Origin of the sequence: Rhizobium sp. AP16, assembly GCF_000281735.1 — a bacterium.
In the GTDB taxonomy this organism is placed as follows: Bacteria; Pseudomonadota; Alphaproteobacteria; order Rhizobiales; family Rhizobiaceae; genus Rhizobium; species Rhizobium rhizogenes.
Window position 1 is genome coordinate 57672 of sequence record NZ_AJVM01000069.1, and the last position, 115343, is coordinate 173014.

Annotated in this window: 106 protein-coding genes, 3 tRNA genes and 1 pseudogene (2 of these 110 cut by a window edge); 42 read left to right on the forward strand and 68 right to left on the reverse strand. The window is 58.5% G+C overall.

The features are described 5' to 3' along the window. From gyrB to PMI03_RS22665, 5 genes are all read right to left on the reverse strand, one after another. Window positions 1-47, reverse strand: the 5' portion of a protein-coding gene (gyrB, locus tag PMI03_RS22645) for a DNA topoisomerase (ATP-hydrolyzing) subunit B (RefSeq protein WP_007698645.1). 2389 nt of this gene lie to the left of the window's left edge; 47 of the gene's 2436 nt are visible here — the first part of the coding sequence; it begins with the start codon at window positions 45-47; the stop codon falls past the left edge of the window. Between the two features lie 148 nt (window positions 48-195). Beyond that, a complete protein-coding gene (locus PMI03_RS22650) occupies window positions 196-561 on the reverse strand; it encodes a helix-turn-helix domain-containing protein (protein ID WP_007698647.1) in 366 nt (121 codons plus the stop codon). Next, window positions 558-1157 carry a Smr/MutS family protein gene (locus tag PMI03_RS22655; protein ID WP_007698650.1) on the reverse strand — a complete coding sequence of 200 codons (600 nt, stop codon included), beginning with the start codon at window positions 1155-1157 and terminating at the stop codon, window positions 558-560. The genes PMI03_RS22650 and PMI03_RS22655 overlap by 4 nt, the downstream gene beginning before the upstream one ends. Next, window positions 1157-2275 (reverse strand): murein transglycosylase A, encoded by a 1119-nt coding sequence (locus PMI03_RS22660; protein WP_007698653.1) that lies wholly within the window; start codon window positions 2273-2275, stop codon window positions 1157-1159. Before PMI03_RS22660 ends, PMI03_RS22655 begins: the two co-directional genes overlap by 1 nt. Further along, window positions 2272-2973, reverse strand: coding sequence for a Tim44/TimA family putative adaptor protein (locus PMI03_RS22665; protein WP_007698656.1), 702 nt, complete (start codon window positions 2971-2973; stop codon window positions 2272-2274). The genes PMI03_RS22660 and PMI03_RS22665 overlap by 4 nt, the downstream gene beginning before the upstream one ends. A 196-nt stretch (window positions 2974-3169) precedes the next feature. On the opposite strand from PMI03_RS22665, the gene PMI03_RS22670 reads away from it, so the two are divergent. From PMI03_RS22670 to PMI03_RS22680, 3 genes are all read left to right on the forward strand, one after another. Continuing rightward, window positions 3170-3706, forward strand: a complete 537-nt coding sequence (locus PMI03_RS22670; protein ID WP_007698660.1) for an FxsA family protein — start codon at window positions 3170-3172, stop codon at window positions 3704-3706. 95 nt (window positions 3707-3801) lie between these two features. Next, window positions 3802-4281: a protein-export chaperone SecB gene (secB, locus tag PMI03_RS22675; protein WP_007698663.1), complete on the forward strand. Its 480-nt coding sequence runs from the start codon at window positions 3802-3804 to the stop codon at window positions 4279-4281. A gap of 145 nt (window positions 4282-4426) precedes the next feature. Then, entirely contained in the window at window positions 4427-5059 is a 633-nt protein-coding gene (locus tag PMI03_RS22680) for a LysE family translocator (RefSeq protein WP_007698666.1), read from the forward strand. Window positions 5060-5085: 26 nt separating this feature from the next. Here PMI03_RS22680 and dnaQ read toward each other — a convergent pair whose 3' ends face one another. The 5 genes from dnaQ to PMI03_RS22705 are packed head-to-tail and all read right to left on the reverse strand — an operon-like array spanning window position 5086 to window position 8724. Then, entirely contained in the window at window positions 5086-5796 is a 711-nt protein-coding gene (gene dnaQ / locus PMI03_RS22685) for a DNA polymerase III subunit epsilon (RefSeq protein ID WP_007698670.1), read from the reverse strand. A gap of 1 nt (window position 5797) precedes the next feature. After that, window positions 5798-6415: a dephospho-CoA kinase gene (coaE, locus tag PMI03_RS22690; RefSeq protein WP_007698673.1), complete on the reverse strand. Its 618-nt coding sequence runs from the start codon at window positions 6413-6415 to the stop codon at window positions 5798-5800. Next, window positions 6412-7272: a shikimate dehydrogenase gene (locus PMI03_RS22695; protein ID WP_007698676.1), complete on the reverse strand. Its 861-nt coding sequence runs from the start codon at window positions 7270-7272 to the stop codon at window positions 6412-6414. The genes coaE and PMI03_RS22695 overlap by 4 nt, the downstream gene beginning before the upstream one ends. Beyond that, window positions 7265-7864, reverse strand: a complete 600-nt coding sequence (locus tag PMI03_RS22700; RefSeq protein WP_007698679.1) for a Maf-like protein — start codon at window positions 7862-7864, stop codon at window positions 7265-7267. Before PMI03_RS22700 ends, PMI03_RS22695 begins: the two co-directional genes overlap by 8 nt. A 38-nt stretch (window positions 7865-7902) precedes the next feature. Next, window positions 7903-8724 (reverse strand): pyruvate, water dikinase regulatory protein, encoded by an 822-nt coding sequence (locus PMI03_RS22705; RefSeq protein ID WP_007698683.1) that lies wholly within the window; start codon window positions 8722-8724, stop codon window positions 7903-7905. A 394-nt stretch (window positions 8725-9118) separates the two neighbouring features. Between PMI03_RS22705 and hemE the strand changes: the two genes are divergently transcribed. From hemE to PMI03_RS22745, 8 genes are all read left to right on the forward strand, one after another. Continuing rightward, on the forward strand, window positions 9119-10159 hold the full coding sequence (gene hemE / locus PMI03_RS22710; protein WP_409033806.1) for a uroporphyrinogen decarboxylase: 1041 nt from the start codon (window positions 9119-9121) through the stop codon (window positions 10157-10159). A gap of 4 nt (window positions 10160-10163) precedes the next feature. Then, window positions 10164-10718, forward strand: a complete 555-nt coding sequence (gene hemJ / locus PMI03_RS22715) for a protoporphyrinogen oxidase HemJ (RefSeq protein WP_007698689.1) — start codon at window positions 10164-10166, stop codon at window positions 10716-10718. A 197-nt stretch (window positions 10719-10915) separates the two neighbouring features. Next, window positions 10916-12181: a transcription termination factor Rho gene (rho, locus tag PMI03_RS22720; RefSeq protein ID WP_007698693.1), complete on the forward strand. Its 1266-nt coding sequence runs from the start codon at window positions 10916-10918 to the stop codon at window positions 12179-12181. Window positions 12182-12471: 290 nt separating this feature from the next. Further along, window positions 12472-13806, forward strand: a complete 1335-nt coding sequence (gene mnmE / locus PMI03_RS22725; protein ID WP_007698695.1) for a tRNA uridine-5-carboxymethylaminomethyl(34) synthesis GTPase MnmE — start codon at window positions 12472-12474, stop codon at window positions 13804-13806. Window positions 13807-13916: 110 nt separating this feature from the next. After that, window positions 13917-15797 (forward strand): tRNA uridine-5-carboxymethylaminomethyl(34) synthesis enzyme MnmG, encoded by a 1881-nt coding sequence (mnmG, locus tag PMI03_RS22730; RefSeq protein WP_007698697.1) that lies wholly within the window; start codon window positions 13917-13919, stop codon window positions 15795-15797. A 33-nt stretch (window positions 15798-15830) separates the two neighbouring features. Then, window positions 15831-16448 (forward strand): 16S rRNA (guanine(527)-N(7))-methyltransferase RsmG, encoded by a 618-nt coding sequence (rsmG, locus tag PMI03_RS22735; protein ID WP_007698700.1) that lies wholly within the window; start codon window positions 15831-15833, stop codon window positions 16446-16448. Window positions 16449-16468: 20 nt separating this feature from the next. Next, complete coding sequence (locus PMI03_RS22740; protein ID WP_007698702.1) at window positions 16469-17266, forward strand: ParA family protein; 798 nt, start codon at window positions 16469-16471, stop codon at window positions 17264-17266. A gap of 30 nt (window positions 17267-17296) precedes the next feature. After that, window positions 17297-18181, forward strand: coding sequence for a ParB/RepB/Spo0J family partition protein (locus PMI03_RS22745; RefSeq protein WP_007698704.1), 885 nt, complete (start codon window positions 17297-17299; stop codon window positions 18179-18181). A 122-nt stretch (window positions 18182-18303) separates the two neighbouring features. Here PMI03_RS22745 and holA read toward each other — a convergent pair whose 3' ends face one another. The 3 genes from holA to leuS are packed head-to-tail and all read right to left on the reverse strand — an operon-like array spanning window position 18304 to window position 22497. Further along, window positions 18304-19341 carry a DNA polymerase III subunit delta gene (holA, locus tag PMI03_RS22750; RefSeq protein ID WP_007698705.1) on the reverse strand — a complete coding sequence of 346 codons (1038 nt, stop codon included), beginning with the start codon at window positions 19339-19341 and terminating at the stop codon, window positions 18304-18306. Window positions 19342-19355: 14 nt separating this feature from the next. Further along, window positions 19356-19877, reverse strand: a complete 522-nt coding sequence (lptE, locus tag PMI03_RS22755) for an LPS assembly lipoprotein LptE (protein ID WP_007698707.1) — start codon at window positions 19875-19877, stop codon at window positions 19356-19358. Further along, window positions 19867-22497: a leucine--tRNA ligase gene (leuS, locus tag PMI03_RS22760; RefSeq protein ID WP_007698709.1), complete on the reverse strand. Its 2631-nt coding sequence runs from the start codon at window positions 22495-22497 to the stop codon at window positions 19867-19869. The genes lptE and leuS overlap by 11 nt, the downstream gene beginning before the upstream one ends. A gap of 200 nt (window positions 22498-22697) precedes the next feature. Here leuS and PMI03_RS22765 point away from each other — a divergent pair, with 200 nt between their 5' ends. Then, the gene (locus tag PMI03_RS22765; protein WP_007698712.1) at window positions 22698-23357 is read left to right on the forward strand and encodes a YggS family pyridoxal phosphate-dependent enzyme; all 660 of its coding nucleotides are present in this window, start codon (window positions 22698-22700) and stop codon (window positions 23355-23357) included. A gap of 72 nt (window positions 23358-23429) precedes the next feature. On the opposite strand, the gene PMI03_RS22770 is transcribed toward PMI03_RS22765, so the two are convergent. Beyond that, the gene (locus PMI03_RS22770; RefSeq protein WP_007698715.1) at window positions 23430-24134 is read right to left on the reverse strand and encodes a DUF1013 domain-containing protein; all 705 of its coding nucleotides are present in this window, start codon (window positions 24132-24134) and stop codon (window positions 23430-23432) included. Between the two features lie 222 nt (window positions 24135-24356). On the opposite strand from PMI03_RS22770, the gene acs reads away from it, so the two are divergent. Beyond that, window positions 24357-26315, forward strand: coding sequence for an acetate--CoA ligase (gene acs, locus PMI03_RS22775; protein WP_007698718.1), 1959 nt, complete (start codon window positions 24357-24359; stop codon window positions 26313-26315). A 97-nt stretch (window positions 26316-26412) separates the two neighbouring features. On the opposite strand, the gene PMI03_RS22780 is transcribed toward acs, so the two are convergent. Continuing rightward, window positions 26413-26631 (reverse strand): DUF1674 domain-containing protein, encoded by a 219-nt coding sequence (locus PMI03_RS22780; RefSeq protein WP_007698721.1) that lies wholly within the window; start codon window positions 26629-26631, stop codon window positions 26413-26415. A 109-nt stretch (window positions 26632-26740) separates the two neighbouring features. On the opposite strand from PMI03_RS22780, the gene htpX reads away from it, so the two are divergent. From htpX to purH, 4 genes are all read left to right on the forward strand, one after another. Further along, complete coding sequence (gene htpX, locus PMI03_RS22785; RefSeq protein ID WP_007698724.1) at window positions 26741-27727, forward strand: zinc metalloprotease HtpX; 987 nt, start codon at window positions 26741-26743, stop codon at window positions 27725-27727. Further along, window positions 27718-29133 carry an RsmB/NOP family class I SAM-dependent RNA methyltransferase gene (locus PMI03_RS22790; protein WP_409033807.1) on the forward strand — a complete coding sequence of 472 codons (1416 nt, stop codon included), beginning with the start codon at window positions 27718-27720 and terminating at the stop codon, window positions 29131-29133. Before htpX ends, PMI03_RS22790 begins: the two co-directional genes overlap by 10 nt. 151 nt (window positions 29134-29284) lie before the next feature. After that, window positions 29285-30931 (forward strand): heparinase II/III family protein, encoded by a 1647-nt coding sequence (locus tag PMI03_RS22795; protein ID WP_039974543.1) that lies wholly within the window; start codon window positions 29285-29287, stop codon window positions 30929-30931. 95 nt (window positions 30932-31026) lie between these two features. Continuing rightward, window positions 31027-32643, forward strand: coding sequence for a bifunctional phosphoribosylaminoimidazolecarboxamide formyltransferase/IMP cyclohydrolase (gene purH / locus PMI03_RS22800; protein ID WP_007698732.1), 1617 nt, complete (start codon window positions 31027-31029; stop codon window positions 32641-32643). Window positions 32644-32710: 67 nt separating this feature from the next. On the opposite strand, the gene PMI03_RS22805 is transcribed toward purH, so the two are convergent. Together PMI03_RS22805 and PMI03_RS22810 are read right to left on the reverse strand one after the other, a co-directional pair. Further along, complete coding sequence (locus PMI03_RS22805) at window positions 32711-34099, reverse strand: MFS transporter (RefSeq protein ID WP_007698733.1); 1389 nt, start codon at window positions 34097-34099, stop codon at window positions 32711-32713. 49 nt (window positions 34100-34148) lie between these two features. After that, window positions 34149-38939 (reverse strand): NAD-glutamate dehydrogenase, encoded by a 4791-nt coding sequence (locus tag PMI03_RS22810; RefSeq protein ID WP_007698736.1) that lies wholly within the window; start codon window positions 38937-38939, stop codon window positions 34149-34151. Between the two features lie 292 nt (window positions 38940-39231). Between PMI03_RS22810 and pdxY the strand changes: the two genes are divergently transcribed. Both pdxY and PMI03_RS22820 read left to right on the forward strand, forming a co-directional pair. Beyond that, window positions 39232-40104 (forward strand): pyridoxal kinase PdxY, encoded by an 873-nt coding sequence (gene pdxY / locus PMI03_RS22815; RefSeq protein WP_007698737.1) that lies wholly within the window; start codon window positions 39232-39234, stop codon window positions 40102-40104. A gap of 73 nt (window positions 40105-40177) precedes the next feature. Beyond that, complete coding sequence (locus tag PMI03_RS22820) at window positions 40178-40819, forward strand: carbonic anhydrase (RefSeq protein WP_007698738.1); 642 nt, start codon at window positions 40178-40180, stop codon at window positions 40817-40819. A 137-nt stretch (window positions 40820-40956) separates the two neighbouring features. Here PMI03_RS22820 and PMI03_RS22825 read toward each other — a convergent pair whose 3' ends face one another. The 10 genes from PMI03_RS22825 to PMI03_RS22870 form a co-directional block, all read right to left on the reverse strand. After that, on the reverse strand, window positions 40957-41778 hold the full coding sequence (locus PMI03_RS22825; protein ID WP_007698739.1) for a lytic transglycosylase domain-containing protein: 822 nt from the start codon (window positions 41776-41778) through the stop codon (window positions 40957-40959). Between the two features lie 293 nt (window positions 41779-42071). Beyond that, on the reverse strand, window positions 42072-43106 hold the full coding sequence (locus PMI03_RS22830) for an aspartate-semialdehyde dehydrogenase (RefSeq protein ID WP_007698740.1): 1035 nt from the start codon (window positions 43104-43106) through the stop codon (window positions 42072-42074). Window positions 43107-43434: 328 nt separating this feature from the next. Further along, window positions 43435-43944, reverse strand: a complete 510-nt coding sequence (locus tag PMI03_RS22835; RefSeq protein WP_007698742.1) for a Dps family protein — start codon at window positions 43942-43944, stop codon at window positions 43435-43437. 287 nt (window positions 43945-44231) lie between these two features. After that, complete coding sequence (locus tag PMI03_RS22840; RefSeq protein ID WP_007698743.1) at window positions 44232-44981, reverse strand: glucose 1-dehydrogenase; 750 nt, start codon at window positions 44979-44981, stop codon at window positions 44232-44234. 156 nt (window positions 44982-45137) lie between these two features. Next, window positions 45138-45431 carry a helix-turn-helix domain-containing protein gene (locus PMI03_RS22845; protein WP_012652991.1) on the reverse strand — a complete coding sequence of 98 codons (294 nt, stop codon included), beginning with the start codon at window positions 45429-45431 and terminating at the stop codon, window positions 45138-45140. A 311-nt stretch (window positions 45432-45742) separates the two neighbouring features. Beyond that, window positions 45743-46486, reverse strand: a complete 744-nt coding sequence (gene lpxE, locus PMI03_RS22850; RefSeq protein WP_007698755.1) for a lipid A 1-phosphatase LpxE — start codon at window positions 46484-46486, stop codon at window positions 45743-45745. 202 nt (window positions 46487-46688) lie between these two features. After that, entirely contained in the window at window positions 46689-47801 is a 1113-nt protein-coding gene (gene leuB, locus PMI03_RS22855; RefSeq protein ID WP_007698762.1) for a 3-isopropylmalate dehydrogenase, read from the reverse strand. A 252-nt stretch (window positions 47802-48053) separates the two neighbouring features. Further along, entirely contained in the window at window positions 48054-48872 is an 819-nt protein-coding gene (locus tag PMI03_RS22860; protein WP_007698763.1) for a sugar phosphate isomerase/epimerase, read from the reverse strand. A gap of 191 nt (window positions 48873-49063) precedes the next feature. Beyond that, the gene (leuD, locus tag PMI03_RS22865) at window positions 49064-49672 is read right to left on the reverse strand and encodes a 3-isopropylmalate dehydratase small subunit (protein ID WP_007698764.1); all 609 of its coding nucleotides are present in this window, start codon (window positions 49670-49672) and stop codon (window positions 49064-49066) included. A gap of 179 nt (window positions 49673-49851) precedes the next feature. Further along, window positions 49852-50085: a hypothetical protein gene (locus PMI03_RS22870; RefSeq protein ID WP_037219472.1), complete on the reverse strand. Its 234-nt coding sequence runs from the start codon at window positions 50083-50085 to the stop codon at window positions 49852-49854. A gap of 125 nt (window positions 50086-50210) precedes the next feature. On the opposite strand from PMI03_RS22870, the gene PMI03_RS22875 reads away from it, so the two are divergent. Beyond that, on the forward strand, window positions 50211-51125 hold the full coding sequence (locus PMI03_RS22875; RefSeq protein ID WP_007698766.1) for a CoA ester lyase: 915 nt from the start codon (window positions 50211-50213) through the stop codon (window positions 51123-51125). Between the two features lie 33 nt (window positions 51126-51158). Further along, complete coding sequence (locus PMI03_RS22880; protein ID WP_007698767.1) at window positions 51159-51365, forward strand: DUF1737 domain-containing protein; 207 nt, start codon at window positions 51159-51161, stop codon at window positions 51363-51365. 24 nt (window positions 51366-51389) lie between these two features. Here the strand turns inward: PMI03_RS22880 and PMI03_RS22885 are convergent, their stop codons facing one another. After that, window positions 51390-51827, reverse strand: coding sequence for a metallopeptidase family protein (locus PMI03_RS22885; RefSeq protein WP_007698770.1), 438 nt, complete (start codon window positions 51825-51827; stop codon window positions 51390-51392). Window positions 51828-51990: 163 nt separating this feature from the next. On the opposite strand from PMI03_RS22885, the gene PMI03_RS31370 reads away from it, so the two are divergent. The 5 genes from PMI03_RS31370 to bfr all read left to right on the forward strand — a co-directional run bounded on the left by PMI03_RS31370 (window position 51991) and on the right by bfr (window position 58718). Then, window positions 51991-52941 (forward strand): ImuA family protein, encoded by a 951-nt coding sequence (locus PMI03_RS31370; protein ID WP_007698773.1) that lies wholly within the window; start codon window positions 51991-51993, stop codon window positions 52939-52941. Between the two features lie 40 nt (window positions 52942-52981). Then, complete coding sequence (locus PMI03_RS22895; RefSeq protein ID WP_007698775.1) at window positions 52982-54409, forward strand: DNA polymerase Y family protein; 1428 nt, start codon at window positions 52982-52984, stop codon at window positions 54407-54409. Next, on the forward strand, window positions 54406-57804 hold the full coding sequence (locus PMI03_RS22900) for an error-prone DNA polymerase (RefSeq protein ID WP_007698778.1): 3399 nt from the start codon (window positions 54406-54408) through the stop codon (window positions 57802-57804). Before PMI03_RS22895 ends, PMI03_RS22900 begins: the two co-directional genes overlap by 4 nt. 151 nt (window positions 57805-57955) lie before the next feature. Beyond that, entirely contained in the window at window positions 57956-58267 is a 312-nt protein-coding gene (locus tag PMI03_RS31175; RefSeq protein ID WP_007698781.1) for a bacterioferritin-associated ferredoxin, read from the forward strand. Further along, window positions 58233-58718: a bacterioferritin gene (gene bfr, locus PMI03_RS22910; RefSeq protein WP_007698784.1), complete on the forward strand. Its 486-nt coding sequence runs from the start codon at window positions 58233-58235 to the stop codon at window positions 58716-58718. The genes PMI03_RS31175 and bfr overlap by 35 nt, the downstream gene beginning before the upstream one ends. 49 nt (window positions 58719-58767) lie before the next feature. On the opposite strand, the gene PMI03_RS22915 is transcribed toward bfr, so the two are convergent. From PMI03_RS22915 to rsfS, 6 genes and pseudogenes are all read right to left on the reverse strand, one after another. Continuing rightward, window positions 58768-59307, reverse strand: coding sequence for an RNA pyrophosphohydrolase (locus PMI03_RS22915; RefSeq protein WP_007698787.1), 540 nt, complete (start codon window positions 59305-59307; stop codon window positions 58768-58770). 82 nt (window positions 59308-59389) lie between these two features. Then, window positions 59390-60592 carry a divergent polysaccharide deacetylase family protein gene (locus PMI03_RS22920; protein ID WP_007698790.1) on the reverse strand — a complete coding sequence of 401 codons (1203 nt, stop codon included), beginning with the start codon at window positions 60590-60592 and terminating at the stop codon, window positions 59390-59392. A 177-nt stretch (window positions 60593-60769) separates the two neighbouring features. Continuing rightward, on the reverse strand, window positions 60770-62095 hold the full coding sequence (locus PMI03_RS22925) for a S41 family peptidase (protein WP_007698794.1): 1326 nt from the start codon (window positions 62093-62095) through the stop codon (window positions 60770-60772). After that, window positions 62085-63545: a murein hydrolase activator EnvC gene (locus tag PMI03_RS22930; protein WP_007698802.1), complete on the reverse strand. Its 1461-nt coding sequence runs from the start codon at window positions 63543-63545 to the stop codon at window positions 62085-62087. Before PMI03_RS22930 ends, PMI03_RS22925 begins: the two co-directional genes overlap by 11 nt. Before the next feature lie 182 nt (window positions 63546-63727). Then, a complete protein-coding gene (rlmH, locus tag PMI03_RS22935; protein ID WP_007698806.1) occupies window positions 63728-64210 on the reverse strand; it encodes a 23S rRNA (pseudouridine(1915)-N(3))-methyltransferase RlmH in 483 nt (160 codons plus the stop codon). A gap of 116 nt (window positions 64211-64326) precedes the next feature. Then, window positions 64327-64769, reverse strand: a pseudogene (rsfS, locus tag PMI03_RS22940) (ribosome silencing factor). A gap of 260 nt (window positions 64770-65029) precedes the next feature. Here rsfS and PMI03_RS22945 point away from each other — a divergent pair. Continuing rightward, window positions 65030-65422 (forward strand): winged helix-turn-helix domain-containing protein, encoded by a 393-nt coding sequence (locus PMI03_RS22945; RefSeq protein ID WP_007698813.1) that lies wholly within the window; start codon window positions 65030-65032, stop codon window positions 65420-65422. A gap of 6 nt (window positions 65423-65428) precedes the next feature. On the opposite strand, the gene modC is transcribed toward PMI03_RS22945, so the two are convergent. The 3 genes from modC to modA form a co-directional block, all read right to left on the reverse strand. Beyond that, window positions 65429-66502: a molybdenum ABC transporter ATP-binding protein gene (gene modC, locus PMI03_RS22950; protein ID WP_007698817.1), complete on the reverse strand. Its 1074-nt coding sequence runs from the start codon at window positions 66500-66502 to the stop codon at window positions 65429-65431. Beyond that, window positions 66499-67200: a molybdate ABC transporter permease subunit gene (gene modB, locus PMI03_RS22955; RefSeq protein ID WP_007698821.1), complete on the reverse strand. Its 702-nt coding sequence runs from the start codon at window positions 67198-67200 to the stop codon at window positions 66499-66501. The genes modC and modB overlap by 4 nt, the downstream gene beginning before the upstream one ends. 86 nt (window positions 67201-67286) lie before the next feature. Further along, window positions 67287-68084, reverse strand: coding sequence for a molybdate ABC transporter substrate-binding protein (gene modA / locus PMI03_RS22960; protein WP_007698824.1), 798 nt, complete (start codon window positions 68082-68084; stop codon window positions 67287-67289). 172 nt (window positions 68085-68256) lie between these two features. On the opposite strand from modA, the gene PMI03_RS31865 reads away from it, so the two are divergent. Further along, the gene (locus PMI03_RS31865) at window positions 68257-68493 is read left to right on the forward strand and encodes a hypothetical protein (RefSeq protein ID WP_309574474.1); all 237 of its coding nucleotides are present in this window, start codon (window positions 68257-68259) and stop codon (window positions 68491-68493) included. Between the two features lie 169 nt (window positions 68494-68662). Here PMI03_RS31865 and PMI03_RS22970 read toward each other — a convergent pair whose 3' ends face one another. The 8 genes from PMI03_RS22970 to rplU form a co-directional block, all read right to left on the reverse strand. Continuing rightward, window positions 68663-69244: a nicotinate-nucleotide adenylyltransferase gene (locus PMI03_RS22970; protein ID WP_012652975.1), complete on the reverse strand. Its 582-nt coding sequence runs from the start codon at window positions 69242-69244 to the stop codon at window positions 68663-68665. Window positions 69245-69281: 37 nt separating this feature from the next. After that, a complete protein-coding gene (locus PMI03_RS22975) occupies window positions 69282-70565 on the reverse strand; it encodes a glutamate-5-semialdehyde dehydrogenase (protein ID WP_007698830.1) in 1284 nt (427 codons plus the stop codon). Further along, window positions 70558-71727: a glutamate 5-kinase gene (gene proB, locus PMI03_RS22980; RefSeq protein WP_007698833.1), complete on the reverse strand. Its 1170-nt coding sequence runs from the start codon at window positions 71725-71727 to the stop codon at window positions 70558-70560. Before proB ends, PMI03_RS22975 begins: the two co-directional genes overlap by 8 nt. After that, window positions 71724-72839: a GTPase ObgE gene (gene obgE, locus PMI03_RS22985; protein WP_007698842.1), complete on the reverse strand. Its 1116-nt coding sequence runs from the start codon at window positions 72837-72839 to the stop codon at window positions 71724-71726. The genes proB and obgE overlap by 4 nt, the downstream gene beginning before the upstream one ends. A gap of 318 nt (window positions 72840-73157) precedes the next feature. Then, window positions 73158-73745, reverse strand: a complete 588-nt coding sequence (locus PMI03_RS22990; protein ID WP_007698845.1) for a GNAT family N-acetyltransferase — start codon at window positions 73743-73745, stop codon at window positions 73158-73160. After that, the gene (locus PMI03_RS22995) at window positions 73742-74377 is read right to left on the reverse strand and encodes a GNAT family N-acetyltransferase (protein ID WP_007698850.1); all 636 of its coding nucleotides are present in this window, start codon (window positions 74375-74377) and stop codon (window positions 73742-73744) included. The genes PMI03_RS22990 and PMI03_RS22995 overlap by 4 nt, the downstream gene beginning before the upstream one ends. A gap of 121 nt (window positions 74378-74498) precedes the next feature. After that, on the reverse strand, window positions 74499-74768 hold the full coding sequence (gene rpmA / locus PMI03_RS23000; protein ID WP_007698853.1) for a 50S ribosomal protein L27: 270 nt from the start codon (window positions 74766-74768) through the stop codon (window positions 74499-74501). A gap of 32 nt (window positions 74769-74800) precedes the next feature. Continuing rightward, window positions 74801-75118 carry a 50S ribosomal protein L21 gene (rplU, locus tag PMI03_RS23005; protein ID WP_007698856.1) on the reverse strand — a complete coding sequence of 106 codons (318 nt, stop codon included), beginning with the start codon at window positions 75116-75118 and terminating at the stop codon, window positions 74801-74803. A 305-nt stretch (window positions 75119-75423) separates the two neighbouring features. On the opposite strand from rplU, the gene PMI03_RS23010 reads away from it, so the two are divergent. Beyond that, window positions 75424-75513 (forward strand) — tRNA-Ser (locus tag PMI03_RS23010). A 213-nt stretch (window positions 75514-75726) separates the two neighbouring features. On the opposite strand, the gene PMI03_RS23015 is transcribed toward PMI03_RS23010, so the two are convergent. Continuing rightward, on the reverse strand, window positions 75727-78183 hold the full coding sequence (locus tag PMI03_RS23015) for an SIR2 family protein (RefSeq protein WP_007698860.1): 2457 nt from the start codon (window positions 78181-78183) through the stop codon (window positions 75727-75729). Between the two features lie 329 nt (window positions 78184-78512). Here PMI03_RS23015 and PMI03_RS23020 point away from each other — a divergent pair, with 329 nt between their 5' ends. The 3 genes from PMI03_RS23020 to PMI03_RS23030 all read left to right on the forward strand — a co-directional run bounded on the left by PMI03_RS23020 (window position 78513) and on the right by PMI03_RS23030 (window position 81986). Continuing rightward, window positions 78513-79505 (forward strand): site-specific integrase, encoded by a 993-nt coding sequence (locus PMI03_RS23020; protein WP_007698864.1) that lies wholly within the window; start codon window positions 78513-78515, stop codon window positions 79503-79505. 952 nt (window positions 79506-80457) lie between these two features. Continuing rightward, window positions 80458-81456 (forward strand): hypothetical protein, encoded by a 999-nt coding sequence (locus PMI03_RS23025; protein WP_309574475.1) that lies wholly within the window; start codon window positions 80458-80460, stop codon window positions 81454-81456. A gap of 185 nt (window positions 81457-81641) precedes the next feature. After that, window positions 81642-81986 carry a hypothetical protein gene (locus tag PMI03_RS23030; RefSeq protein WP_007698870.1) on the forward strand — a complete coding sequence of 115 codons (345 nt, stop codon included), beginning with the start codon at window positions 81642-81644 and terminating at the stop codon, window positions 81984-81986. On the opposite strand, the gene PMI03_RS23035 is transcribed toward PMI03_RS23030, so the two are convergent. Continuing rightward, window positions 81978-82559: a recombinase family protein gene (locus tag PMI03_RS23035; protein WP_007698873.1), complete on the reverse strand. Its 582-nt coding sequence runs from the start codon at window positions 82557-82559 to the stop codon at window positions 81978-81980. The two genes, PMI03_RS23030 and PMI03_RS23035, sit on opposite strands and share 9 nt — an antisense overlap. A 232-nt stretch (window positions 82560-82791) precedes the next feature. On the opposite strand from PMI03_RS23035, the gene PMI03_RS23040 reads away from it, so the two are divergent. Beyond that, a complete protein-coding gene (locus PMI03_RS23040) occupies window positions 82792-83361 on the forward strand; it encodes a hypothetical protein (protein WP_007698875.1) in 570 nt (189 codons plus the stop codon). 212 nt (window positions 83362-83573) lie between these two features. Here the strand turns inward: PMI03_RS23040 and PMI03_RS23045 are convergent, their stop codons facing one another. Next, on the reverse strand, window positions 83574-85898 hold the full coding sequence (locus PMI03_RS23045; RefSeq protein WP_007698884.1) for a hypothetical protein: 2325 nt from the start codon (window positions 85896-85898) through the stop codon (window positions 83574-83576). 5 nt (window positions 85899-85903) lie between these two features. Continuing rightward, complete coding sequence (locus PMI03_RS23050; RefSeq protein ID WP_007698887.1) at window positions 85904-87850, reverse strand: site-specific DNA-methyltransferase; 1947 nt, start codon at window positions 87848-87850, stop codon at window positions 85904-85906. A gap of 271 nt (window positions 87851-88121) precedes the next feature. Here PMI03_RS23050 and PMI03_RS23055 point away from each other — a divergent pair, with 271 nt between their 5' ends. Both PMI03_RS23055 and PMI03_RS23060 read left to right on the forward strand, forming a co-directional pair. Next, the gene (locus PMI03_RS23055) at window positions 88122-89075 is read left to right on the forward strand and encodes a DUF4357 domain-containing protein (protein ID WP_007698890.1); all 954 of its coding nucleotides are present in this window, start codon (window positions 88122-88124) and stop codon (window positions 89073-89075) included. A 94-nt stretch (window positions 89076-89169) separates the two neighbouring features. Beyond that, a tRNA-Ser gene (locus PMI03_RS23060) sits at window positions 89170-89259 on the forward strand. A gap of 106 nt (window positions 89260-89365) precedes the next feature. Here the strand turns inward: PMI03_RS23060 and PMI03_RS23065 are convergent. Continuing rightward, window positions 89366-89764, reverse strand: a complete 399-nt coding sequence (locus PMI03_RS23065) for a cupin domain-containing protein (protein WP_007698893.1) — start codon at window positions 89762-89764, stop codon at window positions 89366-89368. 86 nt (window positions 89765-89850) lie between these two features. After that, entirely contained in the window at window positions 89851-90771 is a 921-nt protein-coding gene (locus PMI03_RS23070) for a DUF1003 domain-containing protein (RefSeq protein WP_007698896.1), read from the reverse strand. Between the two features lie 497 nt (window positions 90772-91268). On the opposite strand from PMI03_RS23070, the gene PMI03_RS23075 reads away from it, so the two are divergent. Then, a complete protein-coding gene (locus PMI03_RS23075; protein WP_007698900.1) occupies window positions 91269-92225 on the forward strand; it encodes a hypothetical protein in 957 nt (318 codons plus the stop codon). Between the two features lie 71 nt (window positions 92226-92296). Here PMI03_RS23075 and PMI03_RS23080 read toward each other — a convergent pair whose 3' ends face one another. The 5 genes from PMI03_RS23080 to PMI03_RS23100 form a co-directional block, all read right to left on the reverse strand. Then, complete coding sequence (locus PMI03_RS23080; protein WP_007698903.1) at window positions 92297-92782, reverse strand: DoxX family protein; 486 nt, start codon at window positions 92780-92782, stop codon at window positions 92297-92299. A 20-nt stretch (window positions 92783-92802) separates the two neighbouring features. Then, window positions 92803-93558 (reverse strand): DNA-binding domain-containing protein, encoded by a 756-nt coding sequence (locus tag PMI03_RS23085; protein ID WP_007698905.1) that lies wholly within the window; start codon window positions 93556-93558, stop codon window positions 92803-92805. A gap of 9 nt (window positions 93559-93567) precedes the next feature. Then, window positions 93568-94422 (reverse strand): DUF692 domain-containing protein, encoded by an 855-nt coding sequence (locus tag PMI03_RS23090; RefSeq protein ID WP_007698915.1) that lies wholly within the window; start codon window positions 94420-94422, stop codon window positions 93568-93570. A 70-nt stretch (window positions 94423-94492) separates the two neighbouring features. Then, window positions 94493-94777, reverse strand: coding sequence for a DUF2282 domain-containing protein (locus tag PMI03_RS23095; protein WP_007698917.1), 285 nt, complete (start codon window positions 94775-94777; stop codon window positions 94493-94495). Between the two features lie 48 nt (window positions 94778-94825). Beyond that, window positions 94826-95101, reverse strand: coding sequence for a DUF2282 domain-containing protein (locus PMI03_RS23100; protein ID WP_007698920.1), 276 nt, complete (start codon window positions 95099-95101; stop codon window positions 94826-94828). A 340-nt stretch (window positions 95102-95441) separates the two neighbouring features. Here PMI03_RS23100 and PMI03_RS23105 point away from each other — a divergent pair, with 340 nt between their 5' ends. The 3 genes from PMI03_RS23105 to PMI03_RS23115 all read left to right on the forward strand — a co-directional run bounded on the left by PMI03_RS23105 (window position 95442) and on the right by PMI03_RS23115 (window position 96864). Further along, window positions 95442-96008 (forward strand): sigma-70 family RNA polymerase sigma factor, encoded by a 567-nt coding sequence (locus PMI03_RS23105; protein WP_007698924.1) that lies wholly within the window; start codon window positions 95442-95444, stop codon window positions 96006-96008. Further along, window positions 95995-96630, forward strand: coding sequence for an NrsF family protein (locus PMI03_RS23110; RefSeq protein ID WP_007698927.1), 636 nt, complete (start codon window positions 95995-95997; stop codon window positions 96628-96630). Before PMI03_RS23105 ends, PMI03_RS23110 begins: the two co-directional genes overlap by 14 nt. Before the next feature lie 160 nt (window positions 96631-96790). After that, a tRNA-Gln gene (locus PMI03_RS23115) sits at window positions 96791-96864 on the forward strand. 1880 nt (window positions 96865-98744) lie between these two features. Here PMI03_RS23115 and PMI03_RS23125 read toward each other — a convergent pair. From PMI03_RS23125 to rfbB, 10 genes are all read right to left on the reverse strand, one after another. After that, entirely contained in the window at window positions 98745-99917 is a 1173-nt protein-coding gene (locus PMI03_RS23125) for a glycosyltransferase (protein ID WP_007698931.1), read from the reverse strand. Continuing rightward, window positions 99914-101050 (reverse strand): non-hydrolyzing UDP-N-acetylglucosamine 2-epimerase, encoded by a 1137-nt coding sequence (gene wecB, locus PMI03_RS23130; RefSeq protein ID WP_007698932.1) that lies wholly within the window; start codon window positions 101048-101050, stop codon window positions 99914-99916. The genes PMI03_RS23125 and wecB overlap by 4 nt, the downstream gene beginning before the upstream one ends. Next, a complete protein-coding gene (locus tag PMI03_RS23135; protein WP_007698934.1) occupies window positions 101043-102632 on the reverse strand; it encodes a hypothetical protein in 1590 nt (529 codons plus the stop codon). The genes wecB and PMI03_RS23135 overlap by 8 nt, the downstream gene beginning before the upstream one ends. Then, window positions 102629-104005, reverse strand: a complete 1377-nt coding sequence (locus tag PMI03_RS23140; RefSeq protein WP_007698937.1) for a phenylacetate--CoA ligase family protein — start codon at window positions 104003-104005, stop codon at window positions 102629-102631. Before PMI03_RS23140 ends, PMI03_RS23135 begins: the two co-directional genes overlap by 4 nt. A 63-nt stretch (window positions 104006-104068) precedes the next feature. Then, a complete protein-coding gene (locus tag PMI03_RS23145) occupies window positions 104069-105046 on the reverse strand; it encodes a glycosyltransferase (protein ID WP_007698940.1) in 978 nt (325 codons plus the stop codon). After that, complete coding sequence (locus PMI03_RS23150) at window positions 105046-106122, reverse strand: glycosyltransferase (protein WP_234943620.1); 1077 nt, start codon at window positions 106120-106122, stop codon at window positions 105046-105048. The genes PMI03_RS23145 and PMI03_RS23150 overlap by 1 nt, the downstream gene beginning before the upstream one ends. Window positions 106123-106154: 32 nt before the next feature. Continuing rightward, on the reverse strand, window positions 106155-106901 hold the full coding sequence (locus PMI03_RS23155) for an ABC transporter ATP-binding protein (protein WP_007698946.1): 747 nt from the start codon (window positions 106899-106901) through the stop codon (window positions 106155-106157). Between the two features lie 3 nt (window positions 106902-106904). Further along, on the reverse strand, window positions 106905-107741 hold the full coding sequence (locus PMI03_RS23160) for an ABC transporter permease (RefSeq protein ID WP_007698950.1): 837 nt from the start codon (window positions 107739-107741) through the stop codon (window positions 106905-106907). Between the two features lie 117 nt (window positions 107742-107858). Continuing rightward, window positions 107859-108746 (reverse strand): dTDP-4-dehydrorhamnose reductase, encoded by an 888-nt coding sequence (gene rfbD / locus PMI03_RS23165; RefSeq protein WP_007698954.1) that lies wholly within the window; start codon window positions 108744-108746, stop codon window positions 107859-107861. Next, window positions 108743-109801 (reverse strand): dTDP-glucose 4,6-dehydratase, encoded by a 1059-nt coding sequence (gene rfbB / locus PMI03_RS23170; RefSeq protein WP_007698957.1) that lies wholly within the window; start codon window positions 109799-109801, stop codon window positions 108743-108745. The genes rfbD and rfbB overlap by 4 nt, the downstream gene beginning before the upstream one ends. A 104-nt stretch (window positions 109802-109905) precedes the next feature. Here rfbB and rfbC point away from each other — a divergent pair, with 104 nt between their 5' ends. After that, window positions 109906-110457 (forward strand): dTDP-4-dehydrorhamnose 3,5-epimerase, encoded by a 552-nt coding sequence (gene rfbC / locus PMI03_RS23175; protein ID WP_007698959.1) that lies wholly within the window; start codon window positions 109906-109908, stop codon window positions 110455-110457. 34 nt (window positions 110458-110491) lie between these two features. Here rfbC and rfbA read toward each other — a convergent pair whose 3' ends face one another. Next, complete coding sequence (gene rfbA / locus PMI03_RS23180; protein WP_039974563.1) at window positions 110492-111376, reverse strand: glucose-1-phosphate thymidylyltransferase RfbA; 885 nt, start codon at window positions 111374-111376, stop codon at window positions 110492-110494. A 189-nt stretch (window positions 111377-111565) separates the two neighbouring features. On the opposite strand from rfbA, the gene PMI03_RS23185 reads away from it, so the two are divergent. Then, window positions 111566-112486 carry a hypothetical protein gene (locus PMI03_RS23185; protein ID WP_007698964.1) on the forward strand — a complete coding sequence of 307 codons (921 nt, stop codon included), beginning with the start codon at window positions 111566-111568 and terminating at the stop codon, window positions 112484-112486. On the opposite strand, the gene PMI03_RS23190 is transcribed toward PMI03_RS23185, so the two are convergent. Next, window positions 112487-114628, reverse strand: coding sequence for a glycoside hydrolase family 99-like domain-containing protein (locus PMI03_RS23190; RefSeq protein WP_052034303.1), 2142 nt, complete (start codon window positions 114626-114628; stop codon window positions 112487-112489). Between the two features lie 193 nt (window positions 114629-114821). Between PMI03_RS23190 and PMI03_RS23195 the strand changes: the two genes are divergently transcribed. After that, on the forward strand, window positions 114822-115343 hold the 5' portion of the coding sequence (locus PMI03_RS23195; protein WP_007698969.1) for a glycosyltransferase. It continues 435 nt past the right edge of the window; 522 of the gene's 957 nt are visible here — the first part of the coding sequence; it begins with the start codon at window positions 114822-114824; its stop codon lies off the right edge, out of view.

The window sequence follows — 115343 nt, forward strand, 5'->3', positions numbered from 1 at the left end:
CCATACTCGGCATTGCCGTCGTTTTCGGTTACGGATATGTCGGTCATTTATTGAAGTCTTTCCAGTGTTTTAGAGAACACCGCCGATCGTTAACGAATCAGCAGTTTTTCTTTCCCTGAATATAGGATGTTTCGCCCGTAACTTCCAAACGGAAGGCCCCTATATGGGGTATAAAACAGGGGATTAAGGCGGTTTTCAGCCCCTTTTTCCGGCATTTTCCAGAACCAGGGACAGTTCCCTGATGGTGGTCGCGTCGAGATTGCGAATCCGGTCCGCCAGGCGGTTGACAAAGGCCGTATATTCCGGTGCCAGACCTGACGTATCGACCACGACGCGCGGGTCGGAGAAGCGCGCCAGAAGGAACAATTCCTCGGCCTCGTCCCAGATAATGTTGAAATATCCGGCGATGCGCTGCAGTAGATCGAAGGTCGGCGTGCCGCGTTTTCCGTGTTCCAGGGCGGATAGATAAGCCGGGGTCACATTCAGTGCCGCCGCCATTTCCTTCTGGGAGACGCCCTTGCGCGCCCTGAGTTTCCTGACCGCTTCGCCGAAAGGGGTCACGGCCTGTCCCCCTTCGGCCGCGACAGACGGATATAGAGGGCGCCGTCGCCGCCATGGTGCTGCGCCGCGGTCTCATAGGAGGAAATCAGGAAGCGGAATTCCGGCTTGGAGAACCACAGCGGCACGGCACGCTTCAAGGCGCCGTCGCTGCCCATGGAGCTGCCCTTGCCGGTGATGACAAGCACATGGCGAAGACCACGCTCATGCGCCCGGAACAGGAAATCCAGAAGCATCACATGCGCCTCGCTCTGGATCAGCCCATGAAGGTCGATCCGCGCCTCCAGCGCCAGCCGCCCCTTGGCGATCTTGCGCTTGACCGGGCGCTCCAGCGGATGATGGGCGCCGGAGGGCTGTTTTGCCGGCGCCGGCGAAATTTGCGGATCGGCGGGTGCCGGAGCGACCCTCGCCTTTTCGGCGCGCGCAGTCTCTTCCGCCTTGGCCTCTCCCGCCAGAACCTCGTCGAAAGATTCCATGTCGGCCTGTCGCCCGGGCATGGGCCGGGTGCTTTTCGCCACTTTGCCCCAGAGGACACGCTCATCCGTGCTGAGCTTCCGTTCTTTACTTTTGCCTTCTGGGTTTCTGCGTTCTGGGGCCATCAGCCAAACCTCTGAGCTGCCGCCTTCGGAACCAGTATATAAAAATCCGCGTCGTTGCGCACGGTACCGGCAAGTTCCCCGGCATCGTAGCCGTAACCGGTGAAGATATCGCCACGCGCCGGGCCGACGATCGCCGAACCGGTATCGAGCGCCAGCATCAGCCGCCCGAAGGGCTGGCCGGCATCAAGATGGGTCAGGCTTTCCGACTGGATGAAGAAGGGAAAACCGAAAGTGTGGATCAACCGGTCGACCGCCAGCGAACGGCCGGCAACCAGCGGCACCTTCGCTGCCGCAATCGGCCCGAGCGCGGGATCGCTGACATCGGCCTCACGGAAAAAGATATAGGACCGGTTATGCCACAGGACCTCGTCGACTTCCTGCGGATGGGCGTAGAGCCAGTCGCGGATCGTCTGCATGGAGATTGTGGCACGGTCGAGCAGGCCACGCTCGATGAGCAGACGGCCAACGGCCGAGAAAGGGTGACCGGCCTTGGCGGCATAGGTGATACGGCCCATGCGCCCATCGGGATAGCGCAGCCGTGCAGCGCCCTGCACATGTACGAAGAAGACATCGACCTTGGACTTCGCCCAGGCGATCTCCAGACCCCTGCCCTCCAGATAACCGCGATCGATCTCGCCCCGGTCCGGATAGGCGGAAATCGCCCCATCCTTTAGCTTGCCGAACATGTAGGATGGATCGAGCCCGGATGGCCTGTTGGCGTCATCGAGATCGACCAGATCATCCGGCCGGCGATAGAAGGGATAGCGATAGATCTCGTCCGGCGTCGCGGAAACGGTGATTTCCGGCTCGAAAAAGGCGGTGACGAACCCCCTGCCGCCATCGCCACGTCGGATGAAAAAGGGCTGACAGCGCTCCTCGAAGAAGGCGCGGGCCTCAGCCGCGTCGCGCGGCTCGTAACCTTCGGCATCGTCGAGCAGGGTCAGGAGATCATCGGCAGTCAAGCCAGCGGCGCCGGTGCGATAGGGCTTTACGTCCCTGACATGGGTCCGACAGTCCCGCATGGCACGAAAAAGGCTGGAGGGATCATCATCCCCCCAGCCCTTCAGATCGGCGAAGGTTGCCGGCTCCAGCCTGAAATCCTTCGATGCGGTCGTCATTGTTCGGATTCGGTCGCCACGAGTTTCCAGTTGGGGTCGCGCGAACGGCTGTCGCGGGCAAAGGTCCAGACATCACTGATTTCGGCTACCGTCTCGGCATCGCCATCGATCAGTGTGCCGGCCTTATCGTAGGTCGCCGAAATCATCTGGCTGACGATACGCATCGTCACCGTGGCTTCCGTATCCTTCATCTCGGCGCTGACGATATCGGCCTTGTCGATGCCGACGAAGGTGGACTTCACCTTTTCGCCCTTGGTCTCGCGATCGGTGATGGCGGCATCGAAGCCTTCATAGACCTCGCGCGACAACAGACCCTTCAACGCGTTGCGGTCACCATCAGCAAAAGCCATGACGATCATCTCGTAGGCCATGCGGGCGCCGTTGACGAATTCCTTCGGGCTGAAGCTCGGATCCGCCTTGTTCAATTCGCGCAGCGAATCATTGAGCTGCGTGCCGGCCGGCGTGAAGGCATCGATGGCGGCGAAGCGGTCCTCATCCTCGGTCGCATCACGGCGCGGCAAGGTTACCACCTTGCCGGCATCCGGCGCATTCGGGCCAGTGGCCTGATCGGGCGAACCATAGAGATCGCGCGGCGGCTTCTCATTCCCCGTGCGGCGGCCAAGGACGCTGCGCAGCTGAAAGAAAATCAGCACCGCCGCCACCAGGAAAAAGATCGTCACAAAGTCGTTTGCACCCATCTCGTGTCGGAACCACCATTAAAATTAAGAGTTTCAATCCCCATATAGTCTGCATCCACCTATCATTCAAATAGCGGACCGGTATCTTTATTATATGCGATGAACTAACGCTTTGGCATCATCGCCTAAAGTATGACGCGGTTTTCGAGCCAAATCATGCTAAGCAGAGATACGCCCGCTTTCAGGACACCGTAACATGCGCCTATCCCTTGTTCCTATCTTCGTCTTTCTGATGCCGCTTGCCGAAATCGCAGGATTCATCGTCGTCGGCAAAATGCTTGGGGTATGGGCAACATTGGCGCTGGTCATCCTCAGCGCCGTTCTCGGTGCGGCGCTTCTCAGAATCCAGGGCATCGGCATTCTGCAACGCATTTCGGCCGAAAGCCGCAATGGCGGCGATCCCGGCCGCGAAATGGTGCATGGCGCAATGATCGTCATTGCTGCCTTCTTCCTGATGCTGCCCGGCTTCATTTCCGACATCATCGGCCTGCTGCTCTTCATTCCAGCCGTGCGCGAACTCGCCTGGAAGGTTCTGCGCAAACGCATCGTCGTTCTGGGCAGCACCCGCGCCTTCAGGCGTGGCCCTGGGCAAGGCTCCGGCCCGAATACAGCGCCTGGCCCGCAGCCCCGCCCGTCCGGATCAGGACGGGTCGTCGATCTCGACGAGACCGATTTTCATCGCGAACCCGATCGCAATTCGCCCTGGTCGGACCGCAAACGCCTGGAAGAATAGGGCAAAGGACCTAGGGATCGCCCAAGGCCTCGAGGGTTGTAAGCCCTTATTCGAAATGCTAGATGGCGACACCTATTGACGTCAGAGGAAACCCCATGGCCAACGAAACCAGCAACGGCGCAGCCAGCCCGAGCCTTACTATTCTTGCTCAATACACCAAGGATCTTTCCTTCGAAAATCCAGGTGCTCCGCGCTCGCTGCAGGCCCGGGAAAACGCTCCCGATATCAACATCAATGTCAACGTCAACGCCAATCCGCTGTCGGATTCCGATTTCGACGTCGTGCTGACGCTGAATGCCGACGCCAAGGACGGCGACCGGGTTCTCTTCCATACCGAGCTGGTCTATGGCGGCGTCTTCCGCGTCACCGGCTTCCCGCAGGAACATATGCTGCCGCTGCTCTTCATCGAGTGCCCGCGCCTGCTGTTCCCCTTCGCCCGTCAGATCATTGCCGACATCACCCGCAATGGCGGTTTCCCGCCGCTGATGATCGATCCGATCGATTTCGCGCAGATGTTCACGCAGCGCATGGCCGAAGAACAGGCCCGCGCCCAGGTGTCGTCGGTTCCGAACTAAGGTTTCGCTCAATTCCATCGATGGAACTGAAAATGCCCGGATCAATGTCCGGGCATTTTTCGTTTGGAGACTATACCAGGCATGACTTGCCATTCCGGTGAAATTTGCTAGACGGGAATTCCGGCTCCATCCGAAGGGAAGACTTATGCCGGATCTCTCCATACTTGCACTTTTTGCCGCCGCCGCCGTGGTTCTCACCGCCACGCCAGGCCCCGATATGCTGCTCATCGCGTCGCGCAGCGTCAGCCAGGGACGAGCCGCGGGGTTCCTCACCTATGCGGGTATTGCGCTTGGCACATACTGCCATGCTCTGGCCGCAGCACTTGGCCTCTCGCAGCTCTTCATGACTGTGCCGATCGCCTATGAGATCGTGCGTTGGGCGGGCTGTGCCTATCTTCTCTATTTGGCGTACAAAACGATCCGCTCGGAAGGGTCGAGCTTTTCTCCGACATCAATGCTGAAGCGGCTTTCGAACAAGCGGATTTTCGCGGAAGGCCTTGCGACCAACCTTCTGAACCCGAAAATGGTGCTGTTCGTCCTTGCCCTGTTCCCCCAGTTCGTCAGCCCCCAGGGCGGGTCGATGATCGGGCAGATGCTTTTGCTCGCGACGATCTTGAACGGGATCGGTTTCTTTGTGAATGGATCGGTGATCCTGGTTGGCAGCCATATCCGCGCCCGCCTTGCCGGTTTTTCCCGGTTCCCGAAACTGCCGCAATATCTTCTCGCGACTGTGTTCGCGGGGCTGGCCTGCCGACTTGCGCTGGGAGCACGAACCTAGCCAGACCTCCCGGTCGCTTGAGATATCTACGCGCGGTATTTCGACCATATGCCTTTTTCGCCAAGCTTGGCGACCAGGGCGGCGTGAGCGGCCTCTTCGGTCTCGCTCACTCTGCCCGGCAAGGGCTGAGGCCGCGCCAGGATTTCGACAACGACCTCTTCCACGTCATTATTCTGGCGGGACCGGGCGGACGAACCGTTGCTGCTGCCGAGGCCAAGCGCCGTCTGCCGGCCGCCGATCATCTCGATATAGACTTCGGCCAGAAGTTCGGAGTCGAGAAGCGCGCCGTGGCGGGTACGGTGGGAATTGTCGATACCGTAGCGACGGCAGAGCGCATCGAGCGAGTTCGGCCCCATCGGATGCTTGCGCCGCGCCATGGCCAACGTATCGATCACCATGTCGGGCAAGATCGGCGGTCGGCCAAGCCGGTTAAATTCAGCATTGACGAAACCCATGTCGAAGGTGGCATTGTGGGCAATCCACTTCGCTCCCTCGAAAAAGGCAAGGATCTCGTCGGCGACGTCGGCAAAGGGCGGCTTGTCCTTTAGGGACTCATCGGTGATGCCATGCACGGCCAGCGCATCCGGATGAACCTTGCGATCGCCGGGATTGATATAGAGATGCAGGGTCTTGCCAGTTGGAAAGTGATTGAAGAGTTCGATGCCGCCGATTTCGATGATGCGGTCGGCCTTGTTGTCGAGCCCAGTGGTTTCCGTATCGAAGATGATCTCGCGCATGTCAGGGCTCTCCGCCTGTGGGTCCGCCGTCCGCCGATTGGCGCCGGAGGTCCGCTATGATGTCTCTTATCTGCTCCCGAGTCGTGTCGATGCTGTGGCTGGTATCGATGATGTAGTCGGCCCGAGCCCGCTTCTCAGCATCTGGCGTCTGGCGGGAGAGAATCATATTGAATCTTTCCTCGGTCATGCCCGGCCGGGCAAGCACTCTTTCTCTTTGAAGCTGTGGATCGCAGCTGACGACGACGATCCTGTCGACCCTTTTGTCCGCGCCGGTCTCAAACAGCAGCGGAATATCCAGCACGACGATATCGGCGCCGGCGGTAAGCTGATGATCCAGAAATATACGCTCGCGCTCACGCACCAGCGGATGGACGATGGCCTCCAGGCGCTTGAAACCGGAGGGATCGAGCCCCAGCTGCCGGCCAAGCTCCTGCCGGTCGACGGTTCCATCCTTCGTCGTTCCCGGAAAAGCGGTCTCGATCAGCGGAACGGCTTCACCGCGATAAAGATCATGCACCACCGCATCGGCATCATTGACGGGGATACCGGCCTCGGCGAACAGCTTACCCGAGGTCGATTTTCCCATGCCGATCGAACCGGTGAGGCCAACGCGTATCATCGGTGCTTATCCATATCGGCGATAATCAGAGCCCGTAGCACTTCGTCGACCACGGGGCGCTTGCCGAACCATGTTTCAAAACCAGGTGCTGCCTGATGCAATAGCATGCCGAGACCGTCGACAGTGGCAAAGCCCTGTTCTTCGGCCTGGGCTAGCAACGGGGTTTTCAACGGCACATAGACGATGTCGGTGACGACGGCATTTTCAGCAAGCGGCGAAAAATCGATTGTAGGCGCGACTTCGTTTTCCATGCCAAGCGACGTCGTGTTGACGAAGAGACCGGCGCTGCGCATCACCTCGCCCAGCGCCGCCATCGGATGGGCATGGACTTGCGCGCCAAAACGATCGGACAGTTCTTGTGCCCGCTCGACGGTGCGGTTGACCACATGGATCTCGTTGACCCCACGGTCGCGTACCGCCTGGATGACGGCACGGCTGGCACCGCCGGCACCGAGGATCACCGCCCGGTCAGTCCGATCCCAGCCCGGATGACACTCGTCGAGATTGGCGGTGAAACCGCGGCCGTCCGTGTTGGTCGCGTGCAGCAGCCCGTCCTCAAGCCAAAGCGTGTTCGACGCGCCGAGTTCTTCGGACAATTCATCCGGCCGATCCGCCAGCTTGAAGGCGATCTCCTTGTGCGGGATCGTCACATTGCCGCCAACGAAACCGCTGGATCGATCTTTCAAGGCTGCGATAAAGGCCGGAAAATCATCCGGCGTCACTTCGACAGCACGATAGCTGCCCGCAAGATTGAGCGTGCGCAGCCAGTAGCCATGAATCAATGGGGAGCGCGAATGCTTGACGGGATAGCCGGTGACGAAGGCATTCAAGCCGTGTGTTTCACGTGAATCACCCATCGATGGCTCCCAATTCGCGAAGTTTTTGCAGGAGCGGCAGCATCGGCAATCCCAGTATGGTGAAATAATCACCGTCGATTTTCGAGAAGAGCTGGATCCCCTCGCCCTCGAGCTGATAGGCGCCGACGCTCGACAATGCCTTCTCGCCGACGCGGGTCAGATGACGATGGATGAAGTCGGCAGAGAGATCACGCACCGTCAGTTCGGCGTGGGACACATGCTCCCAGATGATATCGCCGTTCAGCGCCAGCGCGATGCCACTGTTCAGGCGATGGGTCTTGGCAGACAGACTTTGCAGATGGCTCTCCGCCTCTGCCATCGTCTTTGGCTTGTGGAAGACTTGGCTGCCGAGCGACATGGTCTGATCCGAGCCGATGACAAGCGATCCCGGAAAACGGTCGCTCACCTCTTTCGCCTTGGCCTTGGCCAGCACCAGCGCCACGGCGTCGGGTCCGGCGCCATCCCGCTCCAGCGTCGCTTCGATCGCGCGCTCGTCGATATCAGCCGCAATCGCCTGGAAATGCAGGCCGGCATTTTCCATCAGCATTCGCCGGAACGGGCTGGAAGAGGCAAGGATGAGCGGCATTGTCATGATCGGACGAACCTTGGAAATAGAATGCTATGCAGCGCTTAGCGCAGCTTCGGGCGCAGGGCAACAATGGCGGCTGCCGTCTCCTCGATGGAGCGGCGGGTGACATCGATGATCGGCCAATTATGCCGGGCACAGAGCGACCGGGCATATTTCAACTCTTCGGAGATGGTGGCGCGGTCGGTGTAGCCACCACGATCGAAGCCGGTGGTCGCTCCGAGAATGCGGTTTTCGCGCACCTGCGATATCCGGTCGGTGGTTGCCACCAACCCGACGATCAGCGGCCTGGTGGCCTGGATCAGGCTTTCGGGCAAGGGAACGCCAGCGATGATCGGGATATTGGCAGTCTTGATGCCCCGGTTCGCCAGGTAGATGCTGGTCGGCGTCTTCGATGTTCGACTGATGCCGATGATGACGACATCGGCGTCATTATAATCATCCTGCATCTGCCCGTCATCGTGATCCATGGTGAAGTTCAAGGCTTCGATGCGCGCGAAGTAGTCAGCATTCATCACATGCTGGGCGCCGACACGGCGGCGCGAAGCGGTGCCGAGATAAGTCTGGAAGACGTTCATCACCGGTTCAAGCACATTGACACAGGGTACGCCCATCTCCCGGCAACGCTCGTCGATGAAATCGGCAAGTTCGCGATCGACAATCGTATAGAGGACAATGCCGGGACTATGGTCGATCGCTTCGAGAACCGGCAGCAGCTGCTTGCGATTCCGAATCAGTGGGTAGACATGTTCAATCGGCTGGCTGGCATGGAATTGCACGGATGCAGCACGTCCGGCGGAGATCAGAGTCTCGCCGGTTGAGTCAGAAATCAGATGAAGATGAAAGAAGCTTGTCCGGTTTTCCACGCTACTTTCCATCACCTGTTGATATCATGGGAGAGAAGAGAGGTACGGGAACCGCCCGGTCGGGGGCAAGTGGAAAACCTCCGACTTTTCCACATTTCGGTTTTTCGGGAAGGCGCTCATCGGGGCTTGTGGGTAATGTGGATAAGCTATTTTTAGCAGCGCGGCTCCCCAGTTTATCCCCAGATCGGGTCGAAACGGAATCGACGCCAAGCACTTAGAAAGATTGATCTAACGGTTTTCTTTTCCACATATCCCCGAACAGCGTCGAACTTCTTGCGAAATCGCGGATGGATGCGCGACAAATTGGATCAGGCGTGGATGAATTTTAATCCTTGATAGTCACAGACTCTAAGAAATAGAAACTTAAGATATATCTTTGTTTTTATATGGGATGATGACTGTGAATAGTGCGAGCCGGAAGATCTTAAGGGTACTCAGCGGAGAAACGCTGACCCCTCCCCCTATCTGGCTTATGCGCCAGGCAGGACGCTATCTCCCGGAATACCGTGAAACCAGAGCGAAGGCTGGAAGCTTTCTCGATCTCTGTTACAGCCCAGAGCATGCGGTCGAAGTGACGATGCAGCCGATCCGGCGTTATGGCTTTGATGCAGCTATTATGTTTTCGGATATCCTGGTGATCCCTGACGGGCTGAACCGCAATGTCCGCTACACCGAGGGACATGGCCCCCAAATGGATCCGATCGATGAGGCGGGCATTTTTGCATTGAAAGCGGAAGGTGTGGTTGAATATCTCGCTCCGGTCATGGAAACCCTGCGGCGGCTGCGCGCAGAGCTGCCGGAGGAGACGACGCTTCTCGGTTTTTGTGGTGCGCCTTGGACAGTCGCGACCTACATGATCGCTGGCCACGGCACGCCGGACCAGGCCCCTGCCCGACTTTTCGCCTACCGATATCCGAAGGCATTCGAACATCTGCTGATGCTGCTTGCCGATATCTCGGCCGCCTATCTCGTGGCGCAGATCGATGCCGGCGCCGATGCGGTGCAGATCTTCGATTCCTGGGCAGGCGTGCTCGGCGAAAAGGAATTCGAGGCTTTTGCCGTCAAGCCGGTGGCGCGGATCATCGCTTCGGTAAAGGCGCAGCGGCCGGGGGCGCGGATCATCGCTTTCGCTAAGGGTGCTGGATATCAGCTGAAGACCTACCGGCAGAAGACGGGCGCCGATGCGATCGGTCTCGACTGGTCCGTGCCGCTCGCCTTTGCCAAGGAATTGCAGCGCGAAGGACCGGTGCAGGGCAATCTTGATCCGATGCGCGTGGTTGCCGGCGGCAAGGCGCTGGAGGATGGAATCGACGAAATCCTGCAGCAGCTGGGTCATGGCCCGCTGATCTTCAATCTCGGTCACGGCATTACGCCGCAGGCTGATCCGGCCAATGTTACGGCACTGGTGCAGCGTGTGCGTGGATGGAAGGGCTGAGGCCATGAGCGAGGAAGTTACGGAAAAGCAGACGGATGCAGCCGCGGGCGCCCGTGCCAGTCGGCGATCCTATTTCATGATTTTGCTGTTCGTGGCGCTGGCGATCGGGCTATTCGCTTGGCATCCGGACGATCTCTACCTCTGGGTCAAGGCGTTGCATATCATCGCGGTGATCTCGTGGATGGCAGGCCTGCTCTATCTGCCGCGGCTCTTCGTCTATCACACCGATGCTGAGCCCGGTTCGCAGCAATCCGAGACCTTCAAGGTGATGGAGCGCCGGCTTTTGAAGGGGATCATGACCCCGGCGATGATGCTGACCTGGATCTTCGGGCTCTATCTCGCCTGGTCGGTCTACGGTTTCCATGGCGGCTGGCTGCATGCCAAGATTGGGCTTGTGGTGGTGCTGACCGGCGTTCACATGTTCCTCAGCCGCGCGGTGCGGGCCTTTGCCCGCGACGACAACCGCTATTCGGCACGCCATTGGCGGTTTATCAACGAGGGACCGACGCTGTTGATGATTGTGATCGTCATTCTGGCGGTGGTGAAGCCCTTCGCGTGAAGCCGGCGGAACCGGGCATTGAAGTTAAATTTTCTTCATTTCGCCGGCCCCCCTTGCGGGGCGCTGACTGAATCGCTATTTTCCCGCCATCTCTTCTTCGTGGCATGTATCAGTTCTATCGCCCGCGAGCTCCCCCATCGCGGCTCTGAATACGACCAACATTGCCTTTCCCCTTCTAAAATAGAGTAATTCCCTTCATGGCTGAAATGAAGCTTCAAGAACTTAAGAACAAATCCCCGACCGAACTCCTGGCTTTTGCTGAATCGCTCGAGGTCGAAAACGCCAGCACGATGCGCAAACAGGAACTGATGTTTGCCATCCTGAAGGAGCTCGCCAGCCAGGATGTTGAAATTATCGGGGAAGGCGTTGTCGAGGTTTTGCAGGACGGTTTCGGTTTCCTGCGTTCCGCCAATGCCAATTACCTGCCAGGCCCGGACGATATCTATATTTCGCCGTCGCAGATCCGCCGTTTCTCGCTGAAGACCGGTGATACCGTCGAAGGGCCGATCCGTGGACCGAAGGAAGGCGAGCGCTATTTCGCGCTGCTGAAGGTCAACACTATCAACTTCGACGATCCGGAAAAGATCCGTCACAAGGTCCACTTCGACAATCTGACGCCGCTCTATCCGAACGAGCGTTTCCGTATGGAGCTCGACGTTCCCACTAACAAGGATCTGTCGTCTCGCGTCATCGATCTCGTGGCGCCGCTCGGCAAGGGCCAGCGCGGATTGATCGTGGCGCCGCCGCGTACCGGTAAGACCGTCCTGCTGCAGAACATCGCCCATTCGATCACGGCAAACCATCCCGATTGCTATCTGATCGTTCTGCTGATCGACGAACGTCCGGAAGAAGTCACCGATATGCAGCGCTCCGTGCGCGGAGAAGTCGTCTCCTCGACTTTCGACGAACCGGCCGTGCGTCACGTCCAGGTCGCCGAGATGGTCATCGAGAAGGCAAAGCGCCTTGTTGAACACGGCCGCGACGTTGTCATCCTGCTCGATTCGATCACGCGCCTTGGTCGTGCCTACAACACCGTCGTTCCCTCGTCTGGTAAGGTCCTGACGGGCGGTGTCGATGCTAACGCCCTACAGCGCCCGAAGCGCTTCTTTGGCGCGGCGCGTAATATCGAAGAAGGCGGTTCGCTGACGATCATTGCCACCGCGCTGATCGATACCGGCAGCCGCATGGACGAAGTGATCTTTGAAGAATTCAAGGGCACGGGCAACTCGGAAATCGTGCTCGACCGCAAGGTCGCCGACAAGCGCATCTTCCCGGCGATGGACATCCTCAAGTCCGGCACGCGTAAGGAAGACCTGCTGGTGCCGCGCCAGGATCTGCAGAAGATCTTCGTCCTGCGCCGTATCCTTGCTCCGATGGGCACGACCGACGCGATCGAATTCCTGATCGATAAGCTGAAGCAGACGAAGAACAATCCGGATTTCTTCGACTCGATGAACACCTAATCCTGAACCGGATTGACCGTCACTCATGGGTGGCGGAGGCTGAGATAATACGGATCGGGTCGCGCTTGCGGCCCGATTTCGTTTATAATCTTCAGAGCACGTACTGAGATCGAGCTGGTGTTGGTAGTTTTGCTCGCGCAGCGAATGCTTCGATTACGGATATTCTTCGCCTTCATGATCCCTATATCGTGGAACATCAAACGGTTTTGAGTTAGCCCGACGGAAGCCCGATCAGATTGGATGATAGTTAGAAATCGACCCATTGCTGATAAGGCCGGGAATCGATTCGGATGCGGATCAATTGGATGAATGCAATCGGCGATACGATCTTTGCGCTTTCTAGCGGTGCTCTTCCAGCTGGTGTCGCGGTGGTGCGGATTAGCGGTCCGGAAGCGCTTGCCGCAGCTGCAGCGCTGGCCGGTACTTTGCCGAAGCCGCGACAGGCGGCTTTGAAAACGATTCGGACTCGTAACGGTTTAACGATCGACCGGGGACTGGTTTTGGTTTTCCCGGCGCCGGCTTCCTTTACAGGCGAGGACTGCGCGGAAATCCAGGTTCACGGCGGCAAGGCCGTTATCGCCGCTCTTCTGGGCGAACTCTCCAATATCGAGGGTTGCCGCCTAGCCGAGCATGGTGAATTCTCGCGCCGGGCCTTGGAAAACGGCAAGATGGATCTTGTCGAAGTTGAAGGTCTCGCCGATCTCATCGCCGCCGAGACGGAAATGCAGCGCCGTTTGGCCGTAGAGCACGCCGCCGGTGGTCTTTCCAAGCTTTACGAAGGATGGGCCGATCGTCTAACGCGCGCCCGCGCGCTGATCGAAGCGGAACTGGACTTCGCCGACGAGGACGACGTTCCAGGTTCTGTATCCGATATGGTCTGGGGCGATATGGCGAAGCTGCGAGCCGAGCTCTCAGCACATCTCGCCGGCGCCGGCTTCGGCGAGATCGTGCGAGACGGTTTGAAGGTTGTTATCGCTGGTGCACCCAACGCCGGCAAATCCAGCCTGATGAATGCGCTGGCGCGTCGTGAAGTGGCGATCGTCACCGATATTGCCGGCACGACGCGCGATGTTCTGCATGTTGATCTCAATATAGAGGGATATGCGATTCGGCTCTACGATACCGCCGGATTGCGGGAAACCGAGGAAGTCATCGAACGCGAAGGGATCAAGCGTGCCCTGAGAACAGCGGCGGAAGCCGATGTCATCCTTTCGCTCGCCGAGATTGGAACTGGCGCGCAGATCGACTTTCCGGGTTTTGGCGGCCGGGTTTTCCGTGTCGGCACCAAAGCGGATATTCATCCGGCGGACGAAACTGGGTATGATCTCTGCATTTCCTCGAGCACCGGCGCTGGTCTGGCGGAATTGCATCAGTTATTGGTCGAAGACCTGCAAGAGCGTACTGCTTCTTTGTCATTGGCCCTGCCGAGCCGGTTGAGACATCGGACTTTGCTGGCCGAGAGCCTGGAGGCGTTGACTCAGGCGGTCAGCGCCACCTCAGCGGGATTGGATATTCGCGCGGAATATCTTCGCCAGGCCGGGCATAGTCTCGGACGGATCACCGGAAGGGTCGATGTCGAGGATCTTCTCGATGTGATTTTCTCGGAATTCTGCATCGGCAAATGATTCACGTGAAACACGACCTTTGAAATGGGTCGTTCAAAACGTTTCACGTGAAACCTTCTTGACTCCTGAAATTGGTGTGCCAAACAGACGGCAACACTGAGGGCTTGGCAATGCTCGAGACTATATATGATGTGATCGTCGTTGGCGGCGGACATGCGGGCAGCGAAGCTGCGGCCGCAGCCGCGCGGCTGGGCGCGAAGACGGCGCTGGTCACCCACAAACGCGATACGATCGGCGTGATGTCCTGTAATCCGGCGATCGGCGGCCTCGGCAAGGGCCACCTTGTTCGGGAGATCGACGCACTCGATGGCTTGATGGGCCGCGTCGCCGACGCCGGTGGCATTCAATTCCGGATGCTGAACCGGAAAAAGGGCCCGGCGGTTCGAGGTCCGCGCACGCAGGCTGACCGCAAGCTTTATCGTCTCGCCATGCAGGCCGAGATCGGCGCGATCGAAAATCTCGACATTATTGAAGGCGATGCCTTTGATCTGACCATCAGCGACGGCCGCGTCTCCGCGGTGGTTCTGAAGGATGGCCGGACCATCCGTTGCGGCGCCGTTGTCCTGACGACCGGTACTTTTTTGCGCGGCCTGATCCATATTGGCGACAGGAAAATTCCTGCGGGCCGTGTCGGTGAAGAGCCATCGGTTGGTCTATCGGGGACGCTGGAGCGCTATGGGCTTGCGCTTGCGCGCTTGAAGACCGGAACGCCCGCGCGTCTCGATGGTTCGACAATCGACTGGAATGCGGTCGGGCGCCAGGGCGCCGACGATGAACCGGTACCCTTCTCTTTCATGACCGATCGTATCGTGAATCCGCAGATCGAATGCGGTGTGACTCGAACGACGCCAGCGACGCACAAGATCATCGTCGATAATCTCATGCGTTCGGCAATGTATTCCGGGCAGATCGAGGGTGTTGGACCGCGCTATTGTCCGTCGATAGAAGACAAGATCGTCAAGTTCGGCGAGCGTGACGGCCATCAGATCTTTCTGGAGCCGGAAGGGCTTGACGATACGACGGTCTATCCCAACGGCGTATCGACCTCCCTCCCCGAAGAGGTCCAGGATGCGTTCATCAGGACCATTCCGGGTCTGGAACGAGTCCGGATCCTGCAATGCGGTTATGCCATCGAGTATGACCACGTCGATCCGCGCGAATTGAAGCCGTCGCTTGAGGTGATGAAGATCCCGGGTCTTTTCCTGGCCGGACAGATCAATGGCACCACCGGCTATGAGGAAGCAGGAGCGCAGGGGCTGATCGCCGGTCTCAACGCGGCGCGATTGTCTGGGGGTGGTGATGCAATCCAGCTTAGCCGAACCGAATCCTATATCGGCGTGATGATCGACGATCTCACCTCGCGCGGTGTTGCCGAACCCTATCGCATGTTCACCTCGCGCGCCGAATATCGGCTGTCGCTACGCGCTGATAATGCCGATGTCCGTCTGACACCGCTTGGTTTGACTATCGGCTGTGTCGGCAGCGCCCGTGCTGACCGGTTTGGTGATTATATGGAAAAGCTTGAATGGGCGCGCAGTCAGCTGAAGGCGTTGAGCGTTACGCCGAGTGAGGCGGAGAAGGCTGGGCTGCATCTCAACAAGGATGGTCAGCGCCGGACGGCTTATGATCTCCTGTCCTATCCGGAGCATTCGATCGATTCATTGTCCGGTTTATGGCCGGAACTGCGGTCGATCGATCGGCGTGTCGTTGAAGCGGTCGAAATTGAGGCTGCCTATGCGGTTTATATGGATCGGCAGACCTCGGATATCGTTCAGGTTCGGCGTGAGGAAGAGCGGCTTATCCCGCAGGATTTCGATTTTTTGATTCTGTCAGGTCTGTCGAACGAGCTGAAGCAGAAGCTGGCAAAGGCGCAGCCGAAGAATATCGCCCAGGCATCGAGGATAGATGGGATGACACCGGCGGCGATCTCGCTGCTGCTCGCGCATCTGCGCAAGCTGACGGTGGTGGACGAGCGGAAGCTTGTCTCGTGATATCAAGGCATTGCAAGGTGTGAGAGTCCTGTCATGGAATTAAACGGTGTGCGTGTTTCACGTGAAACACAGGGACGGCTGCAGCACTTTGCCGAGCTCTTCCAGAAGTGGGCGAAGACCATCAATCTGGTGGCGCCGTCTACCGTCGATGATCTCTGGCGCCGGCATATTGCTGATAGCGCTCAGATCTTTCAGCTTCATCCGAAGCCGGCGCGCTGGGTAGACCTCGGAAGCGGCGGCGGCTTTCCAGGGATCATAACCGCGATTCTCTTGGCTGAGCAGAAGGATGGACATGTCGATCTGGTGGAAAGCAACCAGAAAAAAGCAGCGTTTCTGCGGGTTTGCCTTCGGGAATGCGAGGCTCGCGGCGCCGTTCATGCAGTGCGTATCGAGGAAGCGCCGAAGATCATTGCCGATTGTGACGTGATCTCGGCGCGGGCGCTTGCCGAGCTGGATATGCTGCTGGATTACGTGGCGCCATGGGCCGAGCGCAATGAAAACCTACGCCTGCTGCTGCATAAAGGCCGGGATTACGAACGCGAGGTCCACAAAGCCCGTGGTCGTTGGGAGTTCGATCTGGTAAAACACAATAGTGTTGTCGAGAGCGATTCCGTGATCTTGGAGTTAACGCGCCCTCGTCGTCGAATTTAACCATGATGGATATGCGGCAAATGATCGGCGAGCGAAACCGGATTATTACTATCGCAAACCAAAAGGGTGGTGTTGGCAAGACAACCACCGCGATCAACCTGGCCACGGCCCTGGCCGCTATTGGCGAGCGCGTCCTGATCGTCGATCTCGATCCGCAAGGAAATGCCAGCACCGGCCTCGGTATCGACCGTCGCGACCGAAAAGTGTCCTCCTACGATCTTCTTGTTGGTACGCATACGATCCTGGATACGGTTCAGGAGACGGCTGTACCGAATCTTTACATCGTCCCCTCGACAATGGACCTGCTCGGCGTCGAAATGGAGATCGCGCAGCAGCCTGACCGCGTTTTCCGGCTGCGCCGGGCTCTGAACGGCGCTGGTGCAACGGCTTTCTCCTATATTTTGGTGGATTGCCCACCCTCGTTCAATTTGCTGACGATGAACGCCATGGCGGCAGCGCATTCAGTCCTGGTGCCGCTGCAGTGCGAATTCTTCGCGCTGGAAGGCCTCAGCCAGTTGCTGGAAACGGTCGATCAGGTGCGTCGCACCGTCAATCCATCCCTGGATATTCAGGGGATTGTGTTGACGATGTTCGATTCCCGCAACAATCTCGCGCAGCAGGTCGTCAATGATGTGCGGACCCATCTTGGTGAAAAAGTCTACCATACGTTGATTCCACGCAACGTCCGCGTGTCCGAGGCGCCTTCTTATGGCAAGCCAGCGATCCTTTACGATCTGAAATGCGCCGGCAGCCAGGCCTATCTGCAACTGGCGTCGGAAGTTATCCAGCGGGAGCGGCAGCGGAAGGCGGCTGCCTGATAGTGTATTTGTTCTGGAGTGAGTATTGCGATGAATGATGATCTTTCGAAACGGCGCCTCGGGCGCGGTCTGGCGGCTCTTATCGGAGAGATGGATCAGCCGACGCCCGTGGAGGCCGGCAGACCGGGCGTAAATCCGGATCGCATGGTGCCGATCGAATTCATCAGCCGCAATCCGAAGAATCCGCGCCGCTATTTCGATGAAACCGAACTGCACGACCTTGCCAGTTCGATCCGCCAGCACGGCATCGTGCAGCCCGTCGTCGTGCGTACGGTTTCTGCCGATCGCTACGAGATTATCGCGGGCGAAAGACGCTGGCGTGCGGCGCAACTCGCTGGTTTGATTGAGATTCCGGTCATTGTCCGCGACGTTGATGATAAGACGGCGTTGGAAATTGCTATCGTCGAAAACGTTCAGCGAGCCGATCTCAACCCGCTCGAAGAAGCGCTGGGCTATGAGCAGCTGATTGCCGAACATGGCTATACGCAGAACGATCTCGGTGAAATCATCGGCAAAAGCCGCAGCCATGTCGCCAATTCGCTGCGCCTGCTGAAGCTGCCGGAGCCGGTTCGCGACATGCTCGCCGGCGGTAGCCTTTCGGCTGGCCATGCTCGCGCGCTGGTGTCGACCTCCGACCCGGCAACGCTTGCTCGCACGATCGTCTCCAAGGGGATGTCGGTTCGCGACGCCGAGCGGCTGGCGCAGAACGATATCAAGGCACAGAATGATCCTCGGCCGGCTAGCGCCCGCAAGGATGATAAGGATTCCGATACGCTGGCACTGGAGCGCACCCTCTCCGATACGCTCGGGCTTGATGTCGCGATCAACCATCGCGGCAATGGCGGTCAGGTGAAGATTTCCTATAAGACCTTGGAACAGCTGGAAGAAATCTGCCGGCTGCTCGAGCGGCGCTGAGCTGTTTCCCGTGAAACACTGGGACATCTGCTTTCGGATGGCGTCATTCGAAAGCAGATAATATTATTATTTAAAATCAATATGTTAAAGAGATCGTCCCACCTTCAAATGAAGATGGCGCTCTAGCTCTTGCGGGCCGATTGTAGCGTGGTCGCCAACAATGTCTGTGTGGCGATCGTGTCTTCGAGACTAGCGCGCTGTCTGGTCTGCAGGATGGCCGACTGCAGGCGGTTCATTTCGCGGGCAATAGCCGGCGCCGTCCAGCTCCGGAGTGCCTGCTCGATGATGGGCTTGCGGCGGAAATGCAGATGACGGCCGAGTGTCTGCATGACTTGCGCCGGCGGCACACGTTTCTCGTCCATCTCCGTACGCATGACGTCCAAAAGCTGAAACTGCCTCAGGCAGCCCTGTAGCACCAGAAACATCGACGTCTTGGAGGCGGCGATCTTCTGCATGGCATGCAGAAAGGCATCCGAATCGCCCTTCAGGATGGCATCGACGGCATCATCCGCGGAAATGGCGCTGGCGTCACCGATAATGTCGGCGACATGACCCTCTTCGATCGTCCCCTCCCCGCGACAATAGAGCGCCAGCTTGCGCACCTCGTTGCGCGATGCGATCCGGTCGCCGCCCAACAGCTCGAGCAGCATCTGCCGCGCGGCGGGCGAGATACGCAGATTTTCGCTCGCAAGCTCGGTGTCGATCAGACTGTTCAGCGCGCGGCCGTCATCGGCGTAACAAGGGACGGTCGCGATCTTGCGGGATGCTTCGGCTACCTTGCGCAGGCCGGAGCCCTTCTTGAGGTCGCCGGCTTCGATGATGACAAAACTGGCGTCGGGAGGATTGTCGGCGATGATCTGCAGCGAATCGATCAGCGCTTTTTCGTTGGCCGCGCCGCGAATCCAGACCAGTTTTTCACCGCCGAACAGGCCGATGGCGTTGACCTCGTCGAGCAATCGGCCGGCATCGTTTTGGAGATCGCCGACATCGAGCTTGATCAGTGAAAAAGGGTCCTTGAGGTCAACACCGGTCTTGCCGGCCACCTGCCCTGCTCTTTCGGAGACAAGGCCGCGATCCGGGCCATAGATGACGAAAAGACGATAATTGCGCGCGGCGTTTTGAAGGAATCCGTCAAACTCGTGGGATTTGATCTCCGACATACCGCGCGCTCAGATCAGCGGCTAAGTGCGGCGGCGATATCGGCGGCGACCATCTCGGCAACTTCACGGGCGGCGCGGTCTTCCGAATCACGAATGGCGCGCTGCTTGGCGAATTCCTGGGTCGGGTAGTCCAATAGCGAGATAACCGCGCGGCTTCCGGATTTGAGCACCTTACCATCGCTGGCATTCTTCAGCGTGAAGGATGCCGTGACGGTGGTGCGGCCGGCGCCCGATGTCGCCGAGGACGGCAGATAGAGAACACCGGCGGTGCCGGAGCTGACGCTCAGATCGACCGTATATTTCGGTGTCTTTGTCTCGCCTGCGCCGCGACCGGCGATGAAGATCAGCTGATTGCGGACTTCCTGGCCGACGCGCGAATTGGCGTCGGAGAAGGAGACATCGGCAAGCTTCTGCGTAACCCCTGTGCTCAGAGCATAAAGCGGCCGCACCTGGCAGGATGACAAGAGACCCGCAACGGCAATCACAGACGCAACGCCTGCAAGGCGGGCGAGTTTGAAGAGCTTATCAGACGACAATGTTTACGATCCTCTGTGGAACGACGATGATCTTCTTTGGCGCCTGACCATTCAATGCGCTTGCTACGGCATCCAAGGCGAGTACGGCCTGCTGCACGGTATTCTGATCCGCATCGCGCGCAATTGTCAATTCGGCGCGCTTCTTGCCATTGATCTGCACCGGATAGACGATCTCGTTCTCGACGACGAGTACGTCGTCATATTCAGGCCAGGCGCTCATGGCGACGAGATGCGTGTTGCCAAGCGCTGTCGAGCATTCTTCCGCCAGATGCGGCGTGATCGGCGCGACCAGCGCGATCAGGATTTCGACCGCCTCGCGAGCGGCGGAACGATAGCTGCTATCGGTTCCGCCGGCGGCAACCTTTGCCAACGGTGCGGCCAGCGCGTTGACGAATTCGTAGATGCGCGCGACCGCCTTGTTGAAGGCGAGCTTGTCGTAATCGGCCTGAACGGCCTTCAGGGTGCGGTGGGCGATCTGGGAAATTGCCAGCGCCTCGCCTTCCTTAGCCGGAACGGAAGTAACGGCTTTCAGCTCGTCGGCGGCTTCGGACACCAGGCGCCACATACGCTGCGTGAAGCGATGCGCGCCTTCGACGCCCGCCTCCGACCAGATGACGTCACGGTCGGGTGGCGAATCGGAGAGCACGAAGAAGCGGGCGGTATCGGCGCCGTAGGAGGCGATGATATCGTCCGGGTCGACGACGTTCTTCTTCGACTTCGACATCTTCTCGATGGCGCCGATGGCAATGTCCTCGCCAGTCGACAGCAGGGTCGCGCGGCGCTGGCCGTCGGTTTCCTCGATGCAAATATCGGCCGGAGACACCCATTCGCGCGTCAGGCCATTGCCGCGGCTATAGGTCTCGTGAACCACCATGCCCTGCGTAAACAGGCCCTTGAAGGGCTCCCTGGCGTCGACATGGCCTGTCTCGCGCATGGCGCGGGTAAAGAAGCGCGAATAGAGCAGATGCAGGATCGCATGCTCGATACCGCCGATGTACTGATCGACCGGTAGCCAATGATCGGCGGCGGCCTTGTCGGTCGGCTCGTCGGCCCAGGGGGCCGTGAAGCGGGTGTAGTACCAGCTCGAATCGACGAAGGTGTCCATGGTGTCGGTTTCGCGACGCGCATCCTTGCCGCATTGCGGGCAGGCGACATGTCGCCAGGTCGGATGGCGGTCGAGCGGATTGCCCGGCAGGTCGAAGGTGACATCATCCGGCAGCTTGACCGGCAGATCCTCTTTCGGCACCGGCAAGACGCCGCAATCGTCGCAATGGATGACCGGGATCGGGCAGCCCCAATAGCGCTGGCGAGAAATGCCCCAGTCGCGCAGGCGGAAATTCACCTTGCGTTCGGCCTGCGGCACATTGCCGAGGCTTACCGCCGACAGTTTCGTTGCCACCGTCTCAAATGCTTCTTCCGGGCTCATGCCGTCGAGGAAGCGCGAATTGATCATCACGCCGTCGCCGTCATAAGCGACATCGCCGATGGCAAAGCTTGCGGCGTCGCCGTCTCTGGGCATAACGACGGGAATGACCGGCAGGTCATATTTGCGGGCGAAATCCAGGTCGCGCTGGTCGCCGGAAGGGCAGCCGAAGATGGCGCCCGTGCCGTAGTCCATCAGTACGAAGTTGGCGACATAGACCGGCAGTTCCCAGGACGGGTCGAGCGGATGGCGGACGCGGATACCCGTGTCCATGCCCTTCTTCGCGGCGGTCTCCAATGCGGCGAGCGAGGTGCCTGCGCGGCGGCATTCCTCGCAGAAGGCGTCGATCTCAGGATTGAGCGCCGAGGCTTCCCTGGCCAGCGGATGGTCCGCCGAAATCGCCAGGAAGGAGGCGCCGAACAGCGTGTCCGGGCGCGTCGTATAGACGGCAATCTCGCGGTCGGCATTTGGCGAGGTCTCGGGCACGATCTCCCAGCGGATCGTCAGCCCCTCGGAGCGGCCGATCCAGTTCTTCTGCATCAGCCGCACTTTTTCGGGCCAATGGTCGAGCGTATCCAGCGCGTCCAGCAGTTCCTGGCTGAAATCGGTGATCTTGAAGAACCACTGCGTCAACTCGCGCTGCTCGACCAATGCACCGGAGCGCCAGCCGCGGCCGTCGATGACCTGCTCGTTGGCAAGCACGGTGTTGTCGACCGGATCCCAGTTGACCTTGGACTTCTTGCGGTAGATCAGGCCCTTCTGCATCATGTCGATGAAGAGCATCTGCTGGCGATGATAATATTCGACGTCGCAGGTGGCGAATTCGCGGCTCCAGTCCAGCGACAGGCCCATGGCCTTCAACTGCGCCTTCATCGAGGCGATGTTCTGGTAGGTCCACTCCTTCGGATGCACCTTGTTGTCGCGCGCGGCGTTTTCCGCCGGCATGCCGAAGGCGTCCCAGCCCATGGGGTGCAGGACATTGTAGCCGCGGGCGCGCTTGTAGCGGGCGACGACGTCGCCCATGGCGTAGTTGCGCACATGGCCCATATGGATGCGGCCCGACGGATAGGGGAACATCTCTAGGACGTAATATTTCTCGCGCGGATCGGCGTTGTCGGTGAGAAAGACGTTCTCATCGTTCCATTTCTGCTGCCAGCGGGGTTCGGCATCGCGCGGGTTATAACGTTCGGTAGCCATCTGTTCTTGTATTCCGGAAAATCATGGGGAGTTGGCCGTGACCTTCATCACGAAACCAACCAAGCGTCAAGTTTAGCAGGCACGGCAAGTGCTTTATCTTGCAATGCAAAGCCCGATTCTGCGGCATTCACCCTTGGCAAAGGCCGCTTGCCTCATTACTGCAAAGTCTCGGGAATAGGCAGATATATCGAGGCGAAAAGATGGAACTTCAAGAGCGGTTGAACGAGGTTCGTTCCCATATCGCGGTGGCGGAACGTCAGGCCGGCCGGCCCGGTGGCGCCGTGCAGCTCGTTGCCGTCTCCAAGACCTTCGATGCCGACGCGATCCGCCCGGCGATCTCGGCTGGTCAGCGCGTGTTCGGCGAAAACCGTGTGCAGGAAAGCCAGGGCAAATGGCCGGCGCTGAAAGCCGAGACGCCCGACATCGAGCTGCATCTGATCGGACCGCTGCAATCGAACAAGGCGGCCGACGCCGTGGCGCTGTTCGACGTCATCGAGACGGTCGACCGGGAAAAGATCGCCCGTGCGCTTGCCGATGAAATCAAGCGGCAGGGCAAGGCGATCAGGCTTTACGTGCAGGTCAATACCGGCCTGGAGCCGCAGAAGGCCGGGATTGCGCCCGACGATACCGTCGCCTTTGTCGATCTCTGCCGTAACGAGCTTGGGCTTTCGATTGAGGGCTTGATGTGCATTCCGCCAGCGGACGAGAATCCGGGGCCGCATTTCGGGCTCCTGGCCAAACTGGCGAGAAAGGCCGGCGTAGACAAGCTCTCGATGGGCATGTCGAGTGATTATGAGATCGCGGTTGCCTTCGGCGCTACGAGTGTCCGTGTCGGGTCGGCGATTTTCGGGGCGCGATAGTTTCCTGACACCTCAAAAAATAAAGCCCCGGTCGGGAGACCAGGGCTTTGAAAACAAGCGATCGATCGCGTCTCAGTACTGATCGTCGTCATCATCAGGCGTGGTGGACTTCAGCGACTTCAGCTTGGCGAAGACGGCGTCGGCATCGATTTCCTTTTCCTTGGGCTCGTCGCGCTCATAGCTGAAGCCGAGCTTCTCGGTTTCCTGCGCCGGCTGCAGCGTCGCGCCAAGTTCGGCAGCGGTCGGCAGCGGACGGCCCTTGGCGGCCTTTTCGACTTCCATATCGAGATCGATCTGGCTGCAGAGGCCGAGCGTTACTGGGTCCATCGGTGCCAGATTCGTCGAGTTCCAGTGGGTGCGGTCACGGATCTGCTCGATGGTCGACTTGGTGGTGCCGACCAGACGGGAAATCTGCGCGTCCTTCAGTTCCGGATGGTTGCGTACCAGCCAGAGAATGGCGTTCGGGCGATCCTGGCGCTTGGAAACCGGCGTGTAGCGCGGGCCACGACGCTTGGATTCCGGCACGCGGACCTTCGGCTCGGAAATCTTCAGCTTATGGTTCGGATTGCCTTCGGCACGGGCGATTTCGTCACGCGACAGCTGGCCGGTGGCGATCGGGTCGAGGCCCTTGATGCCCTGGGCGGCTTCGCCATCGGCAATGGCCTTCACTTCGAGCGGATGCAGCTTGCAGAACTGCGCGATCTGGTCGAATGACAAGGCTGTATTGTCCACAAGCCAGATGGCCGTTGCCTTCGGCATGAGCAATTGTTGAGCCATAGATATAGTCCTTCTGTCAGTCCGCGCCGGTGTCGCGGTCCGGGGTGTAACACCTTATTGTCCGGGAAATATGGCCCTATATAACCGCAGCGTTGGGGAATTGCAATTCTTTGCACCTGATTTGATCTTTGTCTAATTGCCGCCGCCACTTGACCTGCTATTGATTGCGCAAATTGGTGCCCATAATCTCGACTGAGGGCGCCATGATTTGAGGAGGACACCATGTCGGAAAAGATTCATCCGGTGACGAAACCGGTCAAGGCGCGAGCGTTGATCGACCAGGCGAAATATCAGAAATGGTACAGGCAGAGCGTCGAGGATCCCGACAAGTTCTGGGGTAAGCATGGCCAGCGCATCGACTGGTTCAAACCCTACACCAAGGTCAAAAATACGTCGTTTACCGGCAAGGTCTCGATCAAATGGTTCGAGGATGGGCTGACCAATGTTTCCTATAATTGCATCGACCGTCACCTGAAGAAGCACGGCGATCGCGTCGCCTTCATCTGGGAAGGCGACAACCCTTATATCGACAAGAAGGTTACCTATAACGAGCTCTACGAGCATGTTTGCCGGCTGTCGAACGTCTTGAAGAAGCACGGCGTCAAGAAGGGCGACCGCGTCACCATCTATATGCCGATGATCCCGGAAGCCGCCTATGCGATGCTCGCCTGCGCCCGCATTGGTGCTGTGCATTCCGTCGTGTTCGGCGGTTTCTCGCCGGAAGCGCTGGGTGGCCGCATCGTCGATTGCCAGTCGACCTTCGTCATCACTTGTGACGAGGGCTTGCGCGGCGGCAAGCCGATTCCGCTCAAGGAAAACACCGATACGGCGATCCATATCGCCGCCAAGCAATTTGTCACCGTCGAGAAGGTTCTGGTCGTGCGTCGCACCGGCGGCAAAACCGGCTGGGCGCCCGGTCGCGACCTCTGGTATCACGAGGAAACTGCCAAGGTGAAGGCGGATTGTCCGCCGGTGAAGATGAAGGCGGAAGATCCCCTCTTCATCCTCTATACGTCAGGTTCGACCGGCAAGCCGAAGGGTGTGCTGCACACGACAGGCGGCTATCTCGTCTATGCGGCGATGACGCATGAATATACCTTCGACTATCACCCCGGCGATATCTACTGGTGCACCGCCGATGTCGGCTGGGTCACCGGCCATTCCTATATCGTCTATGGTCCGCTGGCGAACGCCGCGACCTCGCTGATGTTCGAGGGCGTGCCGAACTACCCCGATCAGGGCCGTTTCTGGGACATCATCGACAAGCACAAGGTCAATATCTTCTACACTGCACCGACGGCGATCCGCTCGCTGATGGGTGCCGGCGATCATTTCGTCAAGCGTTCGTCGCGCTCCAGCCTGCGCCTCCTCGGCACGGTCGGCGAGCCGATCAATCCGGAAGCCTGGGAATGGTACTATAAGGTGGTCGGCGACAGCCGCAGCCCGATCGTCGATACCTGGTGGCAGACGGAAACCGGCGGCCACATGATCACGCCGCTTCCGGGCGCGACGGACCTGAAGCCCGGTTCCGCCACCCTGCCCTTCTTCGGTGTCCAGCCGGAGCTGGTCGATAGCGAAGGCAAAGTGCTGGAAGGTGCTGCCGACGGCAATCTCGTCATCGCCGACAGCTGGCCCGGCCAGATGCGCACGGTCTACGGCGATCACGAGCGTTTCATCCAGACCTATTTTTCCACCTATAAAGGCAAGTACTTCACCGGCGACGGCTGCCGCCGCGACGAGGATGGCTATTACTGGATCACCGGCCGCGTCGACGACGTCCTCAACGTCTCCGGCCACCGTCTCGGCACGGCCGAGGTCGAATCGGCGCTGGTCTCGCACAAGCATGTTTCAGAGGCGGCCGTTGTCGGCTATCCGCATTCGATCAAGGGCCAGGGCATCTATTGCTACGTGACGCTGATGGTCGGACAGGAGGGCTCGGACGCGTTGCGGCAGGAGTTGGTGAAACATGTTCGCGCCGAAATCGGCCCGATCGCTTCGCCCGACAAGATCCAGTTCACCCCCGGCCTGCCGAAAACCCGCTCCGGCAAGATCATGCGCCGCATCCTGCGCAAGATCGCTGAAGACGATTTCGGCGCGCTTGGCGATACGTCGACGCTGGCCGATCCGGCTGTCGTTGATGATCTGATCGCCAATAGGCAGAACAAGGCGGATGCGGCTTGATTTTGGGACGCATATTGGAGGTTTTATCTCGCCCGTCCCGGGCGAGATAGGCTCTGCATCTGCTACGCCGATGCAAAACGGTCCGCACAGCGACTAATCAAAAATCGATCGTCCGTCCGTTGATTTCCCAATCGCCGAAGCGTGAGGGGTCTGCGCCGCCACGGCCGCCGATTTCGGGGGGGAGGTCGGTCTGCGCCTGCGCCTTGCGGCGTTCCTCGGCTTCGGCAAGTGCGCGCTTGGCGGCTGGCGAGAGCGGTTTGCGGGGCGCTTCGCCGGCTTCGATGTCGGTTTTATTGTCGTTATCTGCTGTCTGCATGGCTTGCTGCGGCCTGGAACTGTTGAAATAGCCGGGTGAATAGCCAAATCATAGTGCGTCCGGCCGCAAAGAGAAAGGTTCGGACTGCCGATCGTGTTGGAGACCCCGAATGAATCTCATGCGTACTGCCATGCTGCTCGCCTTCATGACCGCCCTGTTTATGGGCGTCGGCTATCTGATCGGTGGGCAATCCGGCATGATGATCGCGTTTGTCGCCGCAGCCGGCATGAACTTCTTTTCCTACTGGAATTCCGACCGCATGGTGCTGTCCACCTATGGTGCGCAGGAGGTGGATGAGCGCAGTGCGCCGGAATTCTATGGCATCGTTCGCGATCTGGCGCGCAATGCCGGCCTGCCGATGCCGAAGGTCTATCTCTACGATAATCCGCAGCCGAACGCCTTTGCCACCGGCCGCAATCCGCAGAATGCCGCCGTAGCCGCCTCGACCGGCCTCCTGCACGCCTTGACGCCGCAGGAAGTGGCGGGTGTCATGGCGCATGAGCTGGCGCATGTGCAGAACCGCGACACGCTGACCATGACGATCACGGCGACGCTTGCCGGCGCCATCTCCATGCTCGGCAATTTCGCCTTTTTTTTCGGCGGCCGCCGCGATAACAACAATCCGCTTGGCGCCATCGGCGTGCTTGCGGCGATGATCGTAGCACCTCTGGCCGCCATGCTGGTGCAGATGGCGATTAGCCGAACGCGCGAATATTCGGCCGACCGCCGTGGCGCGGAGATCTGCGGCAATCCGCTCTGGCTTGCCTCGGCGCTCGGCAAGATCGCCCGTGGTGCCGCGCATATCCCGAACGAGGAGGCCGAGGGACATCCGGCGACGGCTCATATGTTCATCATCAATCCGCTCTCCGGCGCGCGCATGGACAATCTTTTTTCCACGCATCCGGACACGGAAAACCGCATCGCCGCACTGCATGAGATGGCGCAGTATGGCGGCGGCACAGGCCCTTCCGTTGGCACGCCAACCCGCTCCGGCTCGACGGGACCGGCCATGACTGCTAATCCGGAGCGCAAATCGCGCTCCGTTCCGAATACGGGTCGCGGTGGTTCGCAACCGCCGAAGGGACCTTGGTCTTGAGTTCTGATAATAAAAACAAGCATTTCAATAAAGACGGAAAGCAAGCAGGAAACCGCTCTGGACAGGGCCGACCGCGTGATTCGGTTTCTTCCAAGCCCGGATTTGCGGCGCGCGCCGCCGCGGCGAAGATCCTTTCGGCCGTCATCGACCGCAAGACGCCGCTCGACGGCATGCTGGATGCCGAAGGCGGCAATCCGGCCTACAAGGCGCTTGGCGACAGTGATCGGGCGCTGGTGCGCGCTATTTTGAACTCGGCCTTACGGCATCTGCCGCGCATCGAGGCGGCGATCGCTTCGCTGCTGGATTCGCCGCTGCCGGAAGGTGCGCGCGCCCTGCATCATGTGCTGGTGGTCGGTGCGGCGCAGATGCTCTATCTCGACGTGCCGGATCACTCCGCCGTCGATATCGCCGTGGAACAGGCCAACCAGGATCCGCGCAATCGCCGTTTTGCCAAGCTGGTCAATGCCATTCTCCGGCGCATCGGCCGGGAGAAGCAGGACATTCTCAGCCAGGGCGCCGATGTGCCGGCCATGCCCAAATGGTTCCTGACGCGTCTTGAGGCCGCCTATGGCAGGCAAGCGGCGCTGAAGATTTCGGATACGCAGCTGGAGCCGGCCGCCATCGACGTCACGGTAAAATCCGACGCCGAGGGATGGGCGAAGCGCCTGAACGGCGTCGTCCTGCCGACCGGCGGCGTGCGGCTTGCCGCGTTTGAAGGCTCCATCCCGTCGCTGGACGGATTTGCGGATGGCGAATGGTGGGTGCAGGACGCTGCCGCCAGCATTCCGGCAAAGCTATTCGGCTCGCTTGCCGGTCAGCGGGTTGTCGATCTCTGTGCGGCGCCCGGCGGCAAGACGGCGCAGCTCATTCTTGCCGGCGGCAAGGTAACCGCCCTCGACCAATCCGCCAATCGCCTGAAACGGCTTTCCGGCAATCTGGCGCGGCTCGGGCTCGAGGCGGAAACCGTCGTCGCCGATATGGCGAAGTTCCAGCCCGACGATTTCTTTGATGCAGCCCTTCTCGATGCGCCGTGCTCGTCCACCGGCACGACACGCCGCCATCCTGATGTGCTCTGGACCAAGGGTCCGGAGGATATCGCCAAGCTTGCCGCTTTGCAGGAGCGTCTGCTTCGCCATGCTCTGACCCTGGTCAAGCCCGGCGGGCTCGTGGTCTTTTCCAATTGCTCGCTCGATCCCGAAGAGGGCGAGGACCTGGTGGCGCGCGTTTTGTCCGAAACGGACATGGCGGAGCGTGTGGCGATCAAGCCTGAGGACTGGCCGGGTCTCGAAGCGGCGATCTCTCCGCTCGGCGCTTTCCGTACCACGCCCGATATGCTGCCGCTCTCCGGCGGTTTTGCCTCCGGTCTCGATGGCTTCTTCGCCGTGGTGCTCCGTCGCACGCATTAGTGGCGGAGCTTGAGCGATTGCTCTCACATTGATGAAAAATCGGGCACAACGTCCCGATTTGGCATATTCCTAACCTCTTCTTAACCACCGGGTGTTGAGAGTAAGCAGAAGCAAATATGCAGTTTTGCGGCAGGATTTAGTGAAATTACACATGCGGGAAGCATGGCGGCGGATGTCTCGCCGCGCGGCGTTGGCGCGATTGCGTCTCACCCGCCACACGATGCGTGTGCCGGAACGGCTGATCGTGGCTCCGACGGATCTGCGCAGTATCGATCCTTTCTTTGTCGAAGAGCTTTTGAATGGCCGCATCCTGTTGGCGGGCCGCGTGCTGGAAACCGAGGGCGGATCGCCTTTCGCCCTGGAGCTTCCGTCGCAGGTCTTTGCCGTGCGGCTGCACAATTTCCGCTGGCTGCGGCACTTGCGGGCGGAAAAAAGCGATCAGGCGTCTGCCCTGGCGCGCTCCATTCTCAATGACTGGATGGCGGTTCATGGCCGCCGGCTGCAGGGCATCGCCTGGGCGCCCGATACCGCCGCCGAGCGGTTGATCGCCTGGTTGTCGCACTCGCCGGTTCTCCTGCAGGGCACGGATAGCGGCTTCTACCGCCGTTTTATGCGTATGCTCGTCCTGCATGTGCGCTATCTCCGCCGGATTGCGGCAACGACGCGGGATGGAACGACTCGGTTCCGGGTGCGCATCGCGCTTGCCATGTCCTCGGTCGCCATGCCGAACGGCGCTTCGGCGCTGAAGCGCGCCGGTCAGGCGCTGAACCGGGAAATCGACCGGCAGATTCTGCCCGATGGCGGGCATATCTCGCGCAATCCGCGCATAGCGCTCGAGCTTTTGCTCGATCTGCTGCCGCTGCGCCAGACCTATGTCAATCTCGGCCACGATGTCCCGTCGCGGCTGATCCCCGGCATCGACCGCATGTATCCGGCGCTACGCTTCTTCCGGCATCAGGATGGCGATTTGGCATTGTTCAACGGCGCGACATCGACGCTTGCCAACGAGCTGATGTCGGTGCTGCGTTATGATGAAACCGCCGGCCAGACGTTCAAGGCGCTGCCGCATGCGAAATACCACCGGCTGGCCGCGGGTCAGGCGGTGGTCATCGTCGATACCGGCTGTCCCGCCTCCACCGACCTTAGCCGCACGGCCCATGCCGGCTGCCTGTCCTTCGAAATGTCATCGGGCAAGGCCCGCTTCATCGTCAATTCCGGTGCGCCGGAATTTGCGGGCGACCGCTATGTACAGGCCGCCCGCGCGACGGCGGCGCATTCGACCGTAACGCTCAACGACACCTCCTCCAGTCTATTTTCCAAGTCGAAAACCCTTGGCCCCGTCATGGTCGGCGGGGTGAAGAAGGTTATCGTCGAGCGCGCTGAGACCGAGGATGGCCGCGATTATGTGCGAGCCGCGCATGACGGCTATCTCTCCACGTTCGGCTATGTGCATGAGCGTGAGATCAGCCTCAATGCCGCCGGCACGATCCTTACCGGCCGCGACCGTTTCTTCGTTCCCGAGGGCAAGAAGCATACACCAAGGGGTGAAAGCCTGGCGTCGGCTCGCTTCCATATCCATCCCTCCATCAGCCTGCTGCAGACCGAGACCGACAGCGCCCTGCTGATCGCGCCTGATGGCGAGACCTGGGTCTTCTCCTCGCCGGGCAACGAGGTGTTGGTGGCCGAGGATATCTTTTTCGCCGATGCCTCCGGCATGCGCTCCTCCGACCAGCTCGAGATTGTTTTCCCAATTGGCGAAAAGCCGGAAATCCGCTGGTTTTTGTCCTATCGGCCATAGGCTAACAGCGTCAGCTATGCTAACGGGGCGGGCATATCGTCCCGCGCCGTTTTCGCCGGACATCTCCTCTCCTCGCGCTATATCGGAGAAAGCCCATGGCCGTCGTATCCAAGAAAATCCCCGCTCCCGACAAAGTCCAGGTGAAAACCGCGCTTCTGTCCGTCTTCGACAAGACCGGCATCGTCGAGCTTGCTCGTGCGCTCAGCGAAAAGGGCGTGCGGCTGTTGTCGACCGGCGGCACCCATAAGGCAATCGCGGCGGCCGGCCTTGCGGTGACCGACGTTTCCGAAGTCACCGCGTTTCCGGAGATTATGGATGGCCGCGTCAAGACGCTGCATCCAAAGGTGCATGGCGGCCTGCTTGCCATCCGTGACGATGTCGAGCATCAAGCGGCGATGAAGGAACACGGCATCGAGGGCATCGACCTCGCCGTCATCAACCTCTATCCCTTCGAAGACGTGCGCAAGGCGGGCGGTGATTATCCGACGACGGTGGAGAATATCGACATTGGCGGCCCGGCAATGATCCGCGCTTCGGCCAAGAACCATGCCTATGTGATCACCCTGACGGATCCGGCCGATTACTCCGAGCTGCTCGAGCAGCTTTCCGCTGATGCCGGACAGACGACCTACGACTTCCGCAAGCGCATGGCCGCCAAGGCTTTTGCCCGCACCGCTGCCTATGACGCGATTATCTCCAACTGGTTTGCCGAAGCGCTCGACATCGCCACCCCACGCCACCGCGTCATCGGCGGCGTGCTGCGTGAAGAGATGCGCTATGGCGAAAACCCGCATCAGAAAGCGGCTTTCTACGTGACTGGCGAAAACCGTCCTGGCGTTTCGACCGCGACGCTGCTCCAGGGCAAGCAGCTTTCCTACAACAATATCAACGATACAGATGCGGCCTATGAGCTCGTTGCCGAGTTCCTGCCGGAAAATGGCCCGGCCTGCGCGATCATCAAGCATGCCAATCCCTGCGGTGTCGCCACCGGCCCGAGCCTGGTCGAAGCCTACAAGCGGGCGCTCGCCTGCGATTCCGTCTCTGCCTTCGGCGGGATCATCGCGCTGAACAGCATTCTTGATGCGGCAACGGCGGAAGAGATCGTCAAGCTCTTCACCGAAGTCATCATCGCGCCTGAGGTGACCGAGGAAGCCAAGGCGATTATCGCCCGCAAGCCGAACCTTCGCCTTCTCTCGGTCGGCGCCCTGCCCGATCCGCGCGTGGCCGGCCTGACCGCCAAGACCGTCTCCGGCGGCTTGCTCGTCCAGAACCGCGACAATGCGCTGGTCGAGGACATGGAATTGAAGGTCGTCACCAAGCGCGCGCCGACGGCGCAGGAGCTGGAAGACATGAAGTTCGCCTTCCGCGTCGCCAAGCATGTCAAGTCGAATGCCGTCGTTTATGCCAAGGACGGTCAGACGGCCGGCATCGGTGCTGGTCAGATGAGCCGCGTCGATTCGGCTCGCATCGCCGCGATCAAGGCGGAAGAAGCCGCCAAGGCCATGGGGCTTGCCGAGCCGCTGACCCGCGGTTCCGCCGTTGCCTCCGAAGCCTTCCTGCCGTTTGCCGACGGCCTGCTGTCGGCGATTGCCGCCGGCGCCACGGCCGTCATCCAGCCGGGTGGCTCGATGCGCGACCAGGAAGTCATCGACGCCGCCAACGAGCACAATGTTGCGATGGTCTTCACCGGCATCCGCCATTTCCGCCATTGATTGGCGGATATACCAAATTGTGAATTCGGATATCCCGGTTGGCCAGTTCAACCGGGATTTTCTTTTCCTATCTCGCCTTGTCGGCGGGATAGGGTGTCCGCAGCAGAAGTAAGAGACCGCCGGCGAGGAAGACGACCAGTGTCGCCATGCCGAGGCGAGCCGAGCCGCTCCAATAGGTCATCAGCGAGAAGAACAGTGTCGCCATGAAGCTGGTGGCGCGGCCGGAGAGCGCGTAGATACCGAAATAGCGACCGGCTTCGGCGATGCTGACGCTGCGGGCGAGATAAGAGCGCGAGGAGGCCTGCACCGGGCCGAAGGCGATACCGATCAGCAGACCGTACCCGATATAGGCCTTCTCGGCTGCCGTCCCGAACAGGCCGCCGGAATCGACGGTGGAAAGCGGCACGAGGCCGAAGAGCGTAAAGCCCGGCCCGGTCGAGACGATACCGAATGTGGCGACGAGCAGCAGGGTGAGGCTGATGACGACCGTTATTTTCGAGCCCAGCCAACGGTCGACATAGCCAGCGATGAAGCAGCCGAAAATGGCGATGACATTGAGGATGATGCCGTAGATGCCGATCTCGATGGTCGCCCAGCCGAACATGCCCGCTGCGAAGGTGCCGCCGAGGATCAGCAGGCCGTTGACGCCGTCCTGATAGATCATGCGGGCGATCAAAAAGAGGCTGATGCCCCGCCGACGTTTCAGCTCGCCGAGCGTCGTTTTCAGTTCACGCAGGCCAGAGCGAACAGCAGTGGCCAGCGGTAGGCCGCGCGCGGCATCCGGCGTGAAGAAGAACATTGGCAGGATGAAGAGGAAATACCAGACGGCGGCGATCGGCCCGGTGATGCGGGCATCCTCGCCGAGTGCTGCGTCGAGGCCGAAAAGCGGCGTCAAGCCGAGGATGGTTTTGCCGGTCTGCGGGCTGCCGGCCAGAAGCGCCACGACGGCAATCAGCACGATCATGCCGCCGAGATAGCCGAGTCCCCAGGCGGCGTTCGATACGCGGCCGACATCGTCCTTTCCGACAAGCCTCGGCATCATCGAATCGTTGAAGACGATCGAAAATTCCGCCGAGATCGAGGCGAGGATCATGAAGATGACGGGATAGATCACCGGTGAGCCGGGAGCGGCACCCCAGAGGCAGAAGAGGCTGGCGATCTTGATGACGGCGAAGAAAGCGATCCACGGCTTGCGTCTGCCGGATTGATCCGCGATCGAGCCGAGCACTGGCGACAGCACGGCGATGATCACCGAGGAGATCGTCGCCATATTGCTCCATGTCGCCTGCGCGGCCACCGGATCGGCGGTCAGTCGTGCCACGAAATAGGGGCCGAAGATGAAGGTGGTGACGACGGTGAAGAAGGGTTGCGCCGCCCAGTCGAAGAACATCCATCCCCAGATGCCCCGCGCCGGCACTTTTGCCGGCGCATTGTCGCTTATCTCGGTGGCTACCAAATTCCCGTCCTTGATTCCGCCGATCGGCTATTGAGTCGGGCGGACTGTCTCACCTCGCCCGGTCATGCGCAAGGTCGGTCAGAAGGCCGGCGGCAACCGTGATTCGGGCAAGGTTCGGATCACCGCTTTCGCTGAGGCTCGCAAGCTCCTCAGCAATGCGATTGATGCGGATGCGATCCTCCGCATGCCATGCCTGGATCGGCTGTTTGTCCTTCGGATGGTTCGACAGCGCCGAGATGACGATATCGCGCCGGGCGCCGGCGATCTGGTCGAGGCTGCGAGCCAAGGCCAGGCTCTCATAGTGATCGCCGGTGAGGATGCGGCTGCCGGCGAGCAGCAGGCGTCCGACACGGAAGGTCTGCGACACGGTGAAGTAGCTTTCGGCTGCGCGGTTGAGAGTATCGCCGGTGCGCTCGGCGATCTGCATGATCTCTGGGACGAGAACGAGCGCGTAGATCATGGCGATCTCGCCGGCGAGTTTTTCCGGCAGGCCGGCGGTCTGGTATTCCGTCTGGCGAGCGGCGATCTCGGCGGCGAAATCTGCCGGGATATGGCTGAGGAAGAGCGGCCGCAGCTTTTTCAAGGCTGCCTGAAGCCGGGTGATGGTTTCCTCGATATTGCCCTTCGCCGCGCCGGTTTTCAGCAGCAGGCGAGTGAGCGCCGTGTAGACCTCGGTGATCTCGCCGTAGACGCGGTTCTGCATCTGTCCGGCGACCTTGCCGTCAAGCGCGTCGGTTTCGTTCCAGAGCCGGTCGAGATCGAAGCCGTCACGGGCGAGCACGCTAGCCTTGACCACTTCGGCGGCCGATGCCGCCGTCGCGTCCATCATGCTGACGGCAAAGCCCGGCCCGCCGCGATTGATCGCCTCGTTTGCCAGCACGGTTGCTACGATTTCGCGCTTCAGCCGGTGGCCGGTGATGTCGGTGGCATGCGAGCGCTGCATCTTGGCCGGGAAATAATGGCTGAGCGTCGCGGCGAAATAGGGATCGTCCGGCAGGTCGCTTGCCGCAAGCGCGTCGAAGAGGACGATCTTGGCGTAAGAAAGCAGGACGCCGATTTCGGCGCGCGTCAGCGGCCGGCCATTGGCGTAGCGTTCGGCAAAAGTCTGGTCGTCCGGCAGCGTCTCGACCTTGCGGTTGAGTTGCTTGGCGGCTTCCAGAACGCTCATGAAGCGGCTGAGCTCAAGACCGTTGCCGGTACCCTTGCGCTCGGTCAGCGAGATCGCGAGGGATTGCAGATAGTTGTTGCGCAGTACGAGGACGGCGACTTCATCAGTCATCGACGCCAACAGCGTGTCGCGTTTGGCCCGCGTCAGGCGGCCGTCGAACATGGCCGAGGCGAGTGCGATCTTGATATTGACCTCGACGTCGGAGGTGTTGACGCCGGCCGAGTTGTCGATGGCGTCCGAGTTGCAGCGTCCGCCCTTGAGACCATAGGCGATGCGGCCCTTCTGGGTGACGCCTAGATTGGCACCCTCGCCGATCACCTTGGCACGAACCTCTTCCGCCGTGATGCGGATAGGATCGTTGGCGCGGTCGCCGACTTCCGAATCCGTTTCGGACGGTGCTTTCACATAGGTGCCGATGCCGCCGAACCAGAGCAGGTCGACGGGAGCCTTCAGGATCGCCGTGATGATTTCGAACGGCGTTGCCACCGTCTTGTCGATGCCGATCGCGGCGGCGGCGTCAACCGTCAGCGTCACCGATTTCGCCGAGCGCGAGATAATCATCGCGCCCTTCGACAGGACGGATTTGTTGAAATCCTGCCAGCTCGAGCGCGGCAGGTCGAAAAGACGCTGCCGTTCGGCCAGCGTCTTTGCCATGTCCGGATTCGGATCGATGACGATGTCGCGATGGTCGAATGCGGCGATGAGGCGGATCTTCGGCGACAACAGCATGCCGTTGCCGAAGACGTCGCCGGACATGTCGCCGACACCGACGACCGTGAAGGGGGTCGTCTGGATGTCGATATCCATCTCGCGGAAGTGCCGCTTGACGGTTTCCCAGGCGCCGCGGGCGGTGATGCCCATCTTCTTGTGGTCATAGCCGGCCGAGCCGCCGGAGGCGAAGGCGTCATCCAGCCAGAAGCCGGCTTCCTGCGCCAGCGCATTGGCGGTGTCGGAGAAAGTGGCCGTGCCCTTGTCTGCGGCAACGACGAAATAAGGATCGTCGCCATCCAGCCGTACCGTGTCGGTCGGTGCGATGATATCGGCGCCGGAGATATTGTCGGTGATCGACAATAGCGTGCGGATATAGGTCTTGTAGGCCTCGCGCCCGGCATTGAAGATCTCGTCGCGGGTGCCGCCAACCGGCAGCTTCTTCGGATAGAAGCCACCCTTGGCGCCGACAGGCACGATGACGGCGTTCTTCACCTGCTGCGCCTTCACGAGGCCGAGCACTTCGGTGCGGTAATCCTCGGCGCGGTCCGACCAGCGCAGACCGCCGCGCGCCACCTTGCCGAAGCGCAGGTGCACGCCTTCCACTTCGACGCCATAGACGAAGATTTCGCGGAAGGGCCGCGGTTCCGGCAGACCGTCCAGCAGCTTCGGGTCGAGTTTGAAGGCGAGCATGGCCTTAGGGGTGCCGTCGGGGTTTTTCTGGAAGTAGTTGGTGCGCAGCGTTGCGTCGATGGCGTTGACGTAGCGGCGCAGAATGCGGTCGTCGTCGAGACTTGGAACGTCGGCAAGCTCGGTTTCAATGGTCGCATGCAGCTCGGAAAGCTTGTTCGTGCGGTTCTTGTCGCTGAGCTTGGGATCGAGCGTGTCGTAGAACAGCCGGAAGATCGCGGCGGCGATGCGCGGATATTTATCCAGTGTCGCGGCGATATAGTCCTGCGAATAGGCGATGCCGGCTTGGCGGAGATAGCGGGCATAGGCGCGGAGCACATTCGTTTCGCGGGCGGAAAGATCGGCCGAGACGATCAGCCGGTTGAAGCTGTCATTGTCGATCGTGCCACCGAAGGCGGCGAGAAAGGCTTCCTCGAGTGCCGCGCCATGGCGGGCGAGATCGATTGTCGTACCGCTGCGGGCTTCCAGTTCCATGTCATGGAGCACCACATGGCCGGTTTCGCCGTCCTTGCCCGTGACATAGATGTCGAAAGTCCGCTCGCTGATGACGTTGAAGCCGAGATTTTCAAGCAGCGGCACGCGGCGCGACAGCGCCAGATTACCCTGCCCATGGAAAATCTTCAGCGAGAGGATATCGCCGCTTTCATCCTTGCGGGTGTAGAAGGCGATGCGGATCGGTTCGGCACCGGCGGTGGCGGTGATATCCGGCAGGTCGGCGACCGCATCTTCCGGCGTGAAGGCTTCCTGGAAAGCCTGGCTGACGGAGATGCGCGGTGCTTTCGGGCCGGCCAGCATGACGAAACGCTCATCCCAGCGGGCGGTGATGGCGCGGATCGCCTCTTCGAGCTTGCCTTGCGGAATATGTGGCGTCTTGCCGCCACTGCGGCCGATGATGAAGTGCACGCGCGCCACGCCGCCTTCCGGGAAGGCCGGGTAATAGGCGGAAACGCGGCCGTCATAGACGGTTTTCAGGTAATTACCGATCTTCTCGCGGACGACGGAATCATATTCTTCGCGCGGAACGTAGACGATGACCGAGACAAAGCGGTCGAAATGGTCGATGCGCGGCAGAGCGCGCACGTGCGGCCGGTCGGTCAGATCGTTGATCTGTTCGGCAAAGCTTGCGAGCAATGTGGTGTCGATCTGGAAGAGATCGTCGCGCGGATAGGATTCCAGCGTGTTTTCCAACATGCGGCCGGAATGGCTGGCCGGGTCGAAGCCGAAATGATCCTTGACCTTCTGCACCTTCGAGCGCAGCAGCGGCACATCGGCGGCGGCGCTGGTATAGGCGGTCGAGGTGAAGAGACCCACGATGCGCAGCTCGCCGGTGACGTTGCCGTCAGCGTCGAAACGCTTGACGCCAACATAATCCATATAGGCGCGGCGGTGGACGATCGACTTGACGTTGGCCTTGGTGACGATCAGGAAGTCCGGACCATCCAGGAAGGCGAGAATTTCAGGTGTGGTGGTGACGGCGTCCTTGCCCTGGCGAAGCACCAGGACATCCGGATTGGAGAGGATACCGAGGCCGGTGCCGCGATCGCGTTCCACCTTGGCCTTGGCGCCCTTGCCGGAATAGACATACTCGCGCATGCCGAGGAAGGTGAAATTGCCGTCGCGCAGCCAGGAGAGGAAAGCCAGTGCCTCGTCGCGCTCCGCCTTGCGGCGGCCGTTCGCTTCATAGATGGAAAGCTCCGATATCACGGTGTCGAGCCGCGTTTGCATCGACTTCCAATCGGAAACCGTCAGATGCGTCTGATCGAGCACGGTCTGGACGCGCTTGATCAGGTCTGTTGCTTGCGCTGCGGTCAGCGGTGCCAGATGCAGCTGGATATGGCTGACGCGATGGGCCGGATCGCTCGGATGATCGGCGGAATAAAGGCTCGGCAGCTTGCCTTTTTCAATGACCAGGATCGGGTGCACGGCCATGTGGAGATCACGGTAGCTGCTCGTCACCTCGCCCATCACCGATTCGTAGAGGAAGGGCATGTTGTGGTCGGTGATCGACAGGATCGAGACGGGCACGCCATCGGGATCGATATCGGTCACCTGCTCGATCGAAACGCGGGGGGAGGTACCGCTCCAGGCCGCGAGCTCCTTGGCCGCGTGCACCGCAGCAAGGGCAAGCATTTCCGGGCTGTAGCGCTCCATGTCGTCATTGCTTGCCCGGCCGAACAGGATCTCCGGATCGAGATGTGCCTCGCCGGTCGCGGCAGCGATCTTTCGCGCCGCCTCAATCTGTTTTTCCCGTTTCGGGTTGGTCCTGGACGCCATGAATTTCCTCCAAATTTCAAGATTTTGACCACAGTATCAGAAGATTTATCGAAAAAACTGGCAAAATGAATGCAGATTTGATCGCTTTTCGACGGATTCTGTCTCAAATCGTGAAGAATCTTGCCGAACGTCGTGATCCCGTTGCAAAGCGCATGATAGGGGCGCGGAATTGTCACCATAAGCTCCGCAACAGACGTTTTCATGACTCTGTGAAGCGCGGTTGACAGAGTGACGATAAAGGGATCATCACAACCCCATCGAAGTCGGAAGATCATAACCGGAAGCAAGCATCATGTCGGACAATTCGGCGGGCGCCGTTATCGTCATCTCCAGTCATGTCGTCAGAGGCTCCGTCGGCAATCGTGCCGCCGTCTTCGCACTGGAAACCCTCGGTCATCCCGTCTGGGCACTACCGACCATCGTCCTTCCCTGGCATCCAGGCCATGGCCGCTCGACGCGGTTGACCTTCAATGAAACTGATTTCGATCACGCGATCGACGATCTCATCGCGGCACCCTGGTTGTCGGAGGTGAAGGCGGTGCTGTCGGGTTATTTCGGCAATGCCGCACAGGCGCGCTCCGTTGCCCGGCTGGTAAGGGCGCTGAGAGAAAAGAACCCCGATCTCTTTTATGCCTGCGATCCGGTCATCGGCGATGCCGGTGGTCTCTACGTACCCGAGGCGACGGCGGAAGCGATCCGCGATCAGCTGATCCCGCTGGCGTCGCTGGCGACACCGAACCGCTACGAGCTTGCCTGGCTCGCGGGGGCGCCGCTGGAGGACAACAATGCCGTCATGGAAGCTGCCCTGGCGCTCGGGCCGTCGCGCATGCTGGTGACCTCGGCTGTGCCGATGATGGCCGGCGGTATCGGCAATCTCTATCTCAGCGGCCGAAATGCGCTGCTTGCCGAACATCGCAGCATCGACAATGCCCCGAACGGGCTCGGCGATCTTCTCTCGGCCGTGTTCCTGTCACGGCTTCTATCCGGCATGGATGAGGAGCGGGCACTGCAAATGACCACGGCGAGCGTCTATGAAGTCCTGGCAAGGGCGGTCAAGCGCGGCAGCGACGAGCTGACGCTGGCGGCGGATGCCTCCAGCCTGTCGACACCGATGGCAATGGTGCAGATGCGCCGGCTGATGCATCCCGCGCAGCGCAAGAGGTAGCGATCGAGCCTGTCAGGAGCTTTTTGCAGTGCAATAGTTGCCATCGGCGGCGGCGCGCTGTAATTCAATCTCCATGGACAGCTTTCCTACCTCCCTTCTGAGCGGTTATCGCAACTTCATGAGCGGGCGTTACGTCGATGAGCGCGAGCGCTATCGCAGCCTCGCCGAGAGCGGCCAGAGCCCATCGACCTTGGTGATTGCCTGTAGCGACTCCCGCGCAGCGCCGGAGATTATCTTCGACGCCGGCCCGGGGGAGCTTTTCGTCATCCGCAACGTCGCCAATATGGTGCCGCCCTATGAGCCGGACGGGCATTTCCATGCGACGTCGGCAGCACTTGAATTCGCGGTACAGTCGCTGAAGGTCTCCGACATCGTCGTCATGGGCCATGGCCGCTGCGGCGGCATCCGCGCAGCACTTGATCCCAATGCCGAGCCGCTCTCGCCAGGTGACTTCATCGGTCGCTGGATGGGGCTCCTGAAGCCCGCCGCCGAGCAGATCCAGAGCAACGATATCATGACACAGGCCGAGCGGCAGACGGCGCTGGAGCGCATCTCGATCCGCAACTCGCTCGACAATCTGCGCAGCTTTCCGGATATCAAGGCGCTGGAAGAAGAAGGAAAGTTGAACCTGCACGGGGCCTGGTTCGATATTTCGACCGGCGAGCTGTGGGTGATGGACGCAAAGACCCGCGACTTTATCCGCCCCGAAGCCTGAGAACGCTCTATCTCTTTGCTTTGCGCAAGTCCGGACGGAAAACTGTGGCACAGTTTTCCTGAAATTGCTCTAGGTCTAACGAAAAAGGCGCTCCGGACCATCAGGTCGAAGCGCCTTTTTGATTTGTTTGGCTCTGATTACTTGCCGTCGATCTGCTTGCCGATATAGGCGATTGCCTCCTGATAGACCCTTGCATCGTTCCAGCCGCCGATCGCCGAGAAATTCGGTTCGCCGGGCTGATAGGGAGCACCAGCCTGCCAGCCATGGCCCTTCAGGAAGTTCGCGGTCGAGGACAGCGCATCGGCGCGCGAGCCGACGAGATCGACCTTGCCGTCGCCGTCGCCGTCGACGCCATACAGCACGACGTTCTTCGGCATGAACTGCGTCTGGCCGATTTCGCCATGGGCGGCACCACGAGCGGACGGGCTCAGATAGCCTTCGCCGACGAGCTTGAGGGCGGCATAGAGCTGATCGGTGAAGTAGGCGGAGCGACGGCAGTCAAAGGCAAGTGTCGATACGGCCGAAAGCGTATTCTGGTCGCCCATGAAGCTGCCGAAACCGGTTTCCATGCCCCAGATGGCGATGATCGGGCCCGGGGGAACGCCGTAACGCTTCTCGATGCGCGAGAACAGAGCGGCATTGGCCTGCTTCATGCTCTTGCCACGGCTGATGATTGTCTGGCCGCCGCGCTTTTTCATGAACTCATCGAAGGAGAGCTTGAAGCTCTTCTGGCCGCGGTCCGCGCGGATGGTCGGCTGATTGTAATGGACGTTGGCGAAGGCGCGATCGAGTGTGGATTGGCTGATACCCTGGCCCTGCGCTTCCTGCTTGAATTCGCGCACCCAGTTGTCAAAACCGGCTGATGTGTTGCTGCAGGATGCCGCGTTTGCCGCAAACGGTGTGCCCAACAGCAACCCAACCGCAACGAGAGCTGCCATTCCAGACTTAGTGATGCGCATTCAGAATCCCCAAATTCTTACCGCGCGAAAGACGCGGGAACGTTTTTGAATGGCGCGCGAGCCTCTCCGTTCTCCGGGCTCATGCGCTGTCTTGTCGCCACAGGACCATGCCAGTATCGGATGGTTCTGTCATTACTACATTTTAGCGATCAATGTTTTTCGCTTCGCGTGAAACAAGATCACTCAAGAATATTTTGAAAAAGCCCCGCCTTTCGGTGTGAAATGGCGAGGCTTTTCCTCAAATCCTGCTTAGATGGACAAGGTTTATAAACCGTAAATTGGTTTGCAGACGCTTATGCAGCTTGCTTGCGCGGCTTGATCAGGCCGCGGTTGATCAGGAGTTCTGCGATCTGGATGGCGTTCAATGCCGCACCCTTGCGCAGATTATCGGAGACGACCCAGATGTTGAGGCCATTTTCGACCGTTGCATCTTCGCGGATGCGCGAAATGTAGGTCGCGTCTTCACCGGCGCATTCATAGGGCGTGATGTAGCCGCCGTTTTCATGCTTGTCGATGACAAGGCAACCCGGCGCTTCGCGCAGGATATCGCGGGCCTGATCGGCGGTGATCTCGTTTTCGAACTCGATATTGACCGATTCCGAATGGCCGATGAAGACCGGCACGCGCACGGCGGTGCAAGTGACCTTGATTTTCGGGTCAAGCATCTTCTTGGTCTCGGCCAGCACCTTCCACTCTTCCTTGGTGTAGCCATCTTCCATGAAGCTGTCGATGTGCGGGATGACGTTGAAGGCGATGCGCTTGGTGAACTTCTTGTTCTCGATCGGGTCGGCGACGAAGACGGCCCGGGTCTGGTTGAAGAGCTCGTCCATGCCATCCTTGCCGGCGCCGGAAACGGACTGGTAGGTGGAGACGACGACGCGCTTGATCTTGGCGAAGTCATGCAGCGGCTTCAGGGCCACGACGAGCTGCGCGGTCGAGCAATTCGGGTTGGCGATGATGTTGCGCTTGGTGAACTGCGTGATGGCGTCCGGGTTTACTTCCGGCACGATCAGCGGCACGTCGGCGTCGTAGCGCCAGGCCGACGAGTTGTCGATGACGACGCAGCCCTGGGCGCCGATCTTCGGCGAGACCCGCTTGGAGACATCGCCACCGGCCGACATCAGGCAGATGTCGGTGTCGGAGAAATCGTAGTTCTCCAGGTTCGAAACCTTCAGCGTCCGGTCGCCGAAGGAAACTTCGGTGCCCTGCGAGCGGGCCGATGCCAGTGCCACGACTTCGTCCGCGGGGAAACCGCGTTCAGCCAGGATATTGAGCATTTCGCGACCTACATTTCCGGTCGCGCCCGCTACTGCAACTTTGAAACCCATTTCTCAAGCTCTCTTTCTCTTCTCTCCTCTTTGGCGAGGGGGGAACCACGGTCATAACGACCGGTTCCTGTCCCCAGCCGAGCCGGGGAGAGAGCGGCAGGCCAGAGACGTCAGACGGTTTTCGTCGTCGTTTTGGCCTTGGTTTTGGAAGAAACCGGAAAATAGACATCCCGCCCGGCACATTGCGCCAGGTGAGCGAAGCTATCGATCTGTTCGAAGCGAACCATGGAGGTCTTCCTTTTCCGTCGCCGGTTCTAAGAGGTTTTCCACAGGAGTCAAGGATTTTGCGTTCCCACCCTGGCGGGAACGCGGAAATCGGAGCGAAGTTTCAGCGATTGGTGTTGCGCGTGGATTCGAACAGGAACCAGGTGCGGCGCTCTGTTTCGTCCAGCCAGTTTTCCAGCAGGCTGGCAGTGGCGATATCACCATATTCGTCGCAAACGTCGTGGGTGGCGCGGATTTCGGCTGAAAGCTTGAGATTGTTGTCCGCCAGCTCGGCGAGCATGTCCTGGGCGTCGACATAGTCGGCATCATTGTCGGGGATACGCTGCAGCTTGGCGATCTGGCCGATGGAACGCAGCGTCGTGCCGCCGATCTTGCGGGCGCGCTCGGCAAGTGGATCGGTCATGGCGAAGAGCTGCTCACCCTGTTCGTCCAGCAGCAGGTGGTAGTCGCGGAAATGCGGGCCGCTCATATGCCAATGGAAATTCTTGGTCTTGAGGTAAAGCGCAAAAACATCAGCCAGCAATGCCCTCAACGCTGCGGAAATATCGCGTGTCGCTTCTTCGCTGAGATTGGTGCGGGTACCCAGTTTCGATTTGGTATTGGCGCTGCTCATGATGACGTGCTCCGTTTCGTTGTTCGCAATGGCGGTCGCAGGGAGATGTTAGCGGAGTTCGATGACATTCGCTGTTGCGTGGAATTGCATGGCAGGCGGGACCTGCCGCGAGCATTTCGTAGCAAAACCGGCCGCGATGATCTGCGGAAAACCCGAACGGAATGATAGTATGAAGACGTAGAGGGTTTGGCAACCGCTCTCTAATGTAGCAGGCCTGAGCGGCGTCGCGATATGCGAAACAATGCCGCTCCCCTCGCGAGGAGGAGAGCGGTCTGGTGAATGGGCGGTTACTTCAGGCCACCGCCGGCATAGAGGGTTTCGCCCGTGAGCCAAGCGGAATCCTTCGAGGCGAGGAAGACGGCGATCGGGGCGATGTCCGTCGGCTGGCCGAGGCGGCCGAGCGGCGTTTGCGAAACCAGATGCTTTTCGAAATCACTGCCGATGACGCCGGCCGCATGGACGCCTTCAGTCTCGACGCCGCCGGGCGAGATGGTGTTGACGCGGATGTTGCGAGGCCCAAGTTCCTTGGCGAGGATCTGGGTGATCGAGGTGACGGCCGCCTTGGTCGCCGTATAGACGGCGGCGGTCGGCAGGTTCAGGGTGACGGCATTCGAGGCGATATTGATGACATTGCCGCCTTCTGGGCCGAAATACTTCACCGCTTCCTGCGTCGTCAGCAATGTGCCGAGGACGTTGATGTTGAATTCACGATGGAATTCCTCTTCGGTGATCTCTTCCAGCGTCGCGAACTTGTAGACGCCGGCATTGTTGACGAGGATGTCGACGCCGCCGAACGCCTCCTTGGCCTCGGCGAAAAGCCGCTTCACATCGGCGGATTTTGAAACGTCGCCATGTGCCGCGATCGCCTTGCCGCCCTTGGATTTGATCTCGGCCACGACCCTGTCGGCGCCTTCCCGGCTCGATGCATAATTGACCACGACGGCTGCGCCCGCCTCGCCAAATGCCTTGGCGATACCGGCGCCGATACCCTTCGATGCTCCGGTCACAATCGCGACCTTGCCTTCTAGCTTGCTCATGTCATCTCCTGTCGAGATATTGTTAGATAGTTTTATAATTATCGAACTATTGACGCGAACGAGGCCCTGAAGTGACGGCCGTCATCCTGTCACTTTGATATTTAGATAATCATCTAAGTGATACAAGAGCAGGCGCGCGTGGCCGGCAAAGAATTGTCAGATGTTGGAAAGCTCGGCCATATAGGCGTTGAGCACGTCGCGCCGGAGAAGCAGGCTCGCGAATTTGCCGTCCCGCAGGATTTCGATGAGACCGGCATTCTCGAGTTCTTTGAGGTGATGAGACATCGTGGCGGCGCTGACGGTATGACATTGGTTCAGCACGCTGCAAGGCATGGGATCGGCAGTGCCGCCGATCTCCTTCAGGATCTGCACACGACGCGGCTCGGCAAGCGCCCGGGCAATCAGCCCCATCTGCCTCTCGCTCAATCGTGTCTGCCCGGCATCGGTCATCGTCTTTACCACATCGCAAGCGGGAACAATTTCCCGCAGCTTCACCGCTCCAGATATATGAATGTGACGGATGGTTGGCAACCATTCGGGGTGGGTGGACGGGTCGATGTTCAATTCGCAAATGATTTTTTCGAGAGCTAGGGGCCGACCCTTGTGGTTCGAGGCTTCGCCGCCTTCGCTGATGCTTCGGCATCAAAGCACCTCACCATGAGGGCGAGGAAAATCTCTCGGCCAGGCTCAAGAAAAGCCCTCACCCTGAGGTGCGGAGGCTGAAAGCCGGAGCCTCGAAGGGCGAGGGCGGATGGGATCCCCTACTTCCCCTTCAGCAGCGGCAGTCTCGGCACAGGCCAGCCGGCCTCGCCGATGCGGAAGAGCAGGCCGTAGCGGGAATAAACAATCGCCATCATGAAGGAGAACCAGCCGCCGAGTGCCAGGCCGGCGATGACGTCGCTTGGATAATGCGCGCCGATCATCACGCGCGTCGCGGCGAGCCAGAGGGCGCAGGCGATGAAGAGGTAGCGATAGCGCGGGAAGAGGAAGGCCAGCGCCACGAAGAAGGCGCCGATGGTGGTCGCATGGCCGGACGGGAAGCTTTCGAAGCCGGCATGGCCATTGAAGGGCGAGAAGCCGAAGGGACCCCAATCCTGGAAATGCGTGGGGCGGGCACGGCCGATGGCGCGTTTCAACAGGTTGGCGAGAATGCCCGAAAGTGCGATCGTCGTCAGCAGATAGCCACCGATCTGGCAGATGCGCAGCGCCTGGCAACGGCAGCGCGCCGATTGCAACAGCCGGCTACCGGCCCAGCCCTCGAAGAACAGGAAGGCGCTGATCAGGATGAGCCAGCCGGATTCGCCGAAGTTCGTGAGCATCTTGCCGAAGAAATGAATGGGCGGCGCCATGTTCCTGATATTGGCGCCCACCGGCCAGTCGAAGAGCAGGGCTGAAAGCAGGACGATATTGGCGGTCAGGAACAGGCAGATCTTCCAATGCGACGGCGCAAAGCCATGTCTGCTTCGCCGCCACCGCCTGTCGAGAGACGTCAAGATCGCCTGCATGTTCACCGCCCGTCGCCGACATTTCCACCCCAGTCGACGACTACGCCTAGCAGGTTCCTGCTACAGTTTTTTTACAGATTTGAGACGGTCGGCGAGGCCGCGAAGCCATGATTTGTGTCCGGTGGCGGGATCAACGAAAAAGCCCTCGCTCTGCAAGCAGGAGCGAGGGCTTTTGTGTTTCACGTGAAATATAGCCGGCGATTTATGCCGAAAGGGCCTTGAATTCGGCCAGGATAGCGTCGCCCATTTCGGTGGTGCCGACCTGGCGGCTGCCCGCAGACATGATGTCGCCGGTGCGGATGCCGCTGTCGAGCACGTTGGCGATCGCCTTTTCCAGCGCGTCGGCCTCGGTCACGAGAGCGAAGGAGTAGCGCAGGCACATGGCGAAGGAGGCGATCATGGCAATCGGGTTGGCGATGCCCTTGCCGGCGATGTCGGGGGCCGAACCGTGCACCGGCTCGTAGAGCGCCTTGCGCTTGCCGGTCTTGGCGTCGGGGGCGCCGAGCGAGGCCGACGGCAGCATGCCGAGCGAGCCGGTCAGCATGGCGGCGACGTCGGAGAGCATGTCGCCGAAGAGGTTATCGGTGACGATGACGTCGAACTGCTTCGGCTGACGAACGAGCTGCATGCCGCCGGCGTCGGCTAGCATATGTTCGAGCTGGACGTCAGCATATTTTTCCTTGTGTGTCGCGGTGACGACCTGGTTCCAGAGCACGCCGGACTTCATGACGTTGCGCTTTTCCATCGAGCAGACGCGGTTGTTGCGGGTACGCGCCAGTTCGAAGGCGACGCCGGAGATGCGTTCGATTTCGTAGGTATCGTAAACCTGCGTGTCGATGCCGCGCTTCTGGCCGTTGCCGAGGTCGATGATTTCCTTCGGTTCGCCGAAATAGACGCCGCCGGTGAGTTCGCGGACGATCAGGATATCGAGGCCTTCGACCAGCTCCGGCTTCAGCGAAGAGGCCGACGCTAGCGCCGGGTAGCAGATGGCCGGGCGCAGGTTGGCGAAAAGCTGAAGATCCTTGCGCAGGCGCAGCAGGCCGGCTTCGGGGCGCACTTCGTAAGGCACATCATCCCACTTCGGACCACCGACGGCGCCGAAGAGAACGGCATCGGCGGCCATCGCCTTGGCCATATCGGCATCGGAGATTGCCGCGCCGTGCGCGTCATAGGCGCTGCCGCCGACCAGACCCTCGTCGGTAACGAAACCGGCGCCCTTCGCCTTGTTCATATAGGCGATGATCTTGCGGACTTCGCCCATGGCTTCAGGGCCGATGCCGTCACCCGGCAGAAGGAAGAGATTGCGCACTGTCATGGGAAGAGCCTCCGCAAAAGAAACAAGTTGCGGGTTCTTAGACCTGCAAATGCGGCTTTTCAAGCGAGGAAGGGCGGGAAACGGTACGGTTTTGCGGCTTTTGCGGCCAATCACCCGCCCTCACCCTTCGAGGGCCCTGCGGGCCACCTCAGGGTGAGGGTTAATCTTTTGTGCTTGGCTGAAAAGGCCGCTCCACTCTCATCCTGAGGTGCGGAGCCTCGAAGGACAAGGGTGGCCCCGACTCACTGCCTCTTACTCAGCCAGCCCCAGTGAGGCCAGATAAGCGGCCGATGCCGGGATCTTCGACTTGTCCTTGATCTCGATGATCAGGCGCGGATTGCTGTCGAGCTTGGCAAGGGCGGCGAAGACGGCGCGCCAGTGGATGTTGCCTTCGCCGAGGCTCCAATGGCGGTCGGCATAGCCGTCGGCGTCCTGCAGGTGGATGTGCTGCAGGCGGTTGCCGGCGGCGTGGACGTAGTAGTCGACTGGCGGCGCGGCGGTGTAGCCATGGGCATAATGGGCATGGCCGGTGTCGATCGACACGGCAACAGCCGGCGAATTGAAGCTGTCGGCGAGGCCGACGCGGATATGCGGATCCTTGTCCTCGATGTTCTCGATGACCATGGTCAGCCCGATGTCTTCGGCGCGCTTGACGGCGTCCTTCAGCGTCAGGTGCGTATGTTCGATGATCTTTTCGCGTTCGCCCTTGTTGTTGTCCAGGTTGTTGTAGGACCAGGACGTATAGGGGCTATGGATGACCATCTGCGTCGCGCCGATATTGGCGCAGACGTCCAGCGCCTGCAGGAGGCGCTTGGAAACCACGGCGCGGATATCGGGATCCTGCGAGGCGATGATGAAGCCCCAGAACGGGCCGTGGATGCCGAGACGGCCCTGATGGCCGTCGAGCAGTTTTCTGGCACGCTCGGCAAGCGGCGCCCAGTCGCCATTCAGGATTTCGGCGTCAACGAAACTCTGCAGTTCCAGGTCGCGCGGCTTTTCGAGCAGCCAGCCGCGATGGGTTTCGACGTCGGTGAGCGTCATGGCGGCGCCGACAATGGGAAGGGAGGTCATGGAATGCTCCAGTAGGGGGAGAAAATCGGGGACGGGAGCGGCCTCTGGGCGCTCCGCAGAGGCTGTATGAACCTGCTTCTTGTCGGGCATATTACAGCCGACCGGATCTCATGACCTTTATACGCCGAGGCATAAGAAAAAGCCGGGCTTTTCAGCCCGGCTTTGACACGCAAATATTATGATGAAATCGATCAGGCAGCCCAGGGATGAGCGGCGGCGTTCGACTTTTCGAACTTGTCGATCGCGGATGCCTTTTCCAGCGTCAGGCCGATATCGTCGAGGCCGTTCAGCAGGCAGTGGCGCTTGAATTCGTCGAGTTCGAACTTCAGCGAGCCGCCGTCCGGGCCAGTGATCTCGAGGTTTTCCAGGTCGATCGTCAGGATGGCGTTGGAGCCGCGCGAGGCGTCGTCCATCAGCTTGTCGAGATCTTCCTGGCTGACCTTGATCGGCAGGATGCCGTTCTTGAAGCAGTTGTTGTAGAAGATATCGGCGAAGCTGGTCGAGATGACGCAACGGATACCGAAGTCGAGCAACGCCCAGGGAGCATGTTCGCGCGAGGAACCGCAGCCGAAATTATCGCCGGCGACGAGGATCTTGGCGTTCTGATAGGCCGGCTTGTTGAGCACGAAATCCTGGTTCGGCGATCCGTCTTCATTGTAACGGGCTTCGGCGAACAATCCCGTTCCGAGACCGGTGCGCTTGATGGTCTTCAGATAATCCTTCGGGATGATCATGTCGGTGTCGACATTGACGACCGGGAGGGGTGCTGCGACACCGGTCAACTTCACGAACTTGTCCATAGGTCCTGCCTTCAATTTTCGTCTATGCACGAATTATCCTGCCAATAGCGCAAATCCGGCCCAAAATGAAGGGGAATCTTGGAAATGCTCCGCAGGTGGGCGCATCCGTCGCGGTGCTGCAATTTGGGAATTGCGCGCACAAGCGCCTCGGGCCCGGCAAGACGCCGCCCTGCCCGATATCAGAGATCGATGATCGTGCCGCGACCGTCGTTCCAGACGCGCATCTCGCGCTGACCGTTGTTCGCCCTGGCGCGCACCGGAACCGGCTTCATCCGCAGCGAAATCGCGCGGCCCACCATAAGCGCGGTGAGGATGCCGCCGACGGCGAGCGTCAGCGAAACGGTAAACAGCGCCATCGCCGCAAACACGGTGATGCCGGCAAGCGCGATAAACAAGGAACGGATGTTTTTCATGGTCGAGACCTCTCTACTCATGGAAATGTGGTCCTCTCTTCTCCCATCTGCAAGAGGAGCGTGGCTTTTTGTTGTCGCGCCATTGTCATCTTGCCTAGAGATTGAAAGCGCGGCAAAACTGGAGGATGAGTAGAGCTGCCCCTCCCCGTTCCGTCTGCCTGCGCCGCTCGGTGCTGAGCGTACCCGCGATCAACCTTCGCGCGCTTGAAAAGATCGTCAGCCTCGATTGCGATGCGATCATCTTCGATCTCGAGGATTCCGTGGCGCCGGAGAAGAAAGCGGAGGCGCGGGAGAATTTGAAGGTCTTTTTTGCCGGCCCGCCGCCTGTCGGCAAGGAGCGGATCATCCGCATCAATACGCTGTCATCCGGTTTTGGCGCCGACGACCTGGAGCTGGTGCTGGCACTCGAACCCGATGCGGTACTTCTGCCCAAGGTCGACGGACCGCAGGATGTGACTGTCGTCAGCGATAGGCTTGCCGAGGCGGATGCGCCGGAGAGCCTGCGCATCTGGGCGATGATCGAGACGCCGCGCGGCATTCTGAATGCGGCCGCCATTGCCGAGGCCGGACGCACGCCGGGAAGCCGGCTCGATTGCTTCGTCGTCGGTCTCAACGATCTGCGCAAGGAGACCGGGGTATTGCCGCAGCCGGGTCGCGCCTATCTGGTGCCCTGGCTGATGCAGGTGATTTTGGCCGTCAGCGCCTACGGGCTCGACGCCATCGACAGCGTCTTCAACGATTTCAAGGATATGCAGGCGCTGGACGCCGAATGCGACGAAGGTCGCGCCATGGGCTTTGCTGGCAAGATGCTGATCCACCCGAACCAGATCGAGGCCGCCAATCGGCATTTCGGGCCGGACGAGACGGCGATTGCCGAGGCGGAGGCGATCATCGCCGCCTTTTCCGATCCCGCCGCCGCGAGCCTTAATGTCGTCAATCTCGGCGGCCGCATGGTCGAGCGGCTGCATCTTGTCCAGGCGGAGAGACTGGTTCATAAAGCTCGCCTGATTGCAAAACGCCATCGCCCTTCGGCAAGTTGAGGGTGAGGCCGAGATGTTACGAAAGACGCTTCGATGAAACTCTATCGCTTCCTCACCGGACCGGATGACGCTTCCTTCTGCCACAGGGTGACCGCCGCGCTGAACAAGGGCTGGGATCTCTCGGGCTCGCCGACCTATAGCTTCAACGCCGCGACCGGCGTGATGCAGTGCGGCCAGGCGGTCGTCAAGGAAGTTGTCGGCAAGGATTATGATCCTGAGATCAAGCTTTCCGAGCAATAGGCGTGCAGCAATAGGACTGCTCTTCTAGCGATCCGTCGCTTCTTCCGCGCTTTCCTCGATGCGCTCCATGTCCTCGTCGCTCAGGCCGAAATGATGGCCGATCTCGTGGATCAGGACATGGGTGATGATGTCGCCGAGGGTTTCCTCGTTTTCCGCCCAGTAATCGATGATCGGCCGGCGATAGAGGCGGATCTTGTTCGGCATTTCTCCGGTCTGGGCGGTGAAGCGCTCGGATATGCCGCGACCTTCGAACAGGCCGAGCAGGTCGAAGGGCGTTTCCAGCGCCATGTCCTCGAACACGTCGTCGTCTGGAAAATCCTCGATCACAATGATGAGATTGCCGGTGAGCGAACGGAATTCGTCCGGTAGGTGGCTGTAAGCCTCCGTGGCCAGTGATTCAAACGTGCTGATTGAGGGTGCGTGGCGGTCCCGCCAATCCTCGCTCTGGTCAATGCGGGCCATGAATGCTTCCTTCCGTAGCTGGTCATATAGAGCCTTTGCTCGGCTTTTTCGAGAGCCGATTGTGGCAGAGGAATATTTTCTCATAGAATCATGTTGACTCTTTCCTCGACCTCTGGAATCCATAAGAACATAACAGGAACATAATTGATCTGGAGCTAACGTCATGGCCGAGACCGCCGTGGCGCGGGAAACGCTTTTTGCCCTGCGTGAAACCATCGCCCGACTGGAAGGCAGGCCGATACCGGCGCTGTCAGCGGCTGCGCATGAGACGCAGGCGATGGAACCTGATGCCGGTCAGGCGGATGCTGCCCAGTCGCTGCTTGCGATCGGGGTTGTCGATCTCGATGAGGCGATGCAGGGCGGTGTGCCGCTCGATGCACTGACGGAAATCCGTTCGCTGGCCTTGCGTCATGCGGGTGCGGCCAGCGCTTTCACGTTTGCTCTTGCCGCGCGGCTTGGGGCGCAAGCCGCCGGCAAGACCGCGGCTGTGGCGCCGGTTCTATGGATCGGTGACACGGTCGCGGCGATGGAGGCGGGCCTGCCCTACCCCATCGGCATCAGGGATTTCGGATTGGAACCGTCCGCTTTCCTGCAGGCCTCGCCGCGCAAGCTGGAAGAGGCGTTGTGGCTGGCGGAGACGGCACTCGCAAGTGCTGCCTTTGCGGTCGTCATCCTGGAAGTGCGCGGCAATCCGGCCCGTTTCGGCCTGACCGAAAGCCGGCGGCTCGCGCTTCGGGCCAAGGCGGCGGGACGGCCTTTGTTCTTATTGCGGCAGGGGGGCGAGGAGGAGGCAAGCAGCGCCCTCTTCCGCCTCTGCGTCGAACCCGCGCCGGCTTTGGCGCGGCTTCTACCGGACGGATCGATGCTTGGCGGTAGCATCGGTCATCCGGCCTTTCATCTCACCCTGGAAAAGAGCCGTAACCCGGCGCCTTTTTCCATAACCCTGGAATGGAATGCCCATGACCGCCAGTTTTCCCCTGTCCCCGACGCTCAGCGTCCTGCCTTTCCCGACGAATACGCAGCGCATTCTGGCGCTGACCTTCCCGCATCTGCCGACCGACCGGATCGCCCGCAAGCGCTGGGGCCTGTCCTGGCGTACAGACGGCCGGCTTGAAGCGCCGCCGCTCGCCTGCGCCGGCAAGCTCAGCAATGCCATGCGGCTCACCGCGCTCAACGAAAAGGCGGAGATCATCGGGCTGAAGCTCGGCCTGGGTGTTGCCGAGGCGAAGGCAATCTGTCCCGCTCTCGACGTCATCGAAGAGGATCCGGCGGCAGACCGCAAGCTGCTGGAGGCGATCGCCGACTGGTGCGATCGTTATACGCCGCTGGTGGCGATCGACGGCAAGGACGGGCTTTTTCTCGACATTACCGGCTGCGCCCATCTTTTCGGCGGCGAAGAGGCACTGCTCGAGGATATATTGATCCGCATTTCCGGGCTTGGTCTCGACGTTCGTGGCGCCATCTCCTCGGCGCCGGGCCTGTCCTGGGCGGTTGCCCGCTTTGACGACAGCCGCGTCGTCCCGCCGGACGCCATGGAAGAGGCGCTGGCGCCGTTGCCGGTCGCGTCGCTGAGGCTCGGCGAGGAAACCGTCGCCGCATTGCAGAAGCTGGGGTTGAAGCAGGTGGGCGATCTTCTTGTCGCGCCGCGGGCGCCACTCACCCGCCGTTTCGGCGCGCAACTGCTTCTGCGGCTCGATCAGGCCATTGGCCTGACTGAGGAACCGATCTCGCCGCGCCGGCCGGTCGCGCAATTGTCAGCCGAGCGGCGGCTTGCTGAGCCGGTGCAGGCCGAGGCCGAAATCTTGCAATTGGCCCGCGAGCTTGCCGAAACCCTGAAGCCGGGGCTGGAAGCGCGCGGTGTCGGCGGCCGCTTGTTCGAACTCCTGCTGTTTAGGGTCGACGGCGCGGTGTTCCGCATTGCTGCCGGCGCGTCGCAGCCGTTGCGTGAGCCGCGGCGGGTCGCCGGCCTGTTCACCGAGCGCTTTACCGCCATTCATGACGATCTCGATGTCGGATACGGCTTCGAGATCGTCCGTCTGAACGTCCTGCAGCATGCGCCTTTCGACGCGATGCAGGGCGATTTCGTCGAGGAGGACCGGCAGGGCACGTCGCTTGCCGCCTTCGCCGACCGGGTTGCGGCGCGGCTGGGGCCGGATTGCCTGCAGGGTTTCGAGTTGCGGCAAAGCCATATTCCCGAGCGGGCCGCCCGGCCGGTGCCGGCCATGGACATCCTCGCTACTCGCAGGCGGACGGGCAGCGAAGATGCCGGTCACGGCTTTTTCCGGGGCGAACGGCCGCTCCGGCTGTTTCGCACGCCGGAGCCGATCGAGGCCTTTGCCGCCGAGGTGCCTGATGGCCCACCCCGGCAGTTCCGCTGGCGGCGGATGATGCATCGGGTCTTGCGGGCCGAAGGGCCGGAGCGGCTGGCGGCGGAATGGTGGATCGAGGAAGCGGAAGACGTCCCGGAGCGTGATTATTTCCGCATTGAGGACGAGGACGGTCATCGCTACTGGCTGTTTCGCAAGGGGCTCTATGGGCAGGATGCTGCGCCGGGCTGGTATATGCATGGGGTTTTCGCGTGAGCGGCCATCCGTCCTTTTCCGGGTCGGCCCCTTTTTTCGAGATCGGAGCACGGTCGAACTTCTCCTTTCTCGAAGGTGCCTCGCATCCGGAAGAGATGGTGCTGGGCGCGAAGATCGCCGGCCTTGCCGGCCTTGGCCTTGCCGATCGCAACAGCGTCGCCGGCGTGGTCAAGGCGCATGTCATTGCCAAGCAGCATGGCTATCGCTTTCAGCCCGGCGCCCGCCTCGTCTTTTCGGACGGCACACCCGACATTCTCGCTTTCCCACAGAACCGCCAGGGTTGGGCGCATCTCTGCCGGTTGCTGAGTGCCGGCAATCTGCGTGGCGAAAAAGGCGTTTGCATCCTGAACGAAAGCAACCTGCTGGAATGGGGCGACGAGATGATGCTGGCGCTCGTTCCAGATGCGGCGAGCGTGGAGACACCGGAAGGACAGGCAAAGCTGGAGGAATGTCTTGCGCGGCTTTGGATGCGCTTCGGCAGGAAGCTTCATATGGTCTTGTCGCCTGCCTATGACGGGCGGGATCGACTGGTTTTTGCGACCCTTTCTATCCTGGCGCTTCGAAACGGCGTGCGGCTGATCGCGAGCAACGAGCCGCTTTATCACGCAACCGAACGCAAGCCGCTTGCCGATATCGTCGTTTCGATCCGCGAACATGTGCCGATCGCTGAAGCCGGTTTCAAACTCGCGGCCAATGCCGAGCGCTATCTGAAGGGTGGGGCCGAGATGGCGCGTCTTTTCAGGGACTATCCGAAGGCCATTGCCAATACGCAGAAATTCTTCAATCGGCTGTCTTTTTCGCTGGATGAGCTGAAGCACAATTATCCCGACGAAAGCGTTCCGGGCGAGACCGTATCGGAAACGCTGGAGCGGCTGGCGCGGGAAGGCGCGAAACGGCGTTATCCCGATAAGATTCCCGAAAAGGTCGCCAAGCAGATCGATTATGAGCTCGCGCTCATCCGCGAGCGGCAATACGAGCCTTATTTCCTGACGGTGCATCGCATTATGGAATATGCCCGTAGTCGGAATATTCTCTGTCAGGGGCGTGGGTCCGCCGCCAATTCCACAGTCTGCTATTGCCTTGGGATTACCGAGGTCAATCCGGAGATCACAACACTCTTGTTCGAGCGCTTTATCTCGACGGAACGCGAGGAACCGCCGGATATCGACGTCGATTTCGAACACGAGAAGCGCGATCAGGTCATCCAGTTCATCTATGACCATTATTCCAAGGAGCATGCCGGACTGACGGCGGCGGTCACCAGCTATCGGGCGCGTTCGGCCGGCCGCGAAGTGGCGAAGGCCTTCGGCCTGTCGGAGGATGTGCAGTCGGCCTTGGCGAGCGGCGTCTGGGGCTGGTCGACGGAAGAGCTGTCCGAGCGCGAGGCACGGCTGGCGGGCCTCGATCTCAAGGACAAGACGACGAAGCGCGTGCTCTCCTATGCCTCGACGCTGATGGGGTTTCCGCGCCATCTGACCCAGCATGTCGGCGGTTTCGTCATCACCCGGGACCGGCTGGATGAAGTCGTGCCGATTATGCATACGGCGATGAAAGATCGCTATATGATCGAGTGGAACAAAGACGATCTCGACAGTCTCAATATCTTGAAAATCGACGTTCTGGCGCTGGGTATGCTCACCTGCCTTGCCAAGGCTTTCGATCTCCTTCTGCTACATTATGATGTAAAGAAGCAGCTTGCCGATCTTGGGAGTGGCGAATATCCCGACCGCATACCCGTCTATAACATGATCTGTCGCGCCGACACTATCGGCGTCTTCCAGATCGAAAGCCGGGCGCAGATGAGCATGTTGCCGCGTCTCCAGCCCCGCAAATTTTACGATCTGGTCATCGAGGTGGCGATCGTTCGGCCTGGGCCGATCCAGGGCAATATGGTGCATCCCTATCTCAAGCGACGGGAGGCTGATCGGGCGGGAAAGGATCTCGACTATCCGAGCCCTGAGCTGAAGGAGGTTCTGAAGCGAACGCTGGGCGTCCCCTTGTTTCAGGAGCAGGCCATGCAGATCGCCATTACGGCCGCAGGTTTTACGCCTGCCGAGGCCGACAAGCTGCGCCGAGCGATGGCGACGTTCAAGCGAACCGGTACTATCCATACCTTCGAGAAGAAGATGGTCGAAGGCATGGTTGCTCGCAACTATGACCGTGAATTCGCCAAGAATTGCTTCGAGCAGATCAAGGGCTTCGGCGAATATGGCTTTCCGGAAAGCCACGCGGCTTCCTTCGCCCTCCTCGTTTATGCGTCTTCCTGGATCAAGACCTATTATCCCGATGTCTTCTGCGCAGCGATGTTGAATTCGCAGCCGATGGGCTTCTATGCGCCGGCGCAGCTCGTACGCGATGCGCGAGAACATGGCGTCGAGGTGCGGCCGGTGGATATCAACCGGTCGGAATGGGATTCGCTTTTGGAGGAGGCGCGTTTCGACAGGAATGCGATCGAGCCCCGTCATGCGCCGATGCGGGAAGTGATCCGAACGAACCGAGCCGTCCGTCTCGGCTTCCGGCAGGTCAAAGGGCTATCGGAAACCGATATGGGTGAACTCGTTGCCCGTCGCGGCTCTGGCTATGCCTCCGTGCGCGATCTCTGGCTGCGCTCCGGCCTTGCCAAGTCCGCCATCGAGCGGCTTGCCGATGCCGATGCCTTCCGGTCGATCGGGCTTGAGCGCCGCGAGGCGCTGTGGGCCGTCAGGGCGCTGGATGCGCAAAGTGCCGCCGAAAAGCTTCCCCTTTTCGATCTAGCCGATCGCGCCGACCTGCAGGTCGAGGCAGATGTTTCGCTGCCGGAGATGCTGCCCGGCGAGCAGGTGATCGAGGATTATCGCTATCTCTCGCTGTCTCTGAAGGCACATCCGGTTTCTTTCCTACGCGCGGATTTCGCCCGCATGGGCATCGTACAGACCCGGGATCTGCCCACTATCGCCAATGGGCGCATGGTGACGGTGGCGGGACTGGTGCTAGTGCGCCAGCGGCCGGGCTCGGCGAATGGGGTGATCTTCATGACCCTCGAGGACGAGACCGGCGTTGCCAATGCGATCGTCTGGCCGAAGATGTTCGAGAAATACCGCGCCATCGTCATGGGTGCCCGGCTGGTCAAGATCCGTGGCCGCCTGCAGAGTGAGAGCGGTGTCATCCATGTGGTGGTCGATTATATCGAGGACATGACCCCGGCGCTCGGCATTCTGCAGCGCGAAGCCCGGCGTTTCGGCGTCAGTGACCGGGCGGACGAGGCCCTGCGTCCAACCATGGATCATCGGCAGAGGAAACGACTTGTGGAGGATGGCCGGTCGGCGCAAAGCCTGGCTGGCGAGATCGCGACGGATGGCCGCGGCGATATTGCCGGGACGGCCAGAGTCATGCCGCGAGGCCGCAATTTTCATTGAAGTCTGGGGAAAAGCGGGATGTCGCTCCCTCGTAGGGCGATATCCCGAGCTTTGCCTAACGAAAAATGAATCGATTCTTTACTTGACAAGAACCCTCTTCTTTCGCAGATAACAGGATAGCAAATGTCATGTTTGACGGACTGAGCGAAGAATGCTGGTTTGTAGCTGTAATTATATCACCGACAAGGAAATCCGGGACGTCATCAACGAGTTCCTGGATGAGGACTGTTGGCAGCTCATCGTCCCCGCCAAGGTGTATCACGCCATGTCGAAGCGCGGCCGTTGCTGCGGTTGTTTCCCGAATGTCGTTGATATCATTATACAGACAACCGAAGACTATCATGCCCGTCGCCACTCGACGGAAGCCGAAATATTTGATTTCATGTCCCGCCTGAAAAAATTCCATGAAGAAAACAGGAGAGCGGACATTGAAAGGCGACAAAAAAGTCATCGAGCGGCTTAACGAGGCTCTGTTCCTCGAGCTCGGCGCAGTCAACCAATATTGGGTTCATTACCGGCTTCTCGAAGATTGGGGCTACACCAAGCTTGCCAAGAAGGAGCGTGCGGAATCCATCGAGGAGATGCAGCACGCCGACCGTCTCGTCGCCCGAATCATCTTCCTAGAAGGACATCCGAACCTGCAGACGCTGGCACCGCTGCGCATCGGCCAGAATGTCAAGGAAGTGCTGGAAGCGGATCTTGCCGGCGAATACGACGCCCGCACCGCCTACAAGAAGTCGCGCGACATCTGTCATGACGCCGGCGACTATGTGTCGATGAAGCTGTTCGAACAGCTGCTGATCGACGAGGAAGGTCATATCGACTTCCTGGAAACCCAGCTCGAACTGCTCGGTAAGATCGGCGAGGCCAAATACGGCCAGCTCAACGCCGATTCGGCCGATACCGCCGAATAATCGCATTCGGATCCGGCCGCTTTTCGAGACGGCCGGATCCCAACTTGCGTCAGTCTTCGGCCTTCAGGCCTGCCAGGTGCTGGAATTCAGCAACCACTTGGTCGTAGACCGGGCGCTTGAAGGCGACGATCAGGCCGGGCAACTCCGCCATCGGCTTCCATTCCCAGGCGTCGAATTCTGGCTCATGGCCGCCGGGCGGCGGGTTAATGGCGATTTCGCTCTCGTCGCCATCGAAGCGGAAGGCGAACCAGCGTTGGGTCTGGCCGCGGAATTTCCCCTTGAGGCCGATACCAATCAGTTGCGGCGGCAGATCGTAGTTGATCCAGTCTTTTGCCTCGGCAAGCAGCGTCACCGTCTTCATGCCGGTCTCTTCATAGAGCTCGCGATAGGCTGCCTCCAGCGGATCCTCGCCGGCGTCGATGCCGCCCTGCGGCATCTGCCAGAGCTGCGGTGAGCCGTCATATTCGGAATTGCCGATCGGAATGCGCTTGCCGGCCCAGACCAGCCCCTCGCGGTTCAGCACCATGATGCCGACGCAGGGGCGATAGGGCAGGTCTTCGGCTTTGATGGGTGAGTTGGTTTTGCTCATCTTGTCCTCTGGGGGTCAGGGGTGTCTAGAGCGCTTCAGCGCTCTAGCTTATTGTTTCTGCGCAATTCCGGACAGAAAACCGCTAACGCACTTTTCCTGGAATTGCTTTAGGGTCGTCGGCAAGTGCCGAGACGGCAACGATCTCGATGCCGCGCATGGCTGCCTCCTGGCTCCATTTGCTGATGGCGTCGATGCTCTCGTCGAAGGCGGATGCGACGCCGATCGCCGTGCCATTGCGACGCGCGATGCGCTCCAGCTCGTCGAGCTTCTTCAGGATGGCATCCTGCTGCAATTCGCCATCAAGCTGCATGTCGGCGAAAGCATGCGGTGTCTCCAGCGCCTTGGCGACGGTGCCGGATTTGGATTGGGCGGACGAGCCGTCGTCGAGGAACAGCAGGCCGCGCTTGCCGATATCGCGCATGACGGGCTGCAGGGCGTCGGTGTTCGACAGGAAGCGCCCGCCGAGATAGTTCATCACGCCGGTATAGTTGGTGATCTTGCCCATGGCCTTGTGCAGGTTGTCGATGTTCTTCGCCGCCGATTGCGAGGTCAAAAGCGTCTCAGGCCCGGGATTGTTGCCGGGATAGTCGAAAGGCTCGAAAGGCACCTGGATCAGGATCTCATGGCCGCCGCGCCGCGCCTCCTGCATCCAGCGCTGCAGGCTGTTGCCGCTGGCGGCAAAGGCGAGGGTGATTTCTTCCGGCAGCTTCTCGATGGCGCGCTGCGTGCCGGTCTGGCTAAGGCCGAGGCCGCTGACGACGATGGCGACGCGGGTGCCGCGGGCGCCGGACCAGGGCCGGGCATATTGGTCCATTGATCTAAGCCCGCTTGGCGCTGTGATCGGCAGCTTGCCGAAGGGTGAATCCTCCAGCAGGCTTTCGTTCGGCGTTGCCGCCATGCGCGGATCCTGGCCGATCTGGTTGGCATTGATCAGCACCGGGCCGCTGCCGTCGCGCGCGGTCGGGCTGAACATGGTCACCACAGAGCCATCGCTGGTGACGATGCGAGAGGTATTGGCGCCGGATTGCGGATCGACCTCAGTCAGGCTCGGCTGATCGGCCGCGGCGGGTCTAGTGTCAGCCGGTGGCGTGGGCGCCGTCTTCTCGGCTGTCTCGACCGGCGGCGGGGTTTTCTGGAGAGTATCGCGCAACAACGCCGAATAGAGGGAAAAGCTGGCGATTGCGATCAGACAGAAGCCGGCAAGGATGCGCCCGAAGGGCGGCCGCCGCCGCTTACGGTCCGGTCCGCGGTTCTGGCCGAGCGGTGCATGCAAATCCGTTCCCAAAGTCCGTATCCACCCCAAGCGGGAAACTGTCTGCCCCAGACTCAAAACACGAAAGCATGATCCGAATAGATGTCGAATGAGATCGCGCTCATTCCGGCGGCGGAAGCAAGATGAGACCGGTCACCTCGCCCCGGATATGAAAAGCGCCGGGTCTGTTTCCAGCCCGGCGCTGTTTCCTTATTTGGAGGAAACCGCCTTTTCCGGATTCGGCGGGAAGGCCGGATCGGTCTTGGCGCCGCGCAGCAGGTCGAGCGCGTAGTTGAGCTGGAGATCGTCCTTCGGATCCGGCGGCACATAGGCGGCCGAGCCGGAGCCCTGGTCGGTTTCACTCTGGCCCTTGATGTGGCCTGGTAGGCTGGATTCGCCCTCGGTTACCAGCTTGCCCTTCAGATCGTCCGGCAGCGGCTGGTCGACCTTGATGTCAGGCGTGATGCCGGTGCCCTGGATGGAGCGGCCCGATGGCGTGTAATAGAGCGCCGTCGTCAGACGCAGCGCGCCGTTTCCGTCACCGAGCGGGATGATCGTCTGGACCGAGCCCTTGCCGAAGGACTGCGTGCCGACGACGGTAGCACGGCGCAGGTCCTGCAGGGCGCCGGCGACGATTTCCGAAGCCGAAGCCGAGCCGCCGTTGATCAGCACGATGATCGGCTTGCCGTCGGTGATGTCGTCCGGGCCGGCATTGAAGCGGCGGGTTTCATCCGGATTGCGGCCGCGGGTCGAGACGATTTCGCCACGCTCCAGCACATCGTCGGCAACATTGATCGCCTGGTCGAGCAGGCCGCCTGGATTGAGGCGCAGGTCGAGGACATAGCCCTTGAGCTTGTCGGCCGGGATGTCCTTCTTGATCTTGGTGATCGCGGCTTCGAGATCCGGCGTGGTCTTTTCGGTGAAGGAAATGATGCGAAGATAGCCGACATCGCCCTCTTCGCGCGACTTGACGGCGGCAACGGCGATCACGTCACGGATGATGGTGAGTTCGATCGGCTTGTCGGCGCCCTTGCGCAGCAGCGTCAGCTTGATCGGCGTCTTGACCGCGCCGCGCATCTTCTCGACGGCATCTTCCAGCTTCAGGCCGCGTACGGACTGACCATCGATGGCGGTGATGTAGTCGCCGGCGAGAACGCCAGCCTTGGCGGCGGGCGTGTCGTCGATGGGGGTGATGACCTTGACTAGGTCGTTGTCCATCGTCACTTCGATGCCGAGACCGCCGAATTCACCCTTGGTCTGGGTGCGCATGTCGTCGGCATCCTTGGCATTCATATAGCTCGAATGCGGGTCAAGCGAGGTCAGCATGCCGTTGATGGCGGCTTCGATCAGCTTGTCTTCCTGGGGCGGCGTCACATACTGCGCGCGCACACGTTCAAAGACATCGCCGAAAATCGACAATTCCTTGTACGTGGAAGAACCAGCGGCTTCCGCCGGCACTACCGCCGTGTAGATAACGCTCATCGCGGTCGCACCCATCAATGCGCCAACGAGAACAAGAGAAGCCCTACGTATCATTGCGTGCCTTTCCAGTATCCTTTGAGGTCCACCAGGGTCGAGAATCGACCGGCTTCCCATCTTTTCGAAATTCAATGTAAAGCGTTGGTCGATCTGTTTCCAGCGCCAATGCAGTCGCACTAGCGACTCTTTTTTGGCCCATCACCGCGAGCGGCTCGCCGGCGAAAACAAATTTGCCCAGACGCGTCTTGATCGCGTCCATACCCGACAGCACCATATGGTAGCCGTCGCCCGTGTCTAGAATGACCATCTGGCCGTAGCTGCGAAACGCGCCGGCGTAAACGACTGTCCCATCGGCAGGAGCGGTGACGAGTGCGTCGGGGCCGGTTGCGAGCGTAACGCCCATCGCCGTATGTCCCGTACCGTCGTCGTCGCCGAACTGGCGGAGAATATCGCCCGCCACAGGCAGCTCCAATTTCCGTTTAAGATCGGAGAACGGATATGCGGGCGCAATGCGGTTTTTATCGGGCACACCGCTTTCGGCCAGAGCCTTGGCCTGCTCGCGCTGCTGGTCGGTCAATTGCTCGCGGCGGGCCTGTTCCGCCCGCGCGGCGGCGGCGGCGTCGCGCACCGAGCCGATCTGGTTTTCGAGCGAGGCGACAAGGCCCTCGAGGCTGGTCGCCTGGCCGGCCAGTTCCTCGGAGCGCTTGCGCTCGGCATCGAGTTTTGCGGCGTTCTCATGGCTGAGCTTGTCGTTCTCGCTGAGTAGCATGTCCATGCGCCGTTCTTCCTCCAGACTGTTGGTCATGGTGGTGGTGAGGTCGGCCTTCTCGGTGGCGGTGGCGGTATGCAGCTTGGTGAGGTCGGTCAGGTCGGCGATGAGCTTGTCCGTCTCCTTGCGCATGCCGGGGACAACGGCGCCGAGCAGGATGGCGCTGCGCACCGAGGCAAGCGCATCGTCGGGCGTCACCAGCAGCGCCGGCGGCGGGTTGCGGCCCATGCGCTCCAGCGCACCTAAAACTTCGGCCAGCAGCGCGCGGCGATCGTGCAGCGATTTGCGGATCTTGTCTTCCTTGACCGCGAGATCGGTCAGTGTCTTTTCGCTCTGCTGGATCTTGCGGTCCAGATCCCTGCGGCGGGTGGCGCTGTCGATCAGGGCCTGGCGCAGGCTGGCGGTGCTTTTATCGAGCGCGGCGATACTGTCCGTCAAGGCTTTGGTCTTGTCGGAGGAAAGGCTGATCGTCTTCGACAGATCCTCCAGTGCCGCGCGGGTCTCGTCGCGCTTGCGGGCAAGTTCGGCCGCTGGATCCGGGGCCTGTTCCGCTGGTCCCATCGATGGCGGTGCTGCGGCAGGTTGATCGCTTGGCGCCTGCGCCGCCATGCCGCCATCTTCCTGCGCGAGCGCCACGTCCTGGAACTGAAATGGCCCGGTCACATAGGCACCCACGCCAAAACACACCGCCAGGGATGGCAGCAGCAGGCGGGAAAACGTGGGCGGGGTTTTTCTCATCCAGTCGGTTCGGGCTTGGTCCCTTTAGATCGCGTGAAAATAAGCTGATTTGCCGCGATTACCTAGGAAGCATCATGACTTTTTCGGCGGGAATCAAAACACGCCTGTGTGAGCGTTCCGTTAACGCAAAACAGCGCAAAGCCAAACTGTTTTCGAGCGGCTGGATTCTCGCCGACGGACCGTCAAACCCGGTGGTAGGGATGCCCCGACAGAATGGTGACGGCGCGGTAGAGCTGTTCGGCAATGAGAATACGCACAAGCTGGTGCGGCCAGGTCATCTTGCCGAGGCAGATGGTGGCGTCGGCTCTGTCATAAAGGGAGGGGTCGAGGCCGTCGGCGCCACCAATGGCGATCGTCAGGTCGCGCTTGCCCTGATCGCGGAAGGTGCCGAGCAAAGCGGCGAAGGCTTCGCTGTCGAGCGCCTTGCCCCGCTCGTCGAGGAGAATGAGGATGCCGCCGTCCGGATGCGCTTTCTGCAGCAGAACCGCTTCCTCACGCTTACGCGTCTCGCCGTTCGAGGCGCGGCTTTCGGCCACTTCGGTCATCCGCGCCAATTCCAGCCCGATCGCCGGGCCAGCTTTGGCAAAACGGTCGAGATAACGGGCCGCAAGATCCTTTTCAGGGCCGGTTTTTAACCGTCCCACGGCAAAAAGACCTATTCGCATTCCCACTCCCAAGCATATCCGCCGTCATAGCGGCACGCATATAGACTGTTGCCGGACAATCATGTCCGGCGCTTCAAAATAGCCTGCCGGGGCCGGGAAGTGCTTCCGGGAACCGGTTAGTGCAACGTGCCCTCGTCGAGGTCAGGCGCGGCCCACATCTTCTCGATGTTGTAGAACTCGCGGATCTCAGGACGGAACACATGGATGATGATGTCACCGGTGTCGATCAGCACCCAGTCGCCGCCTTCCAGGCCCTCGACGCGGGGAGAACCCAGGCCTTCGTCCTTGAGATCGGTGGTCAGGTGGTCGGCAATCGCCAGGACATGGCGGTTCGAACGTCCGGAGACGACGACCATGTGGTCTCCAAGCGCAGATTTGCCAGCAATGTCGATAGTGACGATATTTTCGGCCTTGGAGTCCTCGAGGCTAACGAGGACGGCTTGCAGGGCTCGGGCGGCGGCATCGACGCCACGTTCCGGGCTCTTCGGGATAACGACAGGCGTTCTTCCCTTGGCGTGTACTGTTGTCAGTGCTTTTCCTTCCTTGAGTAACAGAACATGCACATAGGTGATCTGAGTCGATCACACTATAAAGATAGGCATCAAAGCATAAAGGTTTCAAGACGCCGGTCGTTATCTATTGGCCGTGAAGACACGCTTTTGTATCAAAGGCCGGCTCTTTAGCACCATATATGGGCAATTGTTCGCTGAAGGGTCCGATCAAGGCTTCCTGCGCGGCAATATCCGCCGAACTTGCGTGCCATGTACAGGCGGGCGAAGGCCGCGTATACACGAGAGCAGACCGAAACGCCCCGATGCCATGACCAAAGCTCTGCAACAATCCCTGAAGCCTGTCCTCCGTGTCCATTTTTCTGGGCAGGAGCGGCTTGGGCGCGGCAAGATGGAGCTTCTCGAGCATATTCGCGAAACCGGCTCGATTTCGGCGGCCGGCCGCGCCATGGACATGTCTTATCGCCGCGCCTGGCTGCTCATCAGCGAATTGAACCACATGTTCCGGGAGCCGGTGGTCGAATCGCAGCGCGGCGGCCAGAAGGGCGGCGGCGCGGTGCTGACGCCGTTCGGCGAGGAGTTGTTGCAGCGGTTCCGCTCCATGGAAGGCGCGGTGCGCGCGGCAATCGCCGGCGACCTCGAATGGCTGGAGGCTAATCGCAGCGATGGCGAGGCCATTGCGGCGCAGTCCACGAAGCCCTGATCGATTTTACGATTCGAGCGCCACGGTCTTTATGACCGCATGGATGGGCAGGCCAACACGCAGATCCATGCGCTCGGCGGAAAATTGCGTGATGCGGGCAAGCACGATGTCGCCACCGCAATCGACCTTCACCTCGACCGTGCCGTCGGCGGCAGCCCCCATCCCCAATATGCAGCCGCCGAGAATGTTGAGGGCGCTGAGCCCTTCCGGCCTGCCTGTTGCCAGCATGACGTCGCGGGCGGGAATATGGACGCGAACGGTCTTGCCGATGCCGGTGGCTTCGCCGGGCACGAAGAGCTTTGCCGTCTTCAGTGCGACGATGGTCAGGCGGTGTTGGCGGTCGATATGCTCGACGCGGCCCTCAAGCAGGACGCCTACTTCACGACGGTCGCTGGCCTGCGGGCCGGAAAGCTCGCTGAAGATCTCGACCGCTGGTCCCATCGCCTCCACCTTGCCGTCGCGCATGACGACGACGCGGTTCGCCAGCCGCGCCACCTCGACAATCGAGTGGCTGACATAGATGATCGGCACTTTCGTTTCGTCGCGAAGCCGTTCGAGATAGGGCAGTATCTCGGCCTTGCGGGCTTCGTCGAGTGCGGCCAGCGGCTCATCCATCAACAGCAGTCGGGGCGAGGACAGGAGCGCGCGGCCGATGGCGACGCGCTGCTTTTCGCCGCCGGAGAGTTTTCCCGGCTGCCGATCGAGAAGAGCTTCGATGCCCAAGAGATCGATGACGCCATCGAAGCTTTCGCCGCGCTCGTTCTTCGGCGCGAACCAGCGGCCATAATTCAGGTTCTGTCGCACGGAAAGATGCGGAAACAGTCGCGCCTCCTGGAAGACATAGCCGAAACGGCGGCGGTGGCGCGGAATAAAGAGACGCTTATCGCTATCGGCAAGCACGTCGCCGTCGAGGCTGACGCGGCCATGGTCGGGGCGGATGAGGCCGGCGATGATGCGGATCATCGAGGTCTTGCCGGAGCCGGAGCGGCCGAAGAGCGCGGTGACGCCGCCGTCGGTAGTGAAGGCGGTGTCAAGCGAGAAGGCGCCCAACCGATGGCGGATATCGACGGAGAGCGTCATTCGAAATCCACCCTCTTGCCGGCGAGATAGGCGAGGAATTCCGAGGCGAGCAAAGCTGCCATGGAGATGATGATGGCGATAATCGTCAGCCGCATCGCGCCGGCATCGCCACCCGGCACCTGCGTGAAGGTGTAGATCGCCGAGGACAGGGTCTGCGTTTCGCCGGGAATGTTGGAGACGAAGGTAATGGTGGCGCCGAACTCGCCCATCGCCTTGGCGAAGGAGAGGATCATGCCGGCGATGATGCCGGGCAGGATCAGCGGCAGGGTGACGGTGAGGAAGATCCAGAGCGGACTGGCGCCGAGCGTTCCGGCCGCCTCCTCAAGCTTGCGGTCGACCGCCTCGATCGACAGGCGGATGCTCCTGACCATCAGCGGAAAACCCATGACGCCGCAGGCAAGGGCCGCACCCGTCCAGCGGAAGGAGAGCACGATGCCGAGATACTGGTCGAGCAATGAGCCGATCGGGCCTTTGCGGCCGAAGAGGATGAGTAGGATGAAGCCGGTGACAACCGGCGGCAGGATCAGCGGCAGATGAATGAGGCCGTTGAGGATCGACTTGCCCCAGAATTTGCCGCGGGCAAGCAATAGCGCGGCGGCGATGCCGAAGGGCAGGCTCACCAGCATGGCGACGGTCGAGACGCGCAGGCTCAGCTCGATCGCCGTCCATTCGTCGCTGCTCAAACCCAATGCGTCCAAGTCCCGCCTCGCAAAAATATCTCAGGCTCGCCATCAGCCGGCGAGCCTGGAGGGATAAGCTCTTGCCTATGGTCGAACGATGGGGCTCAACGCTTCAGGACCGTGAAGCCTTCGTGCTCGAAGAACGGAACAGCCTTAGCCGATTTCAGATAGTCGACATAGGCCTGCGTGTCCGGATTGGTGCTGCTGGCGGTGATCGCGATCGGATAGACGATCGGCGGATGGCTGTCTTCCGGGAAGGTGCCGACGACGGCGACGCCCGGATCGGCGGAAACGTCGGTCTGGTAGACGATGCCATAGGGTGCTTCGCCGCGCGAAACCAGAGCGAGGGCAGCGCGTACGCTTTCAGCGCCGGCGACCTTCTTTTCGACGGACGACCAGATGCCGAGCTTTTCGAGCGCGGCCTTGCCATACTTGCCGGCCGGTACCGATTCCGGCTGGCCAATCGCTAGGCGTCCGTCGCCGAGAAGGCCGGCAAGGTCCGTGCCCTGCTTGATCTCGACAGGCTTTGCCTTGTCCTTGGCGGCGACGAGGACGAGCTTGTTGCCGAGCAGGTCGACACGGCTATCATCCTTGATCAGTTTCTTCTCGGCGACATAGTCCATCCAGTTTTTGTCGGCGGAGATGAAGACGTCGGCGGGTGCGCCATTCTCAAGCTGCTTGGCCAGTGGTCCGCTTGCCGCATAGGAGACGGTGACCTGCTTGCCGGTTTCCTTGGTGAAGGCGGCGTCGATGTTGTCGAGCGCGTTTTTCATGCTGGCGGCGGCAAAGACGGTGATCTTGTCGGCGGCAAACGCCGGTGCCGGAATGGCCGACAGGCCAAGCCAGGCGGCGGAGAGGGCGGCAGTTGCAAGTTTAAACCATTGGCGGCGACCGGTGGCCATCATATTTCTCCCAGAGATTGTCGAGATATCTCGAGAGATATAACGGCCGAGGAAGCTTGGCTAGGGGATATATCTGAAAAAGCATAGCGCCACTGCCAGCCGTAACCACACGAATTTAATGGGGTTTTCCATTCTCTGTGCATATTGAGGGACTTTGATGTCACGAAAATGCATGACTATAATCGCCCAAGACAATGGCGAACGCTCACGACCTGAGACGCAACGTTACGAATCGTGCGTTTTCGCCGACAATACGCAAAAGTATGATTTTTGGAATCGCCTGCTCGTAGCTCCGGATGATGTAAAAGAAGCGTTTTTTGGGCAGGGATTTTTCAGAGCTATGATCTGTGTGCATTGCTGCATTGCGCTATCGGCGATTTATCTTTCGGGCAAATCTGGTAAAACCTAAGCATCGGAACGGCGATCTCCTCCTCCCAATGCCTTCCGATAACGATCGGCAACTCTCCTCCTCCCTGTTGCTGGTCAGGTTTGAAAGCCCGACGGATCTCCTCCCCCGTCGGGCTTTTCATTTCTGGAGGTTTTTCCTGAAAATCTGGCTTGATCCTGTGCGAACGCCATTATTGCGCGGCGCGCAAGGCCGTCGAGCTTAGCGTCGAGCGCCGGCCATGGATGAAGGTCCAGGCGGGCGCCCGCTTCTTCCAGAGAACGCGGGCATCGTCTTCGTCGACGCGGGCATATTGAAACGTCTTGGCCATCTTCGCGGAGAGATAGGACAGCGTCGATCCCGGCCGGTCGATGACGGCGATCGGGAAGGTGCGGGCGATCTCCTGCCATTTCTGCCAGCGGTGAAACGTATTGAGGCTGTCGGCGCCCATGATCCAGATGAAATGGACATGGGTGTTGCGCGCCTTGATGTAGGCGAGCGTATTGGCCGTGTAGCTCATGCCGAGCGTCTGCTCGAAAGCTGTTACCTTGATGCGCGGATCGTGGGTGATCGCCTCGCTAAGGTCGATGCGCTCGGCAAGCGGCGCCAGATGGTTGCGGCTCTTCAGGGGATTGCCCGGCGTCACCATCCACCAGAGCTGGTCGAGGCCAAGCCGGCGGATGGCGATTTCGGCCACCAGCGCATGGCCCTGGTGCGGCGGATTGAAAGAGCCGCCGAAAAGACCGACCACCATGCCGCGTTCGGCATGCGGCATGCGCAGATGGTGGTAATCGATCTCTTCTTTCAGCACGTCAGGGCCGTATCTGTCCGGTGCCGTGCACGCGGTATTTGAAGGAGGTGAGCTGCTCGACGCCGACAGGCCCGCGCGCATGCATCTTACCGGTGGCGATGCCGATTTCCGCGCCCATGCCGAACTCGCCACCATCGGCGAACTGCGTCGAGGCATTGTGCAGCAGGATCGCCGAATCGATCTCGGTGAAGAAGCGCTCGACCACTGCTGGGTCCTCGGCAATCACCGCTTCGGTGTGATTGGACGAATATCTGCTGATATGGTCGATCGCGCCGGAAATGCCATCGACGATAGTGACCGAGATGATGGCGTCAAGATATTCCGTCGACCAGTCCTCTTCCGTGGCCGTCTTCAGTCCCGGCACCAGGCGAAGCACCTCGGTGGAGGCGCGGATTTCGCAGCCGGCCTCAGTCAGCCCATCAAGCAAGGGTTTCAGATGTGTCTGCGCCGCCTTGGCGTCAACCAACAGCGTTTCGGCGGAGCCGCAAATGCCGGTGCGGCGCATCTTGGCGTTGACGACGATCGCTTTGGCCATATCGAGATCGGCGGAGGCGTCGATATAGACGTGGCAGAGGCCTTCGAGATGGGCGAAGACCGGTACGCGGGCTTCGCTCTGCACGCGCGCCACCAGGCTTTTGCCGCCGCGCGGCACGATGACGTCGATTGTGCCCTCCAGCCCGCGCAGCATGGCACCGACAGCAGCGCGGTCGGTGACAGGCACGAGCTGGATCGCATGTTCCGGCAGGCCGGCTGCCTTCAGGCCCTCGACCAGGCATTCAAGGATCGCCTGCGACGAGCGGCGCGAATCGCTGCCGCAGCGAAGAATCACGGCATTGCCGGCCTTCAGGCACAGCGCGCCGGCATCGGCGGTAACGTTCGGGCGGCTTTCGAAGATGACGCCGATGACGCCGAGCGGCGTGCGGACGCGCTCGATCTTCAACCCGTTCGGCCGATCCCAGGCGGCGATGACTTCGCCCACCGGATCCGGCAGCGCGGCAATGGCGCGGATGCCCTCGGCCATCTCGGCGACGCGCTTTTCAGTGAGTGTCAGGCGGTCGACGAAGGAGGCGAGGATATCGGTGCCTTCGACATCCTTCAGATCCTTGGCATTCTCGGCGAGGATATGATCCTTGCGGGCGAGAATGGCGTCCGCCATGGCGGCGAGCGCCCTGTTCTTGCTCTCGGTCGAAGCGAATGCCAACGGTCGCGACGCAGCCCGGGCCTTGCGGCCGATATCATTCATCAGCGCATCGATGTCGGGGCTTTGTGCGACAGTATCAAGCATGAGCTTCATCCTTCTTCAGTTTTTCGGCCTTCGTCTTGACGGACGCGGTCATGACGAGGTCGTCGCGGTGCACCATGGCGGCGCGGCCGGCATATCCGAGGATCGCCTCGATCTCAGCCGACTTGCGGCCGGTGATCTGGCGGGCTTCCTCGGCATCGTAACCGACAAGGCCACGGGCGATTTCCCGGCCCGAGGGACCGATAACAGCAATGGTGTCGCCACGGCCGAAATGACCGGTGACCTTGCGCACGCCAGCGGGCAGCAGGCTCTTGCCGGCGCCGAGTGCTGTGACGGCACCCTCGTCGACATGCAGTTCGCCGGCCGGCTGCAACTGTCCGGCAATCCAGGTCTTGCGGGCGGTAACAGGCGTGCCCGATGGTGCGAACCAGGAGGAACGCGCGCCGTTTGCGATGGCGTTCAAGGGACGATCGGTCTTGCCCGACGCGATGATCATGGCGCAACCGGCACCCGTGGCGATCTTGCCGGCATCGATCTTGGTACGCATGCCGCCGCGCGACAGTTCCGAGGCCGCACCGCCGGCCATCGCCTCGATCTCGGGCGTGATGTCGGCGATTGTTTCCAGGAACTTGGCTTCCGGATCAAGATGCGGCGGGGCGGTATAGAGCCCGTCGATATCAGACAGCAGGATCAGCAGGTCGGCGCCGGTCATGGTGGCGACGCGGGCGGCCAGGCGATCATTGTCGCCATAGCGGATTTCGCTGGTGGCGACCGTGTCGTTCTCGTTGATGATCGGCACGGCGCCGATCTTCAAAAGCTGGTTGATGGTGGCGCGCGCGTTGAGATAGCGGCGGCGCTCCTCGGTATCGCCGAGCGTCAGCAGGATCTGGCCGGCGACGATATCGTCATGCGACAGGCTTTCCGACCAGGCACGCGCTAGCGAAATCTGGCCGACGGCGGCTGCCGCTTGGCTTTCTTCCAACTTCAAGGCACCGGAGGGAAGATCGAGCACCGAGCGCCCGAGCGCGATGGCGCCGGAGGAGACGACGAGGACATCGACACCTTTGGCCTTCAGCGCGGCGATATCGGCGCACATGCCGTCGAGCCAGGCCTTCTTCAAGCCGGTCTTGCGGTCGACGAGAAGCGCCGAGCCGATCTTGATGACGATGCGGCGGTAGCGATCGAGCGACTTGCGGGCAGTCATCCCTGCTGCTCCTCGTCATCGCGATCGCTGTTGTCCTCGCTTTCGCCTTCATTGCCGGAGGACTGCATATCGCGATGGCGCACCTTCAGTGCCTTCATCGGCGCTTCCTGCCCAGCGCCGCCGTTGGCTTCAACGATGATGTCGCGCAAAGCGCGCAGCACTTCCGTCATGCCGCTGCCGGTGATGGCGGAAATGAGGAATGGCGTCTTGCCACAGGCCCGCGCCAGTTCGCGCTTCTTCTTCTTCAGCGTTTCCTCGTCCACCACGTCGATCTGTGACAGCGCCACGATTTCCGGCTTGTCGGTAAGCTCGTTGCCGTAGGCTTCGAGTTCATGCTTCACGGTCTTATAGGCTTTGCCGACCTTTTCTTCCTGGGCGGAGACCAGATGCAGCAGCACGCGGGTGCGCTCGACATGGCCGAGGAAGCGGTCGCCGATACCGACGCCCTCATGGGCGCCTTCGATCAGGCCGGGAATGTCGGCCAGCACGAATTCCTGGCCGTCGATGGTGGCGACGCCGAGATTGGGGTGCAGCGTGGTGAAGGGATAGTTGGCGATTTTCGGCCGGGCGCGCGTGACGGCGGCCAGGAATGTCGATTTGCCGGCATTCGGCAGACCGACGAGACCGGCATCGGCGATCAGCTTCAGCCGCAGCCAGATGGTCTTCTCTTCGCCCGGCAGGCCAGGATTGGCCCAGTCCGGGGCCTGATTGACCGAGGACTTGAAATAGGCGTTGCCGAAGCCGCCATTGCCGCCGGCGGCGACGCGATAGCGCTGGCCCTCCCGCGTCAGGTCACAGATCAGCGTTTCCTCGTCTTCCTCGAAAATTTGCGTGCCGACCGGAACCTTCAGCGTGACGTCGGCACCCTTGGCGCCGGCGCGGTTGCGGCCCATGCCGTGCGTGCCGATGGTGGCCTTGAAATGCTGCTGAAAGCGAAAATCGATCAGCGTGTTCAGCCCGTTGACGGCCTCGACCCAGACGTCGCCGCCTCGGCCGCCATCGCCGCCGTCGGGTCCACCGAACTCGATGAATTTCTCGCGCCGGAAGGAGACGCTGCCCGCGCCGCCGTCACCAGACTTGATATAGACTTTTGCTTGGTCGAGAAATTTCATGTTGCGTCCGTCACTCGGTATCGGCGCATGACTTTCCCGGATCGAACGGGATTGGGGAAAGCCCACGCGCTCTTTTCAATAGTTACCGCGCCCTTTGCATATTCGCTGGGATATGCGGTGCGGTCATTTGCCCGTCATGTCGCCTTCGATATAGGCGGTTCAGCCGGAGGTCAAAGACTATCGTGCGGTCGATGACCCATAACATCAAGGATCATGCGATCAATTCTGCCGACGCCTCCGATCTCACATCCGGCGGCTAGAGATAGATGGACGGCATGTCATCGCCGGCGGAACCGGCGATGACTGATTTTCAGGGCTTCACGCCGGCCGCGAGAGCCGCAGCGCGCCCGGCTTCAGCACGGTTTCGATATGCGGAACCATGGTGTTGCGGGCAAAGCTGTAGACCTCCGAGCAGCCGATGATCTCGAAGCCAAGCTTCTGCTGCAGCTTCAACGAGGCCGGGTTGTCGGCAAAGATGCCGGAGAACACGGCGACGTCGGGCATGCGGCGGGCAAAACGCTCAAGCGTTGCCCCGACCGCTTCGCCCATGATGCCGCGCCGCCAGTAGTAGCGGTTCAGCCAGTAGCCGAGATGCCAGCGGCCATGCCTGAGATCGATGCCGACCATGCCGATATGGACATCGTCTTTCTCGGTGACCGCTAGGTCCCAGCCGCTGTCGAGGCCGGCTGTGTGCTGGACCAGCCAGTCCAGCGCATCCTGCCGGTCATAGGGCGTCGGCACGCGGGCGAGCATGCGTGTAACAGCGAAATCCGACAGGGATTCCGTGATCGCATCGGCATCGCTCAGCCGATGCGGACGCAATGTCAGCAGCGCGGTCTGGATGATCGGTGTCGGTCCTGGTGTCAGGATCCTGACGTCGCGGCGGGGAAGGGCGAGGGCGTTCATCTCAGACCTCCCCAGCTTCGCAGCGACATCCAGGTCTTGCGATCGAGCCGATACCATTCGACCGATACCGTGCTGCCGAGCGCTAGCGACGCGGCAAGGCCGGATCCCTGGAACTGGAAGCCGCACTTCTGCACGACCCGTCTCGAAGCGACGTTCATGACCCGGCAACGAGCATCGATCTGGGCGACGTTTTCGCGCGTGCGGAAGACCATGTCGATCAGGGCATGGGCGGCTTCCGTCGTATAACCCTGGTTCCAGTGGGGCTCACCCAGCCAATAGCCGATCTCGACGGTCTCCGGGTCAGCTGTCGGCTCGACGCCGCAGCAACCGAGAAAGGCGCCGTTGTCGGCTTTGGTAATCGCATAGACGCACTTGCCAATCTCGCCAAGTTTCGTGCGTCGCACGAAATCGGCGGCATCATTGGTCGTATACGGATGCGGCATACGCGATACCATAGTGGCGACGTTGGCGTTGTTGGCAAGATGGGCAAGGGCGTCAATGTCTTCTTCGTGGGGCGCGCGCAGAACGAGCCTTTCCGATAACAAGACAGGGCAATCGGTCCTTAACCGCTCCGGCCTCAGCCGTTCTTCGGGAGACCTTGATTGGTCTTCCCTTAACAATTCGCCTTGCATGGTTCAGTCCTCCTTGAGGTTAAAGAAAAAGGGGAGATGGTGTCCCATCTCCCCTTTTCTTGACTGAACCTGATGCGTCAGCCGGGTCAATGAGACACCGGCTGTTTTCGAGCGCTACCGGTTATTCCGCTGCTTCCGCTTTCGGCATGACAGACACGTACACGCGGCCATTGGCCTTCGTACGGTAGTTCACATTGCCGGCCGTAAGCGCAAAAATGGTGTGATCCTTGCCGAGACCGACATTGGTGCCCGGATGCCATTCGGTACCGCGCTGACGCACGATAATGTTGCCCGCGATGACGGCTTCGCCGCCGAACTTCTTCACGCCAAGGCGCTTGGATTGCGAATCGCGACCATTGCGCGACGAACCGCCAGCTTTTTTGTGTGCCATTGGAGTTCTCCTTTAAACCTTGTCCCGTGATCTTACTTGGCAGCCACGATGTCCGTGATGCGGACAACCGTGTGATGCTGGCGATGGCCGCGCGAACGCTTCGAGTTTTGACGGCGGCGCTTCTTGAAGGCGATAACCTTCTTGCCGCGGTTGTGCTCGACCACTTCGGCCTTGACGGAAGCGCCCTTGACGAAGGGAGCACCAATCGCAGCGTCGGCGCCTTCGCCGATAACGAGGACTTCGGTGAATTCTACGGTGTCGCCGGCGACAACTTCCAGCTTCTCGATGGTCAGCACGTCGTTGGCTGCCACGCGGTACTGTTTACCGCCGGTCTTGATGACTGCGAACATTTTTTATCCTTTCATGTTCGTTCCGGCTCTCTTGTCCCGAAGGACAAATGGCCGTCTTTTTATCAGTCGAAACTTAGCAGGGATTTCAAAGGCTTGCGGCCTCAAGAAAGATCTGCCGGTGAAGCCCCGCACAGAGCGAGGCGGCCAAGGTACGGACTTATCCACACCTATTGCGTTGCGGGGATACATAAGGGCCTCAGATCTGTCAAGGCAAAAGGATGAAAAGCTTGAATATTCACCCTTGCCATCGCTGTCGTCTCTCGCTATGAGAACGCCGCGCTCTAAACGCGCCGACCAGCATAACCGGAGAGGTGGCAGAGTGGTCGAATGCACCGCACTCGAAATGCGGCATGCCTGCAAGGGCATCGTGGGTTCAAATCCCACCCTCTCCGCCATTTTGGCCTTTAGCCGTAAGGCTTCCCCGAGATTAGTTGAATTTCCTCGAGCTTTGGAGCTCGCGCCTGAATTGGCTGGCGCCACACTAGAGGCACTACACGACTTCATTCCTCTTTGTCTTGGGCCGATGCGACGGGAAAATCCCGCCGCACCAGTTGATTTCAATGCGGTTTTTTTAGACGTCACCGCTACTGGATAAAGTCAGGTCGGCTTCATCGTAGCAGTGCTGCTATGGGTTCTATCTCATTCATTGCTGATGCGGCGTGGCTGCGCTGATAACCTTCGGGAACAATGCCGACTCTAGTCGCGGCTCGACCTGTAATGTCTGTAAGCTGCCCGGCGAGAATTTTCGCGAGATCCTTAGGGATAGTTGCGCCTTTCGCTTCGATCACCTGCATGATTTGCAGGAGCGTCTCGTATGGATGATGAGTAAGTTGGGCGTCTCGCATTAATCGTCCGACTATATCCGCCGCCTCTTTCATATCTCTAAACAATTCAACGCCTGCTCGGTCGGTTGCTATAGCGCGCGAAGCGAGAAATTTTGCTTTTCGGTCTTCAAGCTGTTTCCGGTTGAATTTGTCGTCCCTTTTCTTGTCGTAAGCGTCTGCAGCCGTATACCCCATTGATAAGTATTCTTCGGCCTTCAGCCAGCTCTTTTGGGCGCTCATTGCCATGTGCCATTGAAGCCAAAAGAGAGGAAGCTCCCTGAAATAAGATACCTTTGATATATTGTCGAAGAAGCGATTCACCTCTCCATCGTCACTAACGACGGAGGAAAGTATAGAGTATCTCATTAGTTGCGTGAATATGTGGTTTTCAAATTCGCTTCTTCTGTATTTATTTCTTATGTAATTCAGTATGTATATTGTTGTATCTACAATTTCTTTATCGTCTATTACATTTGACAGTAAATTTCTTGCGCCGATTGAAGGTATGGTTTTTACAAAATCTCCATCTACGCGAACAAGCTTCAGGCCATCCGTATCACTCGATATTTTCTTTATGGTGGCTAAGCAGTCTTTTTCGAACGCCTCGCTAAGAAAAGACGCTGGTGCGTCAAACCCTATTCCCGCAATGATAAGAGCGGTGATCATCATGCGCTTGTCGTTAAGCTCAATACCGCTGAGCTTGTTGTATTCCGCCAGATAGGCGTTCCGCACGTAATTTGACCTGAGTAGGCGCAGCAGAACGCTTGGGAAGACGCCTCCGCAATCTCGCTCTATAAACCTTCGGCGATCGCTTAAGGTCAAAGCGCGAAATTCGCGCCAGCCGGCGATTTGGTCAATAAGAGCAATCAAGCTATCGACTTCGGCGCCTTTTATTTTCCCCAGGCGGATATCAGTAGCTGATGGGATCGTCCGTATAACCCTTAGCTTTTCTGATTCTGCCTCTGTTGCGATGCTTCTTGCCGACAATATCATACCGCCCTCGCTCGCTGAAATTTGGCGAACAAGAGCCGTTAATCTATCCTCGCGCAGGGCAAAGCACCCCTCAACTACTAGCACTGCATCAGGATACGATGCGAAGATGGACGATACTTCATTAAGAAGATCCGAATAGAAATGCTTGAGTTGGAAGACGGGTCGGCCACGAGCGATTTGGATTTCTGCGCCAAGTATGGCCAAACTTTTTCCCTCGCAGATGTCGCCGTGAACAAAAGCGATGTTTCCTCGCGTATTCAAATGTTCGACGATCTGAGCTGCTTCATCTCGCAGGACGTGATAGTCAGGCGCCCCTACGTCCCAATCTCGTTTGATTTGCGACCTATCGACCTTTCCCCAAATGAATAAGTCCTCGATAGCGCCAACAGGCGGAACAGAAGATGTCGTCTCGGGAAGGACAAATCGCTCGAAAGATGCAAGGGGAGGTTCTTTTGGGGCATCCTGTTTAAGAATCTGCAGGATCTGATCGGCCAACGTCTCCCGACCTATATAGAGGACTTCGCCAAATTCTTCTTGGGTCGCGCGCTCATCTGGATCCGGAGAGGCGGTCGGCCGATTGATGAAGAACGCCTTGTTCTGTAGGCCCGTCGCGTTGAAAAAGACCTGCGATAGATGAAAATCAGCTGCACTAAAGCCTAAAAAAACTACAATTTCAGCGCGTTCAATTTCGGATCGAAGGCGTTCCATCCAATTGCTGACGCCACTAAGATGCCGATAAGAATCAGCATCTAGAATGCAGCTTCGCTCGAAATTCTCGCTGGTCCAAGTCTCAGCAAATCCATGGAGATGAACAACGGGAACTCCCGATGTCGGACTGCTGGGATCATCCAGATTATTGAGGGTCGTATGTTTCTTTCGCGTATTCTGAAGACCAATTTCAATTCCATTATCATAGTTTGTTGTATAAATTGATGTCCAAGGAAATTCGAGGATAGATTCTATTGATGATGAAATTCTACTTATATGAAATCTATTTTTTAGCATCTGCATTAAGTGGAATGCGCCAATATCCAACTTAAAGCGTTTGGCCGCGTTTTTTATATCGCGAAATCCGGACTGTTTTCCCTTTTCCTTAAGTTCGGAATTTATCATATCGAGCAGGTGAAACGTTACGCCCAGTGCTGGGTCGTCCTCGAAATTTAAACAGTCCGCTGTAAAGCCAGCACCACAGAAGAGAATGGCGTTACCATTTCGGCTATCTTGAAGTTTTTGTTGCAAATTTTTCATTTGATACTCGTCCCTGCTTAGCGCCCAGTGCAGTATCAACTCTCTGTCGTGACGATTCGTCAATCGACTCAGAGATATCAATGCTCTCGACTGCCGTATTTGGGGTCGTTATCCGCCATATGAGAGGTCGATGGTTTGGTGAGCCACTCCGAGGCGCCAGCTTCCGCCTGAGTTGAGACTTTGCTCATTGTATAACCAGGATCTTTCAGACCCCCTTTTTTATCGCTGTCTTAAATCGCATGCCATCTTTACGATTAGCGACCGGAATTATCCTTGGCCGCCTCAACGGGGCATCCTACGCATCATCTCGATCACAAACGGAGGTTGAGATGGCTACAATTAGAAAACTCAGGGGGCGATGGCAAGCGCAAGTGCGCCGCCGCGGAATGAAGCCACGGGCAAAGAGCTTTGACAGTAAAGCAGACGCAGAGAGGTGGGCGCGTGATCTGGAGACCCAGGTCGACCGCTTCGGCATGGCTCCGGACACAAAGATCCTTGAGACGACGACGCTCGGTCAGCTGCTGGAGCGCTATCAGCAAGAGGTTTCGCCAACAAAGCGCGGCTTCACTCAAGAGAGTCAGCGCATTGATGTGTTACGCCGGCATGATCTATCTCACCGGACGCTAATAGGGCTTTCCCAGCAGGATGCGGCCTCATTCCGAGATGAGCGGCTGCACTCAGTAGCTCCGTCTACCGCCGTTCGCGAGCTGGCAATCCTAAGTCACGTCATCGAGGTCGCTATCCGCGACTGGGGGTTTCCGCTCAGCCGCAACGTCATCAAGCTTGTGCGTCGTCCGGTGATCCGGAACGAACGCAATCGCCGTTTGGTTGGCGACGAGGAGCAGCAGTTGCTCGACGGGTGCGACGGCGGCAGGATCCCGTTCATGAAGGCTTTGTTGATCGTCGCGATCGAGACCGGGATGCGCCGCGGAGAAATCCTTGGACTGCGATGGAGCGATATTTCGCATAACCGTCGCGTGATCACGCTGACAATGACGAAGAACGGATCCGGACGCGAGGTGCCATTGTCTCAGAGGGCGTTTGATGCGCTGACGGAATGGAGGACCCAAGCGGACGTCGATCAGCCGCATGTCTTTCCCATAGCTCCCGGTTCACTTGAGCAAGCGTGGTATCGTCTGCTTGTGCGTGCAAATGTCAAAGGGCTGCGCTTCCACGATCTCCGTCACGAAGGTGTCAGCCGGCTGTTCGAGAGGGGACTGAATGTGATCGAAGTCAGCAGCATTTCGGGACACAAGGAGCTGCGGATGCTTAAGAGATATACTCATCTCTCTGCTGATGATCTCGTCGCCCGCCTTGCTTAATCTCAACGCGTTTCACACCTTACATCTGACCTCCGCAACCTTGACAAGGGCCTTGCATCAGCCTTGCCTTTGTCAAGGTTGAGGTCAAAATCGCATCGATATACCTATTTTAAGTTGTTCTAAACCTTGTGTTTAAGTCTGAAATCGTTGCGGAAACGGGCTAAACCTTGCGGTTTCTTTCCCTTAAGTTTACAAATCCGCGTCGAAACGGCTTTTTACTGCGTTTGTAAAGGCGTCTGGACGCGCCTTGGTTGTGTTCGGGCTCTTTCTCAGTTCCACCTCGTCTGGGGGGAGATCCAAGAATATACTTGGCAGTCCATACAGGCGAGGAAAACCATTGGTATGAAACTGGGACGCGTTAATCCCCAGTGCCGAAAGCATATTCGCATCAGACTCACTGGGTTCTGTGGTTGATCGATCTACGTGCCAGGCAGGCGTATCCGTCTGCACAGTGGGTGACCTCAACTTCGGTTTGATTATGATCGATGTCGATAGGTTGGTGTGAGTGGAGGATGGAAGAACCGAGAGCGCCGCTCTTTCGTTCGCCTTTACCCGGTGCCGCCTGACCTCCTCATTCATCTGCAAGCTGAATGACTGCGCGTGCGGTGGCGCCGCGCCGGGACATCAAAGTCCTAGAAAAATTCAAGCTGCGTGATGGGGATGCTTTCTGTGCCGCTGATAATCGTGCGTCCTATCCTCCCGTGCCGAAAATCGACAGGGAAGCTCACAGGCAAGCGCTGCGAGATAGACAGCATCATTCTGCATTTTGAATGACGAAACGCGCCGGCGCCAATCCTCGAGTCAAGGGCGTGCGATCGGGACTGAATATTTCTTCCGCGATCTTATGCGCTCCGATCGTGATCTCGCTATACAAGTAAGCAAGCAAGCGCTCGCCATCTCGAACAACCATTATGCCGGACGGCATCCGTCGTCCGAAGGAGAACCTATGCCTATGGACCAGGAAAAGCTTAATAAGCGCCTCGAAGATGTCGTTCGGATGCGGACTATCATGCATCCCAAGGACTGGCAGGACGAGAGCCAGTTGATGATGAAGCGGTGGTTCGACTATCGCTTTATGTCACCCTTAGACGCAACCTTGCTTTTCGGGCGTCACTACATTGCAGGGCTTCGCCGCCATGTCCGGCAGCACGTTGACGCTGAACGTGCCGAGAGGGTTTCGGGTATCAAGAACGGGTTACCTACAGCTCGTGCCGCATGGTTTACCGCCCTGTGGCGCGCCAGGGCGCGCACGGATGCTATCTTCGTTCCCTATGACTTGCTGATCGATTTCGCGTTCGACTTTTCATCTCGCCGGAAGCGCTTTTGGAACATGCTTCCACATCAGCTACATGCATCGGGAAAGAACGTCGAAGCCTGGTGGGCGGTGTTCGATGAGAAGGTCGAGGATCTGCTCGCGCTCCGGATGAGGAAGGTCGCCGAGATGCCCCACTACCGGATCGAGAATGATCTCGACTTACCGCCTCAGAGGCATTTTCGCAGCCTGATGTTGTCTGAGATGCGGCACGAAAACCGGATGCTCGACGATCAGATTGCGGATCGGGTTTTCGTTAAGCGCCACCTGACGTTAAGCCAGGCACTCTCGCTAGCGCCTCCGGATGCGAACTGTGCCGACCTTGAGCACCGGGCTAGGAGCATCGCAGACAATCGCGCTTGGGAAACTGAACCGGTGGCCAAGCTTGATCCGGCTGATCTCCTTCCTAGCTGCTTCGCGATCGCCGAGACCATCGACGTATCTCGTGCCCCCTGTGACACCTGCGCACTTACAGCTTTTTGTAAGGTCACGGCTACCGACGCAATCAATTCGACCATTCGCATCGCCGGATCGGCGTCGCCTGTCTTAGAGGCAGATCGCAAGCGTAGCCGGCTGAACACCCAGATGTGTCGCGGAAAGGCTAAGATCCTCCCGGCACTTCTCCCCACCTCCGAATAGGTGCTTTCCCAGCCGGAGGATGTAATCGGCTTCTATGTAACTCTTCTTTTAAAAGAGATACTTAACATAGAAGTCGATTACATAAGATTGCGCCTCTCCGGCGAGACGTTACCCCCGGAACGGACATGATCATTAGAGACGCGCCGGTTCGGCGCTCGATCTTCTTACTGTAAGGATACAATCAGATGGAAATCACTGATACCCGCCGGTTCTTCCGCAACCGCTTCGAACATTACGTTAACAACAAGGACAGCTCTGGCGCGGGTGCGCGCGATGGCGTCCAGCTCTCGCTTCGGGAGGTGTGCGAGCTCCTCGAGCATGACCGGGAGCCCTTCCCCCGCCGCTACGATCCCGACATGCGCAAGCTCTGCGGCCACGAATACCTTACCTGGTTTCGCAAGGAGCGCACGTATGGCGACGTTACTCGTCTGCTGAATAGGAAGTTGGCGGGAGAAGAAGGGAGCATGCCGCTGGTCGGAGGGCATTGGGTGCAGGCAGCGCTGAAGAAGGCAAATCAACCTTCAGGCTGATTGGACCGAACGAGCAGGTTGCTCACGCAGTAGTCGCGAAAGAGTGCGCGGGTGGATTCGGTATTCATCCGCGACCTCAGCGACCGAGCGGCAATCTTGCTCGATCACCTTCCTTGCCGCATCGAGTTGCTCTGGCGTCATCGCCGGACGTCTACCGATCCGACTGCCACGAGCACGAGCAGCAGCCATGCCCGCCCGTGTCCGCTCGCTGATCAGAGATCGCTCGAATTCTGCCATGCTTGCCAGAACATGCAGCAGTAGACGTCCGGCCGAAGTGCTGGTGTCCAGGCTTTCGCTCAGAGACCGGAATTCGACGCCGCGCTCGTTCAGATCTCGCACGAGGGTCAGTAGTTCGAACAACGATCGACCGAGGCGGTCCAGCCGCCAGACGGTGAGAGTGTCACCGGGACGCAATAGCTTGAGCAGCTTGCTCAGCCCAGGGCGGGCGAAGTTTGAGCCGGAGAACCCTTCGTCGGCATGGATTTTCGCACAGCCGGCTATTTTCAACGCCGAGAGCTGGAGATCCATGTTTTGCTCCACGGTGCTTACGCGAGCATATCCGAAATTCCGCATGTTTGTTCCGTGCTGCCATTCGTTGATAGGTGGTGTATCTGTTCATAATGCACGCCAAGGTATTGATTTAAAGGAACCTTTTTGTGCAGGCAGGGTTTTCTGTTGGCCACGGATAGCACGCTGAAGGAAATCAGCGAGTTAGCGCGGTGCGCGGGGGCGCGTGTTCGTTATGAGGGAAGGGTTCCCTTTTGTGCGGCCAGTTGTTCCGAAACTCTATGCTCGTGGTGTTCTCATGAAATCCGCTACCGTCACCCTGCTCGCTGCCTTCATCATCCCCGCAACAACATTCGCCGAAGACTCACAAGTTCACGCGTTTATAGGTGCCAGCCAGATGTCGGTAAAAGCGAAGGCTTCTGAAGTGACGTGGTATAGCAATCTTGAAAACATGAAGGTCAACGATCAGCCGATTAAAGGCTCAGGCACGTTCGTGCTGCGCTGTGGTGGTGACGGCGAACAATACGTGATGATTTCGGTGCCGCTCGATCACGATATCTGGCCGTCGCAAAACGCAGATTTTCGCACAAAAGCGGATGTTGCAGCGTTTGGCGATAGCATCGAACTTTCTGACGTGGATCTTTTGTCGATGAAGGTCAGCCACGAACGGGTGATGTATATCGATCTCGGAAACAAGGTATTCGACTTGGTTCGACATTGGGGCAGCGGGATGTCAGTCCGAGTTTCCGCTCATCCTGATAATGACTTAAACGATCTCAGCTTCATTATAGCTGCCCCGTTGCCGGATTCGGACACTCAAGAGAAAATGGCGAAAGCCGCTGCGCTCTGCCAGATGTTTGTGCGATAATCATTCCGTCTCGCAAAGCGTCCAAGGCGACTCGCTGGCGTGTTTAGCACGCTGGGAGCTACGAAACCGACGTCCAGAAGCGCCGAGCCAGTCGGTGAACGTCCCCGAGCTGAAGGCGTTCATCGATCTCGGAAACGTCGCGCGTCTCTGGAGGCTTCATCTTCCGATATCAAAATAGGTAAGTGCGCTCAGCGGCAATCAACATCTGGTGACTAAAGGGACAAAAAAGACCTTACGAGCGCCTCTAAATCATCATAGGGGATTGCTCGCAGTTCGCGACCGCTACCCAGTTCCCACACCGAATAACCCGCCGCATCGTCAGGCGTGCCATCTGACTTCCACTTCCCTTCCACGACAAATTTAACTTGAACCGTAGTCGGCACATCTTTGTGAGGGAGTATCGAGAGGAGCTTTCGACGGGCGTCGGCCTCAATGAGGTGCGCCCCTTTTGTATCTATGCAAATGATCGTTCCATCTGACCAAATGAGGAAATCGGGGAAGAACCAAACAGTCTGCCCTAACGTTACCAAGGGGATCCTGTAACCAGTCTGCGACCGATTCCTTGCCCAAGTCAAACCCGTCTCGTCAAGTGCTCTCGCGAAGCGCAGTTCTGTGGGGTTTAGCCCGTCATAACCCTCATGGAGAGCATTGTTAAACCGCTCCATAGCGCTACGTCGCACTAATGTGTCACCAATTTCATAAGGATTAGGTTTCAGTTGCTTGATGACCGCATGCCGTAGGTAGTTATCGACGACTTCCGCTGCCCCGTCAGTCAAGCTTACGTATGCGTTGCTACCCACACCGACCTTTGCGTCAAACTTCTTTAGCTCTGTGTTCATCACCATCAGAGCTGGACGATAACGCCGCGCCACCTCACGACGGAAAACCCAGCGAGCATTGACGCGATTGGATTGTTCAAATTCAACCCAATCACCATCATCTCTTTCATGGGCCCCGATAACTTGCAATACTGTTTTTCGTCGACCGACTCCTCGCGTATTCACGGTGTCCAAAGAATAATCATGGATTTTCGATAGAACCTTTTCAACAGCAGAAAGTGTGGGTGTATTATCTATAGCGGCTCGCGGAACTGTTCGCAGTTCTTTTGAAGGCACACTCTCTGGTGCGTCGGTGCCAGGGGGCGAAGTCAATATGCGAACTTCAGGTGCATCTCCACCGAGCCCTTTGCGAACCTCGTCAACAACCTGTGCGAAAACATCGTTCCGATCAACTCGCACATAAAAGTGCGCAGTATTAAGCCGATCAGACTCGTAGTGAGTCGAACCCGGTTGCCGTAGCACCCTTCCGACTACCTGCGTAACCTGCACGGAGGATGCCATTGTCTTGTCAATGTAAGCGAAGTATACACTGGGATCATCCCAACCTTCCTGAAGAGTTTGGTTGAAAATGATATGCCGGTAGTTTCCCGCAATGAAATTCTCGTAGTCACTTTCACCGCCATTGAAGAGTGTGAAGTCTAAAGGCAGCGGGAAGTCTCGGTGGGTCTTGAGATCAGCATATACGGCGATCTCTTCTGGTAAAACGTCGCAATGCTCTGTCAGATAGCGCCAAATAAGGATTGGCGGGGCCTGCCTTTCCTCGAATAACCGTTTAGGATCATCCATTTGTCCGGCATCGTCAGCTAGAACATTGGTATTACAAACGTAGATTGCCTTAGGGACGAAGCTGACTTTCTCCATCTTAGCCGCCGCTTCAGCTTCGCGCATATCTGAGAGCATTTCAGATATCGTTTCCTGCATCGGTGCATTGATTCCATCAAGGGCAATCATTCCCTTGACGAGTCCAGAAGAAACCACCGTTGAGGATTTCACAGAGGTAATTAGATCGTCGTCAACGAAGTCGCCTTGAGTGCGCAGCGGCTGAATGACCTCAGCGTCAAATTGAGCCGGCAGACGAAGAGTCGCGCTTGCAAGCAAGAAGGCTGCAGGCTGCAGCTCAAGCAACAGTGTAGTTTGCTGATCGCTAAGGTTCTGCGCCTCGTCATATACGATGACTAATGGTCGACGTCTGCCGTCAGCAGTCTCACGAGATTTTAAAGCTTCCCATCGCGTCGTTTCAATGTTGTCGGTGTCCAAAGCAAAAATTCTAAGATTGCTCTTTTCCCGATCTTTCTGATTGAAAGTGCCAACGGTGGCGAAATACAGGAGAGTCTCTACCGAATTAGCTACATCCTCTGGATCGTATTCGCTGAGCAACCTCACTGTGATGTCAGGCAAGAGGTGGTTGTATTTACCACCTACGGCAAGGTTGGCGTAACTTTGCTGCACAACGACCTTACCCTTGGATAGCCATAATATTACAGGCGTCATCTCTGACAGAGCAGAAATTTCGCTTACCGATTGGGCAAGTATAGGTGTCTTTCCCGATCCTGTGATTGAAGATAACGCTTGGTAAAAAGGCACGTCTCGCCGCTTTGATCCCCGTCCAAACCCAATTGGGTCCGCTGCATACTCTACATAGCGATCAGCTATCTGAGACGCAGCATCTTGTTGGAATTGGAAGAGCTCAATAGGCATTAATATCAGTCCTCGAAAAACGACTCAGTGCGAATATCCAAACCAAAGTCGGACAAAATGCGATCCGGTATCTGATACCAAATGACATCGTCCGTAACGATCAAATTTCGTCTACTATATACATGATATATCTCGGCCAATCCTGCAGCACTCGCTTCATCGGTTATGGTCTCATATACGTCTTCTGTCAGATCGGTATTAGAGCCTGCTCCGGTCCAAACGAGAAATATGCCTTCATTGCCCGCATTCCGTGCAACAAGATAGGAGTAGGGCTTTCTTTCATCATAGACAGGGATGAGTGCTGCCGATCGACGACTCCCTGTGCTAGAATGCGAGGCGATAACGGCGTCGATCATTTCATCCCGCTCCATTAGCAAGAGAGTTCTTGAGTCGACCTTTTTCTCCAGCGTTTTGAACGTGAAGCCAGACCGGTATGGCGGCTCCTTTACCTTTGCTACCCAAGCACCCTCTACGACACGACGGAGCCGATCAACGGTTAGTGTCTTTGCATAAGAGTCGCCATTCTCAGGGCGCCCCTGCTCGATTAAGATGAATCGCCTATCAGCTTCCTGCTCGTGATTCAGCTTGAGGACTGCATGCCCTGTTGTGCCCGAACCAGCAAAGGGATCGAGCACCGTTCCCTTGGGAGGGCACCATATTTGAATGAGTTTTGTAATGAGCTTCAGTGGCTTTACGGTTTCAAAACCATGACCGGAGCCAACTACTGCCGTGAGCTCATTCACGCCAGTTTGGCTATGTCCAGACTCCTCATGATCCCACGAGACATCGCCGAGAACCTCGGGCTCGTCGATATCCTCGTCCGCCCAATAGGTCATAGGCACACGGCCTTTTTTTACATCTTCAAGATACCGCTTTTGTTGCGGACGTCCGGCACCCTTGATACCGAAGAATATCTTCGGCCAAAGACCTTCTTTTATTTTTTCAGTCGCTGCGGTCTTGGCTTCTTCGATTGAGGATTTGAGGACAAGTGCTTTTACCGGCCTAACCTTGGCTTCATCCACGCCAACGATATCGGCGCGAGTCTTCGCGTCATCAATGGTTCGCAGCTCGTAGGTGGCTCCCCAGCCCTCGATAAGTCTTTTCGTATCTGCCTGGGGAAATACCCAGCACCGTCCAGTCGGAGGGTAATGGATCACACCGGTAAACGGCGATTGAATACCGTAAACCATCCCCTGATGTGTGAGTGCTTTGGGTCCCGAGAAATCGCCAGCCTTCCATAGCCGATTGTCTCCGTCCCTGCTTGTGTAGCGTGCATCCATAGAGCCGGTGCGTATTTCAAGACCAGTCTTCGCAATTCTCTCTTCCTTCGCATAGACAAGCACATACTCAGTCGCTGTTGAAACGTGCCGGTTATCGGATCTCGGTGAATAGGATTTTTGCCAATTAATGATCGCCAACCGATTAGTCTCACCGAATATCTCGTCGAGCATCTGTCCGAGATGGAAAAGTTCACGACTGTCGATACATATTGCAAGCACGCCCGACGGTTTCAGCATCGCGCGTATCATTTGCAGACGCGGATACATGAATTTCATCCACTTGGTGTGCTTGGCAGGATCGTCACTGCCGACAAATTCACCCAGTTCCGGGTCGTTCGGATCAGTGTCCCATTTATCGTTGTATCGAAAATCGCCGCCAGTATTATAAGGCGGGTCTGTCAATACCATGTCGATTTGACCGCGATCACGATAAAGCGAGGCCAGCGCTTGAAGGTTATCTCCTTCAATTATGACATTCTGTGCCTGGCCACGTTCGTCGCCTACACTCAGCGACTTGATTGTGCGTTGACTTCGAGGACGGACGCGGCGACCAATCTGACGCGCCAGCAATTTGCCGGGAAACGAAAGGTTCACTCCGGCCCCAGTTTTCTCCCGGATTATTTCCATCAGCTGCTTTACTGACAGCGCCTCCAAGTCCAAGATGTCGTCCATCAGCTATCCATGAAATAAAAGTGAGGCCCAGCTCGCAACCGTCGTTCTGGGCGTTTTCAGCTTACGATTGGTAGAGAAATTGATCGGTTCGAGCAAGGGCACCGACATGAGCAAAGACCATCCAGGATGTCCCTTACACTGTTTGGGTGCCGCTATCGCGTTCCGATCGAGGAGCCTTTTCGAGAGAACGTAGGGCGCCATATCGTATCGACATTACAATAAGTTGGCACATAAAACTGTTTTAGATCGTTTTCTTGAATGAGTGTAGATCATGTCTAGCGAGAAAGCCCCAGTTGGACGGGTTGTCAAGATTTTCATCACCGGTCAGGACCCGCGAAGTTTAAGAACCGTCGAGCTCGACAACTGGACAGGCGTCGCTATCACCGGGCAACCTGAGTTCTTTAAGAAGGCGCTCGAAGATGAAGTTCTCAGCCGATCATGCGTCTATCTTCTGATCCGCTCGAGCGCGGATGACGATCTGCCGGAAATTTACGCTGGAGAAAGCGACGACTTCTCCCAACGTTACACGAGCGGCAAGTTCCCGATCGAGTTCGACACCTTTCTGATTTTCACGAGCAAAGACGACAATTTGACACGAGCCCACGTTAAGTGGCTCGAGCGCGAACTCTGGTCCATCTTGAAAGGTAACAGCGGCAAGGTTCTGGTTGCGAACACCAATAAACCCACAGGTTCTAACCTACCTCGCGCGGACATCGCGACCATGCGGACCTATCTCAACAACATGATATATGTGCTTGAGGCGTTGGGATATGACCTGTTCTCTGTCCAGGAACGCACGTTTGCATCCCTACCGGCTTCCAAGCCAGTTGAAGGTCCGGTCGCGGGCGATGACGATCTGTCGCTCAACCTGTATTCAACTCTGCCACGGCGCCCAGATGACCGAGCGTTTTTGCGATACGAGAACGGCGCCTATATCTTGATATCTGGCTCCAAGATCAATGCCAAAATCACAGATAGTTTGCCGGCGAACGTCAGAAAGCTTCGACAGCAGTTGATCGAGGACGGCGAGCTAGTCGGGCGTGGCGAGTATCTCGAACTCACGCGAGACATACCATTCTCGAAACCCTCTCCCGCATCCGCGCTTGTTAAAGGTAGGAGCTCTACTGGATATATGGATTGGGCTAGAGAGACGGACAACATGCCGCTGGGTGCTATCCTCGGTATTGCTGCGACAGGTCAATCGCCCGACGATCCGGCACAGTGAGGCCACACTCGGCTCATCCCTTCCTTGGGAATTGCCATCCCCCCCGTCACTCGCTATGAGAACGCCGCGCCAACAAGCGCCGACCAGCATAACCGGAGAGGTGGCAGAGTGGTCGAATGCACCGCACTCGAAATGCGGCATGCCTGCAAGGGCATCGTGGGTTCAAATCCCACCCTCTCCGCCATTTATGCCGATGTAGATCGAAGCCGATCAATCAAAGCGGCCCTACGCACCATTCGTTAGAATGCTTTGAAATCCCGCAACAGACCCGACCTACGTCACCCGGCTCGTCAATCCGCCCCGAAGCGATAGACCACATCCTCGAAGGAGCCGGTAGGAAACACGTAGAACAGCTTCAAATTTACGTTGGAATCGTTTCGGATGCCGTGCTCCGCGTTGCCGGGGATGAAGACGGCTGTGCCGGCGGTGACGGCCGTTTCGCGTCCGTCGACCGTCAGGATGCCGGTTCCCTCGAGAATGAAGTAGATCTCGGGCTGTTCGTGCCGATGGGGCTGAAGGGCGCCGCTGCCCGGTGCGATCTCCGCGACGCCCGCCGTCATGCTGTCGGTCGGGGTTCTGTCGCTGCTGAAAAGCGTGTGCCAAGATATTCTGCCGCGGGATGGATCGTTCCACTCTTCAAGTGGTCGCTCTTCGGCGGTGGTGATGACGGCCTGTGAATGCTCGCCCATTTTGCCTCGACCTGTTGTTCAGGATGCCGTCCTGAACGGTGTCACAACGATCGCGGATGTCAATGAGCAAGGCTTTTCCCGGGCCTCTACTCCTCCGAATCGTCGGTTTCCGCCGCCTTGGCCTTGCTTCCGAACAGGCTCTTCAGCGCGCTCGTCTTTGCTTTCGACGCCTTGCTGACCTTCATGGCGCGGGTGGCAGCTTTCGCCTGTTCCAGCATCATCTCGATCTGGATCTGCTGGATTTCGGTCAGGCGCTCCCATTGGCGATTGAGCAGATGGTCGACTTTTTCGTGCAGGTGGCGGATTTCCAGTTCGGCTTTTAGGTTGACCTTGTAGTCGTTAAGCGCGCGCAGCCGGTCCTTGGCCTCCTGCCGGCGCTGGCTCATCATGATGATCGGCGCCTGCAGGGCGGCGATCGTCGAGAGGATGAGGTTCAAAAGAATGAACGGGTAGGCATCGAAGGCCTTGTTTTCGCCCATGAGGGCATTGATGCCCATCCAAACGGCCAGAAACAGACAGAAGGAGATGATGAAGGTCCAGCTGCCGCCGAACGCCGCGACGATGTCGGCCATGCGGTCGCCGATGGAGCGGTGATCCTCGTAGTCTTCCTCAATGTTCTCGGCGAGCGTGTCATGCGTCTTCAGGCTTTCGACGACCTCGTCCTCGAGGTTGGAAAGCTCGCCGCGCTCGTCCGTCAAAAGCTCGGCGATATATTGGGCGCGATAATCGTCCATCGCCTTGCGGCTGATATAGTCGTCGGCGCGAAGGTCGGGATGTTTCAACCGCATGAAGTCCGCCAGCGAGGGGCGGAGGTCATCGACGTGAACGGCATCCTTCTTCTTCAGAGTCTGGCCGGTAATGGCATCGACGAGCTTGACCGACTTGGCCTTCGCCTGGGCGAGGCTTTTGGTATAGTCGTCCATCTCCACCACGGTTGCCGCTTCGCCCTCGCCGGCGTCGAAGTCGACGATGCCTTCGGTCGGATCAACGGTCTTTGTCTCAGTCATGTGCGGCCCTCGTTTGCAATTTTTCGTTCATCTAGCCAATGATCGGAACAGGATTGTGACTGTAACCGGATTGTTGAGACAGGCCTCGTCATAAAGCCGTTTCCTTTCGCCCAATCTCCACCGGTCGTCTGTTCGCTGTAAATGGTCGTAACGATGTTGTTCTAAGCAATGGCAAACAAATCATGCCGCAGTTGCGTTCATGGCACGATATGTCCGCCGCCGGCTGCGCCACGATCAGGCCGCTGGGCATCGTTTAACAACTGATCCGTGAGCCATTGAAAATATTTGTAAAATCGGAGCGTGTCAGCGCTGCAGATTCTTCTAAATGAATCGCGATTGTGTATTTCCAACCCCTTGACCATGGCCCGCAGGCTTCTATTTGCCGCAGTGCAACATGCGTCTTGCTGCACTGAATGAATGAGTATGTTTGAACGGACTATTCAACAGGGGTGTTGGGCCTGTTGTCATGGGTTCGCACATGTGCGGAAAGGATACCTATGCACAATCCTCCGGCAAATGACCTGGAGTCCATCGCCCGACGAGGTGGCCGTTTCAAGCGGATGGCCGTCCGGATACCGACCTACCTGACCGATTTGAGGGAAAATCCGGCCTGGTTGCCCATGTTTCTGCTCGCTCGGACGCTGCCGTTTCGGCGCATGCACTGGGCGGCGACCAGGCGACCGGTAGCGCGCCCCGCTTCCGGGACGTCCATGTTCACTGGGATCGGGTGCAATACGGTCGTCAATGCGCTGCGCACGGACGGGATTTTCTCCGGCCTCACCCTGCCGGACAATATTCATCAGGAAATCGCCGAGTTCGCGCGCACCACGGGCTGCTTCGGCAATTTTAACCGGAAGCTCGAATTCGTCGCGCCTGAGCATGCGCAAGCGGAAGCGCAATTCGGGCGGCCCCTTCTCAGCGGGCATTTCTTCGAGCGCTCGCTTGATTGCGACGCGGTCCTGGCGGTGCAGCGCGATCCGCTGCTCACCGATGTGGCCAAACATTATCTCGGGGGGCAGGCCAAGGTGATCACGACCCGCGTCTGGTGGAGTTTTCCGACGCAGGCCTCCGAGGCGGATCGAAGCATGGCCTCGCTCGACAAGTTTCATTTCGATCTCGACGATTGGCGGATGCTGAAATTCTTCTTCAATCTCGTCGATGTCGATGAAGGCACCGGGCCGCATGTTTTCGTCAAAGGCAGCCACAGGCGGCGCGCCATGAAGCATCAATTGACGCTTATGGTCGGCCACCCCGCGGATGAGGTTCTCGGCTATTACGGCAAGGACAGCACCGTCACGCTGACTGGGAAGGCCGGCTTCGGCTTCGGCGAGGATCCCTTCGGCTTCCACATGGGCACGGTGCCGACGGAAAAGCCGCGTCTGATGATGGAAGTGGGCTTCGGCGTCTCGAAGCCGTCGCAGCGCCGGTTTCATGGAGAGCCGGTTCTCAAGTAGATGATTACCGACCACTGGCATTGCCTGGACACCGTTGCCCAGGCAATGCCAGTGGTGTCCCACATCCGTCGCTACACGCCACGGCGGATATGCCGGGCGATCAGATGGTCGATGGCGATGCGGCCCGGCCCGGCGGCGATGATCACCAGGAAGCAGGTGGCCCAGGTGCCGTGCGTCGGCCAGGCATCGGGATAGACGAAGATCTCGATTACCAGCGTCATGCCGAGCAGCGCCAGCGCCGACAGCCGGCTGGCAAAACCGATCATCAGCAAAAGCGGAAAGAAATGCTCGCTGAAGGCCGCGATATGGGCAGCGATCCAGGGATCGACGAGCGGCAGTCTGTATTCCGTCTGGAAGAGATAGACGGCATTGTCGGTGACATACCAACCGTCGACCTTGGTCTGGCCCGATTGCCAGAAGACGGCGGCGATCGACAGGCGCGCAATCAGCGCGATCAGGTCGTGCGGAATACGGTCTAACAATTTGAGAGTGCGATAGAGCCTTTGCGGCACGGTTTCGCGTTCGGCCGTGACGGCCGTCATTGTCTGGTCTGGCATGGCGTTCTCCTGAACGGCGTCTAGCGAATAGTCGTGAATGCGCCGGCGGCAAGCGCCCCGGCGAGATTGGCTGAGAGATCGAAGTCCGGTGCTATGGCGACAGCCGCCTCGACGGCTGTAGCAAGATCGGCGCGGCCGGCAAGCACCTCCAGAAACACGGCGCCGCCGGCGGGCAGCCGATGTATTTCGACCATCATCTCCGGCCGCACAACGAGGGCGTCCTCGCCGCTCCAGTTATCAATTGGGCGGAGCTCCATCTCGCCGGCATTCATCGCCCAGATGGTAACCATCGGAAAGGGCGAGCGCAGGATCGAGGCGGAGGGATGCAACACGAAAACCAGACTTGCCAGCCGCTCCGGTTCGATCGCCGCCAGCAAGACAGGGTCGAGCGGCGCGGCGTCAGCGGCGTGATAGGCTTTGCCGCGTGCTGCCTCCAGGCGGATGACATCCGGTAGATAGTCGATGTCGCCCGCCGGCTCGAAGGTTTCGACGAAATCGGCGAAATCATCGCCATAGGCCAGCAGCAGCGGTGATTGTGGTGGGTGCAGCCGGACGAATTCATGCGCCATGGCGGCGAAGAAGTCCTTGCCGACGATGTTTTCGGCCACCGGAAAACGCGAGGCGAGCGCGCCGATCAGCCCGGCCACGACATTGTCGCGGTAGACGCCGAAGCGCCGTTCCGGCCGGAGGCCATTCCATGCCGTCAGCCCTTCGGGAACGGCGCGATCCGTATCGAGGAGTGCGGTGGCGAATTCGGCCTGGGTGGTGACGGACATGGTCGCTCCTCATGCCGCCCGGCGGTCGGCGGCGCGGCGCAGGATGGCACTGGCCGCTTCCGCCTCGGCTCTGAGAACCGGCCATTCGGGGACGTCATTATCCCACTCGACCAGGCTCGCAATCGGCCCGGTGCGGGCGATCAGCTCTTCATAGAGCGCCCAGACGGGATCCTTGATGGCGGTGTCGTGGCTGTCGATCAATAGCGGTGCGCCGGCGTCGTCGACGGTTTCGGAATGGCCGCTCAGATGGATTTCGCGCACCCATTCCACGGGGAAGCGGGAGAGATAGTCGCGCGGGTCCATGTGGTGATTGGTCGAGGCGACGAAGACGTTGTTGACGTCGAGCAACAGGCCGCAGCTGGTGCGCCGGACGATCTCGGCGAGAAAATCGGTCTCCTCGATGGTGCTTTGCTCAAACAGCAGATAGGTGGCCGGGTTTTCGAGCAGCATCTGCCGGCCAAGCAGCGTCTGCACCTGGTCGATATGGGCGCAGACCTGGGTGAGCGTCATCTCTGTATAGGGCAGCGGCAGGAGATCGTTCAGAAACGTCGTGTCGTGCGTCGACCAAGCGAGATGCTCGGAAAAGCTCTCCGGCTCGTAGCGGTCGCAGACGATCTTCAGGCGAGCGAGGTGATCCGTGTCGAGCGGCTGCATCGAGCCGATCGACAAGCCGACGCCGTGGATCGACAGCGCATAATCCTGGCGCAACTTGCTGAGCTTGGCATGCGGTGGTCCGCCGGCACCCATATAGTTTTCGGCATGTACCTCGAAAAAGCCGACCGGCTGCGCAGCAGCATCGATGGCGGAAAAATGCTCGGGCTTGAAGCCGACGCCGGCGCGGTGGGGAAGCTCTGAGGGTTTCATAACGGACCTCGTTCATTTTGGGAGACGGCGGCGCGACCGAGATAGCGCCGCCCGTCATTGCTCGCTTTGATCAGACCGGTGCCGGTCCCTGGGCCAGGGTTCCATGGCCGTTCGGCGTCTTGATCGTTTCGCAGGTGCCTGCCGGAACCAGTTTCCAGGAATTTTTCTGGTAGTCGGTCTTCGATGTGCCGGCGCAGGTGGTACCTGGACCGGCAGCGCAATCGTTCTGGCCCTTGAGAGCGATGCCGTAGCATTTCTCCTTGGCATCGGCCGCGGAGGCCGCGGGAACGCTGACGATCAGCGTCAGCGCTGTGGCGACCGAGGCTGCGAAGGCGACTGCGGGAACTTTGGTCATGACAAACTCCGGTTATCGTGTGGTTCGGATGATAAGCCGACGAATGGATCAGGCCGGGGTCAGTGAGCCGTGACCCTTGGGTGTCTTCATGGTGGTGCAGGTGCCGGTCGGGACGAGCTTGAAGGACATCTTGTCGTAGCTCATGGTCGACTTGCCGGCGCAGTCATGCTTGCCGGCGGCGCAATCGTTCTGGCCCTTCATGGCAACGCCGTAGCACTTTTCCTTGGACATGCTGTCAGTGGCGGAAGCCGGAGCAGCGACGACGGATGCGAGCGCTGAGGCAAGCGAACCGGCAATAGCCAGGGTGAGGATGCTGTTTTTCATAGATCTGTCTCCGTAATAGGTGCCAGCCGTGATTGGCTTGCACTGACGTCTACGGAGCCGCCACGGCGAATATTACAGATGCTGCGAAATTTTCTTGGATGCCGCCCGAGCCCCAGCACGGACAGTCTAATATTCAATTCGATCCGTGTATATCAGGGAGGATAACGTGTGCTTGATCGCGCAGTCGCGTTCTTTTCGTGCGGGGCTCTGGCAAATCGTCGAATAATGTCCAATCGTCAGTGCAGGCGCTTCGGTTGAAATCCGATCCGGGGAAGTTTTGAAAAAGCGTGGTCATTGCCAGTAACAAAATCGTGCGGCCACGCGTAGAGGAGAATGTCGGGTGAAGCATTCGGCGCGCGAAGAGGAATGGGCAGTCTGGATGCGCGCCGCCATCGATGGCGATGCGCAGGCCTACCATCGCTTCCTGTCCGCTGTTGCGCCCTATCTGCGCGCCATGGCGCGGCGGCGCTGTGACCAGTTCGGCGCGCCGGCAAGCGAGGCGGAGGATGTGGTCCAGGAAGTGTTGCTGGCCATTCACCTGAAGCGCGGAACATGGGATACGTCGCGCCCCATTGGCCCGTGGATATCGACGATCGTGCGCAACAAGCTGATCGACAGCCTGAGACGGCGCGGGCGGCATGTGAACGTGCCGATCGACGATGTCATCGATAGCCTGGAGGCGGACGAGCAGACAGATGCCTTGGATCGGCTCGATGTCGACCGTATGCTGGCGCAATTGCGAGATCCGCAGCGGACCATCGTGCGTTCGATTTCGGTCGACGGAATCAGCGTGCGCGAAACCGCCGACCGGCTGAAGATGACTGAAGGTGCAGTGCGCGTGGCGCTGCATCGCGCATTGAAGGCGCTTGCCGCCTTGTATCGGAGTGAAAACAGTGAAAACCGATGACCTCATCCATCTTCTGGCACAGGACGCTCCGGTCCGCACGCGGATCGGGCCGGCGCTGACGCTTGCGGCCATCGGAGGCATCCTGATCAGCGGTGCGATGTTCTTTGCGGCGATCGGCTTTCGCGCCGACATCGGCAGCGCGATGGAAACGGTTCGTTTCCTGTTCAAATTCGTGGTGACGATCGTGCTTGCCGTCACCGCAAGCACCGTTGTATTCCGTATCGGCCGTCCCGGCGTGTCGTTGCGCCCCTGGGGCTGGATGCTTCTTGCCGCGCCGCTGCTGCTGGCCGCCGCCGCATTTGTTGAAATGATGGTCATGCCGGCCGATAGCTGGCGTCCACGCATGATGGGGCACAATGCGCGCTTCTGCCTGACGATCATTCCACTGCTGTCGATCGGCCCGCTTGCCTGCTTCCTCTTTGCGCTGCGCCAGGGGGCGCCGGAAAGCCCGGGTGTCGCCGGCGCGGTCGCCGGGCTCGCGGCAAGCGGCATCGCCGCCACCTTCTATGCCTCCAACTGTACGGATGACAGTCCGCTCTTCGTCCTGCTCTGGTATCCGTTGGCCATCGCTATCGTGACGGCGGTCGGCTATGTCGCGGGCAGGCGCCTGCTGCGCTGGTAAATGATCGCTATTGAGGCCCTGCAGGAGGCCATGATCCAGGGCTTTCGTCGAGCCTTGCCAAAAAAAAGCATTTGCCTGCGTTAAACTATTTGCATCTGCGGCGAATTCTATTATAGAGGCGCAGCCTTCACCGCGAAGGGTTTCATCGCGTCGCGGTCGTTGGGGAATAGTTCAATGGTAGAACGACGGACTCTGACTCCGTTAATCTTGGTTCGAGTCCAGGTTCCCCAGCCAATCTCTCTTTTTCAGATAAATCAATGATTTGATTGGGCAGCACCCGCCGCTACTGGAACAGTTTTCCGCCCCAATACTCCGGTTCAGTCCGGGTTACCCATTCGGATCTTGCTCTGATTACGAGACTGGGAGCCCATAGTCCGCCGGAAGCTTAATGATGTCTGATATCGGTCCAAAGCAGCCTAAGCTTGTCCCCTTTAGCCCTGAGCGGCTTGCTTTCATTGTTTTCTGCAAATCGATATAATCCCGACCGTCACCCAGGTCCTTTAACGCTATGAAACTAGCTCATATCAACCTAGTCGCCCGAGATGCCGAAGCGCTCGCGGCATTCTAGGTGAATATCTTCCAATGCGAGCATCTTCGTGAGCCCAGGATACTGTCGGGAGAAAAGGTATCGCGAGGCAATGGGATTTCGAGCTCTGAAATCTATTCGATCTGGTTGAAACTGCCCGGAATCGATGTGAAATACATGGGCACAAAGTCACGCATGATCGGGGGCCGCCGAGGGTCAATGAACCTGGCTTCGGACACCTATCTTTTGAGATGGACGACATTAGCATTGTACTGTCGGCGATCATTGACACAGGTGGCGAGAGAATCGGCGAAATTACGGATTTTGGAACAGCGAACAAGCCATTTCTGATTGCTTATACGCGCGATCCGGAGGGGAACGTCCTCGAGTTGGAGCAGCCTTGAAGTCGACCCAAATGCTGAGGACTGCAATCGGCCTTATGCTGTCTTATATGCCTACCCGTTGCGAGTTGAGGCGGGACATAGAACCAAATGTGGCGTCTCCTCGAGCTGCTTGAACATGCCCTTCATTTTCGCCTCGCCTCCCGGAATTAGTGCCCATTGTTCGGCGGTGGGTTCCGGCTCCAAGTAAACTTTCTCTAGTACTGCTATATTATCATCACCCTCCAGTCGAAATGTGGTGATCCAATTGAGGCTTCCAAAGTTAGCGGTCATTTTAAGGCGGTTAGCACCGGCATCAGTAACCTTGACTGCCTTTTGGACGATTTTATAGCCAGTGTCTGAGATGAGGACAAAGTCGCCTCCTAGAACCGCCATATATTCACCCTTGCAAGAATTTCCCAACACGTGGAGCTCGCTTGAGGTGAATTTTCGGATAACGGGACTCTCCTCGCTTTCAGAACAAGAGGTCATGAATGTGCCACATATAAGAAGAACCATAAGAGCGTGTGGCCTCCACCCGCGTGATCCTCCGCGCTTTGCCATTAAGTTACTCCCGCCACCTCGCAACTGCTGCGTGTCGATACCCTTTAGTCGCAGTCAGTTGGAAGTCCCTAAATTAAATCTTTAAAATCTTAGGAAGAATGCATCGCCACAAACGACGCTTGCCAAAGCGTTGGCATTGCGTCTCGCGTGGTGCAAAATCACCGCTTCTGACGCGATCCGGGGGAGCCATTTCGCCTGCAGTCGGCCCAAAGCGGACAACTTTTAGCTATGGTGGGCTAACTGTAATTCCGTATGTACTTCTTCGTGGCTAAAGTGGCTCGCCCTACACTGGTCTTCCGAGGGTTGCTCGGATAGGCTGAGCCGATCCTCGTGACAGGAGGACGAGCCGTGGCAGACTATAGAGAAGCTTTTGTCGGTGGTTCCCCGAACATCATTAAACGCGACACCAAAAACGCCAGCCTTGCGGCAAGCGCGCACCACGCGGCGGCGTCGACCATCGGTCGTCCTGGATCTTGCGAGCCATCCGCAAAACTCGATTATTCAAGGGCATAGGCCAGGTGACGAATTGAAATCGTTAGCGATAGATCGCCCTGCTTTTATCGCCTAGGTGCAACGGATATAGGACTTTTCTCCGATTGAAATCGGGAAGTGAAAGCGACAACGCGGGTCAGAGACATTTTTCTTCATATCAGTGCGAGCATTCGATCCAGTCGCGCTTCCCAGCTAAAATTTAGAAGCTTTGGATCATGCAGTCCTATAACCTCAGGTGGTGAGGCAAGTAATTTTTCGGCGTTATAAATCCACTCCGTTGGATCGCTCGCTACGGCAACTTGATCTTTGATATCGGCAAACGCGCCTATGTCTGTGGAGATGATGGGTTTCCCTGCCGCCATATACTCATATAGCTTCATCGGGAAAACACCCGACATATAACCTGTTGTTAGGTTAGGAAGGACTGCAATATCTGTCCCGCGCAAATAGTTCGGCAGAGTGTCATAGGACCGGTACCCCAAAAAATAAACGTTGGGCAGTTCTTTCAAGCGGCCAACGACTGGGCTTTTTTGGCCCTCCGGCTCGTCTCCGATGAAAATCCAATTCCAGTCGGGCCGAGCAATGGCGCATTGTTCCACGAGCGAGAAATCGAGCTTGTAGTCAGACAAAACTCCTGTGTAGCACAGCTTCGGCCCAATAATTTTAGCCAATTCGGCAGGAATTGTTCCGGCATGTCTCGCCTGCGAAAAATGCTCGATATCGGCGACGTTGCGCTCGTAGACACTGCGCTCTCCGGCCACGGCCGCGCAGTGAGACTGGAGATAGGGGCTTGTCGTAAAGACACGATCCGCTCTTTCGAGAAGCGTCACCTCCGCTTTTCGAAACGTATCGGCGTCCACGCCAGGGATCGCGGCAAGGTCGTCGACGCAGTGGTAAATTGTAGACCGCACCGGCAACCCGTCCATGATGCCGTCAACATACGGGTGATAGGTCCAGACTATAACATCATCACCATTGCGGTTGCGCTTCAGCCATTTGCGGATCGCTGAGCCAAGCAGCCACCGATTGAAAGCTCGGACAAATCTGCTCTTGTGACCGAATGGGATTGTGAGCGGCGCATAGACCCAGAGCGTTTGGTCAACTTTCTTTGGGGGGATGAACGCTCTCTTCAGGCGGTCCCATATGCGGAACAGATCACGCGCATTTGCTCTAGGGGCACGAATTCCGGGTGACTCGATATAGAGGACTTGATGGCCTCGCTTGGCCAAGCGGTCGGCGATATGCTGCTTGTTCGTCCAGTAAGGTGCTGCCCAATCCGCTGTCGAAAACATGACGAATGTCATTCGTTTATCGCCACCGGTCACCGCAACGGCTCCTTCGACAGGATGTCGACGATCCGCGCTGCCGCATTGCCGTCTCCGTAAGGATTGGGTCTTCCGGCCAGCCTTGCCTTGCGATGAGACCGCAGCCAGGAACTCGCCAGGGAAACAATATTTTCCTGCTCGATAGGCACTAGGCGAGAGAAGCCGGCGCGTACCCCCTCTGGCCTCTCCGTCGTCCTGCGCAACACGATCACCGGCACGCCGAATGAGGGAGCCTCTTCCTGCAATCCACCTGAATCTGTCAGCACCAGTTCCGCAGACGAAAGACAAAAGAGAATATCTGCATAGGGCACCGGATCCGCTAGCACGACATTCTCGATCCCATTGAGCCTTGGCATCACCAGCGCGCGGACATTTGGATTTAGGTGCACGGGAAAAAAGAATGTGCGATCGGGGAAGCGGTCGGCCAGCATGGCGATCGCTTCGACAATGACATTGAGGTCATGCGCAAAGCTTTCCCGCCGGTGGCACGTCACGAGCACGAACCGTCCCTGGCTTCGCGCGACCCGCTCCCTGACGGCGGGCGATACGTCACCGGTGGTCACTCTGCCTCGAAGCTCTTCCAGCGCATCGACGACGGTGTTGCCGGTAACGAAGACCTTGGATGGGGGGACGCCTTCTTTCCGCAATTGTCGTGCCGACCGCTCTGTCGGCGCGAAATGCAGGGTAGCCAATGACGTGACGAGCTTGCGGTTCATTTCCTCCGGAAATGGATTGTAGCGTTCATAGGTTCGCAGACCCGCTTCCACATGACCAACGGGAATCTGTGCGTAATGTGCAGCCAATGATGCCGAAAGAACCGTCGTCGTGTCCCCCTGAACAAGGACGACGTCCGGTCTTGCGGCTTGAAAGATCTTTTCACATGCGCCGATCGCAGCCCCTGTCAACGAGGCAAGCGTTTGATCGGGCTGCATGATGTCCAGATCGACATCCACGGAAAGCCCGAAGCTGGTCAATGTCTGGCGCAACATCTCGCGATGTTGTCCCGTTGAGACCACTGTACAGCGAAAAGCCTCCGGCCGCGCGTAAAGAGCCTTGATGACCGGCGCCATCTTGACTGCCTCGGGGCGCGTGCCGACGATGACCATGACATGACGCACGCCGATTTCAGCCATCGACAAAATCCGCCAATGCCACGGTGGCGCCGCGCCAGCGGACAGAGAATGCGAGACCTGACGGGGCTCCAACCGCGGTACCTTCCGTCAGTCCGAAGCCTTCATTTGTTTCCCGCATCGTCAGGCGCATCTTGGCCGCGATCCAGTCCAAGGTATCCTCTTCATTGAGCCAAAGGATCGGACGACCCGCCATTTCCAATTCGATATGGTCGATAAACTCACGATGCCGCGACAGGCGATGTTCCTCAGACCCCCACCCGTAGTCGTAGCGCGGCGAGAATGGATGATCGAGATAGCCAAACAGGTTCCCGGCGGTAACCGCCGCCGTGAACGCTTGCTTGTTGATCGCCAATGGATCCCCTTCCCTCAGAATACAATCACCATGCAACATGCACTGTTGGCTGTGCGTAACAACCCCCGACCTGTCACCCGGTATCGTTCCCCCCTTGGCCATCAGCATTTCCGGATCGTTGGCGATGATACCGCCAACGAAACCTTGAAGCCCCGCGCGCTTCAGCGCTTCCGGCACGTAGGCGGGATTCTGATGGAAAGGCGATACGGCATAGCGCACGGTCAAACCCGGCAGGCGCTGCTCGAGCCAGTCCGAAGAGGTTCGCGCTTCTATCTCACAGGCTTCTCCGGAGCCTCCCCAGCGGGGCGCATGCGTCACGGAGTGTGAGAGAACAGCTCCGCCGGCATCCAGAACCTCCTTCATCAGCGCGACGTGCTCGTCCTTGTCTTCCTGAGCAGTCTTGATCGCCACCGAGAACGGCAGGCCGCGCGCACGGTAGAGTTCGAACAAGGGCCGCGCGGACGCAATGTCTTCATCGCAATCCAGGCGCATCGTCACTGCCGCGTCATATCCGTGCGGAATTTCCCCAATGACCGGTATGCACGGCCTGTCCTCGTGCCGCCAATCCGCGAGGAACGCCTCGATCACGGCCCATTCGGCGCTGTCAACCGGACCCACTGGACGATTCCACCAGAGGATGGACGCCGTCTCGTTCTCCAGCAAGGTGACGAACGGCATATCCTCCGCAACACCGGGTGCAGAAGCGACCGCGAGCGTCGTCGCGCTGAGGGCTTCAGTCGTCATCGCAACGGACCATGGACCGGCATCGGCCGTGATCCGTCCGTATCCTAGGTTGTTCCATTCGTCGGCATAGTCAAACCGCAAGAAAGGTCGTGACGAAAATGGTGATGCATTCGCCAGGGGATGCTTGTTCCAGCTGACCACCGCCGATGATCGCGTCGTCGTATAGATTGGCGTCGGCGGGCACGCCGCCGCATCGGCCCATCCGGAAGCCAGGGGGGCCGGCGCGGCCAGCCCCGCCAAGGATGCGACCTTGTCGGGCAAGCGACCAAATAGCAGAACCTTGGCGTTTGACCTAGAAGCCGCAGCGGCCAGGGGCGCTTGATCCGCCCGGGGCGAGATGAAGACATAGACATCACCGTCCCCAATTGTTGGCACGGGATCGTCGGATGCCACTGTCACCAGACCCCGGGTCACCGATCGGCGGAATGCTTCCGCGACGATCTCGGTGGCGGTATCATCAGGTCTACCTGCAAATACGGTGATCATTGACCCGATGCCTCTTCTGGTACGAAATGCCTGAATTTCTGGCGCGAGCCAACCAGCTTCAGGTCAGCTGGCGTGATGAACTCGACTTCGACATCGTCGGCCCACCACGAGGCAATGCGTTCTCGGATTGCATTTGTGTCGGCGGCATCCTCCGGCACAAGCCGAAACACCGGTTTGCCATGGAGCATCTGAATCTGGAATTCGCGAATGCCACCGACGCGATCAAGCACGTCCTGGATAAAGTGGGTAGGGAGGGGCGTGCCGCCCAGCGTGATCACGTCGTGAACGCGGCCAACCATACGGGGAATGACGATGCCGTTCGGCTGTTGCGCCAGGATGGCGTTGTCGCCAGTGCGATAACGCAACAGCGGCATCATCCTGTTGAAAAGCGGCGTTATCACCAACTCACCGCTGCGGGCACCTTCAGGGATATCCGCCAGTCCTGTTTCCTCTTCGGTCCGCAACTCCGGCCATGCGAAAAACTCGTAAAATCGCATGTCGGAACTCTTTGGGTCGATCTGGTAGGCGATGACGCCCGCTTCGGCCAAGCCATAGCGATCAATCACCTGACATTGCAGCACCCGTTCAATGCGCTCTCGCTGCCGCGCTTCGAGCAACTCGCCAGAGGATTCGAAGATCTGGAACCCTTTGTCCTTGCCGCGGGTCGCCTCGACATGGGCTGCGAGCTGATCGGCGGTAGACGGATGGGCGTGCGCCAGATGGGGCCGGATCGACTTTATTCTGCGCCAGATCTGTTCGAGTTCCTCGCTTGCGAATGTTGCGAAGAAGATATTGTCGCGGTTCATGGCAAAGCACTTCACATGCTCACGCATACGGTCCCGCCACGGAAACACCTCCGGAAATTTCGAGGCGAAATGCAACTCGCTGCGCCAGTGCGTGTTCCCGACTCGACGGCGGCTTTCCTGGGTGATGGCAGAAGACCAGTCGGCCGCCTCCTGGTCATAGTAGATATGAGCGGACGGTCCGGTTGAACCACCGGTCTTGGCCACATGAATCCGCATGCCGTCCCGATCCTCGCGCAGCAGCCTTTGGCCCTGTTCGCGAATGATATCCTTCGTCAGATATGGCAGATCCTCGATATATCGGGGGTCCGCAGCCACCTTCGCCGGATCGAAGCCGATCGAACTGAACAGATCACGATAGTACGGCACCTTGGCGCCGGCAAAGAGGATCGTTTCGGCAAGGCGCGCGGCGGCACGCGCACGCCGCTCTGCAAACGGGCGGTCGATCTCTTCTCTAGCCCATCTCGTTTTGCTGCGAATATCGCGAGCCTCGTAGCGCTCTGTGAGAGGGTAGACGATGACCGTCGCCAAGGCCCCGCGAATGCCGTTCCGAAGAGCGCTAAGAATCATTGTCTTCCAGCCTTTGAAATTCCGCGTGAAATGTGCCGTGGTAACGGCAAATAGACTTGCCTGTCAACGCGCAGCCGCAAGCCTGTGGTAGAGCTCCAGCAACGGTTCGACGGCTCGATTCCAGGTAAAATTCTTGTTTACATGGCGCCGCAACTGCTCCGATGGCGGCGTTTCCGCTGCCTTTATCAACGCAACGGCAATTCCCTCTACATCGTCGCTGTCGACATACAGAGCATGATCTCCAAAATACTCACGGGTGGAGCCTTCGCCGGTGACCACGAGCCGCGCACCTGCAGCCGATGCCTCCAAAGCAGCAAGGCCCGGCGTCTCCAACGTCGAAGGCAGACAGAAAACCTCGCAAGCAGCATATGCAGACCGCAGCAACGGGCTATTGTGATCGAGTGCGCCCAAATGGCGGACATTCGGACCGGCCTCAGCGAGACAAGCCTCACCATATTCTGCGTCTCGGATGTGGCCAAAGAGTATCAATGGCTTGCCGGCCCGCTTTGATGCGCGGATCAATGCCAACTGGTTCTTGCGTGGCTCGATATTGCCGACATTGAGCACAAACGGTCCATCAACCTCGAAGGCGGAGCGGAAAAGCCCAGGGTCAACCGGCTCCCCGAACCACGGATCGCAGGCATTGCGCACCGTGTGGAAGCGTTCGCGCGATAGACCGAGTATGGTCGAGATACGGTCGCTTTCCACATCGCCATTGGTAACGATCGCATCGGCCAAGGAAAGCTGCGCGGCGATTTCGGCGATTGGGTAGAGATGCTTGGTTTCTTCCGTCAGCCAGAGGCTGGCGGAAATGACGAGAGGAATTCCCCGCGCCTTGGCGTAGTTGCACAGATGTACGGAGCCGCCCATACACGAGAAAAAATGAAATATGTCCGCCTTGTCGAGATCGCCACGCCAAGGATCATGCCGCACGACATCCGCGCCGGCGTTCAACAGATACTGTTCATATTTGAGCAGCTGTATTTCGCCACCGCCCGGTGTTTCGAATGCCCAGGGATAAGTCGCATAGACAATGCGCATCAGGCCGCTCCCAACCCTTCGATGGCAGCTAGGACGAGCCTGCCGTCAGCCTCTATCCGCAGTTCCTCAAAGCGTTTTTTCCGCAAGGAGGCGTGGCCAGCGTGGTCGCCATCCATGAGAAAAGCCCCGATTGCCGCGGCAGCCGCTGCCTTGTCATCCTGCGGAATCAGCAATGCCGCAGACCCCAACACTTCCAATATTGCGGGAACGGGAGTGACGAACATCGGTTTATCAAAGGCCAGCGCATCGAGGGCGGGCACGCAGAACCCTTCGTGAGACGAGTGCGCGATGCAGGCCGTCGTCATTTCATAGAGCGCCTTCAATTGGCGATCCGATATCCCGTGATGGAAGGTGACAGGCACGCCATGGGTTTCCTCGATCGCCTTTGCGCGCGCCTTGACAAGATCGACATAGGGGCCGTTTGCGGGACCACCGACGATATCGAGTGCGATCGGTATCTTCAGCGCCGCTAGCTCTCCGGCGATATCGATAATATCGAGGACGCCCTTATGTGCAACGATGCGCCCGACATAGAGGAGATTTTGCTTATCCGACGCAGCCCGGAGATCTTCGGCCTGAACAGCATTCCACCGGTCCGCGCCGATGAGCGGCGGGCAGATGACAATCCGGTCCTTGTGACGCGCTAGAGCATCCGCATCGAACGCCTCCAGCAGACACTTCGCCGTCGCTTCCGAATTGACCATGATGATATCGAACTTGGCAAGAAGCGGACGCTGCTCAAGGCCCAGCCGGCAATTCTCGATTGTTCGCTCGTCAGCACGATCAATCAAATCAGGCGGTGTGATATTGTGAAAATAGACAATCTTGGCATTCGATAGGGCGACAATGTCGTCGAGCGCAGGATCGAAGATCGAATGATTGAAAAAGATGACATCTTGCGGCTGGACTGCCGTCCAGAACGCCGACCGGGTTTCAACAGGGTGAGGCTCTTGAACGTCTGTGTGTTCGGCCCAAAGCCGAACAACGTGCCCTGCTTTCTCCGCTAGAATGGCGATCTGCCGCGCGAAGCTGCCGACGGCGTCGTTCAAAACGATATCTCGGGCATGAATGTGCACTGTGCTCAAGGCTGTTCTCTCTACATTGTGGCTCAGCTAGCCGCAGTTGCAGGCGTCTCCACACCATCAATCTTCCGCGCCGGCACGACGGCTTCATCGGATTTGATGTGCCCCTGTTCCAACCGCACGATGCGTGTGCAAACGCGCTCAAGCATTTTCATGTTGTGGGATGCAATGATGAGGATCTTCGAACGGGAAACCAGATCCTCCATGCGTCTCTCGGCCTTCTTGGAAAAGGTTTCATCAACGACGCTCAGCCATTCATCCAGAAGAAGGATCTCCGGTGAGAACGCCGTCGAGACTGAGAAAAGCACGCGCATCAGCATGCCCGAAGAGAACGTGCGCAAGGGCATGCGGCGCATCTTTTCGTCCAGGTCCGTGAACTCCCAGATCGAATCGACAAGCTCTTTCGTTGGTTTGATACCATCCACGCGGAGCAAGAGCTTGATGTTGTCCTCGGCCGAAATTTCCATATTGGCGCCGATCGCAAGCCCGAGCAACGGCGTCATCTGACCGGTGACGGAGATGTTGCCTCCGGATATTGGAAAAATACCCGCGATCGTACGTAAAAGCGTTGTCTTGCCGGAACCGTTTGGCCCGTACAGCCCGATGCGTTCCCCGGCTTTGACTTCAAAGTCGATCTCGTGAAGGGCGCGGATGACCGTTGTTTTCTCCGTAGATCCGCCCGCGGCGGACAGCAAAAGCCTCTTCAGAGACTTGTCGTTCAGGTCGTAGATCGGATAGTCAAGCGTGACTTTCTTAAGCGTGATCGTAGCCATTGTTCAGATCCAAAAAGCTGCGTTGCGCAGGCGCGTCAGCGCAAACCAGCTCAACAGGGCAAGAATTGCGAGGAGTCCCAGCGACACGATAAAACTATGCCAAGGCATGGCGCCGTTCAACAATGGCTCCCGCCAAATCGCGAGCAAATGCACCACGGGGTTATAGTGCAGCAGATAGTCGCGACCCGCGACGACATGCGGTTTCCACATGATTGGAGACGCAAGGAAGGCCAAGTTCATAAATGACTCGACCAACGGCTGCACGTCGCGATAGCGCGTGGCAAGCGTTCCTGCCACGAGCGACAGGCAGAGCGTGACCGCCATGAAAATGATCAGCCCTGGAAGAGCCATGAGGAGACCGAGGAACGTAGCCCCGCCGAGAAAGATGAAAAGAACAATCGGAACGACGATGTTGTGCGCGAGAAACAGCAGATGCCGGAAAAAGCACTGGACATAGAAGACATAGGCAGGCAGCCCTCGATCCTTGATGAACCCGCCCGCACCCAGCAGGGTCGTCGTCGCATTGTTGGTCGCACCGGCCAAAAAGTTCCACATAACGAAACTGACCGCAAAATAGGGCAGGAACTCGGGAACGGAGACGTTCGATATAGCGCTAAAGACAAAGCCAATGCAGCCTGCGAAAATTGCCGTCTGAAGCGTGATCCAAAACGGGCCGATCACCGATCTGGCGTAGCGGTGCCGCACATCGTACCAAGCCAGGAAATAGGCCAACTTGATGTTGTTATACACCCCAGGTGGCGATTTCTGTATCTGCAAGGACTCAGTCGGTTCAGACCACGACGGATTCAACGGGCTCGTCGCCTGTGTCTCAACTAACATATAAATTATCCTCTTCTCGAGATCAAAAGCATCCGGTCATCCATCCCACACGCTCCAACTAATGAGCAAATGGGAGCAAAAGAAGGCCTCGGCTTTCCTGCCATGATGCAGGAGCGATCAACCCCTGGTCACCGCCAACCGCTGTAGGCAGTGGGCTAAAGAGTCGCGCCAGTGCGGTGCTTCAATTTCCAGCACGCTGGCGATCCGACTGCAATCAAAACGTGAATTGGCTGGCCGTCTCGCAGGCGTCGGATATTCGGCAGTCGAGATTGCTGTCACACGGTCGGGCACTACCCATCCGTGCGCTGCCGCTTCGGCGAAGATTGCCTCGGCAAACCCATGCCACGTCGTATATCCCCGACCGGCGAAATGGAACGTGCCCGCAACGCTGTGCGAGCGAGCCTTTGCTATCTCAACAATCTTCAAGCAGGCCAAGGCGATATCGCCCGCATAGGTCGGATTGCCATGCTGATCGGCGACCACGCGCAGTTCCTTGCGTTCCCCGCCGAGGCGAAGCATCGTCTTGACAAAGTTGCTTCCGCTCTCGTGAAAGACCCAGGCGGTGCGCAGGATGGTGGCTGCCGAATAGACCTCACGCACTCGCTTCTCGCCTTCGGCCTTGCTGAGGCCATAAGTGCTGATCGGCGATATCGCATCGTCTTCGGTGTAGGGCGTCGTTTTGTCACCCGAAAAGACGTAATCTGTGGAGATATGCACAAAAGGAATATCGAGTTCCCTTGCGGCCTGCGCGACGATCGCTGGGGCATCCGCGTTGAGGCGCATCGCCGACGCAGCCTCGCTCTCCGCTTTATCCACAGCGGTGTAAGCCGCAGCGTTTACGATGGCTGACGCTCCCGACTTCATGATCGCTACGTATGTCTGGTCGAGATTCGAAAGGTCGAGCTCGCCCCGACCCCACGCAACCCATTCGAGGCCGCGTTCCTCGGCCAGTTCCGCAAGGGCTGTAGCAACCTGTCCATTCTTACCCAAGATTAAGAGTGTCATTTTGCTTTCGCCTTATAGAGGGCCTCGGCAGCATCCTTGTGCGGCCGCCACCACCACTCGTTGGAAAGATACCACAAGATGGTGGCACGCAGACCGTGGTCGAAATCATACTTCGCTTTCCAGCCGAGTTCGGTTTCGATCTTCGTTGCATCTATTGCATAGCGGTGATCGTGACCGAGGCGGTCGGTCACGTAGGTGATCAGGCTCTCATACCCCCCTTGCGGCGCAGGGGGCCCCAACTCGTCCAACAGGGAGCAAATGGTGCGAACGACATCGACGTTGCGGCGCTCGTTGCGCCCACCGATATTGTATTTTTCACCAAGGCGGCCCTTCGTCGCCACAAGCCATAGAGCGGAAGCATGATCGTCCACATGCAACCAGTCGCGGACATTGTTTCCGGCGCCGTATACCGGCAACGAGCCATGCTCCAGCGCGGTCGTGATCATCCGCGGGATGAGCTTTTCCGGAAACTGGAACGGACCATAATTGTTTGAGCAATTCGAAATGACAATCGGCAGGCCGTAGGTGTGATGCCAGGCATTGACCAGATGGTCCGATGCAGCCTTCGATGCAGAATAAGGCGAGTTTGGCGAATAGGGCGTCGTTTCCGAGAAAAGTCCTTCGTCGCCCAGCGTACCATACACCTCGTCTGTCGAGACATGGAGAAAACGGAATTCCGTCTGCTCGGCCGCTGGGAGTGCCGACCAATAGGCGCGAACGGCTTCTAGAAGCCGGAAGGTGCCGACAATATTGGTCTCGATGAACGGCGCCGCCCCATCGATAGAACGGTCGACGTGAGACTCCGCCGCCAGATGCAGAATGACCGACGGGCGGTGGCGTTGCAGGATTTCACCCACGAGCTCACTATCACCGATGTCACCTTGAATGGTCGAGAAGCGCGGATTGGATTTGATGGAATCGAGCGAGCGAAGATCACCAGCATAGGTCAACAGATCCAGATTGACCACATCGTAGTCTGTTTCGTCAATGAGATATCGACAGACCGCTGATCCTATAAAGCCCGCTCCCCCAGTGACCATTGCTGTTTTGCGCATGAAAGCTCTCCGCACTACCTTGTACTGACGGGAGTGTCCCTATATCGGATCTGCATCGACGTCAAAGCTGCTAGCGCGATCGCCATCTCCAGGAAAGGAAAAAAATGAACTTCAAGGCTATTCCACAGGCTATCCCCGACGTCCTGCTCTTGGAACACAGGGAATTCGGAGACGATCGCGGCTCGTTTACTGAGACGTTTCGCGCCTCCGCGTTTCAGGAACTTGGGTTCCCGCAATTTGTACAGGACAATCAATCACGCTCTTCAAAAGGAGTCGTTCGCGGCCTTCACTACCAGGTCAATCCAAACGCGGTCGGAAAGCTGGTCCGCTGCGTTCACGGGCGGATATTCGATGTTGCCGTGGATCTGCGGCTGGGATCGCCGACCTACGGCAAATGGACGGGTACGGAGCTTGCCGGCACAGACAACCACATGTTTTATGTCCCAGAGGGCTTCGCACATGGCTTTATGGCGCTGGAGGACGATACCCTCGTTTCCTACCGGCAGACGGGATACTGGGATGCCGCGTCCGAGCGATCGCTCCTATGGAACGATCCTGACGTTGCGATAGATTGGCCCAAACTTGCCGTGCTGCTTTCGCCAAAGGATGCCACTGCCACGCGCTTTGCTGACGTCGATCACAATTTCCGCTACTAGACGGCGGATCAGTCTAATTCCGCGTATATGGAAACTATCGCGGAATTAGGCTCAGCAGGTACTTTCCATAGCCGCTCGACACAAGCGGATGAGCAAGTTGCTCGAGCTGCTCGTCATCGATGAAGCCCATGCGCCACGCGATTTCCTCAATGCATGCGATCTTCTGGCCCTGGCGTTTTTCGATCGTGTGCACGAATTGGCTTGATTCAAGAAGACTATCATGGGTCCCGGTGTCGAACCATGCGTTGCCACGACCGAGCTTCTCGACGAAAAGCTTCCCCCTCTGCAGATAGACGTCGTTGACCGTGGTGATCTCAAGCTCGCCGCGGGGAGAGGGTTTGATGCCTTTCGATATCTCGATGACGTCGTTGTCGTAGAAATAAAGCCCGGTAACGGCGAAGTGGCTTCTCGGATTCTTCGGCTTTTCGACGATGGAGATCGGGGTTGTCTTATCTTCGGCAAACTCGACGATCCCGTAACGCTCCGGGTCGCTTACGGAATAGGCAAAAACGGTCGCACCGGAATCCCGTTCGCTCGCCTGCCGCACGCTCGTGCCCACGCCGGTGCCATAGAAGATATTATCTCCAAGCGCGAGGGCCGCGCACGCATCGCCGATAAAGCGCTCTCCAATGATGAAAGCCTCGGCAAGACCACGCGCCTCCGCCTGTATCGCGTACTCGAAACGCATACCCAGCGTTTCGCCGGATCCCAGCAATTCCTGATAGAGGGGCAACGCACTTGGTGTGGAGATGATCAACACTTCTGTGATTCCAGCGATCATCAGCGTACTGAGCGGATAGTAGATCATCGGCTTGTCATACACCGGCAGCAACTGCTTGCTGACTGGGATCGTCGCTGGATAAAGCCGTGTTCCCTTGCCGCCGGCGAGGATGATACCTTTGTATTTTGGCTGTAGCATATATACCATGTAGCAATTGGGTTGTTGGCGCTTCTCGCGGCGAGCATTGGTACTTGAACCCAATGGTCATTGCAACGGCAAGACATCGTGGATTCTGGAATGAATGGCCTCATCGATGGACAAGTCCGCTAGGAGGCACTAAATCATTGGCCACATCCAGCGCATCAGGAACTAGGACCGACTTCGTTCATGAAAACCCGCCTTCTCCAGAATTGTATCTTCGACAAGCATTTCGCCCAGGTCCAGAGGGGGTTCGAACCGCTTGATTTTCGGCACAATCCGGAACCAGGCTTGCGCGAATTCCAAATTTTCCGCGAAATATATGCCAATGGCACTTACAAGAGCGCCGATATCGTTGGCGCCGTATCGACGCGGTTCCAAGGCAAAAGCCTCTTAGACGGAATTAAGGTGGACTCGTGGATCCAGGACAATCCCGGATACGATGTATATGTGGTCAACCCGTTTCCACAATTTGCCTATACGCACAAAAATTTATGGCAGTTTTCCGAAAACACCAGGGATCCAAATTTTACGCAAAAGACACAACGCGTCCTGGATAAGGCCGGCTTGAAATACGATTTGGCCGCACAGGGGCACCACGCGAATAATATACTTTCGTGCTGCAGCTATTGGTTTGGTAATTCATTGTTTTGGGAAGAATATATGGAGGAAATCATCCTTCCAATACTCAATCTTTCCCAAGATGATCTCGGACAAGAACTCTATTCGTTTTTGCATGAAACGCAAGATTATTACGGAGTCGCGGCCCACGGCTGCGGTTCGCTTCCGTTTGTTCTTGAGAGAACGGTATCGATATTCCTCGCAAAGCACCCTGAAATAAAGGCCTTATTTTACCCAGCCGACAGAGAGAGAATCTACGATTGCTGTTTGTTTCAGTTTGAACGCGATCTTGTTCGACTCTTTGGCGATAAGGTGGACCAGTGGGACAAGGAGGGTGGAAATTCCGAGGAAATGGAGGCGTACTTTCAGATGTCTTCGCGAATGTGTGGAAGCGGTTGGCGCCTCCACTTCAAGTTTTTCCCGATGTCATTTGAAAATGGCAATCCTCGGCCAAGTATGCCTTGGTTTCAGAGTGACTCCGGTTATTAATCAGCCCGTTGAAGCTGCATAACGATACAATTTTGATCCTATAGTGTTGATCTTTGGGTTGTTTTGCGCTTCGGGTGAATCCACCAAGGCTGCGACAATGAGGCCGGCCGCTTCAGCGCTATACGTCAATGATCGCTCGATCGCATGAGCCAGAGTGCCATTTATCTGCCCTTCCTCCTTCTCGAAATCAGAAAGGCCGATACCTAGATTAATAATTGGTAGAAGGGCAGTAGACCGCGCAAGAAACATGGTTCCAGCAACAAAGCTATCGTTCTCCGGATAAATTTCGCTTATGCCCATTCTTTTGGCGAGTTTGCGAACCGTCTTCTCATTGCGGTTCAGGAATGCAGACATTGATAGAAGATGACCGCTGGGACCCAGAATACCGATATGAGGATTATCTGCCAGGACCTTTAGAGACGTCCGCAATCGCTCAAGAGTAAATGCGGACAGCAGTTCCTCCCGCCATCTATCGCCCGTGGCGATATGCTTGGACCTCTTGGTATGCAACTTCAAAATGTGTGTAAATTCATCGAGATCAAGCGAACGCAGAACTTCAAGAAACGGTCCGACGTCCCGACCCCTGTTCTCAAAGAGCAACACTGCCGCCGCAGGAAGTTCCTGTTCCACGATACGCTTAACTTCTACTTCCTTGTCGCTCGGTGCCGTCACAAAGATTTGGTGAGGAATTTCGAGATCACGCAGATTTACAACGATTTCCTGTAGTAGTTCGGGATAAAACGCATGCACGACGATTGCCAGCTTTCCATCGCCGATATGCTGTTGACCCTTTAAATGAGCACGAAGAGAAGCGATACGGGTAGCCTCCAAGTAACTCATCCCATACTTTCTATCCGGCTCGAGGTGAGCACCCTCAGCCCATTCATTCCAGGCATTTATAAAGACTATCTGCTCATCAGGTTCGGCGATTCGCTTTTTCGTTTCCAAGATTACCGCTTCAAGGTATTTTAGATAAGCCGCGGGACTTGCGTTAAGAAGTGTTTTGCCGAGACCCGGACGCCTTGCCTCATTATCCCAACTCGGAAATACACCGCGAAATAATTTGTAGGAAGGAGCGTCGAATTCTTCTGCTCGGCGTAGAAGATCTAGATAGTCATATAACTCCCCATTGTAGTTGGGGTTATACAAATTTACGGGCCCCTTATAGGAGGCAATATTTTCCTCCGTCCACCGCGCGTCGTTGGGTGGGAACTGAACTGCGCCGTCCAGGCCGTATTTCGCGGGATCGACCTTTTCAAACGATTGCGAATAGGCGATATAAATAGGCCCGATGCCAGCTTCATGGCACCAATCTCTCCACCGCTTCGCGGTCGCAGCCATGTCAGGCAAGAGGGCAGGCCTATACACCATTATTAGCGGTAATCCGCTTACACGGAAATATTTACTGTTTTTTAGATACCTCGATATGTGCTCGATGAAAGCGATATCATCTGCTGCATCATATGATTGTTTGAGGATAACGTCGTCATCTCGGCCATCCCACCGGCGTGTCCAGTTTTCATTCGCCCAGCATAAGCAAAATTCGAAGTCGATCTCTTCGTTGTCGGCAAAATTCTGTATCGGCTGATCAAGAACACGATGACCATTAAACCAATAGAAATAAAAGCAAAATGCGGATAGTCCGGCTTTCTTGGCAAGCTTGACCTGCTCCACTTGTACTTCCGGCCGTCGCAAATCATAAAAGCCCAGATCGGCGGGGAGATGCGGTTGATGGTGACCTTCAAACTGAGGAACTGCTCTGCTAACATTTGTCCATTCTGTGAAGCCCTTTCCCCAGACATCGTCATTCTCAGGAATTGGATGGAACTGAGGCAGATAGAATGAAACGAGTCTCGCGTCCTGGTAGACCCGCTGCACGTCAGGTAAAGTTCGCACATACTCATCAGTTGTTTGAGAGTAAGAAAAATATTCGTCACGAGAATCGGTCTTGGGCGTCTCGTTCTCACTCATATCGGGCTTCCAAATTGCTGTGGTGTTGGCTTTAGAGAAACAATTCCGGAAATGAGGCTTGCCCCAAATCAAGAATTCATCCTTGGTCGAATAGGCGAGCAAAGGATATGCGTACCCGCTAGATCGCATTTTGTTGATTTTGGCGCAACCGACGGGGCCAACGGTTTTCATCGAGGATCATACCAGTCTCCGCGTTCGGTATGCCCCCTAATTTCTAGCTCGCAATGCATGCGCATTAGCATATATTTTTGCAAAACCAGATCAACTGGGATCGTTTTCGTCTGCGGGACGGCTGGAATCGCTGCGAGGAAACCATTAGGGTCATGTTTCACTTTTTGGATAGATTACCACAAGGACTTAATCGTTGCGGATCTTGTTAACCACCTATCATCAGGCCTTCCTTGCACCCGGGGGGGGGGAGACGGAGCTGCATCAATTAGCCGACTACATCAATGACGTAGGTGGGCGGGCAGATCTCTACGGTCCGAATTCGCGACGCCTTAGCACGTATGATGCAGTTATCCACTTCTCCGCGCATGGTGGCGGGGAACGGTTGCTGTCTGAGATAAAGGCGGCTGGCAAACCGATTGTCCTTATACCCAACTTCAATTTTTTTGACCAGCAGCATAGCGCACACGAGGTTGTCCAACGTCATCTGGATCTTGCTGATCTGGTTATCCTGCGGACAAATGCGGAGAAGGAACTTTGCCAGAGAAACTTTGCAGTATCCGCTGCCAAGATTGCTGTGGTACCCGCTGGTATCGCCCCTGGTTTTGGAAAGCCTGCCGAGGAGCGACTGTTCCAATCCGCCTACGGTCTCGACCAGTATATCTTGTGGGTGGGCCAGATCGCTGAACATAAGCGACAATTGGAAGTGATCACTGCG

Bases quoted from the DNA above. Each gene is read 5' to 3' on its own strand.
- rpmA (WP_007698853.1), bottom strand. From the start codon at position 74,768: ATGGCACACAAAAAAGCTGGCGGTTCGTCGCGCAATGGTCGCGATTCG.
- PMI03_RS22740 (WP_007698702.1), top strand. From the start codon at position 16,469: ATGATCGGCGAGCGAAACCGGATTATTACTATCGCAAACCAAAAGGGT.
- modA (WP_007698824.1), bottom strand. From the start codon at position 68,084: ATGGCCACCGGTCGCCGCCAATGGTTTAAACTTGCAACTGCCGCCCTC.
- PMI03_RS22810 (WP_007698736.1), bottom strand. From the start codon at position 38,939: ATGGCGTCCAGGACCAACCCGAAACGGGAAAAACAGATTGAGGCGGCG.
- PMI03_RS22990 (WP_007698845.1), bottom strand. From the start codon at position 73,745: ATGAACGCCCTCGCCCTTCCCCGCCGCGACGTCAGGATCCTGACACCA.
- PMI03_RS23050 (WP_007698887.1), bottom strand. From the start codon at position 87,850: ATGGACGACATCTTGGACTTGGAGGCGCTGTCAGTAAAGCAGCTGATG.
- PMI03_RS23025 (WP_309574475.1), top strand. From the start codon at position 80,458: ATGGACCAGGAAAAGCTTAATAAGCGCCTCGAAGATGTCGTTCGGATG.
- mnmG (WP_007698697.1), top strand. From the start codon at position 13,917: ATGCTCGAGACTATATATGATGTGATCGTCGTTGGCGGCGGACATGCG.
- PMI03_RS22765 (WP_007698712.1), top strand. From the start codon at position 22,698: ATGGAACTTCAAGAGCGGTTGAACGAGGTTCGTTCCCATATCGCGGTG.
- rfbD (WP_007698954.1), bottom strand. From the start codon at position 108,746: ATGACACTCTTAATCTTGGGTAAGAATGGACAGGTTGCTACAGCCCTT.
- dnaQ (WP_007698670.1), bottom strand. From the start codon at position 5,796: ATGCGCGAGATCATCTTCGATACGGAAACCACTGGGCTCGACAACAAG.
- PMI03_RS22885 (WP_007698770.1), bottom strand. From the start codon at position 51,827: ATGGCCCGCATTGACCAGAGCGAGGATTGGCGGGACCGCCACGCACCC.
- PMI03_RS22820 (WP_007698738.1), top strand. From the start codon at position 40,178: ATGGACAGCTTTCCTACCTCCCTTCTGAGCGGTTATCGCAACTTCATG.
- PMI03_RS23100 (WP_007698920.1), bottom strand. From the start codon at position 95,101: ATGAAAAACAGCATCCTCACCCTGGCTATTGCCGGTTCGCTTGCCTCA.
- PMI03_RS22845 (WP_012652991.1), bottom strand. From the start codon at position 45,431: ATGACCGATGCCGGGCAGACACGATTGAGCGAGAGGCAGATGGGGCTG.
- htpX (WP_007698724.1), top strand. From the start codon at position 26,741: ATGAATCTCATGCGTACTGCCATGCTGCTCGCCTTCATGACCGCCCTG.
- hemJ (WP_007698689.1), top strand. From the start codon at position 10,164: ATGAGCGAGGAAGTTACGGAAAAGCAGACGGATGCAGCCGCGGGCGCC.
- rho (WP_007698693.1), top strand. From the start codon at position 10,916: ATGGCTGAAATGAAGCTTCAAGAACTTAAGAACAAATCCCCGACCGAA.
- leuD (WP_007698764.1), bottom strand. From the start codon at position 49,672: ATGGACAAGTTCGTGAAGTTGACCGGTGTCGCAGCACCCCTCCCGGTC.
- wecB (WP_007698932.1), bottom strand. From the start codon at position 101,050: ATGGCTGAAATCGGCGTGCGTCATGTCATGGTCATCGTCGGCACGCGC.
- mnmE (WP_007698695.1), top strand. From the start codon at position 12,472: ATGCGGATCAATTGGATGAATGCAATCGGCGATACGATCTTTGCGCTT.
- PMI03_RS23045 (WP_007698884.1), bottom strand. From the start codon at position 85,898: ATGCCTATTGAGCTCTTCCAATTCCAACAAGATGCTGCGTCTCAGATA.
- PMI03_RS23020 (WP_007698864.1), top strand. From the start codon at position 78,513: ATGGCTACAATTAGAAAACTCAGGGGGCGATGGCAAGCGCAAGTGCGC.
- PMI03_RS22975 (WP_007698830.1), bottom strand. From the start codon at position 70,565: ATGCTTGATACTGTCGCACAAAGCCCCGACATCGATGCGCTGATGAAT.
- PMI03_RS23065 (WP_007698893.1), bottom strand. From the start codon at position 89,764: ATGGGCGAGCATTCACAGGCCGTCATCACCACCGCCGAAGAGCGACCA.
- PMI03_RS23185 (WP_007698964.1), top strand. From the start codon at position 111,566: ATGAAAACCCGCCTTCTCCAGAATTGTATCTTCGACAAGCATTTCGCC.
- PMI03_RS22875 (WP_007698766.1), top strand. From the start codon at position 50,211: ATGAGTAGAGCTGCCCCTCCCCGTTCCGTCTGCCTGCGCCGCTCGGTG.
- PMI03_RS22770 (WP_007698715.1), bottom strand. From the start codon at position 24,134: ATGGCTCAACAATTGCTCATGCCGAAGGCAACGGCCATCTGGCTTGTG.
- PMI03_RS22970 (WP_012652975.1), bottom strand. From the start codon at position 69,244: ATGCCGCATGCCGAACGCGGCATGGTGGTCGGTCTTTTCGGCGGCTCT.
- proB (WP_007698833.1), bottom strand. From the start codon at position 71,727: ATGACTGCCCGCAAGTCGCTCGATCGCTACCGCCGCATCGTCATCAAG.
- PMI03_RS22695 (WP_007698676.1), bottom strand. From the start codon at position 7,272: ATGGGTGATTCACGTGAAACACACGGCTTGAATGCCTTCGTCACCGGC.
- PMI03_RS22680 (WP_007698666.1), top strand. From the start codon at position 4,427: ATGCCGGATCTCTCCATACTTGCACTTTTTGCCGCCGCCGCCGTGGTT.
- PMI03_RS22840 (WP_007698743.1), bottom strand. From the start codon at position 44,981: ATGAGCAAGCTAGAAGGCAAGGTCGCGATTGTGACCGGAGCATCGAAG.
- PMI03_RS23155 (WP_007698946.1), bottom strand. From the start codon at position 106,901: ATGGCTACGATCACGCTTAAGAAAGTCACGCTTGACTATCCGATCTAC.
- PMI03_RS23030 (WP_007698870.1), top strand. From the start codon at position 81,642: ATGGAAATCACTGATACCCGCCGGTTCTTCCGCAACCGCTTCGAACAT.
- PMI03_RS22860 (WP_007698763.1), bottom strand. From the start codon at position 48,872: ATGACCTCCCTTCCCATTGTCGGCGCCGCCATGACGCTCACCGACGTC.
- PMI03_RS22995 (WP_007698850.1), bottom strand. From the start codon at position 74,377: ATGCAAGGCGAATTGTTAAGGGAAGACCAATCAAGGTCTCCCGAAGAA.
- PMI03_RS22915 (WP_007698787.1), bottom strand. From the start codon at position 59,307: ATGAGCAAAACCAACTCACCCATCAAAGCCGAAGACCTGCCCTATCGC.
- PMI03_RS23075 (WP_007698900.1), top strand. From the start codon at position 91,269: ATGCACAATCCTCCGGCAAATGACCTGGAGTCCATCGCCCGACGAGGT.
- PMI03_RS23070 (WP_007698896.1), bottom strand. From the start codon at position 90,771: ATGACTGAGACAAAGACCGTTGATCCGACCGAAGGCATCGTCGACTTC.
- rfbA (WP_039974563.1), bottom strand. From the start codon at position 111,376: ATGCTACAGCCAAAATACAAAGGTATCATCCTCGCCGGCGGCAAGGGA.
- PMI03_RS22660 (WP_007698653.1), bottom strand. From the start codon at position 2,275: ATGACGACCGCATCGAAGGATTTCAGGCTGGAGCCGGCAACCTTCGCC.
- obgE (WP_007698842.1), bottom strand. From the start codon at position 72,839: ATGAAATTTCTCGACCAAGCAAAAGTCTATATCAAGTCTGGTGACGGC.
- PMI03_RS22895 (WP_007698775.1), top strand. From the start codon at position 52,982: ATGCGGCTCACCGCGCTCAACGAAAAGGCGGAGATCATCGGGCTGAAG.
- PMI03_RS22795 (WP_039974543.1), top strand. From the start codon at position 29,285: ATGCGGGAAGCATGGCGGCGGATGTCTCGCCGCGCGGCGTTGGCGCGA.
- PMI03_RS22700 (WP_007698679.1), bottom strand. From the start codon at position 7,864: ATGACAATGCCGCTCATCCTTGCCTCTTCCAGCCCGTTCCGGCGAATG.
- PMI03_RS22870 (WP_037219472.1), bottom strand. From the start codon at position 50,085: ATGAAAAACATCCGTTCCTTGTTTATCGCGCTTGCCGGCATCACCGTG.
- PMI03_RS22880 (WP_007698767.1), top strand. From the start codon at position 51,159: ATGAAACTCTATCGCTTCCTCACCGGACCGGATGACGCTTCCTTCTGC.
- PMI03_RS23055 (WP_007698890.1), top strand. From the start codon at position 88,122: ATGTCTAGCGAGAAAGCCCCAGTTGGACGGGTTGTCAAGATTTTCATC.
- PMI03_RS23140 (WP_007698937.1), bottom strand. From the start codon at position 104,005: ATGATTCTTAGCGCTCTTCGGAACGGCATTCGCGGGGCCTTGGCGACG.
- coaE (WP_007698673.1), bottom strand. From the start codon at position 6,415: ATGATACGCGTTGGCCTCACCGGTTCGATCGGCATGGGAAAATCGACC.
- PMI03_RS22665 (WP_007698656.1), bottom strand. From the start codon at position 2,973: ATGGGTGCAAACGACTTTGTGACGATCTTTTTCCTGGTGGCGGCGGTG.
- PMI03_RS22655 (WP_007698650.1), bottom strand. From the start codon at position 1,157: ATGGCCCCAGAACGCAGAAACCCAGAAGGCAAAAGTAAAGAACGGAAG.
- purH (WP_007698732.1), top strand. From the start codon at position 31,027: ATGGCCGTCGTATCCAAGAAAATCCCCGCTCCCGACAAAGTCCAGGTG.
- PMI03_RS23160 (WP_007698950.1), bottom strand. From the start codon at position 107,741: ATGTTAGTTGAGACACAGGCGACGAGCCCGTTGAATCCGTCGTGGTCT.
- rfbB (WP_007698957.1), bottom strand. From the start codon at position 109,801: ATGCGCAAAACAGCAATGGTCACTGGGGGAGCGGGCTTTATAGGATCA.
- leuB (WP_007698762.1), bottom strand. From the start codon at position 47,801: ATGACAGTGCGCAATCTCTTCCTTCTGCCGGGTGACGGCATCGGCCCT.
- PMI03_RS22830 (WP_007698740.1), bottom strand. From the start codon at position 43,106: ATGGGTTTCAAAGTTGCAGTAGCGGGCGCGACCGGAAATGTAGGTCGC.
- pdxY (WP_007698737.1), top strand. From the start codon at position 39,232: ATGTCGGACAATTCGGCGGGCGCCGTTATCGTCATCTCCAGTCATGTC.
- rlmH (WP_007698806.1), bottom strand. From the start codon at position 64,210: ATGCGAATAGGTCTTTTTGCCGTGGGACGGTTAAAAACCGGCCCTGAA.
- PMI03_RS23035 (WP_007698873.1), bottom strand. From the start codon at position 82,559: ATGCGGAATTTCGGATATGCTCGCGTAAGCACCGTGGAGCAAAACATG.
- rfbC (WP_007698959.1), top strand. From the start codon at position 109,906: ATGAACTTCAAGGCTATTCCACAGGCTATCCCCGACGTCCTGCTCTTG.
- PMI03_RS23040 (WP_007698875.1), top strand. From the start codon at position 82,792: ATGAAATCCGCTACCGTCACCCTGCTCGCTGCCTTCATCATCCCCGCA.
- PMI03_RS23080 (WP_007698903.1), bottom strand. From the start codon at position 92,782: ATGCCAGACCAGACAATGACGGCCGTCACGGCCGAACGCGAAACCGTG.
- PMI03_RS31865 (WP_309574474.1), top strand. From the start codon at position 68,257: ATGACTATAATCGCCCAAGACAATGGCGAACGCTCACGACCTGAGACG.
- PMI03_RS23085 (WP_007698905.1), bottom strand. From the start codon at position 93,558: ATGTCCGTCACCACCCAGGCCGAATTCGCCACCGCACTCCTCGATACG.
- PMI03_RS23145 (WP_007698940.1), bottom strand. From the start codon at position 105,046: ATGCGCATTGTCTATGCGACTTATCCCTGGGCATTCGAAACACCGGGC.
- rsmG (WP_007698700.1), top strand. From the start codon at position 15,831: ATGGAATTAAACGGTGTGCGTGTTTCACGTGAAACACAGGGACGGCTG.
- PMI03_RS22945 (WP_007698813.1), top strand. From the start codon at position 65,030: ATGACCAAAGCTCTGCAACAATCCCTGAAGCCTGTCCTCCGTGTCCAT.
- PMI03_RS23090 (WP_007698915.1), bottom strand. From the start codon at position 94,422: ATGAAACCCTCAGAGCTTCCCCACCGCGCCGGCGTCGGCTTCAAGCCC.
- PMI03_RS23190 (WP_052034303.1), bottom strand. From the start codon at position 114,628: ATGAAAACCGTTGGCCCCGTCGGTTGCGCCAAAATCAACAAAATGCGA.
- rplU (WP_007698856.1), bottom strand. From the start codon at position 75,118: ATGTTCGCAGTCATCAAGACCGGCGGTAAACAGTACCGCGTGGCAGCC.
- PMI03_RS22925 (WP_007698794.1), bottom strand. From the start codon at position 62,095: ATGATACGTAGGGCTTCTCTTGTTCTCGTTGGCGCATTGATGGGTGCG.
- leuS (WP_007698709.1), bottom strand. From the start codon at position 22,497: ATGGCTACCGAACGTTATAACCCGCGCGATGCCGAACCCCGCTGGCAG.
- lpxE (WP_007698755.1), bottom strand. From the start codon at position 46,486: ATGCAGGCGATCTTGACGTCTCTCGACAGGCGGTGGCGGCGAAGCAGA.
- secB (WP_007698663.1), top strand. From the start codon at position 3,802: ATGGCCAACGAAACCAGCAACGGCGCAGCCAGCCCGAGCCTTACTATT.
- acs (WP_007698718.1), top strand. From the start codon at position 24,357: ATGTCGGAAAAGATTCATCCGGTGACGAAACCGGTCAAGGCGCGAGCG.
- PMI03_RS22930 (WP_007698802.1), bottom strand. From the start codon at position 63,545: ATGAGAAAAACCCCGCCCACGTTTTCCCGCCTGCTGCTGCCATCCCTG.
- PMI03_RS22825 (WP_007698739.1), bottom strand. From the start codon at position 41,778: ATGCGCATCACTAAGTCTGGAATGGCAGCTCTCGTTGCGGTTGGGTTG.
- PMI03_RS31370 (WP_007698773.1), top strand. From the start codon at position 51,991: ATGGCCGAGACCGCCGTGGCGCGGGAAACGCTTTTTGCCCTGCGTGAA.
- PMI03_RS22780 (WP_007698721.1), bottom strand. From the start codon at position 26,631: ATGCAGACAGCAGATAACGACAATAAAACCGACATCGAAGCCGGCGAA.
- PMI03_RS23135 (WP_007698934.1), bottom strand. From the start codon at position 102,632: ATGATCACCGTATTTGCAGGTAGACCTGATGATACCGCCACCGAGATC.
- holA (WP_007698705.1), bottom strand. From the start codon at position 19,341: ATGTCGGAGATCAAATCCCACGAGTTTGACGGATTCCTTCAAAACGCC.
- PMI03_RS23015 (WP_007698860.1), bottom strand. From the start codon at position 78,183: ATGAAAAATTTGCAACAAAAACTTCAAGATAGCCGAAATGGTAACGCC.
- PMI03_RS22835 (WP_007698742.1), bottom strand. From the start codon at position 43,944: ATGAGCAGCGCCAATACCAAATCGAAACTGGGTACCCGCACCAATCTC.
- PMI03_RS23095 (WP_007698917.1), bottom strand. From the start codon at position 94,777: ATGACCAAAGTTCCCGCAGTCGCCTTCGCAGCCTCGGTCGCCACAGCG.
- PMI03_RS31175 (WP_007698781.1), top strand. From the start codon at position 57,956: ATGCTGGTTTGTAGCTGTAATTATATCACCGACAAGGAAATCCGGGAC.
- hemE (WP_409033806.1), top strand. From the start codon at position 9,119: ATGACTGTGAATAGTGCGAGCCGGAAGATCTTAAGGGTACTCAGCGGA.
- PMI03_RS22745 (WP_007698704.1), top strand. From the start codon at position 17,297: ATGAATGATGATCTTTCGAAACGGCGCCTCGGGCGCGGTCTGGCGGCT.
- PMI03_RS22670 (WP_007698660.1), top strand. From the start codon at position 3,170: ATGCGCCTATCCCTTGTTCCTATCTTCGTCTTTCTGATGCCGCTTGCC.
- modC (WP_007698817.1), bottom strand. From the start codon at position 66,502: ATGACGCTCTCCGTCGATATCCGCCATCGGTTGGGCGCCTTCTCGCTT.